The sequence below is a fragment of the Saccharothrix luteola genome, from assembly GCF_020859565.1.
Lineage (GTDB): Bacteria > Actinomycetota > Actinomycetes > Mycobacteriales > Pseudonocardiaceae > Actinosynnema > Actinosynnema luteola.
In genome coordinates this window covers 96,693-208,734 of the sequence record NZ_JAJHUO010000005.1, presented here as the reverse complement: position 1 = coordinate 208,734, position 112,042 = coordinate 96,693, and the positions used below count along the sequence as shown (strand labels likewise).

Annotated in this window: 114 protein-coding genes, 5 tRNA genes and 1 pseudogene (1 of these 120 running past the window's edge); 51 read left to right on the top strand and 69 right to left on the bottom strand. The window is 70.6% G+C overall.

The genetic code is table 11. The annotated features are described in order from the left end of the window. Nucleotides 1–131: 131 nt before the first annotated feature. From LNK82_RS08380 to LNK82_RS08345, 9 genes are all read right to left on the bottom strand, one after another. Nucleotides 132–917, bottom strand: a complete 786-nt coding sequence (locus tag LNK82_RS08380) for a sugar phosphate isomerase/epimerase family protein (protein ID WP_230566369.1) — start codon at nt 915–917, stop codon at nt 132–134. Continuing rightward, entirely contained in the window at nt 914–2,125 is a 1,212-nt protein-coding gene (locus LNK82_RS08375) for an Rv0497 family membrane protein (RefSeq protein ID WP_230566368.1), read from the bottom strand. Before LNK82_RS08375 ends, LNK82_RS08380 begins: the two co-directional genes overlap by 4 nt. Then, the gene (locus LNK82_RS08370; RefSeq protein WP_230566367.1) at nt 2,125–3,135 is read right to left on the bottom strand and encodes a Ppx/GppA phosphatase family protein; all 1,011 of its coding nucleotides are present in this window, start codon (nt 3,133–3,135) and stop codon (nt 2,125–2,127) included. The genes LNK82_RS08375 and LNK82_RS08370 overlap by 1 nt, the downstream gene beginning before the upstream one ends. Before the next feature lie 27 nt (nt 3,136–3,162). Then, nucleotides 3,163–3,843 carry a response regulator gene (locus LNK82_RS08365; protein WP_230566366.1) on the bottom strand — a complete coding sequence of 227 codons (681 nt, stop codon included), beginning with the start codon at nt 3,841–3,843 and terminating at the stop codon, nt 3,163–3,165. Then, the gene (locus LNK82_RS08360) at nt 3,840–5,039 is read right to left on the bottom strand and encodes a sensor histidine kinase (protein WP_230566365.1); all 1,200 of its coding nucleotides are present in this window, start codon (nt 5,037–5,039) and stop codon (nt 3,840–3,842) included. Before LNK82_RS08360 ends, LNK82_RS08365 begins: the two co-directional genes overlap by 4 nt. Nucleotides 5,040–5,400: 361 nt before the next feature. Then, nucleotides 5,401–6,147, bottom strand: a complete 747-nt coding sequence (locus tag LNK82_RS08355; RefSeq protein WP_230566364.1) for a phosphoglyceromutase — start codon at nt 6,145–6,147, stop codon at nt 5,401–5,403. 107 nt (nt 6,148–6,254) lie between these two features. Next, nucleotides 6,255–6,521: a hypothetical protein gene (locus LNK82_RS08350; protein ID WP_230566363.1), complete on the bottom strand. Its 267-nt coding sequence runs from the start codon at nt 6,519–6,521 to the stop codon at nt 6,255–6,257. Between the two features lie 448 nt (nt 6,522–6,969). Next, complete coding sequence (locus tag LNK82_RS48585) at nt 6,970–7,200, bottom strand: DUF7669 domain-containing protein (RefSeq protein WP_443706254.1); 231 nt, start codon at nt 7,198–7,200, stop codon at nt 6,970–6,972. Between the two features lie 365 nt (nt 7,201–7,565). After that, the gene (locus tag LNK82_RS08345; RefSeq protein ID WP_230566362.1) at nt 7,566–8,066 is read right to left on the bottom strand and encodes a hypothetical protein; all 501 of its coding nucleotides are present in this window, start codon (nt 8,064–8,066) and stop codon (nt 7,566–7,568) included. A 123-nt stretch (nt 8,067–8,189) separates the two neighbouring features. Here LNK82_RS08345 and LNK82_RS08340 point away from each other — a divergent pair, with 123 nt between their 5' ends. Further along, nucleotides 8,190–9,176 carry a hypothetical protein gene (locus LNK82_RS08340; protein ID WP_230566361.1) on the top strand — a complete coding sequence of 329 codons (987 nt, stop codon included), beginning with the start codon at nt 8,190–8,192 and terminating at the stop codon, nt 9,174–9,176. Nucleotides 9,177–9,205: 29 nt separating this feature from the next. Next, on the top strand, nt 9,206–9,583 hold the full coding sequence (locus LNK82_RS08335) for a site-specific integrase (protein ID WP_230566360.1): 378 nt from the start codon (nt 9,206–9,208) through the stop codon (nt 9,581–9,583). Nucleotides 9,584–10,317: 734 nt separating this feature from the next. Here the strand turns inward: LNK82_RS08335 and LNK82_RS08330 are convergent. The 6 genes from LNK82_RS08330 to LNK82_RS08305 all read right to left on the bottom strand — a co-directional run bounded on the left by LNK82_RS08330 (nt 10,318) and on the right by LNK82_RS08305 (nt 17,248). Next, nucleotides 10,318–11,880 (bottom strand): 4-coumarate--CoA ligase family protein, encoded by a 1,563-nt coding sequence (locus LNK82_RS08330; protein ID WP_230566359.1) that lies wholly within the window; start codon nt 11,878–11,880, stop codon nt 10,318–10,320. 370 nt (nt 11,881–12,250) lie between these two features. Then, nucleotides 12,251–13,138: a DUF4349 domain-containing protein gene (locus tag LNK82_RS08325; protein WP_230566358.1), complete on the bottom strand. Its 888-nt coding sequence runs from the start codon at nt 13,136–13,138 to the stop codon at nt 12,251–12,253. 68 nt (nt 13,139–13,206) lie between these two features. Further along, nucleotides 13,207–13,689, bottom strand: a complete 483-nt coding sequence (locus tag LNK82_RS08320) for a type III secretion system chaperone family protein (RefSeq protein WP_230566357.1) — start codon at nt 13,687–13,689, stop codon at nt 13,207–13,209. Further along, on the bottom strand, nt 13,686–14,939 hold the full coding sequence (gene mshA, locus LNK82_RS08315) for a D-inositol-3-phosphate glycosyltransferase (protein WP_230566356.1): 1,254 nt from the start codon (nt 14,937–14,939) through the stop codon (nt 13,686–13,688). The genes LNK82_RS08320 and mshA overlap by 4 nt, the downstream gene beginning before the upstream one ends. Beyond that, a complete protein-coding gene (locus LNK82_RS08310; RefSeq protein ID WP_230566355.1) occupies nt 14,936–15,733 on the bottom strand; it encodes an alpha/beta fold hydrolase in 798 nt (265 codons plus the stop codon). Before LNK82_RS08310 ends, mshA begins: the two co-directional genes overlap by 4 nt. A 369-nt stretch (nt 15,734–16,102) precedes the next feature. Then, nucleotides 16,103–17,248: a L,D-transpeptidase gene (locus tag LNK82_RS08305; RefSeq protein ID WP_230566354.1), complete on the bottom strand. Its 1,146-nt coding sequence runs from the start codon at nt 17,246–17,248 to the stop codon at nt 16,103–16,105. Nucleotides 17,249–17,338: 90 nt separating this feature from the next. Between LNK82_RS08305 and LNK82_RS08300 the strand changes: the two genes are divergently transcribed. Further along, nucleotides 17,339–18,070 (top strand): SDR family NAD(P)-dependent oxidoreductase, encoded by a 732-nt coding sequence (locus LNK82_RS08300; RefSeq protein WP_230566353.1) that lies wholly within the window; start codon nt 17,339–17,341, stop codon nt 18,068–18,070. 38 nt (nt 18,071–18,108) lie between these two features. Here the strand turns inward: LNK82_RS08300 and LNK82_RS08295 are convergent, their stop codons facing one another. Beyond that, nucleotides 18,109–19,071: a chymotrypsin family serine protease gene (locus tag LNK82_RS08295; RefSeq protein WP_230566352.1), complete on the bottom strand. Its 963-nt coding sequence runs from the start codon at nt 19,069–19,071 to the stop codon at nt 18,109–18,111. Between the two features lie 96 nt (nt 19,072–19,167). Continuing rightward, nucleotides 19,168–20,277: a UDP-N-acetylmuramate dehydrogenase gene (locus tag LNK82_RS08290; protein ID WP_230566351.1), complete on the bottom strand. Its 1,110-nt coding sequence runs from the start codon at nt 20,275–20,277 to the stop codon at nt 19,168–19,170. Here LNK82_RS08290 and LNK82_RS08285 point away from each other — a divergent pair. From LNK82_RS08285 to LNK82_RS08265, 5 genes are all read left to right on the top strand, one after another. Beyond that, a complete protein-coding gene (locus LNK82_RS08285) occupies nt 20,276–20,770 on the top strand; it encodes a DUF2505 domain-containing protein (protein WP_230566350.1) in 495 nt (164 codons plus the stop codon). The genes LNK82_RS08290 and LNK82_RS08285 overlap by 2 nt on opposite strands. Continuing rightward, a complete protein-coding gene (locus LNK82_RS08280; RefSeq protein ID WP_230566349.1) occupies nt 20,749–21,552 on the top strand; it encodes a class I SAM-dependent methyltransferase in 804 nt (267 codons plus the stop codon). Before LNK82_RS08285 ends, LNK82_RS08280 begins: the two co-directional genes overlap by 22 nt. Nucleotides 21,553–21,562: 10 nt before the next feature. Beyond that, nucleotides 21,563–22,297: a maleylpyruvate isomerase family mycothiol-dependent enzyme gene (locus LNK82_RS08275; protein ID WP_230566348.1), complete on the top strand. Its 735-nt coding sequence runs from the start codon at nt 21,563–21,565 to the stop codon at nt 22,295–22,297. Between the two features lie 12 nt (nt 22,298–22,309). Next, nucleotides 22,310–23,188: a formyltetrahydrofolate deformylase gene (gene purU, locus LNK82_RS08270; protein WP_230566347.1), complete on the top strand. Its 879-nt coding sequence runs from the start codon at nt 22,310–22,312 to the stop codon at nt 23,186–23,188. Nucleotides 23,189–23,301: 113 nt separating this feature from the next. Continuing rightward, nucleotides 23,302–24,369 carry an LOG family protein gene (locus LNK82_RS08265; RefSeq protein WP_230566346.1) on the top strand — a complete coding sequence of 356 codons (1,068 nt, stop codon included), beginning with the start codon at nt 23,302–23,304 and terminating at the stop codon, nt 24,367–24,369. Here LNK82_RS08265 and LNK82_RS08260 read toward each other — a convergent pair. Beyond that, a complete protein-coding gene (locus tag LNK82_RS08260; protein ID WP_230566345.1) occupies nt 24,341–25,741 on the bottom strand; it encodes an amidase in 1,401 nt (466 codons plus the stop codon). The two genes, LNK82_RS08265 and LNK82_RS08260, sit on opposite strands and share 29 nt — an antisense overlap. Before the next feature lie 16 nt (nt 25,742–25,757). Between LNK82_RS08260 and LNK82_RS08255 the strand changes: the two genes are divergently transcribed. Beyond that, nucleotides 25,758–26,258, top strand: coding sequence for a TetR/AcrR family transcriptional regulator (locus LNK82_RS08255; RefSeq protein WP_230566344.1), 501 nt, complete (start codon nt 25,758–25,760; stop codon nt 26,256–26,258). On the opposite strand, the gene LNK82_RS08250 is transcribed toward LNK82_RS08255, so the two are convergent. Continuing rightward, complete coding sequence (locus LNK82_RS08250; RefSeq protein WP_230566343.1) at nt 26,255–26,803, bottom strand: YbaK/EbsC family protein; 549 nt, start codon at nt 26,801–26,803, stop codon at nt 26,255–26,257. The two genes, LNK82_RS08255 and LNK82_RS08250, sit on opposite strands and share 4 nt — an antisense overlap. 71 nt (nt 26,804–26,874) lie before the next feature. Here LNK82_RS08250 and LNK82_RS08245 point away from each other — a divergent pair, with 71 nt between their 5' ends. Then, nucleotides 26,875–27,633 (top strand): MerR family transcriptional regulator, encoded by a 759-nt coding sequence (locus tag LNK82_RS08245; protein ID WP_230566342.1) that lies wholly within the window; start codon nt 26,875–26,877, stop codon nt 27,631–27,633. A gap of 48 nt (nt 27,634–27,681) precedes the next feature. On the opposite strand, the gene LNK82_RS08240 is transcribed toward LNK82_RS08245, so the two are convergent. From LNK82_RS08240 to LNK82_RS08220, 5 genes are all read right to left on the bottom strand, one after another. Further along, a complete protein-coding gene (locus LNK82_RS08240) occupies nt 27,682–28,236 on the bottom strand; it encodes a type 1 glutamine amidotransferase domain-containing protein (RefSeq protein ID WP_230566341.1) in 555 nt (184 codons plus the stop codon). Between the two features lie 9 nt (nt 28,237–28,245). Next, nucleotides 28,246–28,905, bottom strand: coding sequence for an alpha/beta fold hydrolase (locus LNK82_RS08235; RefSeq protein WP_230566340.1), 660 nt, complete (start codon nt 28,903–28,905; stop codon nt 28,246–28,248). Next, nucleotides 28,902–29,186, bottom strand: coding sequence for a DUF2516 family protein (locus LNK82_RS08230; protein WP_372470446.1), 285 nt, complete (start codon nt 29,184–29,186; stop codon nt 28,902–28,904). The genes LNK82_RS08235 and LNK82_RS08230 overlap by 4 nt, the downstream gene beginning before the upstream one ends. Nucleotides 29,187–29,302: 116 nt before the next feature. Continuing rightward, complete coding sequence (locus tag LNK82_RS08225) at nt 29,303–30,007, bottom strand: hypothetical protein (protein ID WP_230566339.1); 705 nt, start codon at nt 30,005–30,007, stop codon at nt 29,303–29,305. A gap of 5 nt (nt 30,008–30,012) precedes the next feature. Beyond that, complete coding sequence (locus tag LNK82_RS08220) at nt 30,013–30,465, bottom strand: helix-turn-helix domain-containing protein (protein WP_230566338.1); 453 nt, start codon at nt 30,463–30,465, stop codon at nt 30,013–30,015. A 112-nt stretch (nt 30,466–30,577) separates the two neighbouring features. Between LNK82_RS08220 and tgmC the strand changes: the two genes are divergently transcribed. After that, entirely contained in the window at nt 30,578–31,702 is a 1,125-nt protein-coding gene (gene tgmC / locus LNK82_RS08215; RefSeq protein ID WP_230566337.1) for an ATP-grasp peptide maturase system methyltransferase, read from the top strand. 97 nt (nt 31,703–31,799) lie between these two features. Here the strand turns inward: tgmC and LNK82_RS08210 are convergent, their stop codons facing one another. Next, complete coding sequence (locus tag LNK82_RS08210; RefSeq protein ID WP_230566336.1) at nt 31,800–32,291, bottom strand: TFIIB-type zinc ribbon-containing protein; 492 nt, start codon at nt 32,289–32,291, stop codon at nt 31,800–31,802. A gap of 73 nt (nt 32,292–32,364) precedes the next feature. Here LNK82_RS08210 and LNK82_RS08205 point away from each other — a divergent pair, with 73 nt between their 5' ends. After that, the gene (locus LNK82_RS08205) at nt 32,365–34,293 is read left to right on the top strand and encodes an NACHT domain-containing protein (protein ID WP_230566335.1); all 1,929 of its coding nucleotides are present in this window, start codon (nt 32,365–32,367) and stop codon (nt 34,291–34,293) included. Here LNK82_RS08205 and LNK82_RS08200 read toward each other — a convergent pair. After that, a complete protein-coding gene (locus LNK82_RS08200) occupies nt 34,282–35,454 on the bottom strand; it encodes a pyridoxal phosphate-dependent aminotransferase (RefSeq protein WP_230566334.1) in 1,173 nt (390 codons plus the stop codon). The genes LNK82_RS08205 and LNK82_RS08200 overlap by 12 nt on opposite strands. Before the next feature lie 29 nt (nt 35,455–35,483). Here LNK82_RS08200 and LNK82_RS08195 point away from each other — a divergent pair, with 29 nt between their 5' ends. Then, nucleotides 35,484–36,740: a DUF445 domain-containing protein gene (locus tag LNK82_RS08195; protein ID WP_372470436.1), complete on the top strand. Its 1,257-nt coding sequence runs from the start codon at nt 35,484–35,486 to the stop codon at nt 36,738–36,740. Between the two features lie 121 nt (nt 36,741–36,861). Here LNK82_RS08195 and LNK82_RS08190 read toward each other — a convergent pair whose 3' ends face one another. Next, a complete protein-coding gene (locus tag LNK82_RS08190) occupies nt 36,862–37,398 on the bottom strand; it encodes a CGNR zinc finger domain-containing protein (RefSeq protein ID WP_230566333.1) in 537 nt (178 codons plus the stop codon). Nucleotides 37,399–37,550: 152 nt separating this feature from the next. Between LNK82_RS08190 and LNK82_RS08185 the strand changes: the two genes are divergently transcribed. From LNK82_RS08185 to LNK82_RS08150, 8 genes are all read left to right on the top strand, one after another. Continuing rightward, nucleotides 37,551–38,075 carry a PadR family transcriptional regulator gene (locus LNK82_RS08185; RefSeq protein WP_230566332.1) on the top strand — a complete coding sequence of 175 codons (525 nt, stop codon included), beginning with the start codon at nt 37,551–37,553 and terminating at the stop codon, nt 38,073–38,075. Further along, nucleotides 38,072–38,773: an ABC transporter ATP-binding protein gene (locus tag LNK82_RS08180; RefSeq protein ID WP_230566331.1), complete on the top strand. Its 702-nt coding sequence runs from the start codon at nt 38,072–38,074 to the stop codon at nt 38,771–38,773. Before LNK82_RS08185 ends, LNK82_RS08180 begins: the two co-directional genes overlap by 4 nt. Next, on the top strand, nt 38,770–41,073 hold the full coding sequence (locus LNK82_RS08175; protein ID WP_230566330.1) for an FtsX-like permease family protein: 2,304 nt from the start codon (nt 38,770–38,772) through the stop codon (nt 41,071–41,073). Before LNK82_RS08180 ends, LNK82_RS08175 begins: the two co-directional genes overlap by 4 nt. A gap of 161 nt (nt 41,074–41,234) precedes the next feature. Next, on the top strand, nt 41,235–43,409 hold the full coding sequence (locus LNK82_RS08170; protein WP_230566329.1) for an FtsX-like permease family protein: 2,175 nt from the start codon (nt 41,235–41,237) through the stop codon (nt 43,407–43,409). A gap of 88 nt (nt 43,410–43,497) precedes the next feature. Further along, complete coding sequence (locus tag LNK82_RS08165; RefSeq protein ID WP_230566328.1) at nt 43,498–44,037, top strand: RNA polymerase sigma factor; 540 nt, start codon at nt 43,498–43,500, stop codon at nt 44,035–44,037. Then, nucleotides 44,034–44,459, top strand: coding sequence for a hypothetical protein (locus LNK82_RS08160; protein WP_230566327.1), 426 nt, complete (start codon nt 44,034–44,036; stop codon nt 44,457–44,459). Before LNK82_RS08165 ends, LNK82_RS08160 begins: the two co-directional genes overlap by 4 nt. Next, entirely contained in the window at nt 44,456–45,349 is an 894-nt protein-coding gene (locus tag LNK82_RS08155) for a CHAT domain-containing protein (protein ID WP_230566326.1), read from the top strand. The genes LNK82_RS08160 and LNK82_RS08155 overlap by 4 nt, the downstream gene beginning before the upstream one ends. A 335-nt stretch (nt 45,350–45,684) precedes the next feature. Further along, the gene (locus LNK82_RS08150; protein ID WP_230566325.1) at nt 45,685–46,590 is read left to right on the top strand and encodes a hypothetical protein; all 906 of its coding nucleotides are present in this window, start codon (nt 45,685–45,687) and stop codon (nt 46,588–46,590) included. Nucleotides 46,591–47,177: 587 nt separating this feature from the next. Here the strand turns inward: LNK82_RS08150 and yczR are convergent. Then, nucleotides 47,178–48,638, bottom strand: a complete 1,461-nt coding sequence (gene yczR, locus LNK82_RS08145) for a MocR-like transcription factor YczR (protein ID WP_230566324.1) — start codon at nt 48,636–48,638, stop codon at nt 47,178–47,180. Between the two features lie 61 nt (nt 48,639–48,699). On the opposite strand from yczR, the gene yczE reads away from it, so the two are divergent. Then, on the top strand, nt 48,700–49,329 hold the full coding sequence (gene yczE / locus LNK82_RS08140) for a membrane protein YczE (RefSeq protein ID WP_230566323.1): 630 nt from the start codon (nt 48,700–48,702) through the stop codon (nt 49,327–49,329). Here yczE and LNK82_RS08135 read toward each other — a convergent pair. Both LNK82_RS08135 and LNK82_RS08130 read right to left on the bottom strand, forming a co-directional pair. Then, complete coding sequence (locus LNK82_RS08135) at nt 49,298–49,834, bottom strand: Clp protease N-terminal domain-containing protein (RefSeq protein ID WP_230566322.1); 537 nt, start codon at nt 49,832–49,834, stop codon at nt 49,298–49,300. The genes yczE and LNK82_RS08135 overlap by 32 nt on opposite strands. Beyond that, complete coding sequence (locus tag LNK82_RS08130) at nt 49,831–50,043, bottom strand: helix-turn-helix domain-containing protein (RefSeq protein ID WP_106616971.1); 213 nt, start codon at nt 50,041–50,043, stop codon at nt 49,831–49,833. Before LNK82_RS08130 ends, LNK82_RS08135 begins: the two co-directional genes overlap by 4 nt. Before the next feature lie 65 nt (nt 50,044–50,108). Between LNK82_RS08130 and LNK82_RS08125 the strand changes: the two genes are divergently transcribed. Beyond that, nucleotides 50,109–50,858, top strand: a complete 750-nt coding sequence (locus tag LNK82_RS08125) for a protein phosphatase 2C domain-containing protein (RefSeq protein WP_230566321.1) — start codon at nt 50,109–50,111, stop codon at nt 50,856–50,858. Nucleotides 50,859–50,902: 44 nt separating this feature from the next. Here the strand turns inward: LNK82_RS08125 and LNK82_RS08120 are convergent. The 4 genes from LNK82_RS08120 to LNK82_RS08105 form a co-directional block, all read right to left on the bottom strand. After that, a tRNA-Phe gene (locus LNK82_RS08120) sits at nt 50,903–50,979 on the bottom strand. Nucleotides 50,980–51,014: 35 nt separating this feature from the next. Next, nucleotides 51,015–51,088 (bottom strand) — tRNA-Asp (locus LNK82_RS08115). Between the two features lie 51 nt (nt 51,089–51,139). Then, nucleotides 51,140–51,212, bottom strand: a tRNA-Glu gene (locus LNK82_RS08110). 222 nt (nt 51,213–51,434) lie between these two features. Beyond that, nucleotides 51,435–51,680 (bottom strand): hypothetical protein, encoded by a 246-nt coding sequence (locus LNK82_RS08105; protein ID WP_123745109.1) that lies wholly within the window; start codon nt 51,678–51,680, stop codon nt 51,435–51,437. A 164-nt stretch (nt 51,681–51,844) separates the two neighbouring features. Between LNK82_RS08105 and LNK82_RS08100 the strand changes: the two genes are divergently transcribed. Then, a complete protein-coding gene (locus LNK82_RS08100; RefSeq protein WP_230566320.1) occupies nt 51,845–52,246 on the top strand; it encodes a hypothetical protein in 402 nt (133 codons plus the stop codon). Between the two features lie 336 nt (nt 52,247–52,582). Further along, nucleotides 52,583–52,822 (top strand): hypothetical protein, encoded by a 240-nt coding sequence (locus LNK82_RS08095; RefSeq protein WP_230566319.1) that lies wholly within the window; start codon nt 52,583–52,585, stop codon nt 52,820–52,822. Nucleotides 52,823–52,954: 132 nt separating this feature from the next. On the opposite strand, the gene LNK82_RS08090 is transcribed toward LNK82_RS08095, so the two are convergent. The 3 genes from LNK82_RS08090 to LNK82_RS08080 form a co-directional block, all read right to left on the bottom strand. Continuing rightward, nucleotides 52,955–53,158: a cold-shock protein gene (locus tag LNK82_RS08090; RefSeq protein WP_015105489.1), complete on the bottom strand. Its 204-nt coding sequence runs from the start codon at nt 53,156–53,158 to the stop codon at nt 52,955–52,957. 213 nt (nt 53,159–53,371) lie between these two features. Then, on the bottom strand, nt 53,372–54,199 hold the full coding sequence (locus LNK82_RS08085) for a glutamate ABC transporter substrate-binding protein (protein WP_230566318.1): 828 nt from the start codon (nt 54,197–54,199) through the stop codon (nt 53,372–53,374). Between the two features lie 166 nt (nt 54,200–54,365). Then, the gene (locus tag LNK82_RS08080) at nt 54,366–55,202 is read right to left on the bottom strand and encodes an oxygenase MpaB family protein (RefSeq protein ID WP_230566317.1); all 837 of its coding nucleotides are present in this window, start codon (nt 55,200–55,202) and stop codon (nt 54,366–54,368) included. Between the two features lie 128 nt (nt 55,203–55,330). On the opposite strand from LNK82_RS08080, the gene LNK82_RS08075 reads away from it, so the two are divergent. Then, nucleotides 55,331–55,849, top strand: a complete 519-nt coding sequence (locus tag LNK82_RS08075) for an excalibur calcium-binding domain-containing protein (RefSeq protein WP_230566316.1) — start codon at nt 55,331–55,333, stop codon at nt 55,847–55,849. Nucleotides 55,850–55,961: 112 nt separating this feature from the next. On the opposite strand, the gene LNK82_RS08070 is transcribed toward LNK82_RS08075, so the two are convergent. The 4 genes from LNK82_RS08070 to LNK82_RS08055 all read right to left on the bottom strand — a co-directional run bounded on the left by LNK82_RS08070 (nt 55,962) and on the right by LNK82_RS08055 (nt 64,033). After that, nucleotides 55,962–60,794: a DNA repair ATPase gene (locus LNK82_RS08070; protein WP_230566315.1), complete on the bottom strand. Its 4,833-nt coding sequence runs from the start codon at nt 60,792–60,794 to the stop codon at nt 55,962–55,964. Beyond that, nucleotides 60,791–62,788: an SPFH domain-containing protein gene (locus LNK82_RS08065; RefSeq protein WP_230566314.1), complete on the bottom strand. Its 1,998-nt coding sequence runs from the start codon at nt 62,786–62,788 to the stop codon at nt 60,791–60,793. Before LNK82_RS08065 ends, LNK82_RS08070 begins: the two co-directional genes overlap by 4 nt. Further along, nucleotides 62,788–63,369, bottom strand: a complete 582-nt coding sequence (locus tag LNK82_RS08060) for a hypothetical protein (protein ID WP_230566313.1) — start codon at nt 63,367–63,369, stop codon at nt 62,788–62,790. Before LNK82_RS08060 ends, LNK82_RS08065 begins: the two co-directional genes overlap by 1 nt. Nucleotides 63,370–63,487: 118 nt before the next feature. Further along, on the bottom strand, nt 63,488–64,033 hold the full coding sequence (locus LNK82_RS08055) for a TetR/AcrR family transcriptional regulator (protein WP_230566312.1): 546 nt from the start codon (nt 64,031–64,033) through the stop codon (nt 63,488–63,490). 57 nt (nt 64,034–64,090) lie between these two features. On the opposite strand from LNK82_RS08055, the gene LNK82_RS08050 reads away from it, so the two are divergent. Next, on the top strand, nt 64,091–65,062 hold the full coding sequence (locus LNK82_RS08050; RefSeq protein ID WP_230566311.1) for an FAD-dependent monooxygenase: 972 nt from the start codon (nt 64,091–64,093) through the stop codon (nt 65,060–65,062). Here LNK82_RS08050 and LNK82_RS08045 read toward each other — a convergent pair. Continuing rightward, nucleotides 65,059–65,925, bottom strand: coding sequence for an exodeoxyribonuclease III (locus tag LNK82_RS08045; protein WP_230566310.1), 867 nt, complete (start codon nt 65,923–65,925; stop codon nt 65,059–65,061). The genes LNK82_RS08050 and LNK82_RS08045 overlap by 4 nt on opposite strands. Nucleotides 65,926–66,073: 148 nt before the next feature. On the opposite strand from LNK82_RS08045, the gene LNK82_RS08040 reads away from it, so the two are divergent. Next, nucleotides 66,074–66,149: transfer RNA gene (locus tag LNK82_RS08040), tRNA-Lys, on the top strand. A 53-nt stretch (nt 66,150–66,202) separates the two neighbouring features. On the opposite strand, the gene LNK82_RS08035 is transcribed toward LNK82_RS08040, so the two are convergent. The 11 genes from LNK82_RS08035 to LNK82_RS07985 form a co-directional block, all read right to left on the bottom strand. Further along, entirely contained in the window at nt 66,203–67,363 is a 1,161-nt protein-coding gene (locus LNK82_RS08035) for a tyrosine-type recombinase/integrase (RefSeq protein ID WP_230566309.1), read from the bottom strand. Nucleotides 67,364–67,377: 14 nt separating this feature from the next. Further along, nucleotides 67,378–67,557, bottom strand: coding sequence for a helix-turn-helix domain-containing protein (locus LNK82_RS08030; protein WP_230566308.1), 180 nt, complete (start codon nt 67,555–67,557; stop codon nt 67,378–67,380). After that, nucleotides 67,554–68,900: a replication initiator gene (locus LNK82_RS08025; RefSeq protein ID WP_230566307.1), complete on the bottom strand. Its 1,347-nt coding sequence runs from the start codon at nt 68,898–68,900 to the stop codon at nt 67,554–67,556. The genes LNK82_RS08030 and LNK82_RS08025 overlap by 4 nt, the downstream gene beginning before the upstream one ends. A 25-nt stretch (nt 68,901–68,925) precedes the next feature. Then, a complete protein-coding gene (locus tag LNK82_RS08020; protein ID WP_230566306.1) occupies nt 68,926–69,645 on the bottom strand; it encodes a hypothetical protein in 720 nt (239 codons plus the stop codon). A gap of 19 nt (nt 69,646–69,664) precedes the next feature. Continuing rightward, nucleotides 69,665–69,940, bottom strand: a complete 276-nt coding sequence (locus LNK82_RS08015) for a transcriptional regulator (protein WP_230566305.1) — start codon at nt 69,938–69,940, stop codon at nt 69,665–69,667. 10 nt (nt 69,941–69,950) lie between these two features. After that, on the bottom strand, nt 69,951–70,421 hold the full coding sequence (locus tag LNK82_RS08010) for a hypothetical protein (protein WP_230566304.1): 471 nt from the start codon (nt 70,419–70,421) through the stop codon (nt 69,951–69,953). 40 nt (nt 70,422–70,461) lie between these two features. Beyond that, on the bottom strand, nt 70,462–71,835 hold the full coding sequence (locus tag LNK82_RS08005; RefSeq protein ID WP_372470445.1) for an FtsK/SpoIIIE domain-containing protein: 1,374 nt from the start codon (nt 71,833–71,835) through the stop codon (nt 70,462–70,464). A gap of 88 nt (nt 71,836–71,923) precedes the next feature. After that, complete coding sequence (locus tag LNK82_RS08000; protein ID WP_230566302.1) at nt 71,924–72,145, bottom strand: hypothetical protein; 222 nt, start codon at nt 72,143–72,145, stop codon at nt 71,924–71,926. Next, a complete protein-coding gene (locus LNK82_RS07995) occupies nt 72,145–72,405 on the bottom strand; it encodes a hypothetical protein (protein WP_230566301.1) in 261 nt (86 codons plus the stop codon). The genes LNK82_RS08000 and LNK82_RS07995 overlap by 1 nt, the downstream gene beginning before the upstream one ends. Continuing rightward, a complete protein-coding gene (locus LNK82_RS07990; RefSeq protein ID WP_230566300.1) occupies nt 72,380–72,778 on the bottom strand; it encodes a hypothetical protein in 399 nt (132 codons plus the stop codon). The genes LNK82_RS07995 and LNK82_RS07990 overlap by 26 nt, the downstream gene beginning before the upstream one ends. Before the next feature lie 188 nt (nt 72,779–72,966). Continuing rightward, on the bottom strand, nt 72,967–73,359 hold the full coding sequence (locus LNK82_RS07985) for a hypothetical protein (protein WP_123745555.1): 393 nt from the start codon (nt 73,357–73,359) through the stop codon (nt 72,967–72,969). Nucleotides 73,360–73,495: 136 nt separating this feature from the next. Here LNK82_RS07985 and LNK82_RS07980 point away from each other — a divergent pair, with 136 nt between their 5' ends. Further along, complete coding sequence (locus LNK82_RS07980; RefSeq protein ID WP_230566299.1) at nt 73,496–73,894, top strand: GntR family transcriptional regulator; 399 nt, start codon at nt 73,496–73,498, stop codon at nt 73,892–73,894. A 121-nt stretch (nt 73,895–74,015) separates the two neighbouring features. Here LNK82_RS07980 and LNK82_RS07975 read toward each other — a convergent pair whose 3' ends face one another. Together LNK82_RS07975 and LNK82_RS07970 are read right to left on the bottom strand one after the other, a co-directional pair. Continuing rightward, nucleotides 74,016–74,351 (bottom strand): hypothetical protein, encoded by a 336-nt coding sequence (locus tag LNK82_RS07975; RefSeq protein ID WP_230566298.1) that lies wholly within the window; start codon nt 74,349–74,351, stop codon nt 74,016–74,018. Then, on the bottom strand, nt 74,348–74,677 hold the full coding sequence (locus LNK82_RS07970) for a hypothetical protein (protein ID WP_230566297.1): 330 nt from the start codon (nt 74,675–74,677) through the stop codon (nt 74,348–74,350). The genes LNK82_RS07975 and LNK82_RS07970 overlap by 4 nt, the downstream gene beginning before the upstream one ends. A gap of 176 nt (nt 74,678–74,853) precedes the next feature. Here LNK82_RS07970 and LNK82_RS07965 point away from each other — a divergent pair, with 176 nt between their 5' ends. Beyond that, the gene (locus tag LNK82_RS07965) at nt 74,854–76,302 is read left to right on the top strand and encodes a helix-turn-helix domain-containing protein (RefSeq protein ID WP_230566296.1); all 1,449 of its coding nucleotides are present in this window, start codon (nt 74,854–74,856) and stop codon (nt 76,300–76,302) included. Nucleotides 76,303–76,323: 21 nt separating this feature from the next. Here the strand turns inward: LNK82_RS07965 and LNK82_RS07960 are convergent, their stop codons facing one another. Together LNK82_RS07960 and LNK82_RS07955 are read right to left on the bottom strand one after the other, a co-directional pair. After that, nucleotides 76,324–76,971 (bottom strand): HAD family hydrolase, encoded by a 648-nt coding sequence (locus LNK82_RS07960; RefSeq protein WP_230566295.1) that lies wholly within the window; start codon nt 76,969–76,971, stop codon nt 76,324–76,326. A 519-nt stretch (nt 76,972–77,490) separates the two neighbouring features. Further along, nucleotides 77,491–78,105, bottom strand: a complete 615-nt coding sequence (locus LNK82_RS07955) for a hypothetical protein (protein ID WP_230566294.1) — start codon at nt 78,103–78,105, stop codon at nt 77,491–77,493. A 360-nt stretch (nt 78,106–78,465) separates the two neighbouring features. On the opposite strand from LNK82_RS07955, the gene LNK82_RS07950 reads away from it, so the two are divergent. The 8 genes from LNK82_RS07950 (at nt 78,466) to phoU (ending at nt 89,631) form a co-directional block, all read left to right on the top strand. Next, nucleotides 78,466–81,465, top strand: a complete 3,000-nt coding sequence (locus tag LNK82_RS07950) for an NACHT domain-containing protein (protein WP_230566293.1) — start codon at nt 78,466–78,468, stop codon at nt 81,463–81,465. Between the two features lie 198 nt (nt 81,466–81,663). Next, a tRNA-Ser gene (locus LNK82_RS07945) sits at nt 81,664–81,747 on the top strand. A gap of 165 nt (nt 81,748–81,912) precedes the next feature. Continuing rightward, nucleotides 81,913–82,638: a DUF4937 domain-containing protein gene (locus LNK82_RS07940; protein WP_268995985.1), complete on the top strand. Its 726-nt coding sequence runs from the start codon at nt 81,913–81,915 to the stop codon at nt 82,636–82,638. Nucleotides 82,639–82,681: 43 nt separating this feature from the next. Beyond that, complete coding sequence (gene dusB, locus LNK82_RS07935; protein ID WP_230566291.1) at nt 82,682–83,830, top strand: tRNA dihydrouridine synthase DusB; 1,149 nt, start codon at nt 82,682–82,684, stop codon at nt 83,828–83,830. Nucleotide 83,831: 1 nt separating this feature from the next. Further along, nucleotides 83,832–84,278, top strand: coding sequence for a hypothetical protein (locus LNK82_RS07930; RefSeq protein ID WP_230566290.1), 447 nt, complete (start codon nt 83,832–83,834; stop codon nt 84,276–84,278). A 180-nt stretch (nt 84,279–84,458) separates the two neighbouring features. After that, the gene (locus LNK82_RS07925; protein ID WP_230566289.1) at nt 84,459–85,322 is read left to right on the top strand and encodes a GGDEF domain-containing protein; all 864 of its coding nucleotides are present in this window, start codon (nt 84,459–84,461) and stop codon (nt 85,320–85,322) included. 210 nt (nt 85,323–85,532) lie between these two features. Then, the gene (locus tag LNK82_RS47615) at nt 85,533–88,880 is read left to right on the top strand and encodes an LCP family protein (protein WP_230566288.1); all 3,348 of its coding nucleotides are present in this window, start codon (nt 85,533–85,535) and stop codon (nt 88,878–88,880) included. Between the two features lie 79 nt (nt 88,881–88,959). Beyond that, nucleotides 88,960–89,631 (top strand): phosphate signaling complex protein PhoU, encoded by a 672-nt coding sequence (gene phoU / locus LNK82_RS07915; RefSeq protein WP_230566287.1) that lies wholly within the window; start codon nt 88,960–88,962, stop codon nt 89,629–89,631. Between the two features lie 3 nt (nt 89,632–89,634). Here phoU and LNK82_RS07910 read toward each other — a convergent pair whose 3' ends face one another. Further along, nucleotides 89,635–90,429, bottom strand: coding sequence for an ESX secretion-associated protein EspG (locus tag LNK82_RS07910; protein WP_230566286.1), 795 nt, complete (start codon nt 90,427–90,429; stop codon nt 89,635–89,637). Next, on the bottom strand, nt 90,426–90,572 hold the full coding sequence (locus LNK82_RS07905; protein ID WP_230566285.1) for a hypothetical protein: 147 nt from the start codon (nt 90,570–90,572) through the stop codon (nt 90,426–90,428). Before LNK82_RS07905 ends, LNK82_RS07910 begins: the two co-directional genes overlap by 4 nt. Nucleotides 90,573–91,091: 519 nt before the next feature. On the opposite strand from LNK82_RS07905, the gene LNK82_RS07900 reads away from it, so the two are divergent. Continuing rightward, entirely contained in the window at nt 91,092–91,364 is a 273-nt protein-coding gene (locus LNK82_RS07900; protein WP_230566284.1) for a hypothetical protein, read from the top strand. Here the strand turns inward: LNK82_RS07900 and LNK82_RS48580 are convergent. The 9 genes and pseudogenes from LNK82_RS48580 to LNK82_RS07860 all read right to left on the bottom strand — a co-directional run. Next, nucleotides 91,301–91,651 (bottom strand): annotated as a pseudogene (locus LNK82_RS48580) (PPE domain-containing protein); the annotation flags it as partial. The gene LNK82_RS07900 and the pseudogene LNK82_RS48580 sit on opposite strands and share 64 nt — an antisense overlap. 347 nt (nt 91,652–91,998) lie before the next feature. Beyond that, complete coding sequence (locus LNK82_RS07895) at nt 91,999–92,544, bottom strand: DUF3558 domain-containing protein (RefSeq protein WP_230566283.1); 546 nt, start codon at nt 92,542–92,544, stop codon at nt 91,999–92,001. A gap of 12 nt (nt 92,545–92,556) precedes the next feature. Next, entirely contained in the window at nt 92,557–92,958 is a 402-nt protein-coding gene (locus tag LNK82_RS07890; RefSeq protein ID WP_230566282.1) for a hypothetical protein, read from the bottom strand. 165 nt (nt 92,959–93,123) lie between these two features. After that, nucleotides 93,124–93,900 carry a phosphate ABC transporter ATP-binding protein PstB gene (gene pstB, locus LNK82_RS07885; protein ID WP_141980105.1) on the bottom strand — a complete coding sequence of 259 codons (777 nt, stop codon included), beginning with the start codon at nt 93,898–93,900 and terminating at the stop codon, nt 93,124–93,126. Between the two features lie 10 nt (nt 93,901–93,910). Continuing rightward, nucleotides 93,911–94,825 carry a phosphate ABC transporter permease PstA gene (pstA, locus tag LNK82_RS07880; RefSeq protein ID WP_230566281.1) on the bottom strand — a complete coding sequence of 305 codons (915 nt, stop codon included), beginning with the start codon at nt 94,823–94,825 and terminating at the stop codon, nt 93,911–93,913. Beyond that, entirely contained in the window at nt 94,822–95,877 is a 1,056-nt protein-coding gene (gene pstC, locus LNK82_RS07875; RefSeq protein WP_230566280.1) for a phosphate ABC transporter permease subunit PstC, read from the bottom strand. The genes pstA and pstC overlap by 4 nt, the downstream gene beginning before the upstream one ends. 34 nt (nt 95,878–95,911) lie before the next feature. Next, the gene (gene pstS, locus LNK82_RS07870) at nt 95,912–97,033 is read right to left on the bottom strand and encodes a phosphate ABC transporter substrate-binding protein PstS (RefSeq protein ID WP_230566279.1); all 1,122 of its coding nucleotides are present in this window, start codon (nt 97,031–97,033) and stop codon (nt 95,912–95,914) included. A 194-nt stretch (nt 97,034–97,227) separates the two neighbouring features. Continuing rightward, nucleotides 97,228–98,106, bottom strand: a complete 879-nt coding sequence (gene mshD / locus LNK82_RS07865; RefSeq protein ID WP_372470433.1) for a mycothiol synthase — start codon at nt 98,104–98,106, stop codon at nt 97,228–97,230. A gap of 49 nt (nt 98,107–98,155) precedes the next feature. Next, entirely contained in the window at nt 98,156–98,911 is a 756-nt protein-coding gene (locus LNK82_RS07860) for a response regulator transcription factor (protein ID WP_230566278.1), read from the bottom strand. Nucleotides 98,912–99,086: 175 nt separating this feature from the next. Between LNK82_RS07860 and LNK82_RS07855 the strand changes: the two genes are divergently transcribed. The 11 genes from LNK82_RS07855 (at nt 99,087) to LNK82_RS07810 (ending at nt 109,658) form a co-directional block, all read left to right on the top strand. Further along, nucleotides 99,087–99,842 (top strand): alpha/beta hydrolase family protein, encoded by a 756-nt coding sequence (locus LNK82_RS07855; protein ID WP_372470432.1) that lies wholly within the window; start codon nt 99,087–99,089, stop codon nt 99,840–99,842. Further along, complete coding sequence (locus tag LNK82_RS07850; protein WP_230566276.1) at nt 99,839–100,642, top strand: LmeA family phospholipid-binding protein; 804 nt, start codon at nt 99,839–99,841, stop codon at nt 100,640–100,642. Before LNK82_RS07855 ends, LNK82_RS07850 begins: the two co-directional genes overlap by 4 nt. After that, nucleotides 100,642–101,067: a TlpA family protein disulfide reductase gene (locus LNK82_RS07845; protein ID WP_230566275.1), complete on the top strand. Its 426-nt coding sequence runs from the start codon at nt 100,642–100,644 to the stop codon at nt 101,065–101,067. Before LNK82_RS07850 ends, LNK82_RS07845 begins: the two co-directional genes overlap by 1 nt. A 66-nt stretch (nt 101,068–101,133) precedes the next feature. Beyond that, nucleotides 101,134–101,211, top strand: coding sequence for a putative leader peptide (locus tag LNK82_RS48225; RefSeq protein WP_360462167.1), 78 nt, complete (start codon nt 101,134–101,136; stop codon nt 101,209–101,211). 104 nt (nt 101,212–101,315) lie between these two features. Continuing rightward, nucleotides 101,316–101,771 (top strand): DUF4395 domain-containing protein, encoded by a 456-nt coding sequence (locus LNK82_RS07840; protein WP_230566274.1) that lies wholly within the window; start codon nt 101,316–101,318, stop codon nt 101,769–101,771. A gap of 39 nt (nt 101,772–101,810) precedes the next feature. Next, nucleotides 101,811–102,656, top strand: a complete 846-nt coding sequence (locus LNK82_RS07835) for a sulfurtransferase (RefSeq protein WP_230566273.1) — start codon at nt 101,811–101,813, stop codon at nt 102,654–102,656. Nucleotides 102,657–102,658: 2 nt separating this feature from the next. Continuing rightward, complete coding sequence (locus LNK82_RS07830; RefSeq protein WP_230566272.1) at nt 102,659–102,961, top strand: DUF1416 domain-containing protein; 303 nt, start codon at nt 102,659–102,661, stop codon at nt 102,959–102,961. Between the two features lie 322 nt (nt 102,962–103,283). Next, nucleotides 103,284–107,048 carry an nSTAND1 domain-containing NTPase gene (locus tag LNK82_RS07825; protein ID WP_230566271.1) on the top strand — a complete coding sequence of 1,255 codons (3,765 nt, stop codon included), beginning with the start codon at nt 103,284–103,286 and terminating at the stop codon, nt 107,046–107,048. A 161-nt stretch (nt 107,049–107,209) separates the two neighbouring features. Then, the gene (locus LNK82_RS07820) at nt 107,210–107,977 is read left to right on the top strand and encodes an ABC transporter permease (RefSeq protein ID WP_230566270.1); all 768 of its coding nucleotides are present in this window, start codon (nt 107,210–107,212) and stop codon (nt 107,975–107,977) included. Then, nucleotides 107,974–108,780, top strand: a complete 807-nt coding sequence (locus LNK82_RS07815) for an ABC transporter permease (RefSeq protein WP_230566269.1) — start codon at nt 107,974–107,976, stop codon at nt 108,778–108,780. The genes LNK82_RS07820 and LNK82_RS07815 overlap by 4 nt, the downstream gene beginning before the upstream one ends. Further along, on the top strand, nt 108,777–109,658 hold the full coding sequence (locus tag LNK82_RS07810) for an ABC transporter ATP-binding protein (protein ID WP_230566268.1): 882 nt from the start codon (nt 108,777–108,779) through the stop codon (nt 109,656–109,658). The genes LNK82_RS07815 and LNK82_RS07810 overlap by 4 nt, the downstream gene beginning before the upstream one ends. A gap of 554 nt (nt 109,659–110,212) precedes the next feature. On the opposite strand, the gene LNK82_RS07805 is transcribed toward LNK82_RS07810, so the two are convergent. Further along, a complete protein-coding gene (locus LNK82_RS07805) occupies nt 110,213–111,370 on the bottom strand; it encodes a 4-hydroxybenzoate 3-monooxygenase (protein WP_308257185.1) in 1,158 nt (385 codons plus the stop codon). Nucleotides 111,371–111,602: 232 nt separating this feature from the next. On the opposite strand from LNK82_RS07805, the gene LNK82_RS07800 reads away from it, so the two are divergent. Beyond that, nucleotides 111,603–112,042 carry the beginning of an ABC transporter substrate-binding protein gene (locus tag LNK82_RS07800; RefSeq protein WP_230566266.1) on the top strand. 586 nt of this gene lie beyond the right edge of the window, so the window shows 440 of its 1,026 coding nt (coding positions 1–440); it begins with the start codon at nt 111,603–111,605; its stop codon lies beyond the right edge, outside the window.

Here is a 112,042-nt window from a genome sequence, read left to right as displayed (position 1 = left end):
CGAGTTCGCCGGCCGTCGACCTGAGCGTTGAATTCGGGGGTCCTGAACGTAGGACACGCGCGTTCTGGACGTAGGACACGCGCGACGCGAGCGTAGGACTCACGCGAGGTGGGCGTAGGACTCTCGCGGGGTCAGAGGTGCAGGCGGGCGAACAGCAGGGATTCGGTCAGCAGTTCGGTGCGCTCGGTGGCGGTGCGGGCGCGCCGGGTGTTGACCTCCAGCACGACCTGCCCGGTGAAGCCAGTGCGGGTCAGGTGGGACAGCAGCTCGCCGCACGGCTGCGTGCCGCGGCCGGGCACCAGGTGCTCGTCCTTGGGCAGGCCGGCGCCGTCGGCCAGGTGCACGTGGGTCAGCCCGTCGCCCATGCGCTTGGCCAGCTCCATCGTGTCCACGTGCGCGGCCGAGGCGTGCGACAGGTCCAGCGTGTAGTTCCGGTGGCCGACGTCGGTCGGGTCGATCGACGGCCGGAACGCCGTGACCTGCACCGATCGCCCACGCCCGAGGGGACGCCGCACCGGGAACATGTTCTCCACCGCGATGGCGACGCCGCTGTCGTCCTCCAGCGACGCGACCAGGTCCGCGAAGCCCTCCGCGTACCGCCGCTGCCACACGAACGGCGGGTGCAGCACCACGGTCCGCGCACCCAGGTCACCGGCCGCCTGCACGCTGCGCCGCAGCCGCTCGACCGGATCCGGCGACCACACGCGCTGGCTGATGAGCAGGCACGGCGCGTGCACGGCCAGCACCGGCACCCGGTAGCGCTTCGAGAGCCGCTCGACCGCCTTCACGTCCTGGCTCACGGGGTCGGCCCACACCATGACCTCGACGCCGTCGTACCCCAGCTCGGCCGCCGCCTCGAACGCGGCGCCCGCCGGCTGCGGCCACACGGCCGCGGTGGACAGCCCGACCGGGATCAAGAGTTCACCAGCAGCATCGCCGCCGGCGACACCGTCACGATCAACCCGACGAGCACCGCCAGGACCGTCGTCTGGAGGTCGTCGGCACGGCGGATCTTGCGGACCATCATCACCAGGCCGACGGTCACCGCCAGGGCCACGACCAGCGCGGCGGGCGCGGCCGTGCGCCACAGGAAGTTGAAGCCGAGCCACAGCGCCGCGCCACCGATCACGCCCGCGGCCAGCTGCCCGATCATGAGCAGCCACTCCTTGCCCGCCGAGCGGTCGGCGGGGCGCTCCTCGTCCTCGTCGTCGATGTCGGCCAGCCCGGCCGGCCCGTCGTCGTCGAGGTCGCGGCGCTGGAAGTCGCGGCGCGGGTAGTCGTCGTCCTCGTCTTCCTCGTCGAGGTCGACGTACGGGTGGAAGGCGGTGCTCTCACCCTCGACGGCCTCTTCCGGCTCGTCGTCGCCGAACCAGTCCTCGGGGGTCTGGTCGGGCAGCGGGTCGGGCAGCCGCGGCGGCGCGGGCGGCACGATCAGCACCGACTCGGTCGGCAACGACTCCAGCGGCACGTTGGGCGTGAGCTTGTCGGTGATGCGCGGCATCACCTCGGTCGCCGGTTCACGAACGGGCGGCTTCACCACGGGCGGCGCGCCCGGCGGCACGGGCCGCACCACGTTCGAGCGCGACGGCTCGGGCTTGACCGGCGGTTTCGGCAGGTTGGGCCGGGACGGCTCGCCCTGGTAGTCGGCCACGATCGGCGGCACGACCCGGGTCTGCTCGGCGGGGTCCACCTCGGGCGCGCGTCTGCGCCCGGATTCGGCCTGCTTCGGGGGCTCGAGCCGGGACACGGGTGGTTCCAGCCGCGAGACCGGCGGTTCCAGCCGGGAGGCGGGCGGCTCGGGACGGGACACCGGCTGCACCGGCGGCTGGTAGGCCGTGCGCTCGGCCTCGACGGGTCGCTGCCGCTGCGGCAACGGCGGTGGCGGCGCGGCAGGCGGTGGCGGGGCGGGCGGGGCCGGCGACGCGGCTTCGTCGCGGACGGCGCGCAGCCTGCCGCTGTCGGAGTTGACCCGGTCGATGATGGCCTGCGGAGCGGTGTCCGAGGCCTCTTCGGCACGGCGCCGTCGCCGACGCGGCGTCACCTCGCCGGAGCCCCCGCCGCCGTACTGGGCGAGCAACTCCGCGACGGTGCGCTGGGTCTGCTCCGACTCGCTCTCTCGACTCATCAACTCCACCGTGCCCCGTGGCGGCCAGTCCGTCCAGTGTCACCCGTCGGGCGGGTGTGGTCCGGCGCGGTGTCCAGGTCCGAACCATTAGTGTGGTCCAGCCGACGCAGGATGACACCTTCCCGCAGCGCCCAGGGACAAATCTCCAGCTCGCCGAGTGACAGGGCTCGCATGGTGGCCTCCGCCACCAGCGCACCCGCCACCAGCTGGTGGGCACGGCTCGCGCTCACCCCTTCGAGCTCGGCCAGGTCGGCCGCGGACATCCGGGAGATGAACGCGATGACCTGGCGCAGGCCCGCGTCGGTGAGCACGCGTCGCGCGCGCGGACCGGCCGACGACGGCGCCGCGCCGGTCAGCCGGGCCAGCGTGCGGAACGTCTTCGACGTCGCGACCACCCGGTCCGGGGTACCCACGCGGAGCAGCTTCTTCGCCACCGGCGCCAGCTGCTCGGCCAGCCACTCGCTGGTCTCGCGCACCTCGGCCCTGGTCGGCGGGTCGTTGCGGAACCGGGTCCGGGTCAGCCTCCCCGCGCCCAGCGGCACCGAGAACGCCTCCTCCGGCTCCTCGTCGACGCCGACCGCCAGCTCCAGCGACCCGCCGCCGATGTCCAGGCACAGCAGCCTGCCCGCCGACCAGCCGTACCAGCGGCGCACCGCGAGGAACGTGTACCGCGCCTCGTCCTCGCCGGTCAGCACCTGCAGGTCGACGCCGGTCTCGGCGCGCACGCGGTCCAGCACCTCGGCGGAGTTGCCCGCCTCGCGCACCGCGGACGTGGCGAACGCCAGCAGGTCCTCGCAGCCGAGCCGCTCCGCCGCCGCCTTGGACGCGGCGACGGTGCGCACCAGCTGGTCGGCGCCCGCACGCCCGAGCAACCCGGCGCCGTCCAGCTGCTCCGCGAGGCGCAGCACGGACTTCTCCGAACTCATCGGCGTCGGGTGGGCACCACGATGAGCGTCCACCACCAAGAGGTGGACGGTGTTCGACCCGACATCAAGCACCCCTAGGCGCACGCGGTGCACCGTACCTGGTCGGGATGATCAGGATTCGAACTTGTATCCCAGTCCGCGAACGGTGACCAGGTGCCGCGGCGCCGACGGGTCGGGCTCGATCTTCGACCGCAGCCGCTTGACGTGCACGTCCAGGGTCTTGGTGTCGCCGACGTAGTCCGCGCCCCACACCCGGTCGATCAGCTGGCCGCGGGTCAACACCCGGCCGACGTTGCGCAGCAGGTACTCCAGGAGGTCGAACTCCTTGAGCGGCAGGCTCACCTCGCCGCCGTCCACGGTCACCACGTGCCGCTCGACGTCCATCCGCACCGGGCCCGCCTCCAGGACCTGCGGCAGCAGCTCCTCGGACTCGCCGCCGCGCCGCAGCACGGCCCGGATCCGGGCGATCAGCTCGCGGGCCGAGTACGGCTTGGTGACGTAGTCGTCCGCACCCAGTTCCAGGCCGACGACCTTGTCGATCTCGCTGTCCCGCGCCGTGACCATGATCACCGGCACGGCGGAGCGGGCGCGCAGCTGCTTGCACACGTCCGTGCCGCTCATGCCGGGGAGCATGAGGTCGAGCAGCACGATGTCGGCGCCGTTGCGGTCGAACTCCTCCAGCGCCTCCTGGCCGGTGGCCGCGAGCGCCGCGGTGAAGCCCTCCTTGCGCAGCAGGAAGGCGAGCGGATCGGCGAAGGACTCCTCGTCCTCCACGATGAGCACCCTGGTCACAGCTCTCCTCCGTGGTTGCTGCCCGCGCCGCTCGGCACGGGGCTCGCCAGCTCCTGCGTGGGCAGGTCCTGGGTGGGCTCGTCCTGGTCGGGATGAGCCGGGATGCGCAGCGTGAAGGTGGAGCCGGTGCCCGGCAGGCTCCACAGCCTCACCTCGCCGCCGTGGTTGTTGGCGACGTGCTTGACGATGGCGAGCCCGAGCCCGGTGCCGCCGGTGGCGCGCGACCGGGCCTTGTCGACCCGGTAGAAGCGCTCGAACACGCGGGTCTGCTGGTCCTCGGCGATGCCGATGCCGCGGTCGGTGACGGCGATCTCGACGAAGCCGTCGACGAGCTTGCGGCTGACCGACACCGGGCTGCCCGGCGGCGAGTACGCGACCGCGTTGTCCAGGAGGTTGCTCAGGGCCGTGACCAGCAACGTCCGGTCGCCTTCGACGTCGAGGCCGCTCGGGGCGTCGGTGGCGATCTCGATGCCCGCGGACTCGGCGGCCAGCCTGGAGCGGCCCATCGCCTCGTCGATGACCACGTCCACCTCGACCCGGCTGAGCTCCGGCAGCTTCTCCGCGCCCTGCAACCGCGACAGCGCGATCAGCTCGGTGACCAGGGTGCCCAGCCGGGTGGCCTCCTGCATGATCTTGGCGCTGAACCGGCGGACCTCCTCCTGGTCGTCCGCGGCGTCCAGCACGGCCTCGGCCAGCAGCGCGAGCGCGCCGACCGGGGTCTTGAGCTCGTGGCTGACGTTGGCCACGAAGTCGCGCCTGGTGGCCTCCAGCCGCACCGACTCGGACTCGTCGGAGGCGTCGACCACCACGAAGCCCTCGGTGAGCACCTTGACGGTGGCGTGCACGGCCTGCGGCTGGCGGCCCTTGATGACCTCCAGCGACGACAGGTCCACCGAGATCACGCCACCGTTGCGGCGGGCCATCTCGGCGGCGCGTCTGGCCCGGTCGTCCACGCGGTTGTTGCGCACCACGCCCAGCTCCTCGGCGCGGGCGTTGTGCAGCACGACGTCACCGAAGCCGTTGAGCACGGCGATGCCGTCGGGCGAGGAGTGGACGACCCTGGCCATCAGGTCGGCGACGGTGAGTCCGCGCGGACGCGCCTCGCGGGCCCGTGCCGTGGTCCGTCCGGCGAGGAACGCGACGCCGCCGATCAGCAGAGCGCCGATCGACAGGACGAGGTAACCCGTTGCGGTCACAAGCGCATCGTAAGCAGGTCAGGCGGGGTACGGCCTAGAGCTGACGCCTGGTTCGTGACTCCTGCGACACCGTCCGGGACCGATGTTCTCCCGGCAGACGACCGCCGTTCACCCAATCGTGTCCAATTGAGTCAGGCGTGTTCGAACAGGTGCAGAACCGCGGAAGCCCGGTTCTCCTCCAGGTGACGAGCGGAGGACGTGCCGGGGGCGCTGGAGGCGTCGGACGAGCGGCCGGACGCACGAGACGGCGGCACGCGCGCCGGGGGGTGCGGGGGGGCCCGGGGGCCGGGGCGGGGGGGGGGGGGGGGGCGCGCGCGGGGGGCCGCGGGGCCCCCGGCCCCCCCGTCTCGTGGCGGTTCGGCTAGCGGCCCTGGTTGGCCACGGCCTTGATGGCGTCCGCCGCCGCGTCCGGGTCGAGGTACTCGCCGCCGGGCTTGAGCGGCTTCAGCTCCTCGTCCAGGTCGTAGCGCAGCGGGATGCCGGTGGGGATGTTCAGGCCCGCGATGGCCTCGTCCGAGACGCCGTCGAGGTGCTTGACCAGGGCGCGCAGCGAGTTGCCGTGCGCGGCGACCAGCACGGTCTTGCCCGTGCGCAGGTCCGGCACGATCGAGGACTCCCAGTACGGGATCATCCGCTTGACCACGTCCAGCAGGCACTCGGTGAGCGGCAGGTCGGGGCCGAGGTCGGCGTAGCGGGGGTCGCTGTCCTGGCTGAACTCGGTGCCGGGCTCGATCGGCGGCGGCGGGGTGTCGTAGGAACGGCGCCAGAGCATGAACTGCTCCTCGCCGAACTCCTCCAGCGTCTGCTTCTTGTTCTTGCCCTGGAGCGCGCCGTAGTGGCGCTCGTTGAGCCGCCAGTCCCGGCGGACCGGGATCCAGTGCCGGTCGGCCGCGTCGAGGGCGAGGTTGGCGGTGCCGATGGCCCGCCGCAGCAGCGACGTGTGCACCACCTCCGGCAGCACGCCCGCTTCACGCAGCAGCACGCCGCCGCGCTTCGCCTCGTTCACACCCTTCTCCGAGAGGGGGACGTCCACCCAGCCGGTGAACAGGTTCTCCGCGTTCCAGACGCTCTCGCCGTGGCGGAGCAGCACCAGGGTTCCGACAGCCATGGGCGTCAGCCTGCCAGATGGACCGGGCCGGCTCACGCCGGTGGTAGGTGTGATCTTGATCGGTGCAGCACGGCGGGCCGGGCCTCCCTGGCCCGGCCCGAAGCCGATCAGCCGCCGAGGCCCTGGATGTCCACGAGCCCGCCGGTCATGCCGCCGATACCGCCCGCCCCACCGGCCAGGCCGCCGAGACCACCGCCCAGCGGGCCCAGCACGCCGCCGGTCAGGGCGCCCACGAGGTCGCCACTGGGCACGTTGTCCATCGCGCCCTTCGCGGTCCGCTCCGTCGCGGCGTCGGAGGCGTTGGCGGCCGGGGCGGCCAGCAGGATGACGGCGGTGGCGCCGGCCGCGACGGCCAGCCTTCCGAGGATGCGCATGCGGTGTCTCCGATGTGTGGTTGCGATTTGCACCCGACATGGTTGTGGAGCGTGACGAGCCCGGCTCGCCGAGTAGCCGGCATCAACCCCATCGAGTGATCACCACCGCCTCCGACGCCGAAAACCCCCGGCGGCGTGATCGCCACCGGGGGTCCGCGTCGACCGGCTCAGGCGGAGACCTCGCGGGCGCGCAGGTCCTTGCGCAGGATCTGACGGGAGCGTCGCGTCAGGTCTCTGACCTGCGGTTCGCCAAATGACCCGCCTGGAACACCGCATCCTGTTCCGTGCAGGTTCCGTGGTGCGACCCTGACGTCTTCGTCTCGAGCTACCGTCAGGCCGGTCGATCTTGGTGTTCGCGACGTCAGACCGTTGATGTCTGACCGTCCGCGATTCGCCTCGACTGGGACCGGTGCTGCACTTTGCCCAACAGCAGCCCCGTGAACAGCCCTTATGGTCGGGGGTCGTTGAGGCGATACCGACCGCGCCCGTCTCGCACGAGGTCGGCGTAGCGCGTTGCGTGATGCGCAGGCGCGTTAGCGCACATCCGAGACACCACGTGAGTCCGGATGGTGTTCTCCGCGTATCGGCTGCCTGAGCGGCGAAGCAGTCGAACGACATCGTCCGGCGTGAACGTCCCATCCGCACTTGCTGCTGAGAGTCGGCACGCAGCGTCCAACACCTCGGCCCGGCAGGACCTCTCAGCCACAGCCTGAGGATACGCCGTTCTGCCGAATCGTCCGAGACCAAGATGGAGCCGACACCTGGGCGAAGTGCGATCGTGCGGGCGTTTGCCGCTTGCCCGTCCGGCCCTCCTACCTGCGGTCGCGCTCGCTGCTGGTGAGCACGTTGCAGACTGGCCCGAAGCCTGCCTCCACAGCTTGGGAACCCGATCTTGCAGCCCTGGTCCAGGCCGCGACCTGTAGCTACAGCCGGTTTGAAGTGACCCGTATTGACCGTCGTGAACCCACGCTTACAGCACGTGTAGCAAGGCGGGTTGGTGGCGAACCTCCTGACTGCCTCCAACCCGCCTTTGCTAGCTAGGCGTCACGCAGCGAGCCAGTGCGTCACGTACTTGGCGGCTTCGGCTGCCAGGACGCCGTCGAGATCCGCCCGGTTGGCGTTCGCACGCAGCTTGAAGGGCTTGCCGCGTCGGGTATCAACGATCACCGGTGTTGCGCCAGGCAGGACCTCGGGCATGGCGTGTTCCATGATGCGCAGCACCAAGTCGGCCATGTCCTGCGTGAGAGCCGACTCCTTGACGTAGGTCAGAACGACCACCTCGGAGCCCTTCGGCAAGCGCAAGCCGATCAGGTGTCGGAGCGAGACGGTCAGGTCACCGGAGGTCCAGACCGCATCTTTGGCCCGAACACCCGTGCCCTTAGTCTTCGCACGCCAGGCGGTGAAGCCAGCACTGATCACCTCATAGTGAGGCTGCATCACCGAAGTCGCCTTCAAGATCGAAGCTTCGAGCACGGCCTGCGGGTCGGTCGAGTTGACGGACCTGCGCATCGCACTCTTGATCGACTCATAGGCGTCGAAAGACACGTTCTACAAGTGGCGGCAAATACCCGGTGCCGCCCCGGTCTCCCACAAACTGCCCAACGGCTCGCTGCGCATCTCCGGCCCGGACTACAACACTTGGCTGGCCAGACTGCGGAGTGAGGCCGCGTGAACCTCTCTTACAAGGTCAACATCTGGGAACTGAAGACCCTCAAGCCGGACAAGAACGGCAAGAAGCGACCCAAGCCGTACGGCGTTCGATGGATCACCGCAGGTAAGGAGCACTCTGAGTGGTACCGGACCAAGGCGCTGGCCAACAACCGGCGCAATGAGCTGGTCCAGGCCGCTCGTGAAGGACAGGCATTCGACGTCGGAACCGGTCTTCCGGAGTCGGAGATCAAGGCGAAGTCGGCGCGGTCGTTGTTGCAGCTCGCGCAGGAGTTCATCGAACACGAGTGGAACGAGGTCGCGCCCAACACGCGGAAGCGGTACGTGGATGCCTGCGCGATCCCCGTCGCCGCGTTCGTCACCTCACAACGTGGGGCACCAACCTCCACGGTGCTGAGGCGCACGCTGACTACCTGTCTGCTGCTTCCGCCTGAACTCAGGCCGCACCAACTCAGTGACGAGCAGCAAGCAGCAGCGCGATGGATCGAGACCTTCTCCCGTCCGGCTCGTGAGCTGGCGGATGGCGTCGAGTTGGACAAGATCCTGCGGACATTGGCGCGCAAACTCGACGGGAAGGCCACCACTGCGTGGACCGCGAAATCCCGACGAGCCGTCGTGAGCTTGCTGCTCGGTTACGCGGTCAAGATCGGTGAGCTGGCCGCGAACCCGTTGTCGGGGCTGCGGGTGACCGGCCAGGACACGATCGGTGAAGTCGACCCTCGATCAGTCGTGAACCCGAAGCAAGCGCGGCAACTCTTGGCCGCCGTGACCTACGCCGGGAGGCGGCCGGGGAGTTACGACTACCTGCTCGGTTTCTTCGCGACCATGTACTACGCGGGGCTGCGGCCCGGTGAGGTCAACAGGCTCCGCGAGACGGACTGCAAGCTGCCTGAATCCGGCTCGGTGAACTGCTCCTGGAGAAGTCGGCAACCCGGGCCGTCGCGCGCTACACGGACTCGGGCGCAGGTTGGGAAGAGCGCAACCTGAAGCGGCGACCAGACGGCGCAACCCGGCCGGTGCCCATCCCACCCGCGCTGGTCGCCACCCTGCGGTGGCACCTCGACCGGTTCGGCACCACGCCGGACGGCCGTCTCTTTCGGGGCCAGAAGACCGCTGAGCCGATCAACTCGTCGGTCTACACAGCAGCGTGGCGGAGAGTGCGTCTGGTCGGCCTGTCGCCCTCTCAGGCCGCTTCGCCGTTGGCAGATGAGCCGTACGCCCTGCGGCACGCGGCCGTCTCGACCTGGCTGGCGGCAGGGGTGCCACCCGTCGAGGTGGCGGAACGGGCGGGCCACTCGGTGGCCGTTCTGCTCAAGGTCTACGCCAAGGTGCTCGACGGCCAACACGAGAAGTCGAACCAGCGGATCGATGACCTGCTCGGCGAGGATAGCTAGGTGAAGCCGAGCCGCAGGTCTGTACATGGTTATAGCTGCTGCCTCGCATACACAGGTAGTCTCCTGCCATCCATCACGGATGACGCGTAGAGGAGGCCCGGTTGTTCGACCATCGACGGTCAACACCGGAGAGCTTCCTCCATGCACAGCATGGCTCTGCCTCAGGTGCGAGCACTGTCATCCAAGCCGGGCGCGACGCACACTGCACTCACATCCATATCCATCTGCACGTTCAAAAAAAAGCCCAGCAGAACCGGATTGGTCTAAAAAGTGTGTCAGTCTAGTCATACCGGACAACACCGGTAAGCACCTATACGGACTAATGAGCACTGCCGCAAAGTCGAGCAAACAGGGATTGGTCTAGCACGCCGCACGGCCGGGCTAGGGCTCGACTGCACACCAGCAGTTGCCCTCAGACCCCAGAGAGCGAGTCCTCCAACATCCGACCCCTCTCCGCCCTGTTGGCCGCACGCAGGAGCGCGATCGAGTACGGCGACGGAAAGAGCGGGACACCGGGCCTACACTTAGGCACGTTTACCCAGGTGGAGCCAATGACGAGACCCCCGGCAGTAATCACCGCCGGGGGTCTTCGTTGTTCCGTACATGTTCCGTGAGCAGCGGCAGCGAGCCGCAGCTACCGACAGAACATGACAGATACTCAATTTCGCTGGTGACCCTGTTGGCCCAGGTCAGCCATGGTTCGAGCGGCTCACCTGCGCTAACCGATCACTGGATCAGCGGGCCTCGCGGGCGCGCAGGTCCTTGCGCAGGATCTTGCCCGAGGCCGACTTCGGGATCGCTTCGATGAACTCCACGACCCTCACCTTCTTGTGCGGGGCCACCTGGGACGCCACGAACTCCATCACGCCGGACTCGTCCAGCGCCGTGCCCGGCTGGCGGACGACGAACGCCTTCGGCACCTCCTCGCCCTCCGCGTCACGCACGCCGACCACGGCCGCGTCGGCGATCTCCGGGTGCGTCAGCAGCACGGCCTCGAGCTCCGCGGGCGGCACCTGGTAGCCCTTGTACTTGATCAGCTCCTTGACCCGGTCGACGATGCTGACCAGGCCGTTCTCGTCGATGACCCCGACGTCGCCGGTGTGCAGCCAGCCGTCCTCGTCGAGCGTGGCGGCGGTGGCATCGGGGTTGTTCAGGTAGCCCTGCATGACGTTCGGGCCGCGGCACCACAGCTCGCCGCGCTCGCCCACGCCCACGTCCTCGCCGGTGGCCGGGTCGACGAAGCGGCACTCCATGTTCGGCGCGATGACGCCCACCGTGCCGACGGGGATGTCGTCGCGGCCGTCCGGGATCGCGTGGCTGACCGGGCTCATCTCGGTCATCCCGTACCCCTGCGAGACGCGGCAGCCCAGGCGCTCGGCGACGGCCGCCGCGAGGTCGACGTCCAGCGGCGCGGCGCCGGAGAAGATCGTGTCGATGCCGGAGAGGTCGTACTGGTCGACCAGCGGGTGCTTGGCCAGCGCCACGGCGACCGGCGGGGCGATGTAGACGCGGTCGGTCCGGTGGTCCTGGATCACCCGCAGGAACTCGGCCAGGTCGAACTTCGGCAGCGTCACCACCGTCGCGCCGACGTGCAGGCCGTTGTTCATCAGCACCTGCATGCCGTAGATGTGGAAGAACGGCAGCACGGCGAGGATCTTCGTGTCCCCGCCGACCCGGAGCAGCGGCCCGCACTGCATGATGTTCGCGACCAGGTTGCGGTGCGTCAGCATCACGCCCTTGGCCCGGCCGGTCGTCCCCGACGAGTACGGCAGCACGGCGACGTCCCGCGCCGGGTCGATCGACACCTCCGGCGCCGGCTCGTCGTTCGCGAGCAACGACGACAGGCTGGGGTAGCCCTCGGCGGCGTCCAGCACGACCACGTCGGAGATGCCCGCCTTCTCGGCGCCCGGCGCGGCGTTCGGCAGCAGCACGGACACCGTGAACAGCATCTTCGCGCCGGCGTCGGTCAACTGGTGCGCGACCTCGTCGGCCGTGTAGAGGGCGTTGACGGTGGTCGCGGTGGCGCCCGCGCGGAGGATGCCGTGGAACACGACGGCGTAGTAAGGGGTGTTCGGGCTGAGGATGCCCACGACGTCGCCCTTGCCGATCCCCCTGGCGGCCAGCGCGGCGGCCAGGCGGTCGACGGCCCCGGCCAGTTGGCGGTACGTCAACGACGCGCCCGAGGTGCCGTCGACCAGGGCCACCCGGTCGGCGCGCTCGCCGAGGTCGGCGAACAGCAACTCGTGCAGCGTGACGTCCGGGACCGCGACATCGGGGAACGGACTGCGGAAGACCATGCGGCTGCCTCACTCATCCTGGGGGCCGGGATCCCGTCATCGTGAGTCAAGCCACATCGCCGGTCAAGGCGGTCGCCCCTCCCGCTACAGCGTTACTTAACTCGGCTAAGAACAACACGAATGGAGTAGCGCCGCCCCTTGTGGTGATCACCGGCCATCTGCCAAGTTGGCAGGGCCCTCGCGGGTCGGCTCCCACGCACTCCGATCGACCCGCGCGGCAGAACCGCGGTTCGCCATCCCCCCGTCGAGCCGCGGCCCGCTTGGAAGCCCGGGCTCCCCCCGCCCGGATCCACCTTCAGCGGGGACCTACGCGGGGCGGCTTGAGCTCGCGACTCCCCCTCTCTCCCAAGCCGCCCCGCGCTCCCGCCCGCTACGGCGTGCTCGACGACGCGGCGGGCTCCACGGGCACGGCCCTCCGGCGACGCCGCCACCACAGGTAGCCGAACGCCGGCACCCCCAGCACCACCGCGAACGGCAGCACGCCGCCCAGCACCACCAGCAGCCAGCCGAACGCCGTCACCAGTGCCTTCCAGCCACCGGCGAACGCCTCCAGGAAGTCGTTCTCGTCCTGCACGACCACCGGCTCGCCCGTCGCCGAGATGACGACGGTCAGCGTCGCCATGGCGACCTGGCCCTTCAGCGTCTCGTACCGGCGTTGCAGCGACTCCAGCTCGGACTGCCGCTTGGTCAGCTCGGCCTCGATGTCGGTGATCTCGGACGTGGTCGTGGCCCGCTCCAGCAGGCCGCGCACCCGCTCCACGCTGGCCCTCTGGTTGGCGAGCCTGGCCTCGATGTCCACCACCTGCTCGGTCACGTCCTCGGTCTGCAGCTCACGCCTGCTGACCTCGACGCCCTCCAGCTTCGCGATCGACTCCATCACGGGGTCCAGCCGGTCGCCGGGCACCTTCAACGTCACCGAGGCGCGGTTGGCCTGCGACTTCTCCTGCGCCGAGTACCCGCCCTCCGCGATCACCAGGTCCTTGACCTCGCTCAACACCGCGTTCGAGTCCGGCGCGCGCAACTCGACCGTCGCCGTGCGCACGAGCTGCCGGTTCTGCTGCGCCGACGTGCCCGCCTGCTGCGCCTCACCCGTGCCGGCCGACTCCTGCTTCGGCGTGCCGCCGCCCCGCTGCGCGTTCTCCTGCGCCGGCGCCGGCGCGGCCTGATCCGCCGACGACGTCCCCGAGCTGTTCGCGGCGCACCCCGCCAGCGCCAGCACCGCGAACGCGGCCACCGCCAGCCCCACCCGTCTGCCCATGTGACCCTCCCTGGTTTCCGGTCACCGGTGGGACGGGGCCCGCGCTCATCCCCGTTGCTCCCGCGCGATCACGATTCGGACACCAGGTGGCGGAACGCCTCGAGGTTGGCCAGCGACTCGCCGCGCGAGACCCGCCAGTCCCACTCCCGCTGGATGGCGCCGGCGAACCCGATCTCCAGCAACGTGTTGAAGTCGCCGTCGGCGGCCTCCACCACCTGCCCGAGCACGCGGTCCAGCTCGTCGGGCGTCACGGCGTGCGGCGCGATCCGGCCGACCAGGTAGATGTCACCGGTCGTGTCGATCGTGTAGTGCACGCCGTACAGCTTCGCGTTGCGCCGCAACAGGAACCGGTAGACGGCCTCGTGCGCCTCGTCCGGCTTGCGGCAGACGAACGCCTCCACCACCAGCGCGTGCCTGCCGACCACCAGCCAGCAGTTCGTCTGGAGCTTCTTCGTGCCGGGCAGGGTCACGAAGAACCGACCCGGCTCCTTGCGGTCGTAGCGCAGCTCGCGGTCGTCCAGCGTCGACCGGATGACGTCGTCCAGGCTCAAGCGATGACCTCCTCGCGGAACACGTCCCGGGCTTCGGCGTACCCCGCGAGGAGTGAATCAGTCGTGCGGTCCCAGGAGAACCGGCGGGCGTGGCCGACGGCGTTGCTGGCCAGCTCCTCCCGGCACGCGGGGTTCAGCGCGATGGTCGACAACACCCGCGCCCAAGCACCGGGATCGTGACCGTCCACCAACGCCCCGGACACCCAGTCGCGCACCGCTACCGGCAACCCGCCCACCGCCGCCGCCACCACCGGGGTCCCGCACGCCTGCGCCTCCAGCGCCACCAGCCCGAACGACTCGTTGTAGCTGGGCACCGCGACCACGTCGGCCGCCCGGTAGACCCGGGCCAACGCCTCACCACCCTGCGGCGGCAGGAAGCGCACCACGTCCGAGATCCGCAGCTCGGCCGCCAACCGCACCAACTCGTCGGGCGTCTTCATCCCCGACCCCGACGGCCCACCGACCACGAGGACGACCAACCGCGACCGCAACCCGGGATCACGCGCCACCATCTCCGCCGCCGCGCGCAACAACACGTCCGGCGCCTTCAACGGCTGGATGCGCCCCACGAACGCCAGCACCACCGACTCCGGCCGCAACCCCAACGCCGCCCGGGCCCCGTCCCGATCACCCGGCGTGAACCGCTCCAGGTCCACCCCCGGCGGCACGACCAGCACCTTCGACGGGTCCGCGTCGTAGAGCTTGACCAGCTCGGCCGCCTCGACGTCGGTGTTGGCCACCAGCCGGTCCGCCTCGGCGACCACCTGCTCCTCGCCGATCACCCGCATCCGGGGCTCTGGCATGTCGTCCGCCGCCAGCGCCAGGTTCTTCACCTTCGCCAACGTGTGCGCCGTGTGCACCAACGGCACCGCCCACCGCTCCCGCGCCAACCACCCGACCTGCCCCGACAACCAGTAGTGCGAGTGCACGACGTCGTAGTGACCGGGCTCGTGCCGCGCCTCGGCCCGAAGCACACCCGCCGTGAAGGCGCAGAGCTGACCGGGCAGCTCCTCCTTGCCCAGCCCTTCGAACGGCCCCGCGACCACGTGCCGCACCTTCACGCCGGGCGCGAGCTCGGCCACCGGCGGCAGCTCCGAGGACGTGGCCCGGGTGAAGATCTCCACCGCGATGCCCCGCTGCGCCATCCGCGTGGCGGTCTGGACGATGTAGACGTTCATCCCGCCCGCGTCGCCCGTGCCGGGCTGCTCCAACGGCGACGTGTGCACCGACAGCACCGCGACCCGCTTCACCGCGAGACCTCTGCCACGAACCGACCGAGGTCGGCCGCGAAGCGCTCCGGCCGTTCCAGGAACGGCGAGTGTCCAGTTCCGTCGTAGCGGCGCAAGTCGGCTCCGGGGATCAGGGCCGCCGAGTACTCACCGGCGGCCGGGTCGACCACCTCGTCGGCGGTGCCGTGCACGACCAGTGTCGGCTTGTCGACCGCCTTCAGCACGACGGCGCTGTCCACGTCACGCCGGAACAGCTCCCGCCGAACCCGCGGCGGCACCCGCAACGCCGTGCCCACCATCCGCTGCACCACGTCACCGGCCAACCCCGGCGCCTGATCACGGCAGAACCGCGTCAACGCCGGCACCGCCACCGCCGGGTCATCGGAGAACGCGGCAGGCAACACCGCCTTCATCACCGGCCCGGTAACCCCTCCAGGCCTACCCCGCCCCAACTCGGTCACCGCCCCGACCAGCACCAACCCACTGATCCCGGCCGTGCCGTGGAAACGCAGGTAGTCCGCGACCACCACCCCGCCGTACGACCACCCGACCACCACGGCAGGCCGCCCGACGTGATCGAGAACGGCCTTCAGATCAGCCGCCCAGACCGCCGACTCCCGATAACCGCCGTCGGCAACCTCGGACCCCCCGTGACCACGCAGGTCCACCGCGTAACCACGCCACGACGGCTGAGGCGCCCACACCTCCCCCGACTGCGCCCATCCGTGCACCAGCACGACCGCAGGGGCATCGGCCGGGCCCGACTCGCGAACCAACAGCCGGACGCCCTCGGCGTCGAGGAGAGTATTCCGCACGACCTACGACAACGCGGGAGTCATCCCACCACTTCCCACGCAAGCGATTTTGCGCCATCCACCACAGCCCAGCCCCCAGACCACACCGTGCCCCAAGCACCGTGCCCAAAGCACCGACCGTCCCGCGCCAAACCCACAACGCACCCACAACGGCCCCGGAACCACCCACCGAGGCCCGATTTGACATGGGTTCGGGTGCTTTAGGCTGGTCGAAGCCGGCAGGCCCGGCGGGACGCTCTTCCCCGCCGGGCCTGCCGGCTTTGGCCTGCCTGGAGTGCCCGTAAGGGCCCCATGTCAAATCGAGCCGGCCTCACCACCGCCCATCGAGCGGAACCCAGCCACCACACCAACCCGACCCAACCCGCTCGCTCACAGAGCGGACATCGTCTGCCACTGCGCCCAAGGAATCTGCCAGTCGTACCAGTCGAACTGCGCCGGCAACGTCGTAGCCGACCCGGTCACCTCCACCGGATCACCGACCATCGCGCTGTCGTAGTACGCCTTGGCATCGGCCTCCAACAGGTTCGCGCACCCGTGGGACGAGTTGAGCTTGCCGATGTTCGCCGCGTTGTCGTTGTTCTCGTGGATGAACTCACCGTGGTTGGAGAACCGCACCGACCACTTCTTCACGACGTTGGTGTAGCCGTACTGGGGGTTGTCGAAGCTCCACGTGTCGAACTTCTGCATCACCACGAACGTGCCGTTCGGCGTGGCCAGGTTCGGGTCGTCGTCCTTGCCGAACGACGCCGGGTAGGTCGCCACCGTCTGCCCGTCACGCTGCACGACCAACTGGTGCGACGGCGTGTCGATCTTCACGACCTGGTTGCGGCCGATGGTGAAGTCGCTGGTCACGTCCGCGCGACCGTACGCGCCGCCGCCGTAGGGCACCCCGTACAGCTTCGCCTCGACGTGGATCTGGGTGTTCGCGGGCCAGTACTTCTCCGGCCGGTAGTGGACCTCGCGCGAGCTGAGCCACGCCCAACTGCCCTTGACCCCGGCCGAGTTCGTCACGGTCAGCGCCTTCTCGACGGTCGCGCGATCCGCGACGTCGGCGTCGAAGTCGACCTTGATCGGCACCGCCACGCCCATGGTCTGGTTGTCGCCGGGGAACAGCGTCGCGCGCACCTGCGAAGCTGGGTTCACCGTGGTGAACCCGCCCTTCAGCTCGACCGGCCTGCCGTCGGTCCCGGTCGCCCGACCCGCGTACGCGTACGCCTTGCCGAACCCGAGCGGCTCCGTGCTGGACCACGACTTCTTGTCCTCGGCGAGCTTGCCCTGGACCGCCTTGCCCTCGGGGTTGGTGACCGCGACCTGGTCGATCGTGCCCTCGGCCACGGTGACCTGCACCGGCGCGTTCACCGGGGCGTCGACCGCGCCGTCCGCGGGCGCGGTGGTGAACTTGGCCACCGGCGGGTTGTCGCCGCCGATCGGTTTCGCGGTGCCCGTTTCCACCTTCGCCGAGCAGCCGGCCACCAGGGCCAAGCCGAGCAGCAGAGCCGCCACTGTCCTGTGCACGTTACGACCTCCTGATCGAAGGACGTCCCACTCGACTCCCGGTGCGAGTGATCCGCGTCACATGCGCGTCCCACGCCTAGGATTCCCGGTGTGAACCGTCCTATCGCAGTCGTGACCGGAGCCAGTGCGGGCATCGGCGAGGCCACCGCCCGCAGGCTCGCCGCCGAGGGCTTCCACGTGGTGCTCGGCGCCCGGCGGGTCGACCGCCTCAAGGTTATCGCGGATGAGATCGAGGGCGCCGCGGTCGAGTTGGACGTCACCTCCGCCTCGTCGGTCGAGTCCTTCCTCGACGCCATCCCCGCGGCGAACGTGCTGGTCAACAACGCCGGCGGCGCGCGCGGCCTCGCCACCGTCGCCGAAGCCGACGAGGAGCACTGGCGGTGGATGTGGGAGACGAACGTGCTCGGCACGTTGCGCGTCACCAAGGGCCTGCTGCCGAAGCTGATCGCCTCCGGTGACGGGCACGTCGTCACCGTCACCTCCGTCGCCGCCTACGAGGCCTACGACAACGGCTCGGGCTACACCTCCGCCAAGCACGCCCAGTCCGCGCTGCACCGCACGCTGCGCGGCGAGCTGCTCGGCCAACCCGTGCGCGTGACCGAGATCCTGCCCGGCATGGTCGAGACCGACTTCTCCGTCAACCGGTTCGACGGCGACGCCGACCGGGCCGCGGCCGTCTACCAGGGCGTGACGCCGCTCACCGCGGACGACGTGGCGGACGTGATCGCGTTCGCGGTGACCAGGCCGCCGCACGTCAACCTGGACCAGATCGTCCTCAAGCCCCGCGCGCAAGCGTCAGCTTCACGGGTGCACCGGGCCTGACCGGACCAGACCAGACCGCACAGGACCACCGAACGGCATCACCCCGACGTCAGCAGTTCCACGTCCAGCTGGTCGAGCACCGGACCGATGGGGTTCGCGAACCCCCGGTCCGGGCTCCCGCCGCAGTACAACCCGACCACGCGGTTCGCGTCGTCCAGCAGCACCGCGCCCGAGTCACCGTGGTCGGCGAACCGGGGCGTCTCGATCCGGATCTGGTCGTACAGCGTCCGCACGCCCAGCTGCACCCCGAAGTCCAGCGTGATCGCCGCGTCCGTCGACGCCACCACGCCCTCCGTGACCGCCGTGGTCCGACCGCGCTTGCGCACCCGGTCACCGACCCGCGCCCGCGCGGCACCCGTCACCGCGCCCAACCCCACCACCTCCGGCCGCACGCGCGGTGTCGTCAGCGTGATCGCGGCGGCGTCCACCTTCGCCGACAACGCCGCCCGCGCCAGCACTCCGACCCGGTCGCGCACCGGGTGCCCGCCGTCGACGCGGGACGGGTGCACCATCGGGTCGCCGACCGCCCAGGCGTCGTCCACGCAGGCCACGTGGAACGACGTCAACGCCATCACCGTGCTCCTGCGGCGCGGCGTGACCAGCGCGCCCAGCGTCCCGGCCACCACGTAGTCGTCCACCTCCGGCACGTCCGGCGGCACGAACCGGATCGCCCGGCTCGGCCCGATCCCGATGCCGCCGGCCAACGACTCGTGCCGCTCCGCACCGCTCACGCCCTCGGGCGAGGCGATGGTGTGGTGCGGCCAGAACGTGTCCTCGACCACGTCGGTCGGCACACCCAGAACGTCCGGCGGGATGGCGAACTGCGCGGCGCGGCCCTTGTGGCGGACGAACACGACGATCGCCAGCCGGCCGGTCGCCCGGCCGCCGACGGTCTTCTCGCCGAGGTCGACACCCACCACACCGGGCCGGCTCAGGAAATCGTCCTCAACCAGCTTCTTGATCGGCCTGACGTCCGCTCGATCGTCGTCGGGGTAGGCCATGACGACCTCCAACAGGTGCCCCTACCTCCATGAAACGCGTGGAGTGAGGATTCGTCACACCGCGTCACCCGATCGGCGGTTCGATCAGGTGGCCGATCACCCGAGCTCGCAGCCCACCAGCACGGGCTCCGGGAGCAGCTCCACCCCGAACGCAGCCCGCACCCCGTCCCGCACCTCGCGCGCCAGGTCCAGCAGGTCCTCCGTCGACGCGCCGCCCCGGTTCGTCAACGCCAGCGTGTGCTTGCCCGACAACGCCACCCGGCCACCCGGCCCCCGGTGCCCGCGCCCGAACCCGGCCCGCTCGATCAGCCACGCCGCCGACAGCTTCGAGTACCCGGCACCCGCCGGGTACGTCGGCACCTCCACCTGCGGCCCGAGCCGTTCGGCGATCCGGATCAGCACCCCGGCCAACGTCGAGTCGTCCAGCAGCGGGTTGGTGAAGAACGAGCCCGCGCTCCACGTGTCGTGATCGGTCGCGTCCAGGACCATGCCCTTGCCGCGCCGCAGTTCCAGCACCGCCTTGCGGGCCGCGTCGGCGGGCACCCGGTCGCCTGGCGCGACGCCGAGCACCCTGGCCAGCTCGCCGTACCGGATGGGCGCGGACTGCCCGCCCGCGGTCAGCGCGAACCGCGCCCGCAGCACCACCGCGTGGTCGGTGCCCTTCAGCACACTGGTCCGGTACGCGAGCCCCAGGCCGTCCGCCGGCACCTGGTGCACGCGACCCGTGCGGCGGTCCAGCAGGTCCACCGACGTCAGCACCTGCGCCACCTCGACGCCGTACGCGCCGACGTTCTGCACCGGCGTGGCGCCGACCAGGCCCGGGATCCCCGACAGGCACTCCAGCCCGCCCAGCCCTTGCGCCACGGCCTCCGCGACGACCGAGTCCCAGTCCTCGCCCGCCTCCACGGTCAGCTGCACGAGGCCGTCGCCCAACGGGTCGAGCCGGCGGCCGGACGTGCCGACCGCCACCACCGTGCCGTCGAACCCGGCGTCGGACACCACCAGGTTCGAACCGCCGCCGAGCAGCAGCAACGGCTCGCCGTCCGCGTCCAACGCGCGGACGGTCTCGACCAGCTCGGCGGCTGTGGCGGCGCGCGTGAACCTCGTCGCAGGGCCACCGAGCCGCAGCGTGGTGCACTCGGCCAGCGGCACACGGGCACTGGAGGGCGGGGTGGTCACGACCGTGAACGGTAGCCTCCGCGACATGGCACGCCGCATCGAGCACCGAACCACGTCCCGCTGGCCGGCGCGGGACGTGTACGCAGCCTTGGTCGACCAGACGTACCTGCGGGACCGGCTCGCCGAACTGGGCGGCACGAACCCGGAGCTGGTCGCCTTCACCACGACCGAGCAGAGCACGTCCTACCAGCTCAAGCAGGGTGTGCCCGCCGACAAGCTGCCGTCGGTGGCCCGCGGCCTGCTCGGCGGCGACCTCGTCATCGACCGCGCCGAGTCGTGGACCGAGGCCGGTTACGCGGGCACGGTCGAGGTGACGCTGAACGGCGTCCCGGGCCGCCTGGACGGCACGATCACGCTCGCCGACACCGCGAGTGGGAGCGAACTCACCCTCACGGGTCAGGTCAAGGTGGGCATCCCGATCATGGGCGGCAAGCTGGAGGCGATGATCGCCGAACAGGTCTCGCTGCTGCTCGACAAGGAATCCGAGTTCACCGCCGAATGGCTCGCACGCCGCGCCTAGCCGCGGGCCGGGCGCGTGCGCTCGGCCTGCCCACGAGGGGCACCACCAACCCGAACCGCCTGCGCCGGGTCGACCGGTGGGTCGCGCACACCTACCGCGACCTGCTCGCCGCGCCCGAACCGCTGGTGGTCGACCTCGGGTACGGCTCCTCGCCGATCACCACCGTCGAGATGGCGGCACGGCTGCGCGCCGTGAACCCGGGCGTCCGCGTGCTCGGCCTCGAACTCGACGCCGACCGGGTGGCCGCGGGCAAGGAGGTCGCCGACCCGCCAGGTCTCGACTTCCGGCGCGGCGGGTTCGAGCTGGCCGGCGCGCGCCCGTTGCTGCTGCGCGCGTTCAACGTGCTCCGGCAGTACACCGAGGAGCAGGCGGCCGAGGCGTGGGACACCATGGTCGGCCGGCTCGCGCCCGGCGGCGTGCTGGTCGAGGGCACGTGCGACGAGATCGGGCGCCGTTGCTGCTGGGTCGCGTTGACCTCGGAAGGGCCGCGGACGTTCACGCTCTCCTGCCTGCCCGCCGACCTGGAGACCCCGGGTGACCTCGCCGAGCGGCTGCCGAAGGCGTTGATCCACCACAACGTGCCCGGCGAGAAGGTGCACGCCCTGCTCTCCGAGCTGGACGCGTGCTGGGCGACGTGCGCGCCTTTCGCCCCCTACGGTCCGCGTGCGCGTTGGGTGGAGTCCGTGCGGCTGCTGGCCGAGCGCGGCTGGCCGGTGCTGGACGACCGGAAGCGGTGGCGGCTCGGCGAGATCACCCTGTCCTGGGACGTGGTCAGTCCCTAGGCTGTGCGGAGTGGACCACGCCGATTTCGTGCAGCACATCAAGACGCAGGCCTCCGCACTGCGCGCCGCCGCGGTCGCCGCCGGGCCCGAGGCGCAGGTGCCCACCTGTCCGGGTTGGACGGTCCGGGGCCTCGTCGACCACATAGCGATGGTCCACTCGTGGGCGTTGCGGGCCCTGCACACGCCGGCCGACGGGGACTGGGTCAAGCCCGAGGACCGCCCCGCCGACTGGGACGAGCTGCTCGACTGGTGGGACAAGAAGGTCGACGAGCTGGCCGACACCCTGCTCGGCTCCACGTCGAACACGCCGGCGTGGACGTTCGTCGGGCCGAAGACCTTCGGCTTCTGGTCACGCCGGCAGGCGCACGAGACCGCGATCCACCGGCTCGACGCCGAGCACGCCCGGCACGGCGCGGACGTGCCGTCCCTGCTGTTCGACGTCGAGTTCGCGGCCGACGGGGTGGACGAGTTCCTGACCCGGATGCTGCCGACCGGCGCCCGGCGCAGGCCGATCGCGCGGACGGGGCGGGTGCTGTTCCACGCCGCCGACGCGAGCCGCGCCTGGGAGCTCCGGCTCACGCCGGGTCAGCCGCCGCAGGTCGGCCCGATCACCGATTCCGGGACCGACGAGGACGCCACCGTGGCCGGGACCGCCGACGCGGTCTACCGGGCGGCGTGGGGCAGGCCGAGCGGCGCCATCACATCGGGTGACCGGTCCCTGCTGGACGGGCTGCCGCGACCGTAGATACTTCCGGTCGTGCCTCTGCCTGAACGACGCTACGTGATCACCTTCGGCTGCCCCGACCGCACCGGCATCGTGGCCCGGATCTCCTCGTTCCTGGCCGAGCACGGTGGCTGGATCGTCGAAGCGGCCTACCACACCGACCCGACCACAAACTGGTTCTTCACCCGCCAGGAGGTCCGGGCCGACTCGCTGCCGTTCGACGTGGACGAGCTGCGGGTCCGGTTCGCCGAGGTGGCCCGCGAGCTGGGCGCGCGTCCCGGCTCGTGGCGGGTCGCCGACTCGGGCGAGCGCAGGCGGGTGGTGATCCTGGTGTCCAAGGAGGGCCACTGCCTGTACGACCTGCTGGGCCGGGTGGCGTCGCACGAGCTGGACGTCGACGTGTCCGCGGTCATCGGCAACCACGCCGACCTGGCCGGGATCACCAGGGCGCACGGCATCCCGTTCCACCACGTGCCGTTCCCGGCGAACGACCCGGAGGGCAAGGCGGCGGCGTTCGCGCAGCTGCGGCAGCTCGTGGACGCCCACCGGCCGCACGCGGTGGTGCTGGCGCGGTTCATGCAGATCCTGCCCGCCGAGCTGTGCGCGGACTGGGCCGGGCGGGCGTTGAACATCCACCACAGCTTCCTGCCGTCGTTCATCGGGGCGCGGCCGTACCACCAGGCGCGCAGCCGGGGCGTGAAGCTGGTCGGCGCGACGTGCCACTACGTGACCGCGGACCTCGACCAGGGCCCGATCGTGGAGCAGGACGTGATCCGGGTGGACCACACCGACTCCGTCAACGACATGGTGCGCAAGGGGCGTGACATCGAGAAGGTCGTGCTGTCGCGCGGTCTCCGGTGGCACCTGGAGGACCGCGTCCTGGTGCACGGCAACCAGACCGTCATCTTCTGAGGGTCGAACCCACCACCTCTGAACGTAGGACTCTCGCGAGAGCCCCACGTTCGCGCACCCCGGGTACGACGTCGGCGCGACGGGAGTCCGACGCTCGCCCGTAGGCTGCGCCGGTGCGCACCGAGTACACCGACCTCGACCAGGTCCGCGCGGCCACCGAGTTGAGGCACGCCGTCCTCGTCGGGCTCGACCTGGGCGAGGAGGACCTGCGCGTCCCCATGGACGGCGCGCTGTTCCTCGGCTGCACGCTCTCGCCGCTGGCCCAACGACGCGCGGCGGCGGCCGGGGCGCTGGTGTTCCCGACCATCCCCGGCCTGCCCTACGACGTGTACCGGTCGCGGCTCTACACGCCGGCCGAGCTGTTCGCCGGTTTCGACCCGGACGACCCGCTGTCCTACGCCGACACCCCGGACGCCCTGATCTACCGGCACAGCCGCGCCCAAGGCCACAACCCGGACCCGCTGCACGCGCTCGCCGAACGCCTGCACGACCACGCGATCACCGAGGCGTTGGCGGACGCGCTGCCCGAACGGCCGGTCGCCGTGATGGGCGGGCACGCGCTCGGCCGCGACACGGAGGGCTATCGGCGGGCGGTGGGGCTCGGCGCGGCGCTCGGCGAAGCCGGGTTCACCGTGCTGACCGGCGGCGGTCCGGGCGTGATGGAGGCCGTGCCGCTGGGCGTGCGGATCGGCGTGGACGAGCCGACGTTGACGGACCTGGCGAAGGCGCCCGCGTTCGGCGGCGACCCCGAGTCCATCGGCCGCTGGATCGCCGCCTGCCCCACCGACCTGCCCACCTCCGACCGCCCGCGCACGATCGGCATCCCGACCTGGTTCTACGGCCACGAGCCGCCGAACCCGGCGTGCGAGCTGCACGCCAAGTACTTCGCCAACTCGGTGCGCGAGGAGGGCCTGCTGACCGTCGCCACCGGCGGCATCATCTACACGCCGGGCAGCGCGGGCACCGTGCAGGAGGTCTTCCAGGACTACTGCCAGAACCACTACGGCTCGGTCGGCCCGGCCGCGCCGATGGTGTTCCTGGGCGAGGACTTCTGGGTGGACGAGGTGCCGGCCGCGCCGCTGGTGCGCCGCCTGGCCCGCGGCCGGGAGGCCGAGCGCTGGATCCTCGTGACCGACGACGCCGACGAGGCCGTCAGCTTCCTGCGGGAGTACGCGGCGTGATCACCCGCTCCAGCACCTCGGCCGCGTCCAGGCACGCGTCCTCGCGGTAGGCCTGCCCGATCAGCTGCACGCCGACCGGCAGCCCGTCGACCACCCCGGTCGGCACGGCCACCGCGGGCAGGCCCGCGAAGCTCGTCGCGGTGCACAGCCGCATCGCGCCGGTCACCAGGTCGTGCCCCTCGCGCGAGCGCGACTCCAGGCCTGGCTCGGGCGCCCGCGCGGTGAACACCGGCCCTAGCACCAGCGGGAAGCGGGCCAGGAACTCCGCCCACGCCCGCTTCACGCCCAGCAGCACGCCGGTGAGCCGCACGTACTCCGCGACGTCCACCGGCCCGGTCTTCGCCATCGACATCTCGATGTACCGGTGCCCTTCCGGGCCGAGCAACGTCCGCACCACCGGCCAGCTCGGCGTGAACTCGGTCATCAGCATGCTCCCGTAGGCCGACAACGCCTCGTCCAGCACCGGCACGTCCGCCTCGACCACCTCGTACCCGGCGTCCGACAGCACGCCGGCGGCGTCCTCGACCGCGGCCCGCACCACCGGGTCGACACCCGTGCCGCCGGGATCGGCGACCACGGCGACCCGGCGGGGCAGCGGCGGCCCGGTCAACGGCACGGGCACCGCCCTCGGGTCGCGCGGCGACGTGCCGGCCAACGCCTCGAACGCGAGCCGCAGGTCCCCGACGGTCCGGGCGAGCGGCCCGTCCACCACGAACAGCTGCGCGCCCAGCGGCGGGTCGTCGGGACCGAGCCGGTGGTCGGCCGGGAACCGCCCGCAGGTCGGCTTCAACCCGGCGACGCCGCAGAACGCCGCCGGGATGCGCACCGAGCCGCCGGCGTCGTTGCCCAGCCCCAACGCCGCCATCCCGGTCGCCACCGCCACCCCGTCACCGCCGCTGGACCCGCCGGGCGTGACGGCCGGGTCCCACGGGTTGACGGTGTCGCCGAACAGCTCGCTGCGCGTGTGCACGCCGGCCAACGTGAGCGTCGGCATGTTCGAGTGCCCGATCGGGATCGCGCCCGCCGCGCGCAGCCGCGCCACCGGCGGCGCGTCCAGCGGCGTCACGAAGTCCTTGAACCGCACCGCGCCGTGGGTCGTCGGCACGCCGCCGATCGCGATGCTCTCCTTCACCGTGAACGGCACACCGGCCAACGGCCCGCGCGCGCCGTCGCGGTCGACCTCCGCCGCCTCGGCCAGCGCCTGCTCGGCCACCAGCCGCGTGATCGCGTTGACCACCGGGTTCACCGCGGCGATCCGCTCCAGGTGGCTCTCCACCAGCGCGACCGCCGTGACGCGGCCCGATCGCACCGCGGCGGCCTGCTCCGCCGCCGTCCAGTCCCACATGACGCCCCCGTTCCGATGCAAGTGCATCGGATACTATCCACAGGTGCCCAAGCAGGTCGAATACGAATCCCGGCGCAGGCGGATCACCGACGCGGTGTTCCTGCTCGCCGACGAGCGCGGCCTCGAAGGCGTGACCCTGAGGGACGTCGCGGCGCGCGCGGACGTCTCGATGGGCGCCGTGCAGCGGTGTTTCCGCACCAAGGACGAGATGCTGCGGTTCGCGCTGGAAGAGGTCGGCAAGCGAGTCCTGGGCCGGGCGGGCGGCACCGCGGCCGAGGCGGCACGCGCCGTCGCGCTGCCCGAGCGCGCCGAAGCCAGGGTGTGGCTCGCGTTCGTCGCGCAGGCGGCCGTCAGCCCCGCGCTCGCGCCCGTCCTGCGCGCGAGCTACGCCGACCTCGAGGACATGTTCACCAGGCTCCTCGGCGACCGCGCGCGGGCGCGCACGGTGCTGGCGCTGGCCGACGGCCTCACCACGCACGTGCTCATCGGGCACCTCACGCACGACCAGGCGCGCGAGGTGCTCGACCGGGCGCTGGCGACCTAGCGGGCCAGGCCCTCCACGACCTCGGCGCTCGGCAGCTTCGCCAGCACCTCGCCCGGGACGAGGATCTTGCTGCCCCGGATGCCGCTGCCGATGACCAGTTCCGGCGCCGCCGCCACCTCGGGCGACAGCAGCACGGGCCAGTCCTCCGGCAGGCCGATCGGCGTGATGCCGCCGTACTCCATGCCGCTGAGCGACACCGCGTCGTCCATCGGCGCGAAAGACGCCTTGCGCGCGTCCAGCCGCCGCCGGACGACCCCGTTCACGTCCGCGCGCGTGGTGGCCAGCACCACGCACGCCGCGTACCGGACGGTCTCGCCGCGCTTGCCCGCGACCACGACGCAGTTCGCCGACGCCGCCAAGGGCGAGCCGTAGTGCGCGCAGAACTCGGCCGTGTCCGCCAGCGCCGGGTCGATCTCCGCGACCGCGAGCCGCGCGCCGTCCGCCATCGACCTCACCGCCGCGGCGACCGGGTCGGCGACCAGGTCGAGTCGGTCGAGCACGGGCAAGGGGCTCAGGGTTCCCGCGATGGTCCACACACCGGCCATCCTGCCGGCCGCGCTTGACGTTGACGCTACGTCAACCCCTACCGTGGTCGGCACAGGGAGGGAGCACGGTCATGGCCTGGTCGATCGCACAGGTCGCGCGGATGTCGAAGGTCACTTCGCGGACGTTGCGGCACTACGACGCGATCGGCCTGCTCCAGCCGGCCTGGATCGGCGACAACGGCTACCGCTACTACGAGCGCGAGCAGTTGCACCGGCTCCAGCGCATCCTGCTGCTGCGCGACCTGGGACTCGGCCTCGACACCGTGGCCGAGGTCCTGGACGGGCGGCACCGGGCGGTCGACGTGCTGCGCAACCACGCGCGGTGGCTGGCCGTCGAGCAGGAGCGGCTGGCGAAGCTGGCCCGGACCGTCTCCCGCACGATCGAGGAACTGGAAGGGGGTGACGAAGTGAAGATGGAAGAGCTGTTCGACGGCTTCGACGCCGACCGCCAGGCCCGCTACGAGGCGGACCTGGTGGAGCGCTACGGCGACCAGGCGCAGGCGCACATCGACGAGGGCAAGCGCCGGATGAAGGGCTGGACGAAGGCCGACGCCGACGGGTACCTGGCCGAGTGGCGGGCGATCGTCCAGGCCTACGCCGACGTGTTCCGCGCCGGCGTCGCGGCCGACGCGCCGCGGGCGATGGAGGTCACCGACCGCCACCACGCCTGGCTGTCCCGCAGTTGGACGCCGAACCGGGAGTCCTACACCGGGCTGGGCGAGCTCTACCTCGACGCGCCGGAGTTCAGGTCCCAGCTGGACGAGCACGTCGAGGGCCTCGCCGAGTACGTCCGCGACGCGATCGCGGCGTACGCGACGGCCAGGCTCTGACCCGTCCACGGGGAGGTGCACATCCCCGTGGACCCGGTGCGGGACGCGTCAGATGTCCTGGAGCCCGAAGGCCTTGAGCGCCTCGCGGTTGAACGCGGGCAGGTCGTCGGGCTTGCGGCTGGTGACCAGGGTCCACCCGGCCACGTCGCAGACCCGCACCTCCTCGTCCGACCAGTCGCCGCCCGCGTTGCGGAGGTCGGTGGCCAGGCTCGGGAACGAGGTCAGCCGCTTGCCGCGCACCACGTCCGCCTCGACCAGCAGCCACGGCCCGTGGCAGATCGCCGCGACCGGCTTGCCCGCGGCGACGTGCTGCTTGACGAACTTCACCGCGTCGCGGTCCATCCGCAGGTTGTCGGCGTTGGCGACACCACCGGGGATCACCACGGCGTCGTAGTCCATGGGGTCCGCGTGCGCGAACGGCACGTCCACGTCGAACGTGTCGGCCGGCGTGAGGTGGTCGTACGCCTGCACCGTTCCCAGCTTGGGCGCGAGCAGCCTCGGCACGGCACCGGCCTTCTCCACGTGCTGCCAGGGCTCGGTCAGCTCGACCTGCTCGATGCCCTCCGTGTCGACCAGGAATGCGATCCTCTTCTGTTCGGCCATGGGGTTCGGCTACCCCCGCAGGAAGTCGACCAACCACCCGCGGACGTCACCGCGACGGGTCGCCCACGACGGCACGAGCTCCAGCCGGCCGTTCGGGAACGCGGCGGCCACCTGCTTGGCCACGTCCTCGGGGTGCAGCGGGTCGTCGGTCGCGCCGACCACCAGCACCGGGGCCGTGACCTGGGCCAACGCCGCGCGGTCGGTGACCGCGACCTGACCGGGCAGCTCGTTCAGCGCGCCGTCGAGCCGCGCGAACGCCTGTCGCCGTTCGGCCTGGTAGTCGGGTGGTCCGCCGACGGCGGTGATCGCCTCTTCGCGGCCGAGCAGCCGCCTCGGCTCGTCCAGCACGGCGGGCAGCAGCAGGGCGACGCGGTCGAACGCGTCGGGTTCGTCGGCGAGCAGGGCCAGCAGCGCGCCCGCCGTCAACGACACGCCGACCGCCCGGGTCGCGCCGGTCTCCCGTGCCGCCGCACGCAGGTCGGCGGCGATGCGCCGGTAGGTCCAGTAGCCCTCGGGCGCGTCGGGTGCGTCGCCGTGCGAGGGGAGGGTGACCACCACTTTCGTGCCCGGCAGTCCGGAGGTGGGCAGGCGGGCTTCGCCGGGTGTCGCGCCCAGGCCGTGGCCGACGAGCGTGACGGGTGCGCCGGAGCCGAAGCTCCGGTGCGTCACCACCGCGGGCCGCGCTGGACCTCGATCAGCCGGGGCCGGACGTCGACCACGTACACCGTGACCGCGACCAGCCCGGCGAGCCAGAACATGCCGCCGGCGGAGAACGGGTGGAACAGCAGCAGCGCGAACGCGCCACCGCCGGTGATGCCGAGCCACGCGGGCTTGGTCATGCGCTCGGCCGCCGTGTAGGCGTCGGCCCGCTGCGACAGCGCGTGCGCGAAGGCGAACACGCCCATGACCAGCGCGGCGTAGTACGCCGCGAACATGACCCAGAAGTCCAGGTAGAGGGGACTGAACGGCGGGAAGGGTGGCAACACGTCTCCAGCCTACGTGCGTGGCGCGGTCGTGGTACAGCCGAAACGGGGCGCCCCTGGTGGGACGCCCCGTCACGGTCGGGTCACTTGCCGCTGTCGGTCGGCTTCTTCGCCGTGGTCGAGCGGGTGGCCGCGGTCTTCGTCGGGCTCGCGGGCTTCACCGCGGCGGCGGGCTTGGTCGTGGTGACCGGCTTCGTCGCGGCGGGCTTGCGCGTCGCGGCCTTGCGGGTCGTCTCGCGCACCTCGGCGGCGACGTCACCGCCGACCTCGACCACGGTCTCGGCCAGCTTCTCGCTCGCGTCGTCCAGGTCGTCGGCGACCTTCTCGCCGACCGCGCGGGTGCGGCGGGACACCTTACCGAGCACGTCGTCGGCCAGCACGCGGGCGTCCGCGGCGGCGGCCTCGGTGCGCTTCTGCGCGGTCTCGACGGCCTCCTCGACCTGGTGCAGCGCCTTCTGCAGCCCCGGCTGGGTCTTCAGCTTCTCCAGCGCCTCCTCGCCGTGCTGGGCGAGGAACTGGTAGAGGTTCAGCGCGGACTGCGTGTAGGCGTCCACGACCTTGCGCAGCTCGGCCGGGTCCAGCCGGTCGCGCAGGTCCTTCTTCAGGTCGGCGGACTCGGCCGCGGTCTTCGCCGACTCGGCGCGCTCGCGGGCCTTGTTCAACGCCTCGATGACCGCCTTGGCGGCCAGGTCGCCGGCGCCGAGGGCGGCCAGCAGCGGCGTGCGGGCGGCGGCCACGGCCTGCTCGCCGGCCTTGCGGAGCTCTTCGGTGGTGGGCAGGTTCGGCATGGAGATCACTCCTCGTTGGTCTGGGTGGCGGCGGCCGGTGCGCCGGCCCCGCCGGCGGTGTTCTCCGCCTGGGCGGTCGTCCGACCGCCGGTTCTGCCGGCGGTGTTCTCCCGCCGGAACGACTCGTAGACGTCGAGCAACACCTGTTTCTGCCGCTCGGTCAGGTCGGGGGCGGTGACGATGGCGTCCGCGAGGGCCCCGCCCTCGCGCTGCTCCAGGATCCCGGCCTCGACGTACAGCGCCTCCGCCGAGATCCTCAGCCCCTTGGCGATCTGCTGCAGGATCTCCGCGCTCGGCTTGCGCAGGCCGCGTTCGATCTGGCTCAGGTACGGGTTGGAGACCCCGGCGAGCTTGGCCAGCTGCCGCAGCGAGATCTTGGCCGTGTTGCGCTGCTGGCGGATGTACTCGCCGATGTCGCGGCCGAGATCGGCCACCGCCTCGTCGATGGACTTGTCCAACTTCGCGGCACCTCCTCGATCCACCGTCGACGGTACGCGGAGGTGCTAGCTGCTGCAAGCGCCCTGCTAGCGATCGGGACGTGTGCTCGCCCACAGCGCTACGGTGGAGCACGTGGACATGGCGGCGGACCTGCGAGCACGGCTGACCGACTCGCTGCTGGCCGCGGGCGTGCTGCGCGACCGGCGGTGGGCGGAGGCGTTTCGCCAGGTCCCGAGGCACGCGTTCCTGCCGGGGTTCTTCGTCCAGCGCCCCGATGGAGCCTGGGAGCCGGTGACCGCGGAGCACCCGGACCACCTCGCGCTCGTCTACCGCAACGACGTCTGCGTGACCCAGCTCGACAACGACGACCGGGCGTGGGAGCAAGCACTCGTCACGGGAGCCGTGACGGGGGTACCCACGAGTTCGTCGAGCATGCCGACGATCATGGCGATCATGCTGGAGGCCCTGGCCGTCGCGCCGGGCGACCGGGTGCTGGAGATCGGCACCGGCACCGGCTACAACGCCGCCCTGCTCTGCCACGTGCTCGGCGAGGACCGCGTGACCTCGATCGACGTCGACCCCGGCGTGCTGGTGCGCGCGGAGGCCCGGCTGACCGCCGCCGGCTACCACCCGACGTGCGTGCTGGGCGACGGTGAGCAGGGACACCCGCCACGTGCTCCTTACGACCGGATCCTCGGGACGTGCGCCGTGTCCCGCATCCCCGCGGCGTGGCTGGAGCAGACCGCGCCGGGCGGGGCGATCGTGACCACGTTCAACCGGGCCATCGGCGCCGGTCTGGTGCGGCTGACCGTGCGCGACGGGCGGGCCACCGGTCGCGTGCTGCTGGAGGACGGCCGGTTCATGCCGTTGCGCGCGCACCGGCAGGAGTGGGCGGACGAGGCGCTGCTGGAGGCCCTGACCCGGGAGCCGACGACGTCGCGCACGACCCTGCTGTCCTCGCGCAGCGTGCTGGACCCGGCCGGCGGCTTCGAGTTCTTCGCCGGGCTGGCGCTGGCCGAGGTGGCGGTGGCGGCCGACCCGATCCGCCTCGTGCACCCCGACGGCTCGTGGGTCCGGCACCGCGGCGCGGTCGTGGACCAGGGCGGTCCGCGGGCGCTGTGGGACGTCGCCGAAGCCGCCTACCGGCAGTGGCGCGCGCTGGGCAGACCGCGCCGCCACCAGTTCACCTTCACCGCGACGCCGACGTCACAGCACTTCGCCCTCGATGGCACCGACCTGACCTGGCCGCTCCCGTGAGTCCTACCTCCAGCACGCGTGTGTCCTACGTCCAGAACGCGCGTGTCCTACGTTCGCGTACCCCGAGTTGAACGCTCGGAACGCGCCGACCGGCCGTTCAGTCGAGCAGTTCCTCCAGGAAGCTGCGCTTGCGGCGCGGGTAGTGCGGCTGCGGCGCGTAGTACCCGCCCGGGTACACGGCGGGCGGCGGCGCGGTGCCGGGCGGCGGTTGGTACGGCGGCGGCGGACCGGTCGGCGTGCCGGGAGGCGGCTGGTAGGGCGGAGGCGGACCCGCGGCGGGCGCGGGTGGCACGGCGGCGGGCTGCTGCTCGCCCTCGACCGGCACGGCGCCGTCGGCCGGCAACGTCCCCTCGATCGGCACGACCGCGGTCGGCTCGGCGGCCGGCGCCGACACCGGGACGGGCACGGGGACCGACACGGGCACGCCCTCCGGCCGGTACGGCTGCGCGTAGTGCGCCCGCTCGGCGGCGATGATCTGCTCCAGCTCGCCGCCGTCCAGGAAAACGCCCTTGCAGTTCTCGCACTGCTCGATGTGCACGGAGCCACGGCTGATGGTCCGCATGAGGTCCTGGCATTTCGGACAGATCACGCCTTCGAGGGTACGCACGACACAGGGGTCACCGCGTCACCACCATCCGTGATCGTTCAGTCATGATGCGTTGGTGTCCAGATTCCGCCAACGGGCCGTGCTCACGGGGTGCGTGCTGGCCGCCGTGCTCGCCGCGGCCGGTCTGTTCGTCACCGACTACGGCATCGACCCCGAGCTGTGGCTGTCCGGCCTCGCCCTCGGCTTCCTCGCGCTGCTCGCGGCGCTGGACCCGTGGCTGCACCGCAGGCGGGCCGCCGGCCTGTCCACCGACGACAACCTCGACGCCGCCACGAGCGCCCTGGCCCGCGCCCTGCACGCCCAGTGGAACGAGGAGTGCCGCGCCCGCGGCCTGGAGGACCACTCCCTCGACCTGCACTGGAGCGCCACGCAGGGCGAACCCGGGCACAGCGACGCCGTCGTCCGCGCGTTCGGGCGCAACCGGCGCATCGTGTTCCTCGGCGAGCCCGGCGCGGGCAAGAGCACGACGGCGATGCTGCTCGCGATCGGCCTGCTCGACCGCCACGTGGACGGTCCGGTGCCGGTCCTGCTGCCGCTGTCCACGTGGAACCCGGAGGCGGAGGACGTCCGCACCTGGATGACCCGGCGGCTGTACGAGGACCACCCGGCGCTGCGCAACACCGAGCTGTACGGCAGCTACGCCGGCGACCTGCTGGTCGAGCAGCGCCGCGTGTTCCCGGTCCTCGACGGCCTCGACCAGATCCCGCCCGAGCGCCGCGCCGACGCGCTGGACCGCATCAACCGCGCGTTCCCCGGCTCGCACCCGCTGGTGCTGACCAGCCGCACGGACGAGTTCGCCGAGGTGAACGGCACGGTGGCCGGCGCGCAGGTCGTGCAGCTGCAGCCGTTGGACCTGGAGGAGGTCGCGGGCTACCTGCGGTCGGTGTCCGACCCGGTGACCGCCGCCCGCTGGGAGCCGATCTTCCTGCACCTGCGCGACGAGCCGGACGGACGGCTGGCCGAAGCGCTGTCCACGCCGCTGGGGGTGTGGCTGGCGGGCGTCGTCTACGGCTACGGCGAGCCGAGCGAGCTGCTGGACCGGGGCCGGTTCCCCGACCGCGCCGCCATCGAGGACCACCTGGCGGACCTGCTCGTCGACGGCGCGTTCGGCGACCGCGGGGTGGCGCACCAGGCCAGGGCCAGCCAGGTCTGGCCCAAGGACAAGGCGGCCCGCTGGCTGGCGTTCCTGGCCGGCGAGATGCGCCGGCGCGGCGTGCGCGAGCTCGGCTGGTGGGACCTGCGCCGTTCGGTCACCGGCACGTGGCTGGCGCTGCTCGGCGCGATCACGCTCGGCCTGATCGGCGGCTTCGGCGTGGCCTGGCTGATGGCCTACGCGAGCACGCCGGAGCTGGCGCCGATCACCGGCCTCGCCGCCGGGCTCGCGGTCGCGGTGGCCGCGCTGTACGCCTCCGGGCACCGCGCGTCGAAGCCCCGACTCGGCGTGTGGCGCAGCCTCGTCGTGGTCAGCGGTGTGCTCGGCACGGCGGCGGGCCTGGTGTTCGGCGCGCTGTACGGGCTGTCCGCGGGCCTGGTCGTCGGCCTCGGCATCGCGGTGGCGGTAGCGCTGCGGTTCGCGCTGGGCAGCACCGCCGAGCTGAGCCACCCGTCCAGTCCGAAGTGGACGATGGCGCGGGACCGGGTCGCGGTGTGGACCGGGTCGCTGGTGCTGGCCGTGGTGTTCGGCGCGGCGGCCGGGCTGGTGTTCGGGCCGGCCCAGTCGGGCATGGTCGGGCTCGGCCTGGCGTGCGGGCTGATGCTCGGCTTCACGCTGTCCGTGCTGCACCTGCGCTGGTGGTGGTTCACCGTGGCGCGGATCTGGCTGGCGGCGCGCGGCAGGCTGCCGTGGGAGCTGATGGTGTTCCTGGAGGACGCGCGCAAGCTCGGCGTGCTGCGGCAGGCGGGCGCCGCCTACCAGTTCCGGCACGCGCTGGTGCAGGACCGGCTGGCGGGCGCGCGCCCGTCCCAGGTCACGTCAGACGCTTAGCGCCCGCAGCCGGCCGATCGCCTCGTCCAGCACCTCGTCGCGCTTGCAGAACGCGAACCGCACCAGGTGCCGCCACTCGTCCGGGTGGTCGGTGAACACCTGCACCGGCACGGCGGCCACGCCGATCCGCCCCGGCAGCTCGCGGCACAGCTGCGCGCCGTCGGTGAAGCCGAGCGGCCGGACGTCCGCGGTGATGAAGTACGTGCCCTCGCTGGGCCGCACCGCGAACCCGGCGTCGGCCAGGCCGGCGGCCAGCCGCGACCGCTTGTCCTGCAGCGACGTCCGCAGGCCTTCGACCCACTCCGACTCGTGCCGCAACGCGTGCGCCACGGCCGGCTGGAACGGCGCGCCGCCGACGAAGGTCAGGAACTGCTTGGCCGCGCGCGCCGCGCCGACCAGCTCGGCGGGACCGCACGCCCAGCCGATCTTCCAGCCCGTGCAGTTGAACGACTTGCCCGCGCCGGAGATCGTCACGGTCCGCTCGGCCATGCCGGGGAACGTGGCCAGCGGCACGTGCACGAGGCCGTCGAACACCAGGTGCTCGTACACCTCGTCGGTGATCGCCACGAGGTCGTGCTCGACGCACAGCGCGGCGACGGCGGCCAGTTCCACGTAGTTGAGCACGGTCCCGGTCGGGTTGTGCGGGGAGTTGAGCAGCAACGCCCTGGTCTTCGGGCCGATGGCGGCGCGCAGCGCGTCGACGTCGAGCCCGAGCCGGCCCGTCCCCGGCTCCTCGACCAGCCCCACCGTGCGGCGGGTCGCGCCGGCCAGCGCCACGGACGCCGCGTAGGAGTCGTAGTAGGGCTCGATGAGCACGACCTCGTCACCGGGCTCCACCAGTGCCAGCAACGTGGCCGCGATGGCCTCCGTGGCGCCGACCGTCACCAGGACCTCGGTGTCGGGGTCGTAGTGCGTGCCGTAGCGCGCGCGGTGCTCGGCGATGGCCTGGCGCAGCTCCGGCATGCCCGGGCCGGGCGGGTACTGGTTCAGCCCGGCGTCGATCGAGGCCTTGGCGACGTCGAGCATCGCGGCCGGGCCGTCGGTGTCCGGGAAGCCCTGCCCGAGGTTCACCGCCCCGGTGCGCGTGGCCAACGCCGTCATCTCGGCGAAGATCGTCGAGGTGAACGGCCTCATCCTGGTGACTAGCGCTGGTGCCCGCACAACGCCGAATCTTCACGGACAATGGCGGCGTGGAGCAACTGACCCCCGCTGACCAGCTCAAGCGCCAGGGCCTGCGCCGGATGAAGCTCGTCGCGACCGGCTTCTTCCTGGCCGCGACCCTGATCTTCGTCGTGGCACTGCTGTTCGAGGACGGCGGCCCGGCGTGGCTGGGCTACGTCCGCGCGGCGGCCGAGGCGGGCATGGTCGGCGCGCTGGCCGACTGGTTCGCGGTGACCGCGCTGTTCCGCAGGCCGCTCGGCCTGCCGATCCCGCACACCGCGATCATCCCGACCCGCAAGGACAGCTTCGGCGACGCGCTGGGGTCGTTCGTCGGGACGAACTTCCTGTCCGAGGCGGTGGTGCGGGACAAGCTGCGGCGGGCGGGCATCGGGCGGCGGCTCGGCGAGTGGGTCGCGCAACCGGAACACGCCGAACGGGTGACGTCCGAGCTGGCCAACGTCGTGAAGGGCGCGGTGACCGTGCTGCGCGACGACGACGTGCAGGCCGTGGTCGAGCAGGCGCTGGTGCGGCGGTTGGTCGACCAGCCGTGGGGCCCGCCGCTGGGCAAGCTGCTCGGCCAGGTGCTCACCGACGGCGCGCACCACAAGCTCGTGGACCTGGTGTGCGACCGGGCGTACGACTGGGTGCGGGACAACTACGACAAGGTCATGGGCGTGGTGTCGGACCGGGCGCCGACGTGGTCGCCGAAGTTCGTCGACTCGCTGCTCGGCGACAAGGTCTACAACGAGCTGCTGAACTTCGCGTGGGCGGTGAAGACCGACGTCAACCACCCGATGCGGCTGGCGGTGGACCAGTTCCTGATCGAGTTCGCGGGCGACCTGCGGACCGACCCGGCGACCATGCAGCGGGCCGAGCAGGTCAAGCAGCAGCTCGTGACGCACCCGGACGTGCAGCGGCTCATCGGGTCGGCCTGGGGCACGGCGAAGAAGATGCTGCTCGACGCGGCCGAGGACCCGTCGTCGGAGCTGCGCAAGCGCGTGCGCGAGGGCTTGATGACGTTCGGCCGCCGGATGGTGGAGGACGAGTCGCTGCGCGAGAAGGTCGACGGGTGGCTCGAGGGCGCGGCGGGGTACGTGGTGACCAACTACCGCGACGAGATCACCACGCTGATCACCGACACCGTCGAGCGCTGGGACGCCGAGGAGACCTCGCGCAAGATCGAGCTGCAGGTCGGCCGCGACCTGCAGTTCATCCGGATCAACGGCACGGTCGTCGGCGCGCTCGCGGGCCTCGCGATCTACACCGTGAGCCAGCTCGTGACGTGACCTGAGCGTTGAACTCGGGGGTCCTGAACGTAGGACACACGCGTTCCGAACGTAGGACTCTCGCGCGTGTCGAACGCTCGGGTCCCGCGTGTCGAACGCTCGGGTACCCCGAGTTCCGCGTTCAGGTCACGCTCAGCGCGCGCCGTTCCCGCCAGTTGCGCGCCTTCTCCCGGTTGCCGCACGTCTGCATCGAGCACCAGGTGCGCGAGCGGTTGCGCGAGCGGTCGAAGAACGCCCACCGGCAGTCGTCCGCCTGGCAGATCTTGAACCGCTCCCACGACCCGAGCACGGCCAGCCGCGCCGCCGCGCCGAGCACCGCGCCGAGCGCGTCGGTGCTGGACATGGTCGGTACGCCGTGGCTGAGGTCGACGCGGATCAAGCCCGCGACGGGGGTCGGATCGGGTCCGTCGTGCCGTTCACCCAGCGAGGCCCGCAGCGAGGCGCGGACGGCGCGGACCTCTTGCGGATCACCCGCCCGGCCGAGGCCGCGTTCGGTGACCCACGCGCGCCAGGCGGCGGCGCTGTCCAACACGTCCGTGCCGAGTTCGAGGTCTCGGGTGTTCAGGAAAGCGAGCAGCAGCTCCACATCGTGTTCCGCATCGCCGGCTCGACCCTGCGTGAAAGCCGCGTGGTCCCAGCCGGCCGCCAGACCAGTCACCCCTCCACTGTAGGCGTCGGAGCCTCGCGATGTGGCGAAGTAACCGTCAAACCATCACGATCGGTTACTCCCGCTGCCCGGTCGGACCAGTGGCCTGCCTGCGCCGATCGGGCTATGAACCGTGTGTATACCTCGTGTGTATAGTGCCTGGCATGTCGATCGGACACACCCTGCTGGGACTGCTGGAAAAGGGTCCACGGCACGGCTACGACCTCAAGAAGGCCTACGACGAGCGCTTCGGCCAAGGCCGCCCGCTGCACTACGGGCAGGTCTACACCACGCTCTCGCGCCTGCTCCGCAACGGCCTCGTCGAGGAGGCGGGCGTCGAATCGGGCGACGGTCCGGAGCGCAAGCGCTACGCGATCACGGACGCGGGCGTGACGGACGTGGAGCACTGGCTCGGCACGCCGGAGAGCCCCGAGCCCTACCTGCAGAACACGCTCTACGCGAAGGTCGTGCTGGCCCTGCTGTCCGGTCGCAGCGCGGACGACGTGCTCGACGTCCAGCGCGCCGCCCACCTGAGCACGATGCGCGAGCTGACCAAGCGCAAGGCCGAGGGCGACCTCGCCGACCAGCTGATCTGCGACCACGCCCTGTTCCACCTCGAAGCCGACCTGCGCTGGCTGGAGCTCACCGCCGCGCGCCTCGGCAGGCTCAAGACGGCGGTGATCAAGTGAGCGACGACCCGACGACCGGCGCGCGGACCCTGCTGGAGGCCGTCGACCTGCACAAGTCGTTCGGCCCCACGCCCGCGCTGGACGGCGCCGGCCTGAGCGTGCGCGCGGGCGAGGTGGTGGCCGTGATGGGCCCGTCCGGCTCCGGCAAGTCCACCCTGCTGCACTGCCTGGCCGGCATCCTCACGCCCGACCGCGGCACCGTGCGCTACCGCGACGTGGAGCTCAGCGCGATGGGCGACGGCCCGCGCAGCGAGCTGCGCCGCACCGACTTCGGGTTCGTGTTCCAGTTCGGCCAGCTGGTGCCGGAGCTGACCTGCCTGGAGAACGTGGCGCTGCCCCTGCGGCTGGGTTCGGTGAAGCGCAAGGAGGCCGAGTCCCGCGCCCGCGAGTGGCTGGAGCGGCTGGAGGTCTCCGACGTCGCGGACAAGCGCCCCGGCGAGACGTCCGGCGGCCAGGGCCAGCGCGTCGCCGTGGCACGCGCCCTGGTCACGGGACCGCGCGTGGTCTTCGCCGACGAGCCGACCGGCGCGCTCGACTCGCTCAACGGCGAACGCGTGATGCAGTTGCTGGTCACCGCGGCGAAGGAGACCAACGCGGCGGTGGTGCTGGTGACGCACGAGGCGCGGGTGGCCGCCTACTCCGACCGCGAGGTCGTGGTGCGCGACGGCAAGTCCCGCGAGATGGAGCCCGTCACGTGAGGCAGTGGTTCGCCGACCTCGCGCTCGGCGTCCGGCTGGCCGTCGGCGGCGGGCGCACGTCGTGGGTCCGGCTGGCGTTGACCGGCGCGGGCATCGGCCTCGGCGTGGCCGTGCTGCTGGCCGCGTCGTCGGTGACGACCGTGCTGACCGAGCGCGCCGAGCGGCAGTCCGCGGCCGGGCCCGTCTACGCCGAGGAGGTGTCGGGCGACGTGCTCTACATGACGTTCTGGAACACCGACTACCGCGGCGTCGCGATCACCGGGAACTTCGTCCGCGGCACCGGCACCGGCGCGCCGGTGCCGCCGGGCACGTCGAGGGTGCCCGGCGACGGCGAGATCCTCGTGTCGCCCGCGTTGGCGGACCTGCTGGCCGCGCCGGACGGCGAGCTGCTGCGGGAGCGGTTCCCGCAGCAGGTGGTCGGCACGATCGGGAAGGCCGGCCTGACCGCGCCGCACGACCTGAAGTTCTACGCCGGTGACGCGTCCGTCGGGGAGGACGGGAAGAACGCGATCACCCGCTTCGGCGGCGAGGTGACCGATCGCGAGGTCGAGCCGGTGCTGATCCTGCTGGTCATGGTCGGCTCGGTCGCGCTGCTGTTCCCCGTGCTGGTGTTCGTCGGCATCACCACCCGCTTGGCGGGCGCCGAACGGGACCGGAGGCTGGCGGCGTTGCGGCTGGTCGGCGCGGGCTCGCACCGGGTGCGCCGGATCGCGGCCGGTGAGGCGTTGCTGGGCGCGTTCGTCGGGCTGGCCGTCGGCGCGGCGCTGTTCTTCACCGCACGGCAGTTCGTCGAGGACGTGAGGCTGCTCGGGATCAGCGTGTTCGTCGGCGACCTGACGCCGTGGCCGCCGCTGGCGGTGCTGATCGCGGTGCTGGTGCCCGTCCTGGCGGTGGTGACGTCGGTGGTCGCCATGCGCCGCACGGTGATCGAGCCGCTGGGCGTGGTGCGCCACACGAAGCCGGTGCGGCGGGTGCTGTGGTGGCGCGTGGCGCCGATCGCCCTCGGCGTGGTCGCGCTGCTCACGCAGGCCGGCGCGTTCGGCGGTGAGGTGGCCCAGGGGTCCGACGTGATCGTGATCGGCGGGATCATCCTGCTCCTGCTGGGCATCCCGGTGCTGCTGCCGTGGGTGGTCGAACGCGCGGTGGGCCGGTTGCGCGGCGGCGCGCCGTCGTGGCAGCTGGCGATCCGCAGGCTCCAGCTGGAGAGCGGCACGGCGGCGCGCGTGGTCGGCGGCGTGGCCGTGGTCCTGGCGGGCGGGATCGCCCTGCAGTCCGTGATGGCCAGCGCGCAGACCAGGATCATCGACCGGCCGACGCCGGAGGCGGACAAGGGCCGGATCGTGGTCGGCCTGCAGGACTCGCCGCCCGACGTGGCCGAGCAGGTCACCGCCACGCTGGCGCGGACGGCCGGCGTGCGGGAGGTGCACCCGACGCAGGGCGTGACGCTCAAGGCGGGCGAGGACCAGTACCACATGGCGACGGTCGGCACCTGTGAGGCGCTCCGGATGCAGGCGGTGCTGCCGAGCTGCCAGGACGGCGACACCTTCTTCCTCTCGCCCGGTTCCCCGCACCGTTCCGGCTACGTGGAGCTCGAGGCGGGCCAACAGGTCTCGGTGCTCGTGGGCGGCGGGGACGAGACCTCGCAGGCTCCACAGTGGACGATCCCCGCCTTCACCGAAGTCAAGCCGCCCGACGACGACACGTCCCTGTACCGGGCGGGTCTGCTGGTCACCCCGGCGGCGGCGCGGGACCTGCCCGTCGACCCCGACAACTCCAGCGTGCAGGTGCTGGTGGACCCGGAGCAGCCGGACATCGCCGAGCACGTCCGCAACGCCTTGGCCCCGCTGACGTGGCGCGCCTACACGGCGTACTTCGGCGAGGTCGACCAGTCCGAACGGGTGAAGGAGTTCCAGAGCATCCGGCAGGCCCTGCTGGCGGGTTCGCTGATCACGTTGCTGCTGGCGGGCGCGAGCCTGCTCGTGCTGGCGCTGGAGCAGGTCCGCGAGCGCAGGCGACCGCTGGCCGTGCTGGCGGCGAGCGGTGTGCCGCGCGGCGCGCTGAGCCGGTCCCTGCTCTGGCAGAACGCCGTGCCGCTGCTGTTGGCGCTGGTCGTGGCCGTGGGCGTGGGCGGCGGGCTGTCGGTCCTGCTGCTGCGGATCATCTCCCAGCCGATCGTGCTCGACTGGGCGGGCATCGGGCTGCTCAGCGGCGCGGCGGCCCTGATGGTCGTGGTCGTGACGCTCCTGTCGCTCCCGTCGCTGCGACGGGCCACCGGCGCCCTCGGACTGCGTTCCGAGTAGGTCCGAGGCGGGCGTCGCCGCCCCTGACGCCCCCAAGCCCGGGGCGGCGACGCATCCCGGTCGGCACACCGAAGCCACGTTCCGGTGCTCCGAGACGTCTGAAGAGGTGTGACCCCATTTCCCCGCCACCCCCACCACCTCCCCGACGCGGGAGGCCTTCGATGAGGTGGGCCGCCGACCTGGTCCTCGGCATCCGACTGGCCGTCGGGGGCAGCCGGACGTCGTGGGCCAGGTTGGCGCTCACCGCCGCCGGCGTCGGCCTCGGCGTCACCGTCCTGCTGCTGGCCGCCTCGATCGGCCCCGCGCGGGAGGCCAAGTCCCAACGCGTCCAGGCCGCGTCGGTCGACTCGACGACGGGTGAGGCGAAGCTGAGAGCCCGCCACGTCAGCGTTTCCTGGCAGGGGCGGCTCATCACCGGCGTGGAACTGGCCGCCACCGCGCCCGACGCGCCCCCGCCGCCCGGCGTCGGCCGCATCCCGGGCCCCGGCGAGCTGGTCGTCTCACCCGAGCTGCTCGACCTCATGCGCACCGACGACTCGGTCCGCGCCCGGTTCCCGGAGAGCGTGATCGGCGTGATCGCCGACGCGGGCCTGCCGCGGCCGAAGTCCCTGATCTTCTACGCGGGCCTGCCCGAAGCCCACCACGACAGCGCCCACCCGGCCGCGGGCTTCGGCAGCGACCAGCCGCCGGCCACCCTGCTGCCGATCTACCGGCTGCTGATGGTCGCCGCGATCAGCGCGCTGCTCGTGCCGCTCGGCATCTTCGTCCTGGTCGCCACCCGCCTCGGCGCGACCGGCCGGGCGCAGCGCCTGGCCGCGATCCGGCTGGTCGGCGCGTCGCGCACGCAGATCCGCTGGATCGCGAGCGGCGAGACGTTGACCGGCGCGGTGCTCGGGCTGCTCGTCGGCGTGGCGCTGTTCTTCGCCGCACGGCCCCTCGCCCGGTTCATCGAGGTCGAGGGGGTCGGCTTCTTCCCGACCGATCTGCTGCCCGACCCGCTGCTCGGCGCGCTGATCGCGGTGGGCGTGCCGGTGGTGGCCGTCGTGTCGGCGCTGCTCGCGCTGCGCACGGAGGACGTCGGCCCGCTCGGCCTGTCCCGCGCCGTCGAACTGCCGCGCCACCGCACGTGGTGGCGGTTCGGGCTGATCGGCGCGGGTGCCGTGCTCATCGTGGTGATCTCGGCGAACGGCAACTACTGGCAGGTGATGGCCGACACGCGCTTGGCCGTCGGGCTCGGCGTCGGCATCGCGCTGGTCCTCGCGGGCACGGGCGCGGTGCTGCCGTGGCTGGTCGGGCAGGTCGCCCACCGCCTCGAACCGGACGGCGTCGCGCCGCTGCTCGCCCTGCGGACCCTCCGCTTCGACGCGGGCACGCCCCGCGTGCTGTCCGGCGTCGTGGTGGTGCTGACCGGCTCGCTGACGTTGCAGGTCCTGCTCGGCGTGGCGGCCCAGTTCACCCCCGGACCGCCCTCGGGCACCCCGGACCGCTGGGTGCTCGACCTGCCCGAGCGCGCCTCCGTCCGGTCGCTGGAGGAGGCGATCGCGCTGGTCGGTGGCGTGCGGCAGGTCAGCGAGGTGCGACAGCACGCGATCGCGGGCGGCAGCGTCGTCACCAGCACCGACTGCGCCGAGATCACCGAGCGCCTCGACGTCGCGGACTGCGTGAACGGCGCCGCGTATCTGGTCGGTGACGGCCCGGAACCCGGCGCCAGGATCAGGATCAACGGGCGGGAATGGGTCGTGCCGCAGTACAAGGAGGCGAGCGGCGACCTCTGGGGGCTGGTCGTGGCGGGCGGCGCCGATCCCGTGCTCGCCTCCGTGCCGCCGACCGAGCTGGTCGTGCGCGGCGACCCGGACGAGTCGTTCGGTGACCGCCTGATGGCCGCCACCGCCCGCGCCGACCGTGGCGTCACGCTGCGCCGCCAGTTCGAGGCCGGGCAGGTCGAGCTGTTCGCGTCCCTGCGCAGCGGCGTGATCGGCGGCTCGGTGCTGCTCACCCTGCTGGCCGTGATCGGCCTCGCGGCGGCGGCCGTCGACCAGGTCTTCGAACGCCGCCGCCCCACCGCGGTGCTGGCCGCGAACGGCGTGCCGCCGAAGGTCCTGGCGGTGTCCGCGCTGTGGCAGTCGGCGATACCCGCGGCGCTCGGCATCGGGCTGGCCATCCCGATCGGCCTCGGCACGGCGTGGCTCGTCGCGCCGTCCGGGCGGTTCCGGGTCGACTGGACCGAGATCGCCACCACGGTCGCCGCCGCGGCGGTCGTCGTGCTCGTGGTGTCGCTGTGCACGCTGCCCGCGCTGCGCTCGGCGATCCGCCCCGCCGGCCTGCGAACCGAGTAGCGACGCACGCGAGCGATCGTCGGTTCCGCCGTCCACACCATCGAGCGGCACCGGTATCCCCAGGTCAGACCAGGTGCTCTCAAGGAGCATGCATGATCGGAACAACACTGAGCTGCTCGTGCGCGCCGGCTGTGGCGACGCCGCCGCGTGGCACGAGATCGTCCGCCGGTACGCGCGCCTGGTGTGGGCCGTGCCGCGGTCGCACCGGCTGAGCCCGGAGGACGCGGCCGACGTCTGCCAGGCCACCTGGCTCGCGCTGGCCGAGAACCTGTCCCGCATCCGACGCCCCGAGCGGCTGGGCGCGTGGCTGGTCACGACCACCCGGCGCGAGACGCTGACCGTGCTGCGGCTGCGCGGCCGTGAGGTGCCGCTCGACCGGTGGGACGCCGCCGACGACGGGCCGACGCCGGAGGAGCGCGCGCTGGCCCGCGACGCCGGGTTGTGGCACGCGTACGCGACGCTGACCGACCGTTGCCGGGAGATCCTGCGGTTGGCGGCGTTCGCGCCGGAGCTGTCGTTCACGCAGGTCGCCGAGGCGGTCGGGATCCCGGTCAACAGCCTGGGCGCCACGCGCGGCCGGTGCCTGGCCGTGCTGCGCCGGCGCCTCGGTGCGGAGGTGCCCCGATGACCGGTCCGACGCTCGTCGCGTCGACCGACCGGGAACTGCTGGACGCCCTCGCGCTGGTGGTGGACGACCGCGACCCGATGCCACGTGCCCTGGTCGCCCGGGCGTGGTCCGCGCTGGTCGAACGCACCGACGCGGTCACCGCGCGGTTGTTGTCCGACTCGGTCCACGTCGATCCCGGGAGGCCTCGCCGGTTGGTGTTCGCCGGGCTCGACCTGCGGCTCGACCAGGTGGCCGGCGGTCTGCGGGTCAGCGGGTCGGCTCGGGCGGGCGCGCTGGTGGTCGCGCGGTGGCCGGGAGGTGAGGTGACGGCGCAGGTCGACGAGGTCGGCCGGTTCTACGTCGAACGGGTGCCGTTCGGGCCGGTCAGGTTCGTGCTGCGCGGCGCGGGCCGCGATCACGCCACGCCGTGGTTCGTCGCATGATGGACCGGGACCGGATCACGCGGCTGGAACAGGAGATCCGCGTGCTGTCGCGGTCGGCGGCGGTGGGTCGGCCGGCCGTGCCGCTGAACGACGTGGTCGACGCGGTGGGCGAGCGGGCGTTGCTGGTCTTCATCAGCCACCGGGAGCGGTTGGTCGGCGTGTCCGTCGCCGGTCGGCGGGTCGGGCTGCACGACTTCGGCGAGGCCCGGACCGTCGCGCGGCACGCCCGTTCGCTGCCGTCGGCCGACGCGGTGGCCGGTCTGGACCGCCTCCTGCGGCCGGCCGGCGACCGTGCGCTGGTCGTGGTGCCGAGTCCGGAGTTGGCGCGGGTGCCGTGGGCGGCGCTGCCGTCGGCCCGCGGGCGGGCGCTGTCGGTCGCGCCGTCGGTGAGCTGCTGGTTCCGCGCCGCCACGCGGCCGTTGGCCCTGGCGAACCGCCTTTGGGTGGCCGGGCCGTCGCGCCCGCACGCGCGTCGGGAGGTCGAGGCGTTGCGGCGCGTGCACGGCGGGCGGATCGGGTTCACGGTGGACGACGCGCTGCGGGGAATGGTGGTGGCGGACGTAGTGCACATCGCGGCCGATGGCGTGCGCCAAGACGAATTGTTTTCGTATCTGCAATTGGGTGACGGTCCGTTGCACGGGCACGATCTCGACGGCTTGGCGCGTGCGCCTTCGGTGGTGGTGCTCTCGGCGTGCGGGTCGGGATTGGCGCCGGTGTTGTTGCGGCGTGGCGCGCGGGTCGTCGTGGAGAGCGTGCGGGCGGTGCCGGGTGACCGGGTGGTGGACCTGATGGTCGACTTGCACGCGAACCTGGCGAACCCGGCGCAAGCGCTTGCCGACGCGCAGGTCCGGCACGGTGACCTCGGCTTCGTCTGCGTTGGCGCGGGGTGACCGTGCGACCTTCCGTCACCTATTTGAGTGACGCCCGAATAGGTGGTTCGGGCCAGGGGTGTCGAAATCGCCGGTCACCCGGTTCGGTATCGGTCCACAGCGGACACCGAACAGGCGTCCACAACGGACAATTCACGCCATCACACCATCAGGCGGACACGACGGACTGTGTTCACGGATGGGTGGGGCGACACGGACAGCCGCACGGCACCGCCCTTCCGAGTGGGTTCCGCCGGAGAACGTTCGAAAATGCGGTTCCCAGTGCTAGACATAGCAGAACGTCGACCTCGAACGGTCCGTCCCGTTCGCCTTACCCGGAACGGTGGTGATCCACAGTGGCAGCTCCCAACGCGGTCCGCCGGGGTGGATCCCTGCTGCTCCGGATGCTCGCCGTGAGCGGGTTGGCGGCGGCGGCGTGGTTCGTGTGCACCGGGGTCGCGTCGGCCGGCGAAGACCACCCGGACGAGGCGGCGAAGACCCTCGACACGGTGAACGTGGCGATCGACGAGCAGCAGACCGCAGCCGCCGACCTGCTCGCGTCAGCCGTGCCCGCCGAGGTGGCGCCGTACACCGGCGTCGCCGTCGCGCCCCAGCCGTTCGGGTCATCGTCGCTCGGGTCGTCATCGCTCGGCGGTGTGGACCCGGCCGCGGTCGAGTCCGTGCCCATGGCCGTGATGACCGACGAGCCGGAACCGGCGGCCGACCGCGACCAGGAGCCGTACCCCGAGTCGTCCTCCGGCACCGGTGGTTACAGCTACTCGGGCGGTTACTCGAGCGGCTACAGCCACTCGGGCACGGCGTCGAACACGATGCCCGCGCCGCTGTACGAGGCGAAGGTGGCCGAGAAGGCCGCCGCGCGTGCGGCGGTCGTCGAGGCTCAGGCGCCGGTGGCCCCGCAGCCCGTTGCGGTGGCCGCACCGACCCGCGTGAACGTCCTGCCCGCGCCGAGCGCCCCACCGTCACCGGTCACCTCCCCGGTCACCCCGAACGCCGAGGTGATCTGGGAGGTGCCGGAGCCGAGCGCTCCCGCGCCGACGCCGAAGCAGGCGCCCGCGCCGAGCGCGCCGACGGCGTCCTCGGGCAGCGCGGACAGCGGCGGCGGTGGCCACCGGGGCGGCGTGATCGCGTCGTTGACGGGGCAGGCCGACCTCAAGCCGTTCGCCGCGTGGTCGGCCGAGCGGTGGGACGACGGCAGGTCCCCGGGCAGCGTTCCAGGGCTGCCCAGCACATCGCCCGACTGAGGTCCGACGGGATCCGTGTGCCCTGAGCACGCGCGACCAAACACCGCCTGACCTGGTCTTTTCGCGCACATCACGTTTGTTGACGCCTGTCGCGCACCACCCAAGGGTTCCCGTCCTGCCAACCGCGCCCTGGCAGGACGGGCCAGGTCCCGTCGCCGCGCTGCCCCCGCGAGCGCTGGGACCGAACGGGAACCTGCGGCAGGGGACGCCACTCCCTGGAGCGTCCCCGCCGCAGGTCCACGAACCGCCGTCGGGCTCCGGCTCAACGAGGGGCTGCGCCGGATCCCGACGGCCCGGACTAACACGATCGGGTGGTCCTCACCGAAATATGTACGGAAACACCGTTACCGCCCCTCGGTTAAACCATGAGGACCCCCGCCAACCACCCCCCACGTCCACGCACCCACCCCGACCACCGCCCACCCGTCCCCAACCTGCCCACCCCACGCCCCGCCACCGACCACCGCCGCCACCCTGAACCCGACCCCAACCCCGGACCACAACCCCCGGCCGCCACCTCCCGACCCCGACCTCCCATCGCCCGGCCGCGACACCCCGCCACCGGACCCGCACGAACCGCCGGTCCGCTAGGCGACCGGCACGGCGAGATCGGCGTCGGTGAGCACCGTGGAGCCCGTGACGGATGCGGCCACCAGGCCCAGACGCCGGACGGCATCACGCAGGACGTCCGGTGATTGCACGAACGGCAGGCGCAGCCAGCGTTCGAACCCGCCGTGGGCACCGAAGCGCGAGCCCGGCGCGAGGCGGATGCCGTGGTTCTGGGCTACGACGGCGATGCGCGTGCTCACCGGCGCGTCCAGCTCGCACCACACGCTGAGCCCGCCCTCCGGCCTGCGGAAACGCCACGTCGGGCAGTGCTCGCGCAGGCCCTCGATGAGCACGTCGCGCTGGGCCGCCAGCTGGGCCCGCCGGTCCCGCAGCGCGGGTTCGGGGTCGGCCAGCAGTTCGGCCAGCACCAGCTGGTCGACCACCGCCGAGCCCAGGTCGAGGGCGGTGCGGGTGGAGATCAGGCGGTGGACCACCTCGGTCGACGCGCGGATCCAGCCGATCCGCAAGCCGCCCCAGTGGGACTTGCTGGCCGAGCCCAGGGTCACGACCAGGTCGTCCGCGAACGTCGCCATCGGCGGCGGGCCGTCCAGCGGGTCGCCGTCCAGGTCCAGTTCGACGACCGTCTCGTCCACCACCAGCGGCGTGCGGGCGCGGCGGGCCGTGTCGGCCAGTTCGGCCCGGCCCTCGGCGTCCAGGCGGTGCGCGGTGGGGTTGTGGAAGTCCACCACGACGTACGCCATCCGCGGTGCGGCTTGGCGGAGGGCGGCGGCGATCCCGGGCAGGTCCCAGCCGGTCTCCGTCATCGCGACCGGCACCGGGATGGCGGAGACGGCCTTGATCGCGTCCAGCGCGTTCGGGTAGCTCGGCTGCTCCACCAGCACCCGGTCACCCGGACCGGTGAACAGGCGCAGGGTCAGCGCCAACGCGTGCTGCGCGCCGCTGGTCACCACGATCTGGTCCGGCGACGTCGGCAGACCGCGCGCCGCGTACCGCGCCGCGATGCGTTCCCGCAGCTCGGGCACCCCGTGCTCGTAGTACCCGTGATCAGCCAGGTGCTCCGGCAGGTACCGCCGGACCTGGTCGAACGCCGCCAGCACGCCCGGCAGCGCGGGCGGCGCGGCCCGCGCGAAGTCGACCATGCTGTGCCCCACCAACGGGGTGTCCGGGGCGACGCCCAACGTCCCCGTCGGCAGGCTGATCCACGACCCCGCCCCGCGCCGGCTCGCGACCAGCCCTTCCGACCGCAGCTGGTCCAACGCCGCCGTGATCATCGTGCGGCTCACCGGCAGCACCTCGGCCAGCTCGCGTTCCGCGGGCAGCCGGGTGCCGGCGGGCAACCGGCCGTCCAGCACCAGCATCCGGATCGCTGCCGCCAGGTCCGCGGACCCGTGACGTGCGCCACGGCGGCGCCACTCGCCGAGCAGTCGGGCCAGGCGGAAGCCGGATATACGTCCACCTGGTGGGACGTCGGAGTTCATAAGGCCAATTATTGCCGATTGGCTCTGGAATACAAGGCCAATCGACCCGAAAGATGGCCACATGCTCGCCGCACTCACCCAGGTCCCGGTCTCCGTCTCGCCCGTTCGCCGCGTCCCCCAACTGCTGGCGGGGCTGTGGCTCTACGGCGCGAGCATGGCGCTGCAGATCCGCGCCACCCTCGGCCTCGACCCGTGGGACGTGCTGCACGAGGGCCTGACCAAGATCACCGGACTGTCCTTCGGCCTGATCACGGTTATCGTCGGCGCCGTGGTCCTGCTCTGCTGGATCCCGCTCAAGCAGAAACCGGGCGTCGGCACGGTCGCCAACGTGATCGTCATCGGCCTGGCGGTGGACGTCACGCTGTTCCTCCTGCCGACCCCGACCGGGCTCCTGCCGCGCATCCTGTTCCTCACCGCCGGCATCGTGCTGAACGGCCTGGCCGCCGCCACCTACATCGGCGCCCGCCTCGGCCCCGGCCCGCGCGACGGCCTGACGACCGGTTTCTGCGCGCGGACCGGGATCTCGTTGCGCCTGGTGCGCACGGTGGTCGAGGTGGCCGTGCTCGGCATCGGCTGGCTGCTCGGCGGCACGATCGGCGTCGGCACGGTCCTGTACGCCTTCACCATCGGCCCGTTGACCCAGCTGTTCCTCCCGGTGGTCACCTGGGTGAGCGAGCGACCCGCTTCCTGACCTCCACGTAGTTCACGCCACGCGCTCCCAGCACCTCGGCCACCAGCCCGCGCTCCGCCAGCAGCGCCAGCAGCATGTGCTCCTGGCGGAGCGTGCTGTGGCCGAGGTCGCGCGCCTCGACCAGGCTGCGCTCCAACGTCTTCTTGGCCGCCGCCGTGAACGGCAGGTGGTTGCCGAAGAACCGCCGCCGGCGACGGGTCGGCGAACCGGCCAGCGCGCCTTCGCCGTGGCTGCGCTCGACCGACGCCACGATCTGGTCGACGTCGATGCCGAGCCGCCGCAACGCCTCGGTGTCGGCGTCGCTGAGCCCGCCCTTGCGGCGGGCGGCGGCGAACGCGTCCACCACCTCGTCGCGCGCCAGCTCGAACTCGGCCAGGACCGGCGTGTCGAGCAGCGCCAGCGCCAGGTGCTCGGGCCCGATCTCCGGCGCGTCGAGGCGCTCGGCCTGCGCCACGGCGTCGTGGACCGCTTGGCGGGCGGCCCTGGTGAACCGTTCCCCGATCATCGGTGTCCCCCGTGCTTCTTGTGGACGGCCTGTCGGGTGACCCCGAGCTCGGCCGCGATCTCCTGCCAGGACCAGCCGCGGGCGCGGGCGTTGCGCACCTGCACGGCTTCGAGTGTTTCCAGTAGGCGGCGCAGCGCGCTGACCGCTCGCAGCCCGACCCTGGGGTCTTGGTCGCCCGCCGCCGAGGCGAGCTCGGTCGCTTCCGTCATGCCGTCAACTTTGGTTGACACGGCCGGGGTTGTCAACCCAAGTTGACGCACTAGGCTCGGTGACGATGCCGCAGATCGCCACCGCCGAACGGGCCGGAGTGGGCCGCGACGGCCTGCCGCGCCCGACCGAGGACCGGATCGTGCGACTGCCGAACGCCGTGGTGCTGCTGGACGGCGCGACGTCGCCGACCCCTCGTGAACGCGACGGCGGCTGGCACTCCCGCCACCTGGCCGCCGAGCTGACCCACCTCACCGACGACCACGACCTGGCCGACCAGCTCGCCCGCGCCATCGCACGGCTGGCCGCCACGCACGGCCTCACGCCGGGGGACTCGCCGTCCAGCACGGTCGCGATCACGCGCTGGACCGACACCGCCGTGGACGTCCTGGTGCTCGCGGACAGCCCGGTCGTGGTGTTCACCGACACCGGCGTCGAGGTCGTGGCCGACAACCGGCTGCGCGACCAGCGTGGCCGGGTCGACCGGATCACCGACTGGCGCAACCGCGAGCACGGGTGGTGGGTGGCCGAGGCGGACCCGGCCGCCGCGCACGAAGCCGTCCGGGCGAGTTGGCCGCGCGACCGGGTCCGCGCGGTGCTGATGGCGACCGACGGCGTGTCCTGCGGCGTGGACGACTACGGCTTGTTCGCGGACTGGCGGACCGTGTTGCGCATCACGTCGGAAAATGGCCCGGAAGCCGTGCTGGACGAGATCCGCGCGGCCGAAGAGGGTGACGCGGATCGCACGAAGTGGCCCCGGCCGAAAGTGCACGACGATCAGGCGCTGGCGGTCATCCGATTCACCGCCGGGAAATGAGAAAAGCCCCTCGCGCTGAGCGGAGGGGCTTTTCTCTGACGTTCTGGTGGCCAGGGGCGGGGTCGAACCGCCGACCTACCGCTTTTCAGGCGGTCGCTCGTACCAACTGAGCTACCTGGCCAGGTAGCGGATCGACCAACCGGCCGAACTGCCTTGCGACCCAGACGGGACTCGAACCCGCGACCTTCGCCGTGACAGGGCGACGCGCTAACCAACTGCGCCACTGGGCCTTGCTCACTACTTCTTCTTGCCGATCGTCACTGTACTGCACTTGTACTGCGTGCCCCCAACGGGATTCGAACCCGCGCTACCGCCTTGAAAGGGCGGGGTCCTAGGCCGCTAGACGATGGGGACCCAGTTCCTCCGGCAGCCCTTGGGCCACCTTCTTTCCCAGGCCCTCCACGCTGTCCGGTGGAAGCATCGTAAGCATAGGGCACGAGGGTCCACACCTCCAAAACGGGGGTGGCACACGGTGTTGACCTGCGATTCCACCGCCGTTCGACGGCGCGCGGCACCATCCGGGCGTGGCCGGGCCCCTTCGTGGACGAGTCCCGAAGGGGCCGCGGCTTCGTCGTCCTACCGCTGCACGGGCGGCACGCCCCCGTCCTCGCCCGGTGACAGCCCGAGCATGTCGAGCAGCAACCGGCAGTCCTCGGCGCTGGTGGCGCCGCGCGCCACCGACAGCCGTGCCCGGTGCACCTGCTCGTCCGAGATCCTCGACGGTTCACCGGTTCGCTGGGCAGGCACCCCACCGCCGCCCGGCCTGGACATCGTCTCGTCCTGGTTCCACAGGAACTGACGCACTTCTAGAGACCCGCTCATGACGCCTCCCCGACTTGAGGTTGGCGCGAGGCTAAGCGAGCCCATCGAACCACCGCAGCCCCCCGGAGAGTGATTCAGGGGCGACGCAGCGTCACTTTCCGTGTAGGCCACTTGGTGTCAAGCGGCGCGTGATGTGCTTGACGCGAACGAGGAGGGTGCAACCCATGACCGAACCGGTACCGGGGCAGACGCCGGAACCAGCGGTGGCGGACGACGCGATCGCCACGCCGCCGCCCGCAGGCAAGCCCGAAACCGCCGAGCCCGAAACCGCCGAGCCCGAGCCCACCGCGGCGGGCGAGCCCGACACCGCTGACGCCACCGACACCGCCGACCCCAACGGCACCGCCGGAGCCGACGGGCCGCAACCGACGGCGGCGAACCCGCAGGAGCTGTTCGGCAGCCTGTCGCTGTCGGCGATCGAGGCGGACATCGACCGGCTGATGAGCGACAAGATGAGCCAGCTCGACGGGATGCTCGCGGGGTTGGAGGACCTGGTGCAGCGACTGGAGGGCGAGATCACGAACCTCGAGCCGCCGCCGGACGAGTCCGATACCCCCAAGGGGTAGCACCCCGGGCGCGGTCAACGGGCGAAAACGGGCTGAGCACAGGGTTCGGGGCATCGACTACCTGAAGATTTCGGCTCAACCCACTCCCCAGGCCCACGTGCGCGTGCAACAATCCGAATTGCTGACACACCCCCGGTCAGCGCCTGTGGAGATCCCCTCCGGCCCCCGCGTTCCTCCCCCTGGCGCGGGGGCCTCTCCATGCACACATCTGTGACCCAGACCACAGTGTGGCCGGTTCCGCAATCCAACCGTTATCGTGTCGCCGTGCCTCTTGGATCCCTTGGACGGTCGAAGTCGGGCCGGCATCGCCCGCCCGCGCGTGAACAGGAAGAAGCCGTGCCCGCCGACGAGGAGCTGGAGTCGTACCTGGCCGCCCTCGCCCCGGAGACGACGGACCCGGAGACGACGGCCGGCACGAGCTTCGGCACCGCGCAGGTCTACCAGCTCCGCCTCCAGCTCATGGCGAACGAGCAGCTGAAGGAACTGGCCGCCGAGCGGCAGACGTCCCCCCAGGCGCTGGCCACCGAGTGGGTCATGCAGCGGCTGGAGTGGGAAGCCCGCCAGCGCGGCTACTGAGCTCCACCCTCACGGAGCCCGAAACGCCCCGGCACCCGAAGCCGGGCCCGAACGCGAACAGGCCCCCGACCATCCCGGTCGGGGGCCTGCGCTGTTGGTGCGGAAGACGTGGATCGGAACGACCTGCCGCGATCAGACCTTGCGCACGTTCTGGGCCTGCGGACCCTTGGTGCCCTGGCCGATCTCGAACTCGACCCGCTGGTTCTCCTCCAGGGTGCGGAACCCCTGGCCCTGGATTTCCGAGTAGTGCACGAAGACGTCCGGCCCGCCGTTCTCCTGGGCGATGAAGCCGAAGCCCTTCTCGGAGTTGAACCACTTGACAGTGCCCAGTGCCATGTACCTGCCTCCATCGCAGGAAAGCTTGGGGCTGCACCGTGCAGCCCCGGCCGTCCCGGGGCGTTTCCCCCACCGCTCAGGGTGGGGACGGCACGCCCGCGTGTCGTTCCGCGAGCGTGAGACACGAACACAGAAACCACGGCCTGCGTGGCTGAGCGTATCGGTTGGTGACGCCCAGCACTACACCCCCGAAGTCATTCGTCCACCGGACAGCTACTTCTCCGTCACCTTGGGTGGTTCCGGCAGCTGCACGTCGGCCTGACCGATGTTGCGCTCCAGCGCGGACCGCCACTCGCCGGAGCCGACCATCTTCTCGATGGCGGCGCTGACGTCCGACCGGCCCTTGGCGTCGTCCTTGGCCAGGCCGATGCCGTACCGCTCGGTGGTGAACGGGGTGCCGACCAGCTTGAGCAGCTCGGGGTTCTCCGCCACGTACCCGGCGAGGATCACCTCGTCGGTGGTGACCGCGTCGACGTTGGCCGCGAGCAGGGCGACGACGCAGTCGGAGTACTGGCCGTACTCGACCAGCTGCACGTCCTGGGCGAACTGCTCCTTGACCTTCTGCGCGGACGTCGAGCCGGTGACCGAGCAGAGCTTCTTGCCGTTGAGCGTCTCGGGGCCGTTGATCTCGTCGTCGGTGAAGCGGACGAGCACGCCTTGGCCGGTCTCGAAGTACGGGCCGGCGAAGGACACCTGCTCCTTGCGCTTGTCGGTGATCGAGTAGGTGGCGACGACGAAGTCCACCTCGCCGTTGGCGATCAGCTTCTCGCGGTCGGCGGAGCGCGCTTCGCGCCACGTGATGCCGGATTCGTCGACGCCGAGCTGGGCGGCCACGTACTTGGCGACGTCCACGTCGAAGCCGACGTACTTGCCGTCGAGCCTGCGCTGGCCGAGGCCCGGCTGGTCGAACCGGATGCCGATGGTCAGCTCGCCGTCGTCGGCCTTGCCCGCCAGGGTGTCGTCGCTCGCGCCGCCGCACGCGGCGATCAGGGAGAGGGCCGCGACCAGCGCGGTCGCGGGCAGCAGTCGTCGGAACAGCATGAGGTGCGAACCTCTCGGGGTGCTCGGGGGAGCGGCGCGGATCGACGCGCCGGACGTTGGCCATGCTAAGCAAACCGAGCGGTCGTCCAGGTGCGATAAAAGTCGCAGTGGTCCATGCCACTACGCCGTACGGAGCAATCCGCGCTGTGAGTCCGCCTACTACCGGCTAGGACGGGAGGAGCGCCCGCCTCGGCGCAACGCGCAGGCCAAGCCGCCGTATCGCTTTGTTCACGTGACCTTCGGGCACGCCCCAGCGGATCGGTGCGGGCACCACGAGCGCGGCGGCCCGGACGGCGCGCAGCAGGGCCGTGGCGGCGGGTTCGGGGTACGGGCGGTGGCCGTGCAGGGCGATGGCCCACGGGGGCAGCACGGAGTACGCGAGGTGGCCGAGCAGCGGCTCGTAGGCGTCCAGGCCGAGGCGCAGCACGCCGTCCACGGGCGGGCGGTGCAGGAACCGGCACACGACTTCGGAGTCCGGGGTGCGCTTCAGCTCGGGCAGCGTGGCGGCGAAGTAGTCGGCCATCTCCCCGGCGCTGCCGGGCACCTCGTCCTCGTGCAGGCCGACGAGGGCGGCGGTGCGGCGTTGCTCGGTGTAGTAGCGGTCGGCCTGGGCGTCGGTGAGGCGGTAGCCGGCGCGCCGCAGGACGGTGAGGAAGCTGTGCACCTCGGCGCAGTGCACCCAGAGCAGCAGTTCGGGGTCGTCGATGCGGAAGCTGCGGCCGGCGGCGTCCTTCGCGCGCAGGGTGCGGTGCACGCCCCGGACGCGTGCCGCGGCCCGTTCGACCTCTTCGGTGGAGCCGTAGCTGACCGTGCCGACGAAGTCCGCGGTCCGCAGGAGGCGGCCGATCGGGTCCTGCTGGAAGGTGGAGTTCTGCACGACGGCGGCGACGGCGCGCGGGTGCAGCGCCTGGAGGTAGAGGCTCGTGATGCCGGCGACCCACATGGCGGGGTCGGCGTGCAGCTGCCAGGTGACGGTCCCCGGTCCGAGCATCCCCACGTCCACCACTCGATCGTGTCATGGTGTGCCGTTTCCGTCACCCCTTGCGACCTGCCGGAACAGGCTGGGGCGTAACGCCTTCAGCGGTGTGGACGATTCCACGTGACACCGCGGAGCCTGGAACGGGTGTTGGGATGAGCAGTGGCAGGAGTGTCGCCTTCGCCGGCGCGGCGCTGTTACTGGCGACGGGCGCTCTCGTGACGCTGGCGCTCACGGTGAACGAGCCGCGGCCGGTCGACGCGCGCCAGGTGCACCTGAGCCCGGTGGAGCCCGGTGTGCTCAGCGCCACGTACACGACCACGTTGGAGATCGCGCGCTCGACGACGGTTCCCGTGGTGGTCCTGCCGCCCGCGCAGCGGCCCGCGCCGCCGGTGACCACGGTCAGCACCGTCCCCGTGACGACGACGTCCGAGCCGCCTCCGTCGTCCAGCCCGCCGTCGAGCACGACGTCCACGCGTCCGTCGTGGGGGGACAACTGCGACCACTCATACGTGACCGACGGCGCTTGCGTGCCGTGGCGGTTCCCGCGCGGGGTGTCGCGGCCGTGCCAGTGGTTGTACGAGCAGGGCATCACGCGCATCGAGGTGGTCGGCTGGGACCGCCACTACCTCGACCGGGACCGTGACGGGATCGCCTGCGAACGTGCCGACTGACGGTCCGCGCCGACCTGAGCGTTGAACTCGGGGGTCCTGAACGTAGGACACGCGGGTCCTGAGTGTTCGACACGCGCGGGGTGGACGCAGGACTCTCGCGAGAGTCCTGCGTTCAGCGGTCGGCCAGGCGGTCCAGGGCGGTGCCGACGCGGTCCGTCAGGAGCGAGATGGCGCCGACGGTGCGGGTGGTCGGGTCGTCGGTGGAGCCGCCCAGGGCCTGGGCGCGCACGTAGGACTCCTTGACCTCCGACCAGCGGGCTGCCTGGGCCTGCGTCAGCGTGCCGCGCAACTCGGCCAGCTTCAGCAGGTTCGCCTCGGCGCCCGAGGTCAGCGTCTGGGCCTCGCCCGCGTAGTGGTCGTCGATCACGGCGGCCAGCTCGGCGTCGTTCATCACCGGCACGACCTTCTCCGCCAGCTTGTTCATGTTCCGGTAGGAGCCCTGGAGCTGGAACGGCGGCTCGACGCGCGAGGCGTCGGACTGGGCGGCCGAGGCGATGTACGCCTGGTTGTTCGCCAGCACGACTTCCTGCACGCGCAGCAGCTTGCGCAGCACGGACAGCACCTGCTCCAGCTCGACCGACGAGTACGCGTGCGCGAGCCGGTCGGCCCGCACGTCCTCGCCGCGCGCCATCCGCACGAGCAGCTCCACGTCACCGCGGTCCCGGGTGGACAGCGGCGCGAGCACCGGGTTCGACGTCAGCGCGTTCTCGATGTAGCTCAACGCGAACACGTCCTCGCGCCCGGACAGCACGTCGCCCAGGTTCCACACGTCGGCCCGGTTGGCGAGCATGTCGGGGATCCGGAACCGCCGCCCCGACTCGGTGTACGGGTTGCCGGCCATGCACACCGCGAACCGCTTGCCGCGCAGGTCGTAGGTGCGCGTGCCGCCGTCCCACACGCCTTCCATCCGCCGCTGCGCGTCGCACAGCGAGATGAACTTCTGCAGCAGCTCCGGCGACGTGTGCTGGATGTCGTCCAGGTACAGCAGCACGTTGTTGCCCGCCTCCAGCGCGAACGAGATCTTCTCGACCTCCTGCCGCGCGGTGGCGTTCGGCGCGTCCGCCGGGTCGACCGACGTCACGTCGTGGCCCAGCGACGGGCCGTTGACCTTGACGAACACCAGCCCCAGCCGGTTGGCCACGTACTCCATCAACGTCGTCTTGCCGTAGCCGGGCGGCGAGATGAGCAGCAGCAGGCCCATCTGGTCGGTGCGCTTGCCGTCGCCCGCCGCGCCGAGCTGCTTGGCCAGGTTGTCGCCGATCAGGGGTAGGTACACCTCGTCCAGCAGCCGGTTGCGCACGAACGCGCTCATCACCTTCGGCTGGAACTCGTGCAGGCGCAGGCGGGCGCGTTCGGCGGCCACGACCTCGTTGCGCCGGCGCTGGTAGGCCCGGTAGGCCGGCACGCGTTCCTCGCGGAACCGGCGCGTCCGGGTCAGCAGCTCGTCCAGCCGGATCTCCAGCGCGCGGTCGGTGATCCGCGGGTGCGTGCCGAGCAGGCCGTCCGCGGTGGCCGTCAGCTGCGCCGACGACTCGTGCCGGGGCAGGTCGCGGCACAGCTCCAGCGCCACCGCCTCCGGCAGGTCGGGTTCGGCTCTACCGCCCAGGAACGCCTCGTACCAGCCCTCCACCAACCGCCGCCGCACGTCCAGGTCGCTGAACGCCCGAAGGTCCTCGTCGAACTCCTTGCGCCCGCCCAACGCCCGGTGGAAAGCGTCCACCAGAGCGCGCGCTCCGGCGCTCGTCGCGAACCCGAACGGCGCGCTGCACAGCTCCTCGAACAGGTACTCGCCCGCCAACGGGTCACCGGCCGCCTCGGACAGCTCGGCGCACAGCTCGTCGATCGCCGCCGTGTGCCCGAACGCCTCCCGCGCCCGCCCCAGCGACGCCGCCCGCCGCTCGTACAGGGCCCGGTCGGCCTCGTCCGCCGAAGCCCAGAACAACTGCGCCGCCGCCCGCGCGGACGGCGGGTACCGCAGCACGCCCGCGCCCGCGTGCAGCCGCAGCACCACGTCGAGGATCCGTGCCGCGTCGTGGTCGTGCACGCCGCGCTCGTAGCCCTCGTCCAGCCGCGACTCCGCCACCTGCCGCACGAGGTCGGGCAACCGGTCCTCGGTGACGGCGGCGTGCAGCCCGTCCAACGGGTGCGTGGCCAGGATCGACGTGGCCAGGTGCTCGGCCCGGTAGACCTCCGCCGTCTCCGACACCAGCAACTGGTCCCAGAACGGCCTGGTGTCCGCGAACGCGGGGTCGCGCACGGGCGAGCGGAAGTCGGTGCCGGTGATGGCGAAGGCGAGCTCGCCGTCCTTCGGCACCAGGGTCAGGTCCACCGGCTGGGTGTTCACCGCGAACCGGTGCCTGCCCAGCCGGATCGTCTCGCCGTCGAACAGGTCCAGCCGGTCGCGCAGCGAGCGGCCCGCCTCCTGCCGCGCGGCCAGCACCCGGCCGTCCAGCTCCTCGGCCCGCACCTGGTCGCCGAGCGACCGCAGCTCCTCGGCCACCGAGCGGATCTTCGCCACCATCGGGTCGGACGCGAAGTACGTGTTGACCTCGTCCAACGACGCCAGCGAAGCCACCCGCCTCGTCACGCTGACGAGGATCCGGTCGGCGGAGGACGCGAGCCGGTCGGCGCGCCGGGCCCGGTCGTCCAGCAACGCCTGCTTGCGCGACGAGAACGCCTCGTAGACGTCGGTCCGCTTGTCGCCGAGCCGGGTCAGGAAGTCGTCGAACTCGCCGAACCGCGACTCCAGGTTCTCCAGCTGCAGCAGCAGCCGTCCCAGCTGCTCGTCGCACCGCTGCGGCGTGTCCGCCACCGCCAGCGCGCCGGTGATCGCCTGGCCGAGCAGCGCGAACTCGGCGGCGAACTCGGCCCGGCCCTCGGTGGCCAGCAGCGCACGCCTGCGACCGTCCACAGTGGCCCGCGCCCGGTTCAGCCCGCCGAGCACCTCGCCGATGCGCTCCAGGATCGACGTGCGCACGGTGGCGTCGGCGATGTCGAGCGAGCCGACGACCTCGGTCAGCACCTCCAGGCCGCGCTGCCGCTGCGCCAGCTCCTCGACCACCGGCTCGGCCTCCGCGACCGTGCCGATCGCGTCCGCCGCGCCGACCAGCGCCTCGACCTGCTCGTGGTAGCCGGCGAACGCGTCGTCACGCCCCAGGTGCTCGACCGCGCGCCGTGCCGTGCCGCCCAGCTCCTCCTCCAGCGACGACACCAGGGCATCGATGCGCGCCACGTCGGCGTACCGCATCTCCTTCAACGTCACCAGGTGCCCCTGGGCCTGCCGCAGGTCGGCGAGCTGCCGCACCCACGCGTCGGCCGTCGTCGGCACCTCGCCGCGCACCCGGCGGAGGATCGAGGCGATCCCCGCGTCCGCCTCGGCCACCGCCGTCGCCGCCTGGTCGGTCAGCGCCTGCACGGTCTCGAACTCGTCCAGCACCTGCTCGGCCGTGGCCCGGACCTGCGTCAACGGCGTGCGCAGGTCTTCCAGCTCCGGCTCGCCCAGCCAGTGGTAGGCGTCGAACACCCTGGTGCACGAGGAGATCAGGTCCTCGAACACCGGCACGGACGGCGCCATCTCGCCGACCATCCGGCTCACCGAGAGGCAGTCGGAGATGCCGCGCACGAGGTCGGCGTTCCCGACCCGTTCCAGCGGTCCCGTGCCGACGGGCTGCGCGGCGGCGTAGGCGTCGGACACGTACGGCGTCTGCCACACCTGCATCGGGTGCACGCGGGTCGGCTCGTCGCTCATCGCGCGGAAGACGACCAGCGTGCCGTCGTCGAACAGCGAGTACCCGTGGCACGACAGCGGGTTCGCCACTTCCTTGCGGATCACGTTGTACGGCAGCAGCAGCGACCGGCCGTCGCGGCGGGCGTGGAAGACGTACAGCACGTCCTCGCCGTTGGTGGAGCGGATGACCCGCTCGAACTCCAGCTCGTCCACCGGGGTGTCGAAGGTCTTGTTCACCCCCGTGGCCAGGTAGTAGCCGCCGGGGAAGATCAGGCCCTGGTCCTCGGGCAGCCGCTGGCACGCCTGGCCGATGCCGTCGAGCCGCACCACGGACCGGGTGCGCGTGTTGAACACCAGGTGCCGCCACGCGGTCTCGTTGTACGGGCGGATGCGCAGCAGGATCAGCGAGCCGACCCGCGCGTACTGCACCTCGCCGTCGGCCAGCGACTGCAGCGGCTCGTCCACCGGCTCGGTGTAGACGCCCTCGCCGGTCTCGGTGTTGTTCTCCACCTTGATCGTGAGGTCGCCGCCGATGGTCTCGACGAACACCTCGTCCTCGATCGAGATGTGCGGGTGCCGGCCGAGCACGTGGTGCTCGCGGCCCGTCACGACCCACTCGAAGTCGTGCGAGGGCGGGAACACGTGGTCGCGCTCGCCCCGGTTGTCCAGGTACTTCACCGTGCCGTCCACGCCGACCTGCCAGCGCAGCACCCGGATGTCGCCGATGCGGGCGCCGGTCTGGAACACCGCCAGCAACCGGCCCTCGACCCGGCGCAGCTGGATCAGCCTGGTGTCGCGGTAGTACCGGTACAGCTCGGCGAAGTCGCGCTCGAACTGCGGGTCGCGCAGCAGGCCGGGCAGCTCGTCGTCAGCCGCGTCCTCGAACCGGAACGCGTCGCCGTCGCGGGTGAAGCGGTGCAGCGAGAACACGTCGTCGACCGTCGTCTCCGGCTTGAGGCCGATGAAGACGTTGTAGCCGAACAACATGAGCCCGGCGACCTGCACCACGTCGCGCGGCACGCAGTTGTGCTCGGTGCGGATGCGCTCGGTGCCCAGCAACGTCAGCTCGGCGCTGCCGAACGCCTCCAGCCGGCGCGCGTTGAGCGCTTCCGCCCGGCGGGCGAGCCCGGCGGCCTGCTCGGCCAGCCGGGCCCGCAGCACCTCGTAGGTGCCCGCTTCCAACGTCGCCGCGGGCGCCGCCTCCACTGGCGCGGTCACGACAGCGAGGCGACCGGCCGCTCGGCCACGCCGAGGCGTTGCGCGGCGGCCAGCAGCTCGCGCAGCTTGCCCTCGTCCGGCCCGCCGGAGTTGATGAGCTTGAGCAGCAGCGCGGACACCGTCAGGTTCTTCACGTCACCGGTGCTGATCGAGCCGAGCAGCCTGCCGATGTCGTCGGTGAAGCTCGCCGTCCCGTTCAGCCACGGCCCGGCGAGGGTCTGCGCGACGTCGGAGTGCTCCACGAACCCGTCGACCTGCTTGCCCATCGTGATGGCGCCGACGATCCGGTCGAAGAACATGCTGTCGCCACCGACGATGTCGATGTCGGCCTTCTCCAGGCCCGCGGCCAGCACCAGCGCCTGCGACTCGGCCACCTGCCGCTGCACGTCGAGCCCGGCCAGCCGGACTTCCTTCTCCGTCTCCAGCCGCAGCCGGTACTCCTCGTGCTCGCGGGTGGCGTCGTCCAGCGCGGCCATCGCGCCCGCCTTGTCGGCCAGGCCCTCGGCCTCGCCCTTCAGCTTCTCGCGGATCGCGAGCGCCTCGACCAGCGCCTTCTCCTTGCCCACCACGGCCTCGGCGCGGCCGACCTTCTCGATCGCCTCCGCGTCGCGCTCGCGCACCTGAACGTCGGCGAGACCGGCCGCCGCCGCCTCCGCCTGCTTGCCCTCGGCGAGCCGGATCATGGCGCGGGTGTCGAGCTCGGCGGCCTGCTGCCGAGTCTCGGCGAGCAGCAGTTCCTCGCGGGCCTTGAACTTCGCGGCCTGCTCCGCGGCCTCGGCCGCCTTGATGTCCTTGACCAGGCCTTCCTGCGCTTCGGCCTCGGCCCTGATCACCACGGTCTGGCGGTGCCGCTCGGCCTCCTCGACCACGCGCAGCCGCTTGATGATCTCCTCCTGCTCGGCCACGGTCTTCTCCACCGCGATGCGCTCGCGCACCACCTCGGCGATGGACCGCTTCTCGGCCTCCAGCTCCTTGTCCGCGGCGATGCGGGACAGCTCGGTCTCCCGCTCCCGACCGATGACCTCCAGCATCCGGTCCTTCTCGATGCGCTCGGTCTCGATCGCGATCACGCGTTCGCGGTTCTTCTCCGCCACCGCGATCTCGCGCGCCTTGTTCTCGCTCTGGATGCCCAGCTGCTCGTCCGTGCGGATGTGCGCGGTGTTCGACTTGAGGCGTTCCTCGGCCTGCACCTTGGCGATCTCCGCCTCCTCGCGGGCCCGCATCGTCTCGACCTCGCGCTTCTGCTTGATCTCCGCGTCCGCCTGGCGGCGCTCCAGCTCGAGGATCGCCTCGCGCGCCTCGACGTTCTGGCGCGTGATCTCCTTCTCCTCGTGCCGGGTGAACTCGTTCGTCCGCACGTGCTCGATCGCGGTCAGCTCGGTGATCTTGCGGATGCCCTGCGCGTCGAGGATGTTCGACGGGTTGAGCTGCGCCATCGGCGTCTGCTCGAGGTAGTCGATCGCCGCGTCCTCGAGGCTGTAGCCGTTGAGGTCGGTGCCGATGACCTGGATGATCCGGTCGCGGAACTCGTCGCGCTTGGTGTAGAGGTCGATGAAGTCGAGCTGCTTGCCGACCGTCTTCAACGCCTCGGAGAACTTGGCGTTGAACAGCTCCTGGAGCGTCTGCTCGTCGCTCGCCCGCGCGGTGCCGATGGCCTGGGCGACCTTGATGACGTCCTCGACGGTCTTGTTGACGCGCACGAAGAACGTGATCCGGATGTCGGCGCGGATGTTGTCCTGGCAGATCAGGCCTTCCTGACCGGCGCGGCGGATCTCGATGGTCTTCACCGAGATGTCCATGATCTCCGCGCGGTGCAGCACCGGCAGCACCACGGCGCCGGTGAACGTCACGTCCACCTTGCGCACCTTGGAGATGATCAGCGCCTTGCCCTGGTCGATCTTGCGGAACAGGCGGCTGATCAGGATCAGCAGGCCGATGACGACGACCAGGACGACGGCGACGAGAATGCCGAAGCCGGTGGTGATGACGTCCATCAGTGGTCCCCCCGTGTGAGAGTCGGGTCGTGTCCGATTTCGAGGGACGCGACCCAGAAGAACTCGCCGTCCACGTCGTAGTCGAAGATGAGTGCGGTGGTGCCCGCGGTGAGCGCGTCCGAGCCCGGTTGGCGCACCTGCACGACGGCCGACGAGCCGTCCGCGGCGGTGACTTCCGCCTGGCCGAAGGTCTGCGTGACGCGGCCCGTGCGGATGACGCAGGTGCGGCCGATGAAGTCCAGGCGCGACGCGGGCGGGTCGGCCGGGAACAGCCGCTTCAACGGCGTCATCGCCAGCCGGGTCAGCACCAGGCCGACGGCGAGCGACCCGCCGAGCACCCCCGTGCCCGCGAGCACCGAAGCCGGTTCGAGGACGACGACGCCCGACAGGCAAGCGAACCAGGACACCGCGATCAGCAGGGAGACGCCGAGGGTCGCGGGCACGCCACCGATGTCGAGCTCGACCCAGTCCGCGTCCGCCGCGCCGAAGGCGACCAGCAGCCAGAAGGCCACCACGATCACCAGCAGGACGCTGAGCACGGAGACCGGGAATCCCAGCGATGCCGCGAAGAACTCCCCCATGTACCCCCCTTTCGCGGGACCCTAACCCGTTTTCGGCGGAGAACTGCGGGGAATGACTCAACGCGGTCGGACCACCCCGGTCAGTGCACGACGCGGCCTCGTCACGGGGGCGGAGCGGTCAGCCCGCGAGCATCCCCCGGAGCACCGTGCGCAGCGCCGCGGCGGGGTCGAAGCGGGGGTTCGGGTTCGCGAGCTGGTTGGCCAGCAGGCCGTCGATCACGGCCAGGAGCAGGGCCAGGTCGGCCGGAGGGTCGGCCGCGCCGAGGCCCGCGATCAGGGGCAGTGCCCAGCTCCCGATCTCGCGGTGGGCCCGGTCCACGTCGCCCCGCAGTTCGGGGCGTTGGGCGACTTCGACGAACAGCGCGTGGCGCGCGAGCGTGAGGACGCGGTCCTCGGCCAGGCGCTCGACCAGCGCGCCGACGGCGTCGGCGAAGGCCTCGGGGGTGGCGACGTCACCGGCCACGCTCGCCCACAGCGCGGTCTCGTGCTCGAGGAGGCGGCCCAGGACGGCGCCGATCAACGCGTCGCGGGTGCGGAAGTGGTTGGACGTGGAGCCCTGCGGCAGGCCGGCTTCGGTGTCGACGGCGCGGTGGGTGAGCTGGCGCATGCCGCCCGTGCCGAGGACGCGGATCGCGGCGTCGAGCACCTGCTGTTGCCTGGTCATCGTCCATGACACTACACCCGTAGTGTTGATCACTACAGCTGTAGTACGGTGTGCCGCATGCGACTTCGGCGAGCAGCGGTGATCGGTGGAGGGGTCGGTGGCCTGGCCGCGGCCATCGGGATGCGGCGGCACGGGTGGGCGGTGGACGTGTTCGAGCGTTCGGCGGCGTTGCCGGACGTCGGCACGGGGCTCGGGATCTGGCCCGACGCGGTGGCGGCGTTGGACCGGGTGGGGTTGGGCGACGCCGCCCGGCGCGTCGGGCGGCGCCAGGAGGACGGGGTGGTGCGGAAGCCGGACGGGACGGTGATCGGGACCATCCCGGCGAGCTCGGTGCACCTGCTCACGCGGCCGGCGCTGCTGGGCGTGCTCGCGGGGGCGTTGCCGGACGGGGTGGTCCGGTTCGGCACGCCGGTGGGCTTGGCGGACTGCGCCGGGTACGACGTGGTCGTCGGCGCGGACGGCATCCACAGCGCGGTGCGCGGCGAGCTGTTCGACGCGTCGGTCCGCCCGTCGGGGGCGGTCGGGTGGCGCGGCACCGTGGACGTCCCGGTCGACGCGGGCGGTGAGACGTGGGGGCGTGGCGGCAAGTTCGGCCTCACGCCGCAGGCCGACGGGCGCACCAACTGGTACGCGATGGGGTCGGACCTCTCGCGGTTCGCGGACTGGCACGACCCGATCCCGCGCGTGCTCGCCTCGGCCACCGACGTGCTGCGGCACGAACTGCTGTTCCTGTCGCCGTTGCCGAGCTACACCTCGGGGCGGGTGGCGCTGCTCGGCGACGCCGCGCACGCCATGACACCGGACCTCGGGCAGGGCGCGTGCCAGGCGATCATCGACGGTGTGGTGCTGGCGGAGTGCCTGGCGGGTGATGACGTCGACGCGGGGTTGCGGGCGTACGACTCGAAGCGCCGCCGGGTGACGCAACGGCTGGCCGCGCGGTCGCTCCAGCTCAACCGGCTGGCCCGGATGCGCCGGTTCACCGGTGTGCGCGACGCGGGCCTGCGGGTGGCGTTGGCGTTCGCGGGTTAGGACTGCGGGAGCTTCACCGCCTTGCGGGTCCGAGGCGCGGACGGCGGCGGCACGACCGGGCCGATGTCGCCGTCGGGCGCTTCGTCCAGGTCGACGATCACGGGGGCGTGGTCGCTCGGCCCGGTGCCCTTGCGGGCGTGCCGGTCGACCCAGGCGGCCTCGACCCGTGCGGCGACCGGGCCGGACGCCAGGACGAGGTCGATGCGCATGCCGAGGTCCTGGTGGAACATGCCGGCGCGGTAGTCCCAGTAGGTGAAGACCCGCTCGTCCGGCCACCGGTCGCGGACCACGTCGTGCAGCCCGACCGCTTGCAGCGCCGCCAGCGCCTCCCGTTCGGGCTCGGTCACGTGCGTGTGGCCGACGTAGGCCGCCGGGTCGAACACGTCCGCGTCGGCGGGCGCGATGTTGACGTCGCCGCAGACCAGGGCGTCCTTCGGCCCGGCCGCCACCACGTCCCGCAACGCCGCCAGCCAGGCCAGCTTGTAGTGGTAGTGGTCGGAGTCCGGCGTCCGCCCGTTGGGCACGTAGACGGAGTGCACCCGCACCCCACCGCACGTCGCCGCCACCGCCCGCGCCTCGGGGTGCGGGAACCCGGGCCCGTCCGCGAGCCCGTCGACCACGTCGTCCAACCCGACCCGCGACAGGATCGCCACACCGTTCCACCGGCCTTCGCCGTGCGCCGCCACCTCGTACCCGCGACCGGACAGCTCGTCACCCAGCAGGGCCGCGAACGCGTCGTCCGCGAGTTTCGTCTCCTGCAGGCAGACCACATCGGGCTGCCTCTGGTCGAGCCACGGCAACAACCGCGGCACCCGCTGCTTGACCGAGTTCACGTTCCAAGTAGCCACCCGCACGTGCCCCACCGTAGTCCGCGTGCGCCACGGGGACCGATCCCCAATCCCCTGACCAGCACCGCTGTGGTCGACGTGCGGCGGAACGTGACGCCACCCACACCACCCGGTCGACCACCTGGCTCACCGGGAGCCCCGGTCTCGGTAAGCTGTCGGACACGGGCTGCTAGCTCAATTGGCAGAGCAGGAGACTTTTAATCTTCGGGTTCAGGGTTCGAGTCCCTGGCGGCCCACCAGACTCGCTGGTCACGACGATCTGTCGGAGGCCGAGCAACCTCGAAACCCCCATTTACCCCTCACTTACCGGGATGACCGCCCCGAGCGCGTCCGCCGCCGCACGACCGGGTGACCGACGGCCCATGTAGACGTCCTGGGTCATCGACGGCCGGGAGTGACCGAGCAGGTCGGCGATCTGCCTCGCCGTCAAGCCGGCCTCATCGAGCAGCGTCGCGACCGTCCTCCGAAAGGTTCGGAAAGTCACCCATTCGTAGCCCGCTCGGGCGATGAACGGCTTCCACGCGCGATTGCGGACGTTGGTTGCTTCACGGATCGTTCCGGTCGAACTGGGGAAGATCGGACCGTCGAGGTCGGCCGCCTTCGCTCGCCTTTCCACCAGCATCGCCACACACCAATCCGGCAGCGGAATCGGTCGCTCGGCGTTCTCCGTCTTACCCCGATTCACGATCCTTCCCCGCCCACGCGCCCGGATGACGTTCCCGGACATCGCCAGCTCCCGTGCCTCTGCGTTGAAGTCCGGCCAGTGTGCGCCCAGCGCCTCCCCCGTCCGCTCACCGGTGCCCAGGAAGAACCTGACCAAGTCCGGCAGGTCGTCCTTCACCGCCCGCTCGTCCTGGTCCAGCTTCTTGAGCAGGTCGAGCACTTCGGTGGCCGTCAACGCCCGCGACTTCCGCGGCCTGTTCTTCGCCCGCTTGCTCTCCAGCCGGGTGATCTCCCGCGCCGGGTTGGCGTCGAGCGCCCCATGCTGAACCGCGAACGCACAGACGCCGCTTAGCACGGCCCTGACCGTCTTCGCCGAACTGGCGCTGGAGTTGTCCCGGACCTTCTTGCACAGGGCGTCCAAGATCGGCGTGGACAGCTCGTTCATCCGCAGGTCACCCACGGCCGGAAGCACGAGCCCTTCGAGCCGATTGCGATACGTGTCCACCGTGCCCCAGGAACGGAACTCCCGTTCGGCGTCGCGCACCAGCTCGGCCAGCCACCGGGCAGCGACGTCGCGGAACTTGGTGCTCGCCGTGACGGTCGCTCCCGCTACGGGTGTCACCCAGTCGCGGATAGCCGCCTTGAGGTTGTTCTCGGCGTCCGTGCGGCTGGTGCCCATGCGCTCGACGTCGTAGACCTTGCCGTTGAAGTCGCGGTACCGACAGCGAGCCCGGTACCGCTTCGGGCCGATGGTCTCGACCCTGATCTTCCCGTAGGTGCCGACCGGCATCGGTCTTCTGCCCATCAGGCCGCCTCGGTCGGCAGCGACTCGAACCACGCCTTGACGTCCGCCGAGTTGAAGCGCAGGTGCTTGCCGACCCTTCGACCGGGAGGCCCGTACTTCCTGGTCCGCCACTGGTAGATGGTGTTGACCGGGATGCGGAGGTAGGCCGCCACCTGCTCGATGTCCCAGATTTCGTTCACGCTGCGTCCTCCTCTGTGTATTGGCGTTGGCGTTGTGCGCGGAGGCGTTCGGCGATGCCGGAGGCCAGTTCGCGCTCTGCGTCGTTGGCGTAGCCGGAGCCCGCGTAGGCCCAGTCGTTGACGACAATCACCTCTTCGGCGGCCAGGCCGAGGCGTTCGAGGGTTTCGGCCGCTCGGTAGGCCCGCTGGTCCTCGCGGATGCGCTTGAAGGTGGTTGAGTAGTGCTTGGACTTGGTCAGGAAGTGGCCCCGGAAGGCGAGCATGTGCGCCCACTTCCGCAGGTTCAGTTCGTCGTAAAAGCCGAGGTCACCGAGATCCCAGGCGGTCTGGATCATGTGTCGGTGGTGGTCGGAGACGCGCAGGTGGTCGATATCGAGCTGGGACCGGATCGGCCGGTCGGGCGTGTCACGCGCTCCGGTGCCCTTGGTCGCGTACTTGGCGACGTAGGCGGCGAGCTTGCCGTCACTGACCGCCCCGGCGTCGTCCTCGACCTGGTCCGCCGAGGCAGCCCGGATGGGACGCACGTCGACCTGCTCACCCCAAACGAGGTCGAGGACCGTGCCATCCGGCCGGAAAGACTCGACCAAAACGGAGCGAGCCGCCGACCGAACCGCGCGCTCGACCAGCTCCACGGTCGCCCACGCAGGCACCGGGTCATGTGAGCCCTCAGCGCCGTCGATCCGGATGACGGCGTGGAAGTGGACCAGGCCGCGCCGCTGGTACTCGGCGACCTTGGCGTACGACAGCCGCGCGTGGTCCTTGAACTCCCTCACCGTGAGCCCGGCCGCACGAGCCAGGGCACGGCGTAGGGCGATGGTGAATCGGTGCCACAGCTTCCCCGCGTGGGCCTGCCACAACACCGCTCCGACGTAGTCGTAGGTGTCCGGATCGACCGCGCCACCGATGCGAGGATCGTCGGGGTGGTGGAACTCGCCGCACCCCGTACACGGACGTGTCTTGCCGCCGCCGGTCTCGCGCCGGTTGTGGACCGCGCCGAACGATGGGGCGGTCAGGGTGGCGAACACGCGCGGCTTCTCGGCGACCGACTCGGGTACACCCTTGCTGCCCCCGGACAAGCCCGAGCGCATGAGATGGAAGGCGTCAGCCGCGTACCGGTCCGAGCACGAGGGACAGACCGAGGCGCGGCGGTTGCCGCACGGCGCCATGACGTCGCCACCGAGGTGGGCGAGGACTTTCGTACTGTCGAGATTGTGGAGCTGCCAGGCTCCGAACAGGCGGATCGGCGCGAGGCACCCGCCGGTGGCGGTGACCTTGTCGCGCCAGTCCCGGTAGTCGGCCCGTTGGACCCGGTCGGCGATGCGATCTTCGAGTGCGAGGACCAAAGGTTCCTCCTTCCAGTAGGTGTGGTCAGGCGGCGTTGAGCTGGTCGGCGAGCTGGACCGCGAACGCGGCCGGGACGTTCACCGCGGCCTGCACGTCGGCCGGAGTGATGGCGCGGCCCTGTTCGCGGACTTCGGCAGCTTTGGCGCCGAGGACGGCTTGCAGGTGGGACGGGAGCTTGAGCGCCGTACGCGGCGTGTTGAAGGCCGTGGTAGTGGTCGGCACCGGTGCCGCAGTGGCCATGACGCGGTCACGGGCGGCGTTGCAGCGGTGCTGGATGACCGGCATGACCTCGGCGATCAGGAACACCACCAGCGGCACGACGACGTGGAGGAAGACCACGCCGTACTCGACCCGGCCGGACGGTGGGCGCAGCGAGGACCACACGTTGGTGACCAGGGTTGCGCCGAACAGGAGCCGCTTGAGCCAGACGACCGGGGCGGCGTCGACGGCCAGGCCGTGGGTCAGCATCTCGGCTTCCCAGCGCAGGAGGGTGACGAGGATGCCCGCCAAGGCCGGTTCGACCAGCCACGCGCCCCACCAGAGGGCGGCCAACGGGGTCAGGTGTCCGGCGAGGAACTCGTGCACTCCCGTGGTGGTGAAGCCCAACCCAAGAGCGAGGAAGAACCACATGGAGCGGGTCACCGAGACGCGAAAGCGCTCCAAGCGGACCGCGTGCAACAGCGGGTCCGAGGTCAGGTCGTGCAGCTGGTGGGACTCGGCGAGACGGGCACGCAGCCTCTGCACCGTGCGCGTTTCACCCTGGTCATCGGTCCTGTGCTTCCGGAACACCGATCACCTCCCGAGACGTTCGCCGCTGGTCCGGGACGATGTGGAACAGGTCGTGGAACTGCATTGGCGTCAGCGCCAGCAGCGCCCCGGCGATGAACGCGAGTCCGGGCTGCAAGTCACCGGCCAGCACGCGGGCGACCGTGGAGCGGTTGATCTCCATCGCCTTGGCGAGGGCGTAGTCCGACCGGAACCCGGCAAGTCGGGCGGCCTTGGTGAACACGTCGCGTCGGAGCTTGATCGTGTGCGGCATGGTCGCCCGCTCACGCAGCCGTTGCACCGGCCACGCGGCGACGGGCAGCCACCACGCGGCCGAGGTGGACCAGTCGGGCGACCTCCTCGAAGGTCACCGACTCTGCCACCGAGGGCGCCAGGTGGAACGTCCCGGCGAGAACCACCGAGCCGTCACGTCCGGGGGTTGCCTCGAAGTCCGAGACGGCAGCCAGGGCGGTCAGGTCGAACCTCAAGCCCGCCGCGTTCCGGGCTGTGGCCGCCACGATCAGGGTGTGATCCGCGTGCAGGGACCAAGTGAGCGTCACGCCGTCCAGGCGGGTCACCCACAGCAGCAGCGACCCCAACCGGTCGGACGCCGCGCCGGAGGCGAACTCGACCTGAACCGAGCCGGTCACAGTCGAGATGAACACCCGGTCCGGCCGAGGCAGGCCCGTGGACCGCATGAACGACCGCAGCGTGCGGATGATCCGGTCCAGCGAACGAGAACTGTTCGAAGGCATGGCGAAGCTCCAGAGATCAGTGAGTCAGTAAGTGATGAGGTCAGGCGACGACGCGCAGACCTGAGCCCGCGTCGGCCGGACCGGCCTTGACGAACGCGACCAGCTCGTCGATGTCGTGGTCGCTGGTGTAGGCCGCGCGCACGCGGCGAGGGGTGCGGGAACGCGGGTCGACGCGGTAGCCGATACCGGCGCTGAACCCATCGGCCGGGATCTCGTCGGCGATCGCCCCGCGTTCACGGGCACCGTCGCCGAGGACCATGTCGGGGTGCCGTTCCGAGGTCACCCGCAGGCAGACGCGGTGTGGGAGCAGGTCGCGGATCGGCAGGACGTCCTTGGACGGTTCCTGCACGTACACGTCGAGCACGTCGTTGGTGGCGCGGCCCATGGAGGAGATGACGGCGCAGGCGTTGGTGATCTCGTGCGCGTACTCGGAGTTGTAGGACATCAGGAAGCCGACCTCATCGAGGATCAACCAGTCCACCGGGTGCTCACGCGACACCGGAACAGAGCGCTTCCCCTTGCGCTGCAACCGCTTCTGCTTACGTTGCATGTTGTCCACGAACCGCTCGATCAACTCGGCGCAGTCCTCCGGGTTGTCGGCATACCGACCGTCGAGGATGGGCTTGAGCGCCACGAACTCGAACAACTTCGGATCACACACCCACGGCCGGACCAACCCATCCCGGATCATCGGCGCAACGGCCCTCAGCTTGGCCATGACCACCGAGTTCTTGCCTGCACCAGTGGCACCGGCCGTCAGGTGGTGCGTCCCGGTCAGCGGCTCACGCCACTCCCCGCCCAGCTCGGTCTCCCCCAGGCACAGCGACCGCAGGTCGACCGCGTCAGAGGATTCCGGCATGGCAGGTGCAGGGATGACCCGGTCGAACGGCTCATCGCGCTGGACGATCAGCACGATCTCACCGGGACGGCCCTGCTCGACCGCGACCCGTTCCGCCTTGAGCGTCGCCGCCAGCTCCGGCAGCACCGCCGCGAACGCCCGCAACGCCTGACCAGGCACCAACCGAACCCGCACCACGTCAATGGACGGCGACCAGGACCGGACCCGCAGCACACGCGGCACCAGGACTTCCCCGGTCCGGTAGTGCACCGTGGTCAACCCGCACGAGCCCATCAGGTTCACCCAGCGACGACCGGTGTAAGCACCGGCCCACCGACGCCGCCACGCCCGCAACACTGGCGCAGCCCACGTGTCGAACGTGTCCGGATGCGCCCGGTACCAAGCCGCGGTGCCCACCGCCAGGCCGCCGAGAACGCCACCGGTCACTTCTGGCCCGACCTCGACCACCGAGGCTCCCAGCGCACCCGGACCAACCACCGCACCGGGGTGACGGACGAACCACCGCGCCGTGCGGAACTCCCACCCAACTGAACGACGGGACGCGCCCGTACTCATCTGCGACATGCATCGTTCCTTCTGTCAGGCACGGCAACAGCCGACCACCGAGGAGCAGTGATCGGCCGTGCCGTGACGTGGAGATGCGCTACTTGCGCGGACTGCCTCGCCGACGCCGACGAGCGGACAGCGGTTCGAGCTGCGAAGGCGAGTAGGACAACGAAGTCCGCAGAACCGCGACCGACCGCACGAACACGTTGTGCTGGCTCTTGAACCCCTCCCGCCGATACGGGACGTCCAGCATCGCCAGACGCAGTTGCCGCATGGACTTGTCCATGCACTCCAAAGCCGTGGTCAATTCCTGTGACATCAGACCTTCCACTCCCGAGTCTTCAGCTCGGTCTCATAGCGGGCCGCTTGGTCTTTCAAGTTCGTCAGGCTCTGTCGAACCGTGGCGAGCAACTTCTTCAACTCATCGGGCGGCGTGACCCGCCACGAACCCGGCGGAGAAGGGTTCTCCCGCATCTTCGCGATCAGTTTGTCCAACGGGTCGAACTGTTCGGTCACGAAGTCGATCGCGTTGACGAGGTTCGCGTACCGCTGCTCAGCTCGCTTGTTTTGTCCTGCCATCCACACCTCCCTCCTCGCGCGCACCTGGCCCCGTCAGCTCGCGCCACGCTTCCGCCACCTCGAACCCCAACTCCGTAGGGAGCAGCAGGTTGACGGGGGCGTGCACGGCTCCCGTCCGCAGGACCACCGGCTCCGGCACCGGGAAAATCAAGGCGAGATTGCCCAGCCGGTGAACCGCCGCCGTCTCCCACGCCGCCGACCGCCGCATCCCGCGCGACCCGACAGCACGGAACACCCGTCGAGAGCGCACGGTCAGCACGTAGCCGTCACCTTGCGAACAGATCCGACCGAGCGCGGTCATCGCTTCCTTCAACTCCGCTCCTTCCGGAGGTTCGACATTGACCTTGACCGGGTAATCGTTGACTTCGAGCACAACCCACCTCCGATATCGGGGACCACGGCGAACCCGGAACCGACGAAGCCGACTCCGGGCTCACCGAAAACCCCGGCGCTTATCGAGCAAGCGCCGGATTCAGGCATGGCTCTACCCACTGTGGAATTGACAAAGATCAGACAGCCCCGAACAGGAGCTTGGAAATTCTCAGAGCACGCGTGCGATGATCAGGCCGCGCTGCGCACCGGACGCGCCACCGGCTTCAACCCCGCCGCCTTGAACCACAGGCCAGCCGAGGCGATCTTGCGCGGGTCCACGCGGTCCGGGATCTCGTACGTGTTCACCACCGCGTTGACCAGCTCCACATACATGCCCTCTTCGAACCCCTCGCCGGGGTCACCGGGCAGGTTGACGCGGATCTCCTCGCCCTTGCCCGCCTTCCGCCCTTCAACCGGCAGCGGCTTGGCGAACAGCGTCACCACGTACTGCACCTCACCCGAGGTGCGGTCGACCACCGGCGTCACCGTGCCGTCCTCGGCCTCCCGCATCTTCGCCGCCGGAGCCTCCGTGATCATCAACCGGTAGCCGCCGAGCATCACCGGCAAGTCCTGAAGCGCCATCTCGAGATACCTCCACTTCCCAGGACGACCCGTCGTCGCCCTGTTACTACAACCAACATAGCTAGTAGAGTTATAAGAGACACTAGGCCGATCGAGTGACTTCCAGCAGTGCTAGCTCTATCGCTACAGTCTGTCCATGCGCCCCGACGCAACCGACCGCCGACCTGCGTACCAGCAGATCGCAGACGACCTGCGCCACTACATCGCGTCCGACGAGGTCGAGGTCGGCGACAAGCTCCCGTCCCTGACCGAGCTCCAGGCCAAGTACGGCCGCGCCGTGATGACGTTGCAGAAGGCGCTGGACCAGCTCCGCAACGAGGGACTCGTCATCTCCCGCCAGGGCGAGGGCACCATTGTCGTGAAGAAGCCCGAAGCCCATGCGGGGGACGACGTGCCCTCACCGCATGAGCTTCGGCAGATGTTCGACCGCATCAACTCGGTCCTGGACGACCTCAGCCGGCGCGTCGCCGCTGTCGAGGCTGAGGTTTTCGGGACCACGCCAGACGAGCCTCAACCCGACTCAGCCGATCACTGAGTTCCTCCAGGCGCGCCAGGAGTTCGGAGGCTTGTGCGTGGAGATCCCGCCAGTCCTCCGCCGTCCACTCGTCCTCTTCAGACACCGCGTCCCCCTTGCCGTTCCCGCCGGACCTCGACCGCTACACCGAGCAGGTAGCCACCTCCGCCGTCTCCGGACGTTCGCCGACGTCGGGCAACCAGACCAGCCGCGCCTTCAGCTGATTGCGCGGGCTGCTGAACAGGTGAAGCGCGTTCTCCGGCTTGCCCAGACTCATGCGGGAGTGGTCGTGGACCGAGAAGACCTCCGCACGGTCGTCGAAGGCGAAACCCCACCCGACGACCCAGCCGTCCAGGCGTTCACCGAACTCCTGCACCACTGCGAACACCCGTGGCGCAGACGTCGCCGCCATCGTCTCCAACAGGGCCGCGAACTCCGCCTCGTCGCACAACGGCTTCAAGCCGTCGACCTCACTCACCGGTCGCCCCTCTTCTCGTCGTCACTGGCGGGAACGGTCAGCGCGTTGACTTCGTCGGGCGTCGTGCCCACCAGGGCGCTCAAGTGCTCGAAGTCCAGCGGTGCGAGCTTGGTGAGCGCTTCGCAGCGGTCGGCGAACTGCGTGGCCGACTCGGCCAGCTCACGCGCGAAGCTGATCGCGAGCTGCGCCCCACCCTCACGCCCGGCGATCTGCACCGTCAGCCGCGCGTCGCCACACGAGATCACCAGGGACGGGTGTCCCTGCGCCCGTTCCACCAACGCTGACTCGGCGTCCTCCTCCGGCTGGAGGAGCAAGTACATCCCCATCGGTTCGACCTCCGTGTACACCTGGGACTTGCTCAACCAGATTCACGCGGAAGGAAGACCGATCCCATACCAATGACTGATCGGATATCGCCCTGACCACTAACCGCAGGTCAGCGCGGTAATCGCCGAGTTACACTCCGAAGTAGGCACAGCTCGACCAGGGGGTGAACGACCACGTGACCACGTCCAAGCGACGCTGCCGCACGTGTGACACCTTGCTGGCCAGTGACAACCGGGGCGAACGCTGTGGCCGGTGCACCGCGGCTTCTACACTCCATGCCCCGACGCTGCCGCCGGAGTTCTGGGCCAAGCCCACCCTCCGCGAGGCGTTCGAGTCCCGCAACATCGGCCGGGTCTTCCGCGCCTACCGCCAGGCCCAGACCCCGACCGTCCCACAAGCCACCCTCGCTGCCTGGCTCGAACTTACCCAAGGCCGCGTCAGCGAAGTCGAACGCTCCCGCCGCCCGGTCACCGACCTCGAACGCCTCGAACGCTGGTGCGACGCCCTCCACGTCCCACGCCACCTCCGCTGGTTCGACGGCACCGCGCGCGAAGTCCACGACGTCCGCAACCTCTACGCCAGCCGCACCGTCGACCCGAGCCCGGTCTACTCGCCCCACCAGTCATGGGCGCCGGTCGACCAGCCACCACCCCAGCCCGCGCAAGAGTTGGACATCGTGCAAGTAGGCATCCCACGCCTACGCCGCGCGCTCGACATCCTCGACCTACCCGACGACGGCCCCACCCGAAGCCTCCCCGAGCTCGCCGCCGACGTCGCCCGCATGAACGAACACCGCCTCGAAGCGCGCTACGGCGAACTCGTCCGCCACCTACCCGCCCTGATCGGCGAACTGGCCCGAGCCCGCCAACTCCTCGACCCAGCCGACCGCCGCCACGTCGCATCCCTGCTGACCCTGGCCCTACGCGCTGCCGACGGTGTGGCCTACAAGTACCGCTACTTCGACCTGTCGGCCCGCCTCATCGACCTCATGCGCGCAACAGCCAACGAGTCCGACAACGCACTCCTACCCGCCGCAGTGGCCTACGTGCGCACCGAAACGTTCTTCGCCAGCGGCGACCTCCACACCGCCGCCCGCGCCCTCGACCACGCCGCGGACCAACTCCCCACCCGCGACCTGAAACAGGCACCCACCGCAGCCGCCTTCGGCGCACTCCACATGCGAGCCGCAGTCGTCGCCGCCCGAGCAGGCAAAGCCGACATCGCCGCCGACCACCTACTCACCGCCCGCTACGCCGCCCACGCCGCACCCGAAGGCATCTACCACGGCACCGCCTTCGGCCCCGCGTCACTGCGCATCCACGAGCTGGCAGTCGCCGCCGAGCTACGCGACGCCGCAGGCATCCAACGAGCCTCCACCTGGCACCCACCCGCCGAACTACCCGCCGAACGCCGCTCCCACTACTACATCGACCTGGCCCGAGCCCAACTCGACCTCGGCCACCACGAAGACGCCTACCTGTGCTTGCAAGCCGCCCGCCAAGCCGCCCCGGAACACGTCCGCGCACACCCGCAGGTCCGCCAAGCCCTGTCAGTCCTGCTGCGCACCCACCCATCACTCAGCTCCGGCCTACTCGACCTGGCAGCCTGGGCCGGTGCCCGCTGAACCGCCACACCCTTCGCTGACTCAGGCGTCAGCCAGCAGCTCCGGCAGGTCGTACAGGGAGTCGATTACCCAATCGGCATCTCGGCGCACCAACGGATCATCCGCCCACAGGTACCCCCACGGCCCCCGCCGGATCAACGCAGTGCGCAACCCAGCCGCCTTCCCCGCCACAACATCGTTGTCCCGGTGATCACCGACGTACAGCACATCACCCGCCACCGCAGCAGGCGTCATCTCCACCACCCGCTCGAAGAACTCCGTCGCAGGCTTAGCTACACCCCACTCACCAGACGTCGCCAACCCATCCACCGGCAACCTCAACCCTCGCAACAACTCAGCCGCCCGAGCAGTCTGGTTCCCTGCCACCCCGACCCAGACCCCCAGCTCCCTCAACCGCGTCAACCCCTCCCGCACATCCGGGTAGAGATCGCCCTCCTCGATGCGCTCCCCAACCCCAGCCTCCTCCCGCAACCGCCGCTCACGGGCCACATCAAACCCAGGCCGGAAGTACTGGAACGTCTCCGCGTTATCCCGCCCCGCCACAGTCACCGCACCAAGCACAGTCGAAAACGTGTGCCGAGATACCCCAACCCAGTCCGCCCAAGCACCCCACTCCCGCGAGTCGTCCAACAACGTCTCACCCACGTCGAACACCACCGCCGCGACCATGCCCTACTCCTACGCCATCACCGCCCCTCACGCGACAGCGGCACTGACCGCAGCGGGCGCAGACACGGCCTGACCACGGTGTTCAGAGTTTCTTTTCTTCATCAAGGCGGCCCCCTCCGGGGGCCGCTGGCCGTTGGTGTCATGCCGATGACGAAGGACCGACGCCCCTGTAGTGCGGCACGCCCAAGCGGGCCTTGCGGCCCGCGGGCGAGCCACGCGAGGAAGGGCGCCGGTCCCGACGTCGGCGAGGAACGGCCAGCGGCCCCCGGAGGCGTCCGCAGACAAAAGATGCGCTCGCCGCGCGGCAGGCCAGCAAGATGACTGGGAGGGCACCGCCTGTTCAGCTACCAGCGCGGGCCGGGTTTCGTGTCATCCCGCCGACCTCCCCGAGGGCAACCACACGCGTCAAGGGGGCCGTCCCAGCCTGACGGTCCAGTATGGGCGAAGGTGCCCCCTTGACACGCGTGGTTGGGGCGAGCCAGGTCGGCAGGATGACACGAAACCCTGGTTGTGAAACAGCTACCAGTCCGCTGGCTGATACTCCTTCCTGCGGTGAAGCCACCTAACTCGCCTGATTGATCTTCTTTGCGTTGGACGCACTTCCCAACGGCGACCTGCGTTATCAACCACCAACATCCACTTGACACGAAGTTCGAGCCCGTGCCACATGGCCGGCTGCATCGCATCCTCCGGGGCCATGTGCCCGAAGTTCACTTCGTCTTCCCAGCTCACGGTATCCTCAGGTGGGATTACAAGCCGGTCTTTGAATGAAAGTTGGGTCGAAGTTCCCGGCTTGATCGTCCAAACACCAGGAGCATCGGTATTGAATTGTTCACCTGGACCGGGATTCCAATTGGAGCGATCAATAACCATCCAGCTGGTATGCATTTCGAACGCTATTTGGGCGACCGTGACCGGCAGGTCCGTTGCATTTTTTACGAATACTTTAACGCGACCGACCTCGATCCGGTCACGATCCCACGGCTTTTTACGCGTATAGGCTGCCGTCGCCCAAACACCAATGCGCTCGACTTGGGACTGCTCGCGTTCAGTGCGGTCGCGAAGGAAGATTTTGAAAGCCAATAGAAGAGATCCGGCTCCTAGCCAAGCTGGCACACTGCCCCAATCCACCACGACCTGAATCTAGCCTGTGGCGGCTCGAAGCTCCGGTCGCCGCGCCGACCCGCTCCATAGCGGTAGATGGGCCTCCTCCAGGTTCCCACGCCAGAAGCCAAGCATCATCTCTGCGCCTTGTCGTACCTCAGAGGAAAGACTCGAAAATCCCTCACTTTTGCCCGTCTCAACGATCCGCTTCGTGTGGTGGGCATCCATAGCCCCGCTCTCAATGAGACGATGTTGGCACGGCGGCAAGACGCTTGGCTGCCTACGACGCGCAAGAGGCTACAGCGAAACGACCGGACCAGTACAAGCGATAAGCTACTATGCGGTCTCCCGTACAACGCTTGGGGACAACATCATCGAAAGAGGAACACCATGGTCGATCCGCTTCAAATTGCTGCCGGAGCTTTCGCGGGACGAGCGGCCACCAGAGTTATAAACTCTCTTCTGGGCCCCGAAAATGCTTCGGCCATTGCTGCCACCTTGGATGAAGCCTTCTATTCCATCGAGGACAGCACTGGTGAGACACTTGCAATATTAACTGAGCAGCAGTTCGCCGACATCGAGTCCTTCCTTGAAACTAAAGAAGTTGGCTCTCTACTTCAGTCATGGGCCGTCCTCAAGATCACAGGCCGGAACTATGATGATCAAGAAAAGATACTTTCTGGAGTCAAAGCTTCTTTTGTGCGGCTGGCAGAGAGGCGATGTGAAGACCAAGATCCTCCTTGGAGTTCGTACGCTTCCGAAGTGTGGTCGCTAATAACCACGTTCGTGGACAGCGCCGCACCAGTAGTTAAGAGCTTCACTGTAAGCTCTGAGGATCACAGCGATTTGCTCGCTCGATTCTCTACGGGCGCTGAAGTCCTCAAAGGCGGACGTTCAGCAGCCCCCCGGTACATTCGCGATCTCGTTGACATATTTGCTTCCCCATCACGCCTCATGGCTTCGCGTAACGGAATTTCTGATATACGACGTGCAACCGAGGACGCGTACCGGGAACTTACGCTAAGTCACGCCCATGATGAGTACCGCATCGAAGTGGACCGACTGTATGTCGATCGGACACTCAGTGCACATCATGGAGATGGCGAATACGAGTCGGATTTCCTTCTCTCTGCACATAACGGCATACCACGCATCCTTGTCATTGGTGACCCTGGTGCCGGAAAAAGTACGCTGGTGCATCACACCGCATACAAGGTTATTCAAACCTCTCAGACTGAGGTAGCTCCTATATTGGTGCAGTGTCGGGACTACGCGGCCAACTCGTGGGGCACACCAATAACTGACTACATAACTACGACTCTAGAAGTTGGCCAGTCCATCGAAATTGACGAAAGAGCACTTATCGACTTGCTGACACTGGGCGGAGCCTACGTCATTTTCGACGGGGTCGACGAGATTATTGACCTTACGCGAAGGAGGACGTTTATTAGACAGATTGAAGCGTTTGGACGCCGCTTCCCCTACGTTCCGATTCTTGCTACTGCCCGTCGAGTAGGTTATTCGCGAGCCAGGTTCAACGATCATAGCTTTCAAGTGTTCGAACTGAATGAGTTTTCAGACATCCAGGTGCGCGAATACGCGGAGAAGTGGTTTGGTGTTACTCGACGCGATGCTGGCGAGATGGAAGCGTTCTTGCGTGAGACTACGTCGATTGCCGATATTCGGGGAAACCCGCTGATGCTTTCGCTCCTGTGCACTCTGTATCGCGCCCGCGGCTTTATACCACGGAACCGCAGACAAGTTTATCGCGAGTGCTCAGAGCTTCTATTTCAACGTTGGGACGCTATGCGTCAGATCGAACAACCGTTTGATCATCGGCAGTATGGCCAACGTCTCATGCAGGAACTAGCCAGGTTTTTCTACAAGAGTCAATCAGCCCAAGGCGGATTGGAAGAACAGCAACTAGTCAAGATCATCGCCATTTTCTTCCGGGACACTGCCTCGATCGACCCTCCTGAAGACGACATTCGCGCACAGCAGTTTGTAGACTTTTGTGCAGATCGAGCGTGGCTGCTTTCGGCGAAGGGATACAATAGCCGCGGTAACCGGCTTTTCGCTTTCACGCATCGAACCTTCATGGAGTTTTATGCAGCTGAGTGCCTTGTAAGACTTGCGCAGAGCGTTAGCGAAATCGCCGACATGATTATCGATGCCTTCGAATCCGATGCAAGCTCCGTGGTCCCCGATGTTATGGTCCAGGCTGTAGACGACAAGTACGATCGAGGCGCCGAACAGGTTCTGCAGCATCTACTGCAACGTGGTAGGACGGTCGCGTCCTACCGGGACAAATACCTTTCGCTTTGCTTACGTATTGTAAACAGCTCGCCGATGTCTCGAGCAGTCTCACAGTCGCTTCCCGATCGGGTCAGCGAATACTGGCGTAGTATGCTTGATGTAGGTACTTCATACGATTCATCAACGGCGTTCTTCGAACTTTATCGTGACCCGCGCGCGCGAATGGTAGATGCCGCTTTGCGATCCGTTGAGACGCAAAGGTCTGGCCACCTTAAGCGTTCAATCGAAGGAATCTTTGCCTCCCAAGTTTGTATGCGTTGGGCAAGGTTCGAGGCGCTGGGGGTGACTTCTTACTTTGAGCCAGAGTGGGCGGATTCGATCTCGCCGGTGTTTGATGGACTAGCAACCTTGTATCTTGAAAAAATCCGTCTAGATGAAAACTACTTGGCTCAAACGGAACGGTCTGACACACACTCGTTCGACCTAAGTCGACACGACATTGAAAAAATTGACGCAGCACTGGCAGATTACTTCGTGGCGACAGCTCGAGCCACTCGCAAGCAATTTAATGTGCGAGCTGGACTGTACCCTCGCCTAATAGTCCCCACGTTTGGTTCCGCTTCTCCTGGAAGCCTTCTAGATACGTTCTGTGCGGCGCTAGTTGATGGCCACATGTCAGTGTCTGATCATCTCGTGGATGCCACAAAATGGCACACCAAACGCGCGGTTAAGCATGGCACCGGACTACGACACGTCTCAGCTATGGCCGTGGTTTTGGAAGACGTCTTGGCATACTGGCCACAATTCTCTCAGACAGACATCGTCGATGCGGTCGGCGCATCTAACACTTTTCGCGAGTTCGGCCTCTGGCTGATGTTCGCTCTTTACGAAGCTGGCGAGTTTCTACTGCACGATGCGCACAGAAAACTTGACGGTATGATCGGGTTGGACGCTCTTCAACATGTATTCGCAACTCGAGACAGCTTATTGGGAATCCCGACGCGTCACCGCGCCCGGGCCCTTAACGATAGCGCGCTTGCAGATCTTCTGCACCAATTCAGTCCATGGGCACTTGATTGGGTTAAGGGTACCCTTGCTCTTACTTTCGACGACAGTCCAAGTTCTGGTCGGTGAGGTGGCCCGAAGGGACTTCGCATATTGGATCGCCACGAGCGGGGAACATGGACCTCCGGACGCAGGAAGCACAGGCGGCGTGACAGCCACTCCTACAACAAGACGGACCCCTCAGTTACCCCCGATTAACAACGACAGACGACCGTATCGTTCCATCCGCAGCGTCGATTACGATCGGAAGTTACCGCAGGCAGCGGTGGGTCATGGAAGGTACTGGCAGACGACGAGAAAAGTAGATCCACAATCTTCGGGTTCAGGGTTCGAGTCCCTGGCGGCCCACCATTTCCATTGCACTTCGCCCGGAAAACGAATGCCGGTGAACTCCACCGGAACGGGTGAGTGCGCCGGCGTTGGGCACAGGTGGGCGATAAGCACCTCGCTGCGGCGCTCGCCCTCGCGGCCTCGTCCACGACCGTGTCCGGGAGCTGACCGAATCCCTGCGGGCCCATGTCGCTCGCCGCACTCCCCAGCCCAGGGTCGTCCAGCCGTGATCCGGCACTTGACCTCCAGCGCGGACGAGGTCGCAGGATCGACGGCCTCGACGGACGGAGGCGCCCCGTGCTCGCCAAGTGGATAACCTGTGACGTGCCGACGGCATCGCGCGAGCGGTTCGGCGCCGCTCAGGCTAGGTGGACGGTGATCGGCGACCAGCCGGGGCTGGTCGGGCAGGTCGGCGGTTGGGACCCGCGAACGGGCCGCGCGCACGTGCTCGCGCTGTGGGCGGACGCCGCGAGCCACGAGGTGTTCCTGCGCGACCGGCACGACGCGGTCGCCGACGCGAGCGGCTACCGGGACATCGCGGTCGCGCTCGGTGAGACGGTCCTCACCCTGCCCGGCACGGTGGCGACCCTGACCGAGGCGATCGAGGGTCCGGTGCTGCGCGTCGCGGACTGCCTGCTCGCCGCGGGCGCGGAGGACCACTTCGCCGACGTCCAGCGCGAGGTGTGGGGGCCGGCGATGGCGGCGGCGGGTGTGCTCGGCGGCGTGGTCGCGCGCCTGTCCGCGAACCGCCACCTCGTCGCCACGTTCTGGCCCGACGCGCAGACCCACCGCCGGTACACCGGCGAGGTGCCCGGGCTGCGTGCCCGCGCCGGCGCGGACGCCGACATCACCTCCACGACCGGGCACGTCCTGGCGCTGGAGCAGGCGTGGCGGGTGAGGGCGATTCGGTGATGTGGCACCCACCACTACCAGCGCTGGGCGACAATGGACGGCGATGTCCACCGCCTTGCACACCACCAAGCCCCTGAAGATCGGCCGCTACCCGGTCGATCCCGCCGTCGTGCTCGCACCCATGGCGGGCATCACCAACGTGGCCTTCCGGCAGCTCTGCCGCGAGTTCGGCAGCCCCACGTCGCTCTACGTCTGCGAGATGATCACCGCACGGGCGATCGTCGAGCGCGACGCCAAGACGATGCAGATGATCACGTTCGGCGCCGACGAGAGCCCCCGCTCGATGCAGCTCTACGGCGTCGACCCGAAGTCGATGTCCGAAGCCGCGAGGATCATCGTGGACGAGGACCGGGCCGACCACATCGACATGAACTTCGGCTGCCCGGTGCCCAAGGTGACGCGCAAGGGCGGCGGCGCGGCCCTGCCGTACAAGCGGCAGCTGTTCCGGCAGATCGTGCGCGCCGCGGTGCGCGCCGCCGAGCCCGCCGGCGTGCCCGTGACGGTCAAGTTCCGCATCGGCATCGACGACGAGCACCTCACCTACCTCGACGCGGGCCGCATCGCCGAGGACGAGGGCGCGCAGGCGGTCGCCCTGCACGCGCGCACCGCGTCCCAGCGCTACTCCGGCAAGGCCGACTGGTCCGCCATCGCCCGCCTGAAGGAGGCCGTGACCAGCATCCCCGTGCTCGGCAACGGCGACATCTTCAGCGCTCGCGACGCCCTGGACATGGTCGCCCGAACCGGCTGCGACGGAGTCGTCGTCGGCCGCGGCTGCCTCGGCCGGCCGTGGCTGTTCGGCGAGTTGCAGGCGGCGTTCCGCGGCGAACCGATCCCGCCGGGGCCGCGGCTCGGCCAGGTCGCGGACATCCTGCGCCGGCACGGCGTGCTGCTCGCGGACTTCCTCGGCGAGGACAAGGGCCTGCGCGACCTGCGCAAGCACGTGGCCTGGTACCTGAAGGGCTTCCCGGTCGGCGCGGAGCTGCGGCGCAACCTCGCCATGGTCTCCACCCTCGCCGAGCTGGACGACCTGGTCGGCAGGCTCGACCCGACGCTGGAGTTCCCGGACAACGCCGACGAGCCGCGCGGCAGGCAGGGCTCGCCCGGCAAGGTCGTGCTGCCCGAGGGCTGGCTGGACGACCCCGAGGACGCCACCGTGCCCGTCGGCGCCGACGAACTGCACTCGGGTGGCTGACGTGGCGCGCGCCGCGACGGCGCTGGCGTGTGCCCTCCTGCTGGCCGGCTGCGGCTCGGCGATCACCGGCGCCGCCCGGCCGCTCCAGGTCACCGACGTGGAGCGGGAACTCGTGTCCGGCTACTTCGCCGACCTCAACGAGGCGGGCGGGCAGGGCACGACCGAGCAGCGCGACCTGCTCAAGGACACCCAGCACCCGGACTTCCGCGACGAGGACTGCGAGCTGCCCGCGGGCACGATCAAGGTGCAGCCGACCATGTCGACGCTGCGCCTGGACCCGGCGTGGGCGCCGCCCGGCGAGGACGAGCACCCGCGCGGCGTGGTGCTGGTCGTCGCGGTCACGCTCACCGTCGTGCAGGACGGCTCCGAGATCGGCAGCCAGATCGGCTCGCAGCACGTCGTGCTGCTCAACGGCAAGGCCTACGGCTTCGCCCCGTGCGTCAATTGAGGTGACGCCGACCCGGTTGACCACGCTCGGTGAACTTCTCGGCTTTTCGATCACTGAATGCCACTAGTTCGGAGCAGTGCACGGTCAACCAGTCGAGGGAAATCCCTCTATGACGCGTCCCGCCCGCTCAAGCGTCGCCTCGGATCAGACGACACCTTGGCAAGAAGGGAGGTGAGCGCGATGACCGCACTGCGACCCGAAGTCGCGGAGTCCGACCGCGACGGCCGGCACGGAGGGGGCATGCCCGCGTCCGAGAGCGAGGGCACCGGCCTGGTGCAACTGCACGAGTCGATCGCCGCGCTGCTCGCCTCCCGGGGCCAGTGGCGACAGGCCTACCAGCACCTGCGCTCCGCGTTCGACCTGGTCTACGCCGACCAGGACGACCCGCCGCAGGTGCCCGAGCAGCTGCGCCGGGAGGTCGACCGGTTGCGCCGCGAGCACGCCGAGGCCCGCGAGCAGAGCCTGCGCGACAGCCTCACCGACAGCTACAACCGCAGATACCTGGACGAGCGCCTGCTCCACATGGTCGCCGAGCGCGGCTCCACCGCGGCGGGCCTCGCCATCGCGTTGATCGACCTGGACTGGTTCAAGCAGGTGAATGACACGTTCGGGCACCTCTTGGGTGACCGGGTGTTGCAGCGCGTGGTCGAACTGTTGCAGGAGGAGCTGCCGGAGGGCGGTTTCTGCGCCCGCTACGGTGGCGAGGAGTTCGTGCTCGTGCTGCCCGACGTCGAGCCCGCGCCGGCCGTGGAGATCGCCGAGTCGGCCCGGCTGCGTGTCGAGCGTCACGCCTGGGCTTCCCTCGCGCCCGGTTTGCGAGTGACCGTCAGCATCGGATTGGCCTATGAGCCGGCATCGGCAGGCGCGCCGACGCGTCCGCCGGTCGGTCCGGAGCAGCAACTCCTGCGCGCGGACAGCTTGCTCTACACCGCCAAGCAGTCAGGACGGAACGCCGTCGCCTATCGCGAGAACGGCCGCGTCCTCCTGGCGGGTGCCGCTTCCGGGCGACGGGGCATAGCCGAATCGCGGGTCGCCGGTTACTGACACCTGACCGTCACTCACCCTTTCGGACGTAGTCTGCTGCGCGCAACCGAGTACTGCCGACCCCTGTATCACCGGGAGTGGTCGTCAGGACTGGCCGTCATCCGTAGTATCGCCAAGGCAAGTGACACGCCGTTGGTGCAACCAATGTGTCCTTGCTGTCGTCAACTCGTGATGACGACCGACTAATGACCGAAGCTGAAGGGAGACCGGGTGCCCGACGAGCCCCGCCGTGGCGGCCCCGGACCCGGAGGTGACCAGGCCCCTCAGGAGGACCAGCCGACCGGCCGTCGCCGCAGGTCGCTGGACGATGGCGGGCTGAGCGTGTCCGACCTGCTGGAACAGCACAGCCGCACGAACATCCCACGCCCGGTCCCGCCCGGTCCGTCGGACACCGGCAGGCGCGCCGCGCCCGAGCCAGAGCCGCCCCGCAGACCCACGCCGCCCCAGAACGGCAGGCACGCCCCCGAGGGCTCCGGCCGCCGTGCCGCGCCCGAGCCGCCGCGCAGGCAAGTGCCGCCGGTGGACTACGCGCCACCGTCACCCGAGGACACCGGCACCCGGCCCAGGCCGACCAACGGCGCACCGCCGGTCGCCGGCCGCCGCCCCACCGCACCGCCCCCGAACGACTTCTTCGCCGCCGGTGACGGCACCGGCACCCGGACGCCGCGTCCCGTGCCGGAGGACACCGGCACCCGCCGCCGTCCCGCGCCCCCGCCGGCCGGCGGACCCGCGAACGGCTACGCCGGCCGACCGGACGACGTCGGCCCGGGGCGTCCGGTCGCCCCGCGCCCCGCGCCTCCCGCCGAGCCTGGAACGCGCTTTCCGACCAACGGCCGCCCGCAGGACCCGGCCGGGCCACGACGCGCCGAGAGCACCGGCCAACGCCCGCGCCCGGACCTCCCCGGCGCCGCGCCGGGTCGACGGCTCCCCGACGGCAGCGGACCACGGCTCCGGCCCGAAGGTCTCGCGCCCGACACACCGCCCAGGCGCCTGGCGGACGGCAACGGCCCCCAAGACCTGGCCCCCGACACACCCCGCCGCCTCGCCGACGGCAGCGGACCGCGCCCGCGCCCCGAAGACCTGGCCCCCGACGCACCCCGTCGCCTGGCCGACGGCAGCGGACCACGGCCCCGGTCCGACGGCCTCGCACCCGACACGCCTCGCCGCCTGGCCGACGGAAGCGGACCACGCCCGCGGCCCGAAGACCTCGCGCCAGGCGCGCCACGGCGGTCGGCGGACGGCAACCCGCCACCGGCGCCCGACGCGCCTCGTCGCCTGGCGGACGGCACTGGCCCGCGCCCGCGGCCCGAGGAAGCAGGACCGCCGGGACGCCGCGTCGCCGAAGGCGCCCCGGCCGACGGCATCGGGAGGCGGCTCGCGGACGGGCCGCGCCCCGGCGAGCACACCGGCCAACGCCCCCGTCCCGGCCTGCCGGCCGACGGACCCCGTCGCCTCGCCGACGGCAGCGGACCGCACGACCTGACCGGCGCGCCGCGCCCCGGCCGCCGACCCGACCCGGCCGTCGACCCCCGCCGCCCCGCGCCCGTCCCGCCCGGCGAAGACCCGAGCCGCCGTCCCGAGGGCAGCGGGCCCCGCCGCCTCGCCGACGGCCCACCGGTCGTGCCGGTCGACGGCAGCGGACCGCGCCGGCTCGCGGAGGACGGCAGCGGACCGCGCCCGGCCGGCGACGTGCCCGGCCGGAGGTTCGCCGACGACGGCCCCGCCGCCGCGCCCGACCAGGCGCCGCCCGTCATCGCCGCCCGCCTCGACGCGGGCCCGGAGCCGCGCGAGGCCATCGACCCGGCCAGCCTCACCACGGAGATGGAGGCCATCAGCGACGACGTCAAGAAGCGTCGCGAGGTCGACCACACGCTGGCCCGCTTCTCCGCCGTCCACGACGAGCTGGCCGAGCAGGAACGCCTGCGCAAGGAACGCCGCCAGAAGCTCATGCCGTGGAAGGCCGAGCACGACGAGGACGCCACCGAGTACGCCTCGCCGGTCGACGACCCCCACGACGACGGCCCGCGCCGCGGCGGCCGGACGGCCAAGCACAGCAAGATCGTGCGCGCGGTCAAGGTCGTCGCGCTGACCGCCGCCGTGCTGGTGTTCGTGTCGACCGGCCTCGGCTGGGGCGCGATGTTCTACATCGACAGCAAGTTCACCGAGATCGACGCGCTGAACACGAACTCCGCCGCGGTGCACGAGGCGGAGAAGCAGCTCGGCGACGAGAACTTCCTCATCGTCGGCTCGGACACCCGCGCGGGCGCGAAGCCGCAGGACGGCGTCGGCGACCCGAACTCCGAGGACACCGCGGGCGCGCGCTCGGACGTCCTGATGCTCGCGCACATCCCGGCCGACCGTAAGCGGATGGTCGTCGTCTCCGTGCCGCGTGACCTCCTCATCAAGCGGCCCAAGTGCGAGCGGTGGAACCCCGACACCGGCGAGTACACCGGCGAGACGCTCGAGGCCGAGGAGGACGTGAAGGCCAACGAGCCGTACGCGATCGGCGGCCCGAAGTGCGTCAGCGCGTTCATGACCGAGCTGACCGGCCTGGAGATCAACCACTTCATCAGCGTCGACTTCAACGGCTTCAAGGGCATGGTCGACGCCATCGGCACCGTCCCGGTGTGCGTGCCGAGGCCGATGGACGACGACGAGCTCGGCGTGATCTTCGACAAGGCGGGCAAGTTCGAGGTCAACGGCGACAAGGCGCTGGACTACGTGCGCGCCCGCAAGGTCGACGGCGAGGTGCTCGGCGACTACGACCGCGTGACGCGGCAGCAGAAGTTCCTGTCGTCGTTGCTGCGCAAGGCGTTGTCGTCGGAGATCCTGCTGAACCCGGGCAAGCTCAACGCCTTCCTCAACGCGTTCGCCGCGTCCACCGTGGGCCAGAACATCGGCGTGAACGACATGCTGACGCTGGCGCAGTCGTTGCAGAGCCTGGAAGCGGGCCGGGTCACGTTCGTCACCGTCCCGCACAAGACGTCCGAAGGCCCCACGAAGTCCAACGACGACAACCTGGAGCTGTTGAAGGAAGAGGAAACCAGGGCGTTGTTCCAGGCGATCATCGACGGCACCCCGCTGCCGGAGGAGACCCCGGACACCACGGCGACCGACCCGAACCAGGCCGCCCAGGGCGCGACGCAGACCTCCACGCCGCCGGCCGGCCCGAAGCAGGGCAAGGTCATCGACCACAAGGGACTGAAGGTCCAGGTGCGCAACGGCGACCCGGACAACGACGGCGCGTCCCGCCGGACCACCTTGGCGTTGCGGGAGCTCGGCTACGACGTCGTCATCCCCGGTGACGCGCCGCCCGCCGAGAAGACCGTGATCCTGTACGGGATCGGCGCGGAGGACGCGGCGGCGACGCTGCTGTCCTCGGTGCCCGGCGCGACGTTGCAGTTCCAGGCGAACATGGGCGGCTCGGTGCAGCTGCTGATCGGCCCCGGCTGGGACGAGGAGGTCCGGGCCCCGCAGCCGGCGGGCACCGATCCGGGCAAGACGGCGCCGCCCGAGGACCTGGACGTGGTCAACGCGGGGAAGGACCCCTGCGCCTAGAGGACTGGACGTCTTGGGTTCACCACGGGTTCACCGGGGCGGGTCGCTACCGCGATGACCTGGCCGTAGGCTGACGCCCATGCGTGAGGCCTACCACGACCAGCTCGGACAACTCGCCGACCAGCTCGCCGACATGTGCGGCATGGCAGGCGACGCGATGGAGCGCGCGACCGCTTCCCTGCTCGGGGCGGACCTCGCCCTCGCCGAGCAGGTGATCGGTGACGACGCCAAGATCGACGACGTGCGCGCCGACATCGAGGAGCAGGCGTACGCGCTGCTGGCGTTGCAGGCGCCGGTCGCGACCGACCTGCGCATCGTGCTCGCGGTGATCCACGCGGCCGAGAGCGTGGAGCGGATGGGCGACCTCGCGCTGCACGTGGCCAAGGCCGCGCGGCGCAGGCACCCGAACCCGGTGCTGCCGGACACGGTGCGGCCGTACTTCGCCGAGATGGGCCGCATCGCGGTCGAGCTGGCGCGCGAGGCGACCGACATCATCCGCACGCAGGACGTGCAGCGGGCGCGGTCGTTGGAGGACGCCGACGACGCGATGGACGACCTGCACCGCCACCTGTTCACGGTGATCATGGACAAGGACTGGGCGCACGGCGTGCCGTCCGCGGTCGACACGACGCTGCTCGGCCGGTTCTACGAGCGCTTCGCCGACCACGCGGTGTCGGTGGCCAAGCGCACCGTCTTCGTGGTCACCGGCCGGATGCCCGGCTACCACGGCGACACCGGCGACGGTTCCTGAGCGTCAGGCGAGCAGGCCGTTCAGCTCCTGCGCGAGCTGGCCGGCGATGCGCGCGTTGTCGGCGGGGGCGTGGGTGAGCCACTTCTGGCCGTCCTGCCCCTGCCGCGTCTGCGACATGTAGCGGCCCTGGTCGTTGTCGAACCACGCGATCTGCGGCGCGCGCTGCTCCCGGCCGTGCCTGCCGCGCACCGTGACGCCGAACTGGCCGGCGCGCAGCCGGGGGCGTTCGAACACCGCTTCCAGCGCGCGGACCTGCGTGCCCGCGGTCGAGCGCGGCGCCATGGTCTGGGTGAACGTGGCGTTGCCGAAGTCGTCGTCGCGGCGCGGCGGTGGCGGCGCGGACGTCGGGATCGGCACGGTGATCGACTGGCCGGGGCCCGGCCGGGACGGCGGGACGAGGTCCACGATCGTGCGCAGCAACGCGGGCGCCCGCATCAGGTCGACCTTGATCTGCCGGTCGTCCATCACCGCGAGCGCCGCGCTCTCACCGGCCGCGCCGCCGCGCGCCAGCAGCTGGCGCTCGACGTTGCGCGCGTCGAGCGACGCGACCGCGTTGAGGCTGTAGTCGAAGCGGACCAGCAGGGTGAGCGCTTCCTCCACCTCGGGCGCGACCCGGCCGCGCTGGGCCAGGCCGCGCGACTCCAGGTCGCGGTAGACGGCGTTGCGGATGCCGCGCCGCTCGTCGACCGTCTGCCCGAGGTAGGGGAATTCGAACGGGTAGGGACGGCTGCCGAGCCTCAGGTCCTCCCAGAGCATGTCGGCCGCCGCGTGGGACAGGGCGAACGAGAACACGCTCACCCGCCGATGACCGGCGGAGCGACCATGGTGCCGTCGCCGAAGACGTCCTCGGTCTCCACCAGGTAGGACGCGGCCTTGTGCTCCTTGTCCTCGTCGCCCTGGCCGCGCGCGCCACCGGCGCCCGCGCCCATGCCGGCACCCATGCCGCCGGGACCACCGCGACCCGCCGCGCCCGCGCCACCGAGACCACCGCTGCCGCCGGGACCGAAGCCGCCGGCGCCGGTCCGGCCGGCCTCGCCGAGCGTGCCCGCGCTGCCGCCGGGACCGAAACCGCCGAGGCCGCCATGCCACCGCGACCGGCCGCGGTCATGCCGCCGGGACCACCGCCCGGGCCGCGGCCCGTGCCACCGCCGCCGGGACCACCGCCGGGCCCGCGGTTGTTGCCGCCACCGCCGGGGAGGTTCGGGTTCGGACGTCCGCCGGGCGGCATCGGGGGCCGGTTGGGCCCGGTGCCGGGCGGGTAGGTGCCGGGCGGGTAGATGCCGGGCGGGTAGGGACCGGGGCCAGGGATGTTCGTGTTTCCACCACCACCACCGCCACCACCGCCGCCGGGCCCGGGCAGCGTCGAGATGCCGCCGGGGCCGTTCCAGCCGGACTGGTTGGTGTTGCCACCGCCGGTTCCGCCACCGCCGGGCAGGCTGTAGTCGCCCATTCCGGTGCCCGTGCCCGTCCCCGTGCCGCTGGGGACGGTCGGCCGGCCGCCGATCTCGCCCGTGCCGGGCTGGCCGGGGTCGCCGCCGCCGGAGCCCGCCATGGGCGGTGGCGGAGAGAAGGCGGGCATGGTCGAGCCCGATTCCTGGAAGCTCGTGGACATGGTCGTCATGACCTCGGCCGCACGTTCGTGGGCCTGCTGCTTCTCCTCGAACTTCTGCTCGATCTGGTCGATCGTCTCGGCCCACTTGAACGGGTTGGGCTCGGCGAAGAACATCTTGTAGGCGTCGGCGGTGCTGAACTCGACCGGCTCGGGCATCGCGTTCTTCGCCGTCTCGGCCGCCTGGCTCTGGGTGTAGAGCTTGTTGCCGGTGAGCTGCGCGCCCTGGGCGGCGTTGCCGGACCAGGTGGCGACGTTGGTGAAGTAGCCCTGCGCCGACTCCGCCGCCGCGCCCTGCCAGGCGCCCTTGCTGGCGGCCGTGGCGCTGCTCAGGTTGGTCTGGAGCTCGGCGAGGGTGTTGCCGAGCTTGGTCCAGGCCTCACCCTGCTCGTTGGCCGTGCTCGGGGACATGTTCGTGGTGACCATGTCCTTGAGCGCCTTGTGGTCGTAGCCCATGTAGTGGGAGCCGGGCGGCGACAGCGGCGGCCGGTAGTTCTCCACCACCTGCTCGAGCTGCTGCTCCTGCGTGGACTGGTACTGCGCCGACTGCTGCTTGTAGCGCAGGTAGTCGTCGAGCGTCGTGATGGCGCCGAAGATCCCCGGGTTGGCGGCGCGTTCGCGCTCGTACTCGGCGCGCAGTTCAGCCTCGGTCTGCCCGGCGTAGGTGACCTGGGTGGCCTGGTTGCCGCTCTGCGGCGGCAGCGAGTTGGACGGCGGCTGCGAGTTCGGCGGCGTCACGACGTTCTCCCCCCTCTGGGTTACTTCGGCAGCTTCGGTTCGACGGCGGTGGCGACCTTGGTAGCGACCTCACATGCCTCGGCACCCGAGGTGTTGGAGATGGCGCCGACGTCGACCCTGGATGTTGGCGCCACCTCGACGGTCACCAGACACGTGTTCTTGCCGGCCGGTGCCTCTACGACCCTGGCCTTGCGCGAGCCGATGGAGATGTCGGTCTTCTTGCCGTCACCCACGGCGTCGGCGATGGCCAGCTCAGGCTGTTTCGTGACGCTGACAAGGCCCAACGACGGGTACTCAGCGCTGCATTCCTTCTCGTCCACCTTTTCGAGGTTCGAGAGATCCAGTTGAGACATCAACGGCTCCAGGACCGCGCACGGGTCGAAGTCGGCCAACGAGTCACCACCACCCGACGGCTTGCCGCTACTGGTGGTGGCCTCCGACGTCTGCTCGGTCGTCGTTGCCCCCGTGGGTCCCGGCGTGGCGATCCCCCCGGTCGTGCAGCCGGTCGCGACCGCGCCCAGCACGGCGAACGACAGGACGACGCGAGTCGACAATCCCTTGATCAACTGACTCCACCCTCAGTAGCGCTGGTAGGTGCTGGCGTTCGAGCTGTCGACCTCACGATAGTTCTCGACCGCCTTCTGCAACGCCTCACGTGCCTCGTTCAACGCGGCCCGCAGCTGCTCGACCGCCGGGACGATGCCGGTCGTGCCTGCTCCACCTTCGACGCTCTCCTGGTTGTACCGCGCCATGGCGGCGCCGTCAGGGCTGGTGCCGAGCTTGGTCTCCTGGCGGAGCCGAAGGATTTCGCGCTGCGTCTTGTTGAGGTCCGTGATCGCGTTGTCGATCGCCTTCAAGTAGGCGTCCGCGCCTTCCTGGCTGATGGCGAACGAGCCCGACTCGGCGGCCTGCTTCAGCCCCACCATGTTGGCCGTCATAGCCTGCATGGACTGGGCGCTCAACGCACCTTCCGCCGCCACGGTTACCCCCTGCGAGTCTGCCGATCCCAACGGTCACGGTACCCCCGAACGGGCGACCGTGTCTCGATTTTGACGGCTGGGGCGAGCCCGTGGTTCCCCTGTCACCCGAACGCGCGGAAGCCCTCCCACCGCTGGTGGGAGGGCTTCCGGGAGCCAACGCGGTGATCAGCCGAAACGGCCGGAGATGTAGTCCTCCGTGGCCTTCTGGCTCGGGTTGGAGAAGATCTTCTCCGTGTCGTCCACCTCGATCAGCCGACCCGGCTGACCGACACCCAGCAGGTTGAAGAACGCGGTCTGGTCGCTGACCCGCGCCGCCTGCTGCATGTTGTGGGTCACGATGACGATCGTGTACTCCTTCTTCAACTCCGTGATCAGGTCCTCGATCGCGAGGGTGGAGATGGGGTCCAGCGCCGAGCACGGCTCGTCCATCAGCAGCACGTCCGGCTGCACGGCGATCGCCCGCGCGATGCACAGCCGCTGCTGCTGACCACCGGACAGGCCGCCGCCGGGCCGGTCGAGGCGGTCCTTCACCTCGTTCCACAGGTTCGCCCCGCGCAACGACCGCTCGGCCACCTCGTCGAGCTTCTTCTTGTTCCGCTCGCCCGCGAGCTTCAGGCCCGCCACCACGTTGTCCCGGATGGACATCGTCGGGAACGGGTTGGGGCGCTGGAACACCATGCCGATGGTCCGGCGCACTTGCACCGGGTCGACGGAGGACGCGTAGATGTCCTCGCCGTCCAGCAGCACGGTGCCCTCCACCCGAGCCCCGGGCGCCACCTCGTGCATGCGGTTCAACGACCGCAGCACGGTGGACTTCCCGCAACCGGACGGGCCGATGAACGCCGTCACGTTCTTCGGCGGCACGGCGAGCGAGACACCGTCCACGGCGTGGAACTTGCCGTAGTACAGGTTGAGGTCTTTCACGTCGATGCGCTTGGCCATGACCGCCCGCTCACTTCGTCTTCGGAGCCAGCCACCGCGAGATCACGGTGGCCAGCAGGTTGAACAGCGTGATGATGATGACCAGGGTGATCGCCGCACCCCAGATCCGCTCGAAGCCTGCCTGCGTCGGGTTGTTCCGCTCCGACGTCATGAGCAGCGGCAGCGACGCCATCGGCCCGTCGAACAGGTTGTAGTTGATGTACGGCGCGTACGCGGCCAGCACGAGCACCGGCGCGGTCTCGCCCATGACGCGGGCCAGCGCCAGCATGATGCCGGTGATGATGCCGGACAGCGCCGTCGGGATGACGACCTTCACGATCGTCTTCCACTTGGGGATGCCGAGCGCGTAGGACGCCTCGCGCAGCTCGTCCGGCACGATCTTGAGCATCTCCTCGGTGGTCCGCACGATCACCGGCACCATCAGCAGCACCAGCGCCAGCGACACCGCGAAACCGCTGCGGCCGAAGCCGAAGTAGGTGATCCACAGCGTGTAGACGAACAGCGCGGCCACGATGGACGGCACACCCGTGAGGATGTCGACCATGAACGTGGTGGCCCGGGACAGCTTGGACCGGCCGCCGTACTCCACCAGGTACACGCCGACGAACAGGCCGATCGGCACGGACAGCACACCGCACACCAGGCCCTGCACCAGCGTGCCGTAGATCGCGTGGTAGACGCCGCCGCCCTGTTGGCGGCCCAGCAGGCCGGACAGCGACTTCTGCCACCAGTCGCCGTCGAGCACGACCGGGAAACCGCGCTGGATCACCACCCACAGCACCCAGATCAGCGGCACGATCGCGACGAGGAACGCCCCGTACACCAGGACGGTGGCGACGCCGTTCTTGAGCTTGCGCGCGCCGCTGACGCTCTGGAACGTCGGCGGCGTGGCGAGGCGGTTCAGGTCCGCCGTGTCGGTCGTCATTCGTACTCCTTGTGACCGGCGACGATGGACCGGGCGAGGGCGTTGACGCCGAAGGTGAGGACGAACAGCACCAGGCCGGCGGCGATGTAGGCGCCCGCCGTGCGCGGGTCGTTGAACTCGGGCGCGGCCAGCGCGATCTTGGACGCGAACGTCGCGCCGCCGTCGAACAGGCTCCACGCGAACGCGGCGCCCGTGCCGCTGAGGATGATCGTCAACGCGATCGTCTCGCCGAGGGCGCGGCCGAGGCCGAGCATGGAGGCGCTGACGTAACCCGCCTTGCCGAACGGCAGCACGGTGGTGCGCACGACCTCCCACTTGGTGGCGCCGAGCGCGATGGCGCCCTCCACGTGGGTGACCGGCGTGCGGTCGAACACCTCGCGGCTGACCGCGGTGATGATCGGCAGGATCATCACGGCCAGCACGATGCCGGCGGTGAAGATGGTGCCGCCGAGCTCGATGCTGACGTTGCCCTCGGCGAACAGCGGGATCCAGCCGAGGGTGGAGGTCAGCCACTCGCCGATCGGGGTGAGCACCGGGCCGAGCACGAGCAGGCCCCACAGGCCGAAGATGATCGACGGCACGGCGGCGAGCAGGTCGATGACGTACGCGAACGGCCGGGCGAGCCGGCGCGGCGCGTACTGGGTGAGGAACAGGGCGATGCCCAGGGCGATCGGCATCGCGATGATCAGCGCGAACGCCGACGACACCACGGTGACCAGGAGCAGGTCGAGGATGCCGTAGCGCATGTCGTTGACGTCGCCGGTGGACCACTCGCGGCTGGTCAGGAAGTTGACCTTGTCCAGCGCGAGCGAGGGGATGGCCTGGAGCAGCAGGAAGACGCCGATCGCCGCGATCAGGACCACGATGAAGATGCCCGACCCCGTGGCCAGGCCTGCGAAGATCCGGTCACCCGGCCGGACGTGGGTCTTCTGGTCGGCTTCCGTGGTCGGGGGAATCGGAGCCTCCGAGTCGGGTCGGGCAGCCGGAACGCCCGCACGGGCACCGGTCGAACCGGTGCCCGCGGGGCGTGGGGCCACTGTGCGGTCGTTCATCGCAATGGCGTTCCCGGGAAGTGTGCCGGCCTGGTCAGGCGATGGCCTTGATGGCGGTCAGCAGCTTGTCCTGGAAGGCCTTCGGCAGCGGAGCGTAGCCCGCGTCCGCCAGACCGTCCTGGCCAGTCGTCGCCGCGACCGTGAGGAACGCCTTGACCGCCTTCGCGGTGTCGGCGTCGTAGCCCTTGGAGCAGACGATCTCGTAGGTGGCCAGCAGCAGCGGGTAGGCGCCCGCGGTGGTGGCGCCGTAGATCGAGTTCAGGTCGAGGACCAGGTCGTTGCCGGTGCCCTTGATGGTGGCGCCGTCGATGGCCTTGCCGACCGTCTCGTTGGTCAGCTCGACCGGGCCGGAGCCGTTGTCGATCTTGGCCAGGGACAGCTTGTTGTCCTGCGCGAACGACAGCTCGACGTAGGTGATGGCGCCGTCGACGGAGCCCGCGGCCTGCGCGACACCGGCGGACTTCTCCTTGGCCTCGCCGACACCGCCCTTGAACTGCTTGCCGTCACCCTGGGTCCACGCGCCCTTGGAGGCGACGGTCAGGTACTTCTGGAAGTTGTCCGTCGTGCCGGACTCGTCCGAGCGGTAGACGACCTTGATGTCCTTGTCCGGCAGCGACGCGCCGCTGTTCAGCGCCGCGATGGCCGGGTCGTTCCACTTCTTGATGCCGCCGTTGAAGATCTTGGCGGTCACCTCGCCGCTGAGGACCAGGTCCTTCACGCCCTCGAGCTTGTAGCCCAGCGCGACCGGGCCGAACACCAGCGGCAGGTTCCACGCCGGGTTGCCCTCGCAGCGCTCGGCCGCCGCGGCGACCTCGCCCTTGCTCTCCGACAGCGGCGAGTCGGAGCCGCCGAAGTCGACCTGGCCCGCGTTGAACTGCTTGACACCCGCGCCGGAGCCGGAGGCGTTGTAGGCGAGGTCGGAGCCCGGGCACTTCGCCTGGTAGGCCTGGATGAACGTGGCGATCGCGTTCTGCTGCGCGGAAGAGCCCTCGGCGCTCAGCTTCGACTTGCCACCGCACTCGACGGGGACCGACGAATCACCGGCCGCCGAAGTCGAACCCGTGCCCGGCGCGTTGTTGTCGCTGCCACATGCGGTGAGCAGAAGCGCACCGGCCGCGATCAGGCCGAGTACGGCGCCGTGTCGCTTGGTCTTCACCTGGGAGTCCTCCAGCTACGGAAGCGGATGTCGCGGCGAAGCCCCGCCGCTCGACACGGACGGTAGGTAGCGAGGGTGGACAGGTGCCCAGGAGAAAGTGAACGACGGGTGAACACCATACGGGAAGTGACCGAGTACACCGCCTTTTGGGTGTCCCGTGACCTGCACGTTTGCATGGCGTGATGGGTTTGTCACTACCGGGCGTATTGGACGTCCGAGTCCCAGCGCGTGAAACCCAACCGGTCGTACACGGCCAACGCCGCCGCGTTGTCGGATTCGACGTACAGCATCACGTCGGTGAGCCCGGCCGAGCGCAGGTGCGCGAGGCCCGCGAGGGTGATCGCCTTGCCGAGGCCGCCGCCCTGCGCGTCCGGGTCGACGCCGACCACGTACACCTCGCCGAGCTCGGCGGTGTGCGCCTTGGTCCAGTGGAAGCCGAGCAGCCGCCCGTCGTCGTCGACCGCGAGCAGGAAGCCGGCCGGGTCGAACCACGGCTGCTCTTCCTTCTCCCGCACGTCCTCGATGCTCATCGCGCCCTGCTCGGGGTGCCAGGCGAACGCGCGGTGGTTGACGTAGACGACGGCCGCCTCGTCCCGGCCCGGCACGAACGAGCGCAGCGCCACGCCGGCGGGCAGCACGGGTTCGGGCAGGTCGGCGTCCAGCGGACGGCGCAGGCGCAGCAGCTCGCGGACCTTGCGGTAGCCGAGCTTGGCGGCGAGCGCCGCGGCGCCGGGGTGCCCGCCGTGCGACCAGACCCGCAGGGGCTTGGCGCGGTCGGCCACGGCTCCGACCAGCGCGGCGCCGTGCCCGCGACGGCGGTGGTCGGGGTGCACGGCCAGCTCGGCGACCTCGTTGCCGTCGGAGTCGCCGAAGACGTCCAGGTGCAGGTAGCCGACGAGGGCCCCGCCGTCGCGGACGAGTAGGTGACGACTGCCGCGCGCGTCGGGGCGCAGGCGCAGGGTCACGGCTTCGCCGACGGGCGCGACACCGTCGGCGGCCTCCGCGGCCCCGAGCAGACCGGAGACCTCGTCGGCCTGCTCGGGGGACAACCTCTCGAACCAGGTCAGATCCACACGGAAAACCTAACGGAGGCTCACGCCGCCGTCTGCGGAGCAGCGGCAATCAAGCGCGGTAGATCAGCTCGGCGTCGTCGACGGTCGTCTCGGGCGCGTCGATCGCGTGGTCAACGCGGCGGGCGCTGCCCGGGCGCGGGGGCCGCACGAACTTGTAGCCCACGTTGCGCACGGTGCCGATGAGAGACTCGTGCTCGGGGCCCAGCTTGGCGCGCAGGCGCCGGACGTGCACGTCCACCGTCCGCGTGCCGCCGAAGAAGTCGTAGCCCCAGACCTCCTGCAGCAGCTGCGCGCGGGTGAACACGCGGCCCGCGTGCTGCGCCAGGTACTTGAGGAGCTCGAACTCCTTGTAGGTCAGGTCGAGCGGGCGGCCGCGCAGGCGGGCCGTGTACGTCGCCTCGTCGATGACCAGCTCGCCGAGCTGGATCGAGCCGTCGCCGCCGGGCTGCGTGGTGCCGCGCCGGGAGCGCACCAGGCGCAGCCGGGCGTCCACCTCGGCGGGCCCGGAGGTCGGGAGCAGGATCTCGTCCACGCTCCAGTCGGAGTTGACCGCGACCAGACCGCCCTCGGTGACGACCGCCACCACGGGCACGTCCACGCCGCTGGAGTCGAGCAACCTGCAGAGGCTGCGCGCGGCGACCAGGTCGGTCCTGGCGTCGACCAGGACGATGTCGTGCGGACCGGCTTCCAGCAGCGCCGAGACCTCCGGGCGCAGCGGCCGGACCTCGTGCGGGAGGAGCGACAGCGCGGGGAGAACCGCCTCGGGGTCGGAGTCGGTGGTCAGCAGCAGCACATCGATACTCATCGCGGCGCCCTCTCGTTCGGCCGGTGCTTGGTCACCGACCAGGCACAGGCGAAGTACGGTGACCGGGCCCCGTTGCCTGCGGATGACGGAGACAATACCGGTGCACACCACGAAAGACCCAGGTCAGCAGGTCAGAGTCACAGTTGTTTCCACAAGCGTCACGCCTGTTACATCCATGTCACATGACGCCGTCCGCCTGCACGGTGTGCATGTGAGATCAACACCGTCCGTGACGGATCTCGCATTCGTGGTGGGTCACGGCTTCACGAATCACGTTCGCAAACCGTTCGTGTCACGCGTGTTGCACCGGTTCGCGAGGCACGGCGGGGTCGTCGCGCTCGACTTCCGGGGCCACGGCCGCTCCGGCGGGCGGTCCACCGTCGGCGGTGACGAAATCCACGACCTCGCGGCCGGTGTGTCGCTCGCCCGTGAACTCGGGTACCAGCGGGTGGTGACCGTCGGCTTCTCCATGGGGGCGTCCGTCGCCCTGCGCCACGCGGGCCTGCACGACGACCGGCCGGACGCCGTGGCGGCCGTCAGCGCGCCCTCGCGCTGGTGGGTGCGCGACACGGTGGCGATGCGCCGGGTGCACTGGCTGCTCGAACAGCCGCACGGCAGGCTCGCCGCCCGCGCGCTCGGCGTGCGCCTCGGCCCGCCGTGGCGGACCACGCCGGAGAGCCCGCTGGAGGTGGTGCACCGCATCACCCCGACCCCGCTGCTCATCGTGCACGGTGAGCAGGACCACTACTTCGGCCCGGCGCACGCCGTCGCGCTGCACCGGGCCGCGGGCGGCGGCGCCGAGCTGTGGCTGGAGCCGGGCGTGCGGCACGCCGAGTCGTCGATGACGCCCGCTCTGGTAGACCGGATCGCGACCTGGTTGGACGAACGCACCTCTCTGCACGACACGGACCGGACAAAGGGCAGGCGATGACCGCGACCGACACGAACCGCCGCCGTTCCACGCGGGGGCGCAAGCTGATCATCGCCGCGCTCGTCGTGGGCGCGCTGCTGGTCGCCGCCGACTTCGCGCTGGCCGCGGTCGGCGAGTACCAGGTCGCCCAGAAGATGCGGGAGAAGTTCGGGCTCAGCGAGGACCCGTCGGTCCGGATCAACGGCTTCCCGTTCATCACGCAGGCGGTCGGCGGCGACTACCGCGACATCGAGATCAGCGCCACCGGCGTGCCCGTGCGCGACCAGCTGCGCGACCTGGAGATCAGCGCGAACCTCAAGCACACCCGGATCGGCCTGTCGGACCTGCTGGCCGGCAACACCCGCGACGCGCGGATCGACCAGGTCAGGGGCAGCGTCAAGATCAAGGTCAACGACCTGAGCCGGCTGGTCAACCAGATCACGCCGTTCACCGACCTGGCGATCGACCCGGACAAGCGCACCAAGGTGACCGACGGGCAGGCGGCGGACCCGACGGTCGCGGCGGTGAAGCTGTCGGGCAAGACCAACGTCGCCGGCCGCGACCTCCGCATCACCGCGTACGGCACGGTGTCGCTGGTCAACGGCCAGGTGATGATCGCCGTGAACGACGTCGAGCTGGACGACATGGCCCTGGACGGGCTGGACGCGGTGCTGGGCGTGGTGCGCGAGGCGTTGAGCGTGACCATCGACCCGGGCGCGCTGCCCTTCACGGTGACGCCGACCGCGGTCAAGGTGGAGAGTGGCGCGTTCACCGTGGAAGGCGCGATCAACGACATCCTCCTGGACCAGGGCGGCAGCTGATGACCGGTGCGTGGGCGTTGCTCGGCGCGGTCGCGGTCGTCGCCGTGATCGCCGTGGCGCTGCGCGCACGGGACGGTCGGGTGCGCGCAGCGAAACCGCACCAGGGCCTGCCCGCGCCCGTGCGCGACCTGCTCGACCCGGGCGTCCCGGTGACGTTGGTGCAGCTCTCCACGACGACCTGCGCGAACTGCCGGCAGACCCGCGCGGTGCTCGAGGAACTCGCCGGCCGCACCGCCGGGCTGCGGCACGTCGAACTGGACGTGACCGACCTGCCGGAGGTCGCCGCCGACCTCGGGGTGCTGCGCGCGCCGACCACGGTGGCGCTGGACGCCTCCGGCGCGGAACTGCTCCGGGTCGGCGGCGTCCCGAAGCCCGACCGCCTCATTGCGGCTTTGCGCCCACACCTGCCTGGACCGATCGGGTGAAGCTGGGTATTCCCACGGTTTGGACACCACTCCCGACAGCAGGGACGACCGGCTAGTCTCGAACCCATGACCACGCTGCTGACCAAGCGACTCGCGGTGGACCTGTGCCGCGTGCGCAGCAGCCTGTGTCGCGCGGCGCGCTGACCGGGCGGTTGCCGGCGGCCCGCACGCCCTTGACGGCTGTGCGCGCCTGCCCCTAACACCGCCTGAGACGGACTACCAGTCTTGTCCACCGTCAGGAGGTCGCCATGCCTTTGAGTGCCACCGCCACCAAGGACGCGCCGGTCGACCCGCGCGGCCCCCGGTTCAGCGCCTGGATCACCACCGCCATCCTGGCGGTCGTCCTGCTGACCGGCTCGTGGCGGCTGCTCGCGGCCCAGACCGTGCTGTTCGCGATGTGCGCGTTCATCTCGCTCAAGCTCAACCCGTGGGGCCACGTCTACCGGTTCGCCGTGCAGCCGAGGATCAAGCCGACGACCGAGCGCGAGGAAGCCGCCCCGCTGCGGTTCGCGCAGGGCGTCGGGTTCGTCTTCGCGCTCATCGGCACGATCGGCTACACCACCGGACTCACCGCGCTCGGAGTCGTCGCCACGTCCGCCGCACTGGTCGCCGCGCTGCTCAACGCCGCCGTCGGCCTGTGCCTGGGCTGCGAGCTCTTCCTGCTCCTGCGCCGCTACGCACCCGCCCTCGCCCGACCCCAGTGACAGAAGTCGCAGCAAGAACGAAGAAATTGGAGCAGCTCGATGAGCCGTGAAGACGTCCTGGTCTCGGCCGCTTGGTCCGAGGAGAACCTCAGCGCGCCCGGCGTGGTGTTCGTGGAGGTGGACGAGGACACCACCGCCTACGACGGCGGTCACATCCCGGGCGCGGTGAAGATCGACTGGAGGAACGAGCTCCAGGACCCGGTGCGGCGCGACTTCGTCGACCGCGCGGGCTTCGAGAAGCTCCTGTCCGCCAAGGGCATCTCCAACGACGACACGGTCATCCTGTACGGCGGCAACAACAACTGGTTCGCCGCCTACGCCTACTGGTACTTCAAGCTCTACGGCCACGACGCCGTGAAGCTGCTCGACGGCGGTCGCAAGAAGTGGGAGCTCGACGGCCGCCCGCTGGACAAGGAGCAGGTCGAGCGCCCGGCGACCAGCTACACCGCCCAGGAGCAGAACCTGGCGATCCGCGCGTTCCGCGACGAGGTCGTCGACGCGATCGGCAACAAGAACCTGGTCGACGTGCGCTCGCCCGACGAGTTCTCGGGCAAGCTGCTCGCGCCCGCCCACCTGCCGCAGGAGCAGGCGCAGCGCGCCGGCCACATCCCCAGCGCGATCAACGTGCCGTGGAGCAAGGCGGCCAACGAGGACGGCACGTTCCGCTCGAACGAGGAGCTGGCCGAGATCTACGGCGAGGCCGGTTTCGACGGCTCCCGCAAGACGATCGCCTACTGCCGCATCGGCGAGCGCTCGTCGCACACGTGGTTCGCGCTGCACGAGCTGCTCGGCCACGAGGACGTGAAGAACTACGACGGTTCCTGGACCGAGTACGGCTCGCTCGTCGGCGTGCCGGTCGAGCTCGGCAGCGGCAAGGAGGCCTGATCATGAGTCTGGACGGTTGCGGCGCGCCCGAGCAGGGCGTCGACATCCAGGTCGGCGCGAACGAGGTCGTGCTGTCCGGCAAGGTCCGGTCCGAGGGCGCACCGGTCGGCGGCGCGTTCGTGCGCCTGCTGGACGCCTCGGGCGAGTTCACCGCCGAGGTCGTGTCCTCGGCCGACGGCGACTTCCGGTTCTTCGCGGCGCCGGGCACGTGGACCATCCGCGCGCTGCACCGGTCCGGCAACGGGCAGGCGTCGGTCAGCGCGGAAGGGCCGGGCGTGCACCCGGTCGAGGTCGCGGTGGCCTGACACCGCACCCCGAGACCCGGGGAGCGCACGGGCTGCCCCCGGCGCTACCCCTCGCCGGCGCCCCCGGGGGGGGGGCCCCCGGGGGGGGGGGGGGGGGGGCGCCGGGGGGGGCGGGGGGGGGGGGGGGTGGGCGGGGGGGGGGGGGGGGGGGGGGGGGGGGGGGGGGGGGGCCCCCCCCCCCCCCCCCCCCCCCCCTCCCCCCTGCGGGAACCACCTACCGGTTCCACCGCCATTCCTACGGCAGACGGGTTGTTCAGTGTCAGCGCGTGGACGCTGAACAGGCTTTTCTGAACAATCGCCCTCGTCGAAGGGGAGGGCGACGATGGCCAGACCGGAGGGCCCGTTACGGGCGGACAGCCGTGACCTGGGCGAGTTCGCCGGCGATCTGAGGGCCCTGCGGGAACGCGCGGGCAGCCCCACGTACCGGCGGCTCGCCCGGGACGCCCACTACTCCGCCGCGGCCCTGTCGGAGGCGGCGAACGGCCGGAAGCTGCCGAGCCTCGCGGTGACGTTGGCGTACGTGCGGGCCTGCGGCGGTGACACCGCGGCGTGGGAGTCGCGCTGGCGGGCGCTGGCCGAACGGGTCGCCGACGCGAACCCGCGCACGCCGCCGGAGGCGACCGGGGCCCCGTACACGGGGCTGGCGGCGTTCCAGGTGCGTGACGCGGACCGGTTCTTCGGCCGCGACCGCGTCGTGCGCGAACTGGTGGGCCTCGTCGCGCGACGCCGGTTCGCCGGGGTGTTCGGCGCGTCCGGCTCGGGCAAGTCGTCGGTGCTGCGGGCGGGCCTGGTGGCGAACTGGGACCGGCCCGCGGTCGTGCTCACGCCCGGCGCGCGGCCGGTGGAGGAGCTGGCGGTGCAGGTCGCCGCGCGCACCGGCCGGGACGCGCCGGCGCTGGCCGCCGAGTTCGCCGCCTACCCGGAGAACCTGCACCTGCGCGTGCGGCAGGCGCTCGTCGGCGGCGACGACGACCTGCTGATCGTGGTCGACCAGTTCGAAGAGGTCTTCACGCTGTGCCAGGAGCCCGCCGACCGGGCCGCGTTCATCGCCGCGCTGACCACCGCCGCGTCCGCGCCGACCAGCCGCACGCGGGTGGTGCTGGGCGTCCGGGCCGACTTCCTCGGCCACTGCGGCCAGTACCCGGAGCTGGTGGAGGCGTTGCGCGGCGGGCACGTGCTGATCGGGCCGATGGCCGCGGACGAGCTGCGCGAGGCGATCGTGTCACCGGCCGTCGCGGTCGGCTGCAAGGTGGAGACGGCGCTGGTCACGCGCCTGGTCGCGGACGCGGCGGGCCAGCCCGCGGTGCTGCCGCTGGTGTCGCACGCGTTGCTGGAGACGTGGCGCCGGCGGCGCGGTGTCGCGCTGACCCTGGCGGGGTACGAGGAGGTCGGCGGGGTCGAGCACTCGATCGCGCGCAGCGCCGAGCACGTCTACACGGCGATGAGCCCGGCCCGGCAGCTGATCGCCAAGCAGGTGTTCCTGCGGCTGATCGCGGTCGGCGAGGGCACCGAGGACACCAAGCGCCGCGTCGCCCGCGCCGAGGTCGACCACCACGTCGAGAGCGACAGCGCGGAGGTGCTGGCCGCGTTGGCGCAGGCCCGGCTGGTGGTGCTGGACCGGGACACGGTGGAGCTGGCGCACGAGGCGCTGATCCGCAACTGGCCGCGGCTGCGCGACTGGATCGCCGAGGACCGCGCGGGCCTGCGGGTGCAGCGGATGCTGACCGAGGCCGCGCACACCTGGGAGGCCCTGGACCGCGACCCCGGCGCGCTGTACCGGGGCACCCGGCTGGCGCTGGTGCGCGAGTGGGTCGACGGCACGCGGGGGCTCACGCCCGGCGAGATCCGGTTCCTGGAGGCCAGCATCGCCGCGGACGACGCGGTGCACGCCATCGAGCACCGCCGCACCCGGCGGCTGCGGCAGCTGGTGTCGGTGATGGCCGTGCTGCTGGTGCTGGCGTCCAGCGCGATCGTGTTCGCGTTCAACGCCGAGCGGTCCGCGACCGAGCAGCGCAACATCGCGTTGGCGCACAAGGTGATCACCCAGGCCGCCGCGCTGCGCGACGAGGACCCGGCGCTGTCGTTGCAGCTCACGCTGGCCGCGCACCGGCTCGCGCCGCTGCCGGAGACGCGGGACGCGTTGTTCGCCGCGTTCACCGAGCCCTACGCGACCCGGATCGGCGGGGTCCGCGCGGTGGCGGTCAGCCCGGCCGCCTCGCTGCTCGCCGTCGTCGACGACACCACCACCGCGGACGTGCGGCTGGTGGACATGACCGACCCCCACCGCCCGGAGCACCTCGGCGCGTTGGCCGGGCTGGGCGCGACCCGCGTGGTGGCGTTCTCCGACGACGGCCAGTGGCTCGCCGGTGCGTCCGAGGACTGCATCGTGGTGTGGCGGGTGACGGATCCCCGCCGTCCGGTGATCGTGCACCGGCTCACCGACCTGTCGAGCGAGCCGACGCTGGACCTGGCGTTCTCGCCCGACTCCCGCTACCTCGTGGCCGGGTTCGTCGCCGGTCGGGCGCGCGCGTGGGACCTGGCCGCCGGCGGTATGCGGGCGGACCTGCCGGTGACGGGCGAGTCGTCGCCCGAGGTGGCCTTCCTGTCCGGGCACGTGGTCGCGGTCGGTTCCGGCGACCGGGTGCACGCGGTCGACCTGGCCACCGGCGCGTCCGCCGTGCTGGTCGGCGGCGTCGGCGCGGTCACCGCGCTGGCGGTCGGAGACGGCGGCCGGGTGCTGGCCACGGCGGGGGAGGACCGGGTGGTGCGGCTGTGGGAGGTCGTCGACCGGGGTGGGCCCGCGCGGCAGACCGCCGCCCTGCGGCACGGCGGTGACGTGCGCGCCCTGGCGTTCAACGGTGACGCGCGGGTGCTGGCCACGGCGGGCGACGACCGGTCCGCGCGGCTGTGGGACGTCACCGACCGGCACGCGCCGCTCCAGTCCGCCGCGCTCGACGGGCACCTCGGCGCGGTCACCGCGGTCGCCTTCGCCGCCGAGGGGCGCAGCCTCGTCACCGCGGGGAGCGACCGGTCCACCCGGCTCACCGACCTCACCGACCTGCCGGTCGCGCACCCCGCGACGGTGCGCGCGGTCACGGTCGCCGCCGAACGCCCCCTCGCCGCCACCGTGGACGTCGAGGGCGAGCTCCGGCTCGTCGACATCTCCGAGCCGCGCGGTCCGCGCACCGCCTGGGCCTTGACCGCGCACCCGGGCCCGGTCCGCACCGCGGCGCTGAGCCCGGACGGCGAGCACCTGGTCACCGTGGCCGAAGACGCCCGGGTGCGGGTGTGGCGGACCACCAACCTGGTCTCGCCCGACCTGGTCGGCGAGGCGGGGCGGGCGCACCTGGTGGCGTTCAGCCCGAAGGGCGGGTACTTCGCCACCGGCGGCCTCGACGACGGCGTGACGCGGCTGTGGGACGTCGTAACCACGACGAAGATCGCCGAGCTGACCGACGAGGCGAACCCGGAGCTCGTGGCCAGCGCGCTGGCGTTCGACCGGACCGGCGACCGGTTGGTGGTCGCCAAGTACGGCGGGGCGGTCGAGGAGTGGGACACGACCGTCCCGATGCGGCCCGAGCGGTTCCGCCGCGACGCGCTGGACTTCGCCACGTACGTCGTCGCGGTGCCGTCGGCGCCCGGCGGCGTGGTGACGGTGGAGTCCGACGGCAAGGCCGTGCTGTGGCGCCACCCCGAGCAGCGGCACGATCCCGACGACGTCGTGGCGGTGCGGTTCGGCTCGGCCGAGTCGCTCGGCTCGGCGGTGCGCGCGGTCGCCGTGTTCGACGACCTGCTGGTGGCCGCCGACGCCGACGGCACCCTGCGCCTGTACGACGTGCCTGCCGACGGGGCCCTCCGGCAGTCGGCGGTGTTCGCCGCGCACTCCTCGGGCGCGAACTCGGTGGCGTTCGCGCCCGAAGGGCGGACGTTGGTCAGCGCGGGCGATTCGGTGCTGCGGTTCTGGGAGACCGACCTGGACGCGGTGGTGGACCGGATCTGCGCCACCGCGCACCCCGGGATCACCGGGCGGCAGTGGGCGGGTTACTTCCCCGACTTGCCCTACGACCCGCCGTGTGCCAACCCCTGATTCCACTGAGCGGAAGGCAAGCCGATCGCCCCGCCACCTGCGGGCCGGCGTTGCAAGATCACATCATGAAGTTTTCCCGCCACTCATTGTGGCGGGGGACTTCACTCTCTAGATTGAGCCGGGTTGGCTGGGGTTGATCAACTGGGAAGAGGCGTTTGCGCGTGCGTGCGCTCACCCGAGGACTGCTCGGTGTGGCCGGGTTCCTCGTCATCTGGGAGCTGTTCGGCCGGTTCCGGCTGGTTCCCTCGGAGTACCTGCCACCGCCGTCCGTCGTAGCGGTGGAACTCGTGAAGTTGTTGGGGGATGAGGCTTTCCTGCGGGACGTCATCGCGACGGTCCTCGCCGTGCTCATCGCCGTGGCGCTGTCGGTCGGGATCGCCGTCCCGCTCGGCCTCGTCCTGGGCAGCGTGGCGCCCGTCCGGCACGCGACCCGCGCCGTCGTCGAGTTCCTGCGCCCCATCCCGTCGGTGGCGCTGATCCCGCTGGCGGTGCTGCTGCTCGGCATCGGACCGGAAACCAAGATCACCCTCGCCGTGTACGCGGCGATCTGGCCCATCCTGTTCAACACCATCTACGCGCTCGACGAGCTCGACCCCCTGCTGGTCGAGACCGCGCGGGCGTTCGGCTCCGGCCGGGTGCGCGTGCTGGCGTCGGTCGCCCTGCCCAGCGCCCTGCCGTTCGTGCTGACCGGAATCCGGCTCGCCGCCACGACGAGCCTGGTCGTGGTCGTCAGCGTGGAGCTGCTGGAAGGCGGGTCCGGCGGCATCGGGCAGTACATCGCGATCGCGCGCAGCGGCGCGGGGCGGATGGACATCGTCCTGGCCGGCACGGTGGTCGCGGGCGTCATCGGCTACCTGCTCAACGAAGGGCTGGAACGCGCGCAGCGCCGCTGGGTCGGCTGGAGCGCGGTCACCGGAGGTCGGTCGTGAGTCGATTCCTGCAGCGGTGGGCGGTGTTCGCGGGCCTCGTCGTGGTCTGGGAACTGCTCACCTGGTACGCCGACGACACGTTCTTCCCCCGCCCCACCGAGATCGCCGTGGCCGCGCACGACCTGTGGTTCTCCGGCCCGGCCGATGACCTGTTCCTGACCGACACGGTGTTCGACCACGTGTTCCCGAGCATCGGCCGGCTGCTCGCCGGCTGGGGCATCGCGGCCGTCGTCGGCGTCTCGCTCGGCGTGGCGCTCGGCCGCTCGGAGAAGGCCGCGGAGTACGCCGGGCCCCTGCTGACGTTCATGCGCTCGATCCCGCCGCCCCTGCTGGTGCCGGTGTTCCTGCTCTTGTTCAGCGTCGGCACCACCATGCAGCTCGCCACGATCGTCTTCGGCGTGCTGTGGCCCATCCTGCTCAACAGCATCGACGGCGCCCGTTCCGTCGACGCCACGAAGTTCGAGACCTCGGCGGTGTTCCGCATCCCCAAGCCACAGTGGATCCTCGGTGTCGTCCTGCCCTCCGCGGCGCCGAAGATCTTCGCCGGGCTGCGGGTCTCCCTGTCGCTGTCGCTGGTGCTCATGGTCGTGTCCGAACTCGTCGGAACCGACAACGGGATCGGGTCGCAACTCCTCGTCGCACAGCGGGAGTTCGACTTCCCCGACATGTGGGCCGGGATCATCCTGCTGGGTGTCCTCGGCTATGCCCTCAACACCGTGCTCCTCGGCTTCGAGCGCAAAGCCCTTGCGTGGCAACCGAAGCAGGAGCGCACCCCCGCGACGGTGGAGGAAAAAGCAGTATGACCGCGATGCTCGAAGTGGCCGACCTCGGCCACACCTACCAGGCGAAGGACGGCGCGCACACCGCGATCGCCGACCTGTCGTTCACCGTCGGCACCGGCGAGTTGGTCTGCGTCGTCGGCCCGTCCGGCTGCGGCAAGTCCACGCTGCTGCGCACCATCTCCGGGCTGATCCGCCCCACCCGCGGCGAGATCAGCCTGCACGGCAACGAGGTCCGCGGCGTGCCCGACGACCTCGCCGTGGTGTTCCAGGACTACAGCCGCTCGCTGTTCCCCTGGCTGACGGTGCAGAAGAACGTCGAGTTCCCGCTGCGCCGCACCCTGGGCCGCGCCGAGCGCCGCACGCGCGCGGCCGAGGCGCTGGAGTGGGTCGGCCTGTCGGCGGCCGGCCGCAAGTACCCGTGGCAGCTGTCCGGCGGCATGCAGCAGCGCGTCGCCATCGCCAGGGCGCTGGCCTACCGGCCCGCGCTGCTGCTGATGGACGAGCCGTTCGCCTCGGTGGACGCGCAGACCCGGTTCGAGCTGGAGGACCTGCTGCTGAAGGTCCGCACCGAGCAGGACACCACGGTCCTCGTGGTGACGCACGACATCGACGAGAGCGTCTACCTGGGAGACCGGATCCTCGTGCTCTCCACGTCGCCCGCGTCCGTGGTGGCGGACCTGAAGGTCGACCTGCCCGCCGAGCGCGACCAGATCACCACCCGCGAGTCCGAGGCGTTCGTCGCGCTGCGGGCCGAGGTGGCGCGGCTGCTGAACGTCGGCAAGACCTCCGAGGAGGTCAAGGCGCGGCGCAAGGCGAACGAGGAGCAGGCGGCGAAGTGGGCCGAGGCGGAGCGGGCGGAGGTCTCGCGCGCCGAGGCCGAGGAGCGCGCCACGACGTGACCGGCCTTTCCTAGGCCCAGGACGCCCGACGGGCGATCCGCGGCTTGTCGGCCCCCTCAGGGGCGCCGGCGCCGTGGGTCGCCCGTTGTCGTGTCCGGGCGCGCCGGCAGCGGTTTCCGGGCGCGGTTTCGACGGCGATCGTTCACAACGATTCGACATCTTTCCCGCCGCGGAAGACCTTCGGCGATGATCACCGCGCCGTCGTCGTGCGATCACGCGCCGTGCGCGTCGAGTGCTTTTCCGGCCGCCTCGCGGAATTGTCCGCCGATGATTTCCGCGCGCCTGGGGCGTCACCGACGGGGTGTCGTCGGGTGCGTCCGGGCGTCCAGCGGGTGGAATCGGCGGCGAATACATCGACCCGATGTCGTGGATGTCCGCGTGGATGTCCGCGCGTGACGACACTTCGAATGTGCCGGTAATTCGATCGGGCCATCGCCTTGTTCTCCGGGTCGAGCACGCCTGAATGCCGTGGCGGAGAACAAGGCGCCGGTGTTCCGGTGTCATTGCGGGGTGTTCCCCCGGTAATGGGGCCCGCTAATCGTAAGATGTTCTGCCTAGGGCCCCACGTAGTTTTGGGCGAAATAGCCGGCCGACGACCCGGAGGCGATGAGGTGTTCGAGTCTGGCTTGACCCAACCGGCTCAGGAACGGCTCCGGCGACCGGTGGATCATGAACACCATCCACTGCGAGAACTCCTGCGCACGCCACACGCGTCGCAGGCACACCTCGGAGTAGCTCCGCAACCCCGTCTCATCACCCGTTCGGTGGTAGCGCGCCAGGGCGTCGGCGAGCACCTCGGCGTCGTGCAACGCGAGGTTCATTCCCTTTGCCCCCACCGGGGTGATGATGTGCGCGGCGTCGCCGAGGAGGTACAGGTTGCCGTGGTTCATTGGTTCGACCACGTGGCTGCGCATGTCGAGGATCCGCTTCTCGACGATGCGCCCCTCGGTGAGCTTCCAGTCGGAGTCCCTGAGCGCCAACCGCTTGTGCAGCTCCGCCCACACGCGCTCGTCCGGCCAGTTGTCCACGGTGTCGTCCACCGGGACCTGGAGGTAGTAGCGCGAAACCGTCGAACTGCGGAGCATATGACCCGCGAATCCGTCCGGGTGAAGTGCGTAAATCACCTTGTGGGTGGACGGCGGCGCCTCGGCCAGGATGCTCAGCCACTCGATGCCGTGCTGGTGGCTGAACTCCTGCACCGCGCCCGCCGGGATGCTGCGCCTCGTCACGCCGTGGAACCCATCCGCGCCCGCGATGAACGAGCAGTCGAGCCGCTCACGGGTGCCGTCGGCGTTCGTCCAGGTCAGAGCCGGTTCGGCGGACTCGATGTCGTGCAGTTCGACGTCCGTGACCGACCACCGCACCGCGCCGCCGCGCTCGTCGACGTAGTGCCGCACGAGGTCCTGGACGACCTCCTGCTGCGGGTAGATGTAGTGGGTCTGCCCGTCGTACAGGGTGGCGTAGTCCACCTCGTGCGCTTCCCCGTTCACCCGGAATTCGCACGCGCCATGCCTGTCCGCCTCTTGGAGCAACCGGTCCGCGAGCCCGTGCTCTGTCAACATTTGCACCGCGCGGTGCTCCAACACCCCGGCGCGCGGCCGGGTCTCGATGTGCTCGCGGGTGCCTTTTTCCAGCACCACGCAGGGGATTCCGGCCTCGCGGAGCAGGTTCCCCAAGGTCAATCCCGCAGGGCCCGCTCCGACGATGCCCACCGGGCGCCGGTTGCTCTGTACGGCCCATTCCGCGTCAAGATCGCTCACCGCATACCCCAACCTCTGGACAGCCTGTGCAAAGATGCTCACCGAAGGTAGTGGATCAGCCTTCGAGTGTCGGTCGACTGGGGTCTTGTCGAACCACTCGTGTCACTTTGAGTGGTTCTGCAGCACCCTGTCGCTCGTGCATCCTGCCCCCGCAAAGTCTTCACTCCAACAGGAGATGCCCCCCATGACTCGAAGAGTCGGCCTCTCGGCACGAAGGATCTTCGGCGTTGTCTCCGCGGTCGCGATGCTCGCCGTCGTCTCCGGCTGCGGTCTGCTCGGTGGCTCCGAGGAGAAGCCCACCGACGCCGCCGCCGCACCGGGCAAGGTCGAAAAGGCCAAGATCACCCTTGGCCTGCTCCCGATCCTCGACGTCGCGTCGGTCCACGTCGCGATCCAGAAGAAGTACTTCCAGGAGGAGGGTCTCGAGGTCAAGATCGAGATCATCCAGGGTGGCGCCGCGGCCATCCCGGGCCTGATCAACGGCGAGCTCGACATCTCCTTCGGCAACTGGGTGTCGTTCTTCGGTGCCGAGGCGAAGGAGGCGGCCAAGGCCGTCGACGGCCTCAAGCTGGTCAGCGACGGCTACCAGGCCAAGCCGGAGATGTTCCTGATCCTCGCGAAGGC

Bases quoted from the DNA above. Each gene is read 5' to 3' on its own strand.
- LNK82_RS08375 (WP_230566368.1), bottom strand. From the start codon at position 2,125: ATGAGTCGAGAGAGCGAGTCGGAGCAGACCCAGCGCACCGTCGCGGAG.
- LNK82_RS08355 (WP_230566364.1), bottom strand. From the start codon at position 6,147: ATGGCTGTCGGAACCCTGGTGCTGCTCCGCCACGGCGAGAGCGTCTGG.
- LNK82_RS08350 (WP_230566363.1), bottom strand. From the start codon at position 6,521: ATGCGCATCCTCGGAAGGCTGGCCGTCGCGGCCGGCGCCACCGCCGTC.
- LNK82_RS08330 (WP_230566359.1), bottom strand. From the start codon at position 11,880: ATGGTCTTCCGCAGTCCGTTCCCCGATGTCGCGGTCCCGGACGTCACG.
- LNK82_RS08325 (WP_230566358.1), bottom strand. From the start codon at position 13,138: ATGGGCAGACGGGTGGGGCTGGCGGTGGCCGCGTTCGCGGTGCTGGCG.
- LNK82_RS08295 (WP_230566352.1), bottom strand. From the start codon at position 19,071: ATGGCCTACCCCGACGACGATCGAGCGGACGTCAGGCCGATCAAGAAG.
- LNK82_RS08285 (WP_230566350.1), top strand. From the start codon at position 20,276: ATGGCACGCCGCATCGAGCACCGAACCACGTCCCGCTGGCCGGCGCGG.
- LNK82_RS08290 (WP_230566351.1), bottom strand. From the start codon at position 20,277: ATGTCGCGGAGGCTACCGTTCACGGTCGTGACCACCCCGCCCTCCAGT.
- LNK82_RS08280 (WP_230566349.1), top strand. From the start codon at position 20,749: ATGGCTCGCACGCCGCGCCTAGCCGCGGGCCGGGCGCGTGCGCTCGGC.
- LNK82_RS08260 (WP_230566345.1), bottom strand. From the start codon at position 25,741: ATGCACTTGCATCGGAACGGGGGCGTCATGTGGGACTGGACGGCGGCG.
- LNK82_RS08250 (WP_230566343.1), bottom strand. From the start codon at position 26,803: ATGGCCGGTGTGTGGACCATCGCGGGAACCCTGAGCCCCTTGCCCGTG.
- LNK82_RS08245 (WP_230566342.1), top strand. From the start codon at position 26,875: ATGGCCTGGTCGATCGCACAGGTCGCGCGGATGTCGAAGGTCACTTCG.
- LNK82_RS08240 (WP_230566341.1), bottom strand. From the start codon at position 28,236: ATGGCCGAACAGAAGAGGATCGCATTCCTGGTCGACACGGAGGGCATC.
- LNK82_RS08225 (WP_230566339.1), bottom strand. From the start codon at position 30,007: ATGCCGAACCTGCCCACCACCGAAGAGCTCCGCAAGGCCGGCGAGCAG.
- LNK82_RS08185 (WP_230566332.1), top strand. From the start codon at position 37,551: ATGTCGATCGGACACACCCTGCTGGGACTGCTGGAAAAGGGTCCACGG.
- LNK82_RS08170 (WP_230566329.1), top strand. From the start codon at position 41,235: ATGAGGTGGGCCGCCGACCTGGTCCTCGGCATCCGACTGGCCGTCGGG.
- LNK82_RS08165 (WP_230566328.1), top strand. From the start codon at position 43,498: ATGCATGATCGGAACAACACTGAGCTGCTCGTGCGCGCCGGCTGTGGC.
- LNK82_RS08160 (WP_230566327.1), top strand. From the start codon at position 44,034: ATGACCGGTCCGACGCTCGTCGCGTCGACCGACCGGGAACTGCTGGAC.
- LNK82_RS08155 (WP_230566326.1), top strand. From the start codon at position 44,456: ATGATGGACCGGGACCGGATCACGCGGCTGGAACAGGAGATCCGCGTG.
- yczR (WP_230566324.1), bottom strand. From the start codon at position 48,638: ATGAACTCCGACGTCCCACCAGGTGGACGTATATCCGGCTTCCGCCTG.
- yczE (WP_230566323.1), top strand. From the start codon at position 48,700: ATGCTCGCCGCACTCACCCAGGTCCCGGTCTCCGTCTCGCCCGTTCGC.
- LNK82_RS08135 (WP_230566322.1), bottom strand. From the start codon at position 49,834: ATGATCGGGGAACGGTTCACCAGGGCCGCCCGCCAAGCGGTCCACGAC.
- LNK82_RS08130 (WP_106616971.1), bottom strand. From the start codon at position 50,043: ATGACGGAAGCGACCGAGCTCGCCTCGGCGGCGGGCGACCAAGACCCC.
- LNK82_RS08125 (WP_230566321.1), top strand. From the start codon at position 50,109: ATGCCGCAGATCGCCACCGCCGAACGGGCCGGAGTGGGCCGCGACGGC.
- LNK82_RS08105 (WP_123745109.1), bottom strand. From the start codon at position 51,680: ATGAGCGGGTCTCTAGAAGTGCGTCAGTTCCTGTGGAACCAGGACGAG.
- LNK82_RS08100 (WP_230566320.1), top strand. From the start codon at position 51,845: ATGACCGAACCGGTACCGGGGCAGACGCCGGAACCAGCGGTGGCGGAC.
- LNK82_RS08090 (WP_015105489.1), bottom strand. From the start codon at position 53,158: ATGGCACTGGGCACTGTCAAGTGGTTCAACTCCGAGAAGGGCTTCGGC.
- LNK82_RS08085 (WP_230566318.1), bottom strand. From the start codon at position 54,199: ATGCTGTTCCGACGACTGCTGCCCGCGACCGCGCTGGTCGCGGCCCTC.
- LNK82_RS08075 (WP_230566316.1), top strand. From the start codon at position 55,331: ATGAGCAGTGGCAGGAGTGTCGCCTTCGCCGGCGCGGCGCTGTTACTG.
- LNK82_RS08065 (WP_230566314.1), bottom strand. From the start codon at position 62,788: ATGGACGTCATCACCACCGGCTTCGGCATTCTCGTCGCCGTCGTCCTG.
- LNK82_RS08060 (WP_230566313.1), bottom strand. From the start codon at position 63,369: ATGGGGGAGTTCTTCGCGGCATCGCTGGGATTCCCGGTCTCCGTGCTC.
- LNK82_RS08055 (WP_230566312.1), bottom strand. From the start codon at position 64,033: ATGACCAGGCAACAGCAGGTGCTCGACGCCGCGATCCGCGTCCTCGGC.
- LNK82_RS08050 (WP_230566311.1), top strand. From the start codon at position 64,091: ATGCGACTTCGGCGAGCAGCGGTGATCGGTGGAGGGGTCGGTGGCCTG.
- LNK82_RS08035 (WP_230566309.1), bottom strand. From the start codon at position 67,363: ATGCCGGTCGGCACCTACGGGAAGATCAGGGTCGAGACCATCGGCCCG.
- LNK82_RS08015 (WP_230566305.1), bottom strand. From the start codon at position 69,940: ATGCCGCACACGATCAAGCTCCGACGCGACGTGTTCACCAAGGCCGCC.
- LNK82_RS08010 (WP_230566304.1), bottom strand. From the start codon at position 70,421: ATGCCTTCGAACAGTTCTCGTTCGCTGGACCGGATCATCCGCACGCTG.
- LNK82_RS08005 (WP_372470445.1), bottom strand. From the start codon at position 71,835: ATGAGTACGGGCGCGTCCCGTCGTTCAGTTGGGTGGGAGTTCCGCACG.
- LNK82_RS08000 (WP_230566302.1), bottom strand. From the start codon at position 72,145: ATGTCACAGGAATTGACCACGGCTTTGGAGTGCATGGACAAGTCCATG.
- LNK82_RS07995 (WP_230566301.1), bottom strand. From the start codon at position 72,405: ATGGCAGGACAAAACAAGCGAGCTGAGCAGCGGTACGCGAACCTCGTC.
- LNK82_RS07985 (WP_123745555.1), bottom strand. From the start codon at position 73,359: ATGGCGCTTCAGGACTTGCCGGTGATGCTCGGCGGCTACCGGTTGATG.
- LNK82_RS07980 (WP_230566299.1), top strand. From the start codon at position 73,496: ATGCGCCCCGACGCAACCGACCGCCGACCTGCGTACCAGCAGATCGCA.
- LNK82_RS07970 (WP_230566297.1), bottom strand. From the start codon at position 74,677: ATGGGGATGTACTTGCTCCTCCAGCCGGAGGAGGACGCCGAGTCAGCG.
- LNK82_RS07960 (WP_230566295.1), bottom strand. From the start codon at position 76,971: ATGGTCGCGGCGGTGGTGTTCGACGTGGGTGAGACGTTGTTGGACGAC.
- LNK82_RS07950 (WP_230566293.1), top strand. From the start codon at position 78,466: ATGGTCGATCCGCTTCAAATTGCTGCCGGAGCTTTCGCGGGACGAGCG.
- LNK82_RS07940 (WP_268995985.1), top strand. From the start codon at position 81,913: ATGTCGCTCGCCGCACTCCCCAGCCCAGGGTCGTCCAGCCGTGATCCG.
- dusB (WP_230566291.1), top strand. From the start codon at position 82,682: ATGTCCACCGCCTTGCACACCACCAAGCCCCTGAAGATCGGCCGCTAC.
- LNK82_RS07925 (WP_230566289.1), top strand. From the start codon at position 84,459: ATGACCGCACTGCGACCCGAAGTCGCGGAGTCCGACCGCGACGGCCGG.
- phoU (WP_230566287.1), top strand. From the start codon at position 88,960: ATGCGTGAGGCCTACCACGACCAGCTCGGACAACTCGCCGACCAGCTC.
- LNK82_RS07905 (WP_230566285.1), bottom strand. From the start codon at position 90,572: ATGGGTGCCGGCATGGGCGCGGGCGCCGGTGGCGCGCGCGGCCAGGGC.
- pstB (WP_141980105.1), bottom strand. From the start codon at position 93,900: ATGGCCAAGCGCATCGACGTGAAAGACCTCAACCTGTACTACGGCAAG.
- pstA (WP_230566281.1), bottom strand. From the start codon at position 94,825: ATGACGACCGACACGGCGGACCTGAACCGCCTCGCCACGCCGCCGACG.
- pstC (WP_230566280.1), bottom strand. From the start codon at position 95,877: ATGAACGACCGCACAGTGGCCCCACGCCCCGCGGGCACCGGTTCGACC.
- LNK82_RS07860 (WP_230566278.1), bottom strand. From the start codon at position 98,911: ATGAGTATCGATGTGCTGCTGCTGACCACCGACTCCGACCCCGAGGCG.
- LNK82_RS07855 (WP_372470432.1), top strand. From the start codon at position 99,087: ATGTCACATGACGCCGTCCGCCTGCACGGTGTGCATGTGAGATCAACA.
- LNK82_RS07850 (WP_230566276.1), top strand. From the start codon at position 99,839: ATGACCGCGACCGACACGAACCGCCGCCGTTCCACGCGGGGGCGCAAG.
- LNK82_RS07845 (WP_230566275.1), top strand. From the start codon at position 100,642: ATGACCGGTGCGTGGGCGTTGCTCGGCGCGGTCGCGGTCGTCGCCGTG.
- LNK82_RS48225 (WP_360462167.1), top strand. From the start codon at position 101,134: ATGACCACGCTGCTGACCAAGCGACTCGCGGTGGACCTGTGCCGCGTG.
- LNK82_RS07840 (WP_230566274.1), top strand. From the start codon at position 101,316: ATGCCTTTGAGTGCCACCGCCACCAAGGACGCGCCGGTCGACCCGCGC.
- LNK82_RS07835 (WP_230566273.1), top strand. From the start codon at position 101,811: ATGAGCCGTGAAGACGTCCTGGTCTCGGCCGCTTGGTCCGAGGAGAAC.
- LNK82_RS07830 (WP_230566272.1), top strand. From the start codon at position 102,659: ATGAGTCTGGACGGTTGCGGCGCGCCCGAGCAGGGCGTCGACATCCAG.
- LNK82_RS07825 (WP_230566271.1), top strand. From the start codon at position 103,284: ATGGCCAGACCGGAGGGCCCGTTACGGGCGGACAGCCGTGACCTGGGC.
- LNK82_RS07810 (WP_230566268.1), top strand. From the start codon at position 108,777: ATGACCGCGATGCTCGAAGTGGCCGACCTCGGCCACACCTACCAGGCG.